We start from the raw sequence: 111677 nt of genomic DNA on the forward strand, positions 1-111677 counted from the left end.
CTGCGTCTTCGCCAACACGCGCGGCAGTGCCGCAACTAATACGACGTCCAGCGCGGAATCCATCGACCTGGCTTCGCGCATGGGCACCGGAAAGCGAAGCAGCGTCCAGCCCAGCATCACATGCACGATCAACACCACCGTCCATGCCGCGATGCGCTCGCCGCGGATCCTCCCTGTCTTCCGCATGCTTCACGACGTGTCGTATCCCGAGCAGTGGAAGACCGCTCGGGACGCCCATTGGTTCCCAGTGCCTTTGCTTCGCCCGGCGTCTAGGGAATCCAGAGGAGCATGCGCGGCGTCGCCACCCGCGAACGTCGCACATGCATTCCCGATCACGCCGGACTGGATGCGGCCGTCGGATCACCGACGCGGTGGTTGAGTTCGATCGCCGCCTGCACCAAAGCCTTCACCCGCGCCGGACTGATCTTGTCGCCCTCCGCCAGCACCATAGTGGCCAGTTCGTACTTGCCACCTGGCTTCAGGCGTTCCTCCAGCTCGCGCAGTCGCTTGCCGCGCCAGAATCCGAACAGCACGCGCCGCTCTTCTGCGCGGATCAGCAACACCGGACCGTTGGAGAAGTAGACCAGGTGGCCCCACTTGATCCGCTCCTCGAGCTTGCCGGCGGAAAGCGTGGCGCGGCGCAGACCTTCGACGAGCGCGCGATGCCAACCGGTGAGAGCGGCGACGTAGGCATCGGGCGATTCGGCGGGTGGCGATTTCTTCATGCTGCTCTCCCTGTCGGCGCCGCGTTGCGGCTTCAATCGCGAACAATGTCCGCAGCCAGATCGCCCGGTATCAGCGAGTAGACCACCGCGCTGGATGGCCGACTCTGGAACATCAGCCGATTGCGCGCCTCGGTCTCTCGTGTTGCGCCGAGCTTTTCGGCGACCCTCAGGCTCGACTGGTTGTGCGGCAGGACCACGATCTCGAGCCGGACCAGCTCCAGCTCCTCGAACGCGATGGCCGCGGTCAGCGCAACCGCGCGCGTGGCGAGGCCGCGACCGCGATGCGTCTCGCCGATCCAGTAACCCAGATTGGCCGAACGGTTTAGACCGTTGACCTGGCTCAGTCCGGTGCAGCCGATGAGTTCGCCGCTGACTTCATCGAACACGCCGAATGGAAATTCGCTCTGCCGCGCCCACGCCGCTTCCGCGTAAGTGACCCACGCCTCCGCATCGGCCAGCGAATAGTCGGGGTGACACCACGGCAACCAGTAGCTGAGCGAATCGACCGAGGTACGCACCGCGGCGTGCAAGGCCGACGCGTCGGCCGCTACGAGCGGCCGGACCCGGAATCCCTGAGCGCGTCGCTGGAAATCCACGGCGGCGTCCGCGGCTAGCGCACGTACGGCAGGTCGGCGTTGCGGTTGCGCTCGCGTTCGCGTTGTTCAAACAGGCGGTTCGCCTTCTCCTCAGTCATCTCGTACTTGGGCGCCACATGCGGCAGCAGCAGGCGCAACCAGGCCTTGTTGACCCGGCGGGCTTCGGCGGGGCAGTTCTTGGCGCGCGCCGCGGGCAGGTCGCCGTCGGTGACGATGCCGACGTAGCGCGCCGGGTTGCTGCCGTAGATCAGGCACTGCAGGTTGAAATAACGCTGCTCGCCCAGCGCGTGCTCGTCGGCGTAGGCATCGAGGTTGTACTGGCCGGTGCTGCGGATCAGGAACCAGTTCGAGGCCATGCGCAGATTGTCGGCGGTCTGGCGCGAGGATTCGTTGAGCCCAGCGAAGCGCTGCATCAGCGTGGTCGCGAGCTGGTCGACCGCGTCTTCCTCGCGTCCGGTGATCGGGATGTCGAGCATGTCGATCAGGGCATGGCCGGTTTCGTGCAGCAGGATGAAACGCAGGTTGGCCGCAAGGTACTTCTGCGCGTAGTCGTCGCCGAGGTTCTGCTCTTTGGCGAGTTCCTGGCCACGATCGCGCAGCACCTGCATGGTCTCGTAGCACATCACCACTTCGCCGCGTTCGGGCGAATAGAACGCGTTGGGTTCGCGGCACTCGGCCATTACGAACTTGATTGGGCGCGGCAGCAGCAGCAGGCCGTCGATCGCCTGGATTTCGGGCAGGTGATGCAGCAGGTCGCCGTCGTGGGCGAGCTGATAGAACGGCAGCAGCGCCTCGTTCTTCGGCTTCACGTATTCGTAGCCGAAGTGCGCGCCGTCGGGCTTACTCTCAGCGTTGGCGACCTTCTTCAACACCACCGGCTTGAGCGCGGCCAAGTCGTCGGCCATCGCCTTTTCGGCTTCGACGCGGCCTTCGGCGCGGGCCGCGGCCAGCTCCTTGGCGTGGCGCTTGGTCGTCAGCAGCGAATTCAGGAAGGCGCCGCTTACGAGACCCAATGCCACCGACAACAGGACGATCAATCTGAGCTTCATCGCGTTCCCCACAACGCCGGCGCGCCTTGTGCGCGCCATGCCTGATCGTAACGAGTCGCCTGTCGGCGCGGAATATGCGGTTCAGGCGCCGCGGCGCAGGCGGCGGCGCCCGATCCAGATATGCAGCGGCAGCCACAGCACCGCGAACAGGCCCAGCGCCCAGTGCCCGACGCTGACCCAGCCGCGCCAGGTCTCATCGCCGAGGTAGTACAGGGCGGCGGCGCTCAGCGCGAGCCACAGCATCAGCGCGGCCATGCTGCCGCCGACCCAACGGTGCTCGCGCCGGCTCCAGCCGCGGCGGATGTGCGGGAACCAGAGCAGGCCCAGCAGCCAGATCATGCCCAGGCCCAGCACGCCGTGCGCGACCAGGCTGGGATGTTCGAGGACGGACGGCTCCGGGCCGAATTCGCCTTCGGTGCGCACGAAGTGATGCAGCAGCAGCCAGGCGCCGCCGCTCAGCGCACACAGCGCGCCGCCGGCGTAGGTGTACAAGCGCACCCAGCGCGGCAGGCGCAGGCGTTCGTGGCCGTGATGGCGGGTCATGGCAGGCTCCGGCAGGTGCCGTAGTGATCGAGCAACGCGGCCTGTGCATGCAGACGCCGTAGCAAGGGAGCCGCGGCAACCGGTTCGGCGAGCACGACCTTGGTCAGCGCATCGGCCCAGAGTGCGCGTGGCGCGCATACGCTGACCGAGACATCGCTGCCCAGTCGGGCCTTCGTGTGCGGATCGACGAGCGCACTGCCGCCGGCATTCGCGCTGAAATAGCCGGCGCTGGTGGCCACCGCGCCTTCGCGCAGTTGTAGCAGTGGTCGCGACCGGCGCGGATCGGCGGGCTCGCGCACCAGCACGGTCTCCTCGCTATCGCCGAACACGCGCAGATCGCCACCGGCATTCACCACGCCCACCTGTGCGCCATGTGCGCGCAGGACCGCGACGGCGCGATCCACTGCGTAGCCCTTGGCGATACCGCCCAGATCCAGCCACAGCGCGCGCCGGAAGCGCACCTGGCGCTGCGGCAGCAATTCGATGTCGTGCCACGTCGCATGCGGGTCGGGCGTCGGCGCGTGCAGGGGCTCGGGCAGGTGCCCGGAACGCACCAGGTGCGCCGCGATGCTCGGGTCGAAGCGTCCGTTGCTGGCCCGTGCCAGGGCGAGCGCGGCGCGCAGCACGCGCCACAACCGCGTACCGACCGGTTGCGCCGTGTGCATGGCTTTGCGATTGAGCCGCGACAGTTCCGAATCCGCCTCGTGGAAGCTCATCGCGCGATGCACGGCCTCGATCTCGGCAAAGGCGGCGTCGATGGCCGCATCGGCGTCGTGCGCGCAGGCATCGAGGCGGATCGCCACGACGGTGCCGAGCAGCGGGCGCGCGCGTTGCACCGGCACGGCAGGCGCCGGCCGCGTGACCTCCGCGCGCGCGACGGCGTTCACTTCGCCGCGACCACCAGTTGATGCGTGGCCAACAAGCGGCGCACGCCTTCGGTCACGTGCGCGCTCGACAACGTCGCACCAGAGAGATTGACGATGTCGACGTCGAGCTTGAGCGGTGCGCCGTACTTCTTGCCGGTGAACTGCGCACGCCACTTCGGATTGCGCACCTCGCCGCCGTAGGTCTCGCGGTAATCGAGGATTTCCAGCCCGGTCACCGCGCCGCTCGCGTCGAGCGCCAGCGCGTAGGTGATCATCTCGTGCTTGCCGAGTACCTGATCGAGATAGAACCAGCCACCGTTGGCGGCGCGCCACACTTTCAGCGCCGGCTCGCGCACGCGCAGGCCGCTGGCCTTCTGTACGGCCTTGGCCTGCTCCGGCGTCAGCTTGATCGCGACCGGCGTCATCGCCTGTCCGGCGAACAGCTTCTGCTGCGCCTGTTCGACGCTGAAGTATGTCGTCGCGCTTGCCGGTGCCGCCGCGACCAGCATGGTGGTGGCGGGTAACAGCCATTGCACGTGGAAGTCGCGGCGCATTGTTGGGTTCTCGGCAGCAGGGATCGCGGGATGCGGATTTTAGAAGTTGAAGCCGACCTTCAGGCGCGCTTCCTGCTTGGTCTTCTCGATCAGGTGCAGATCGAAGTCGTCCTGCTCGGCGAAGGCCTCCTTGCCGCCGCGCAACTGCTTGAAATAGGTGAGCGTCGCCCACCACTTCTGGCTACCGTAGTGCAGCGTAGGGCCGGCGAACACGGTCCAGCGCTCCTGGCCGACTTCGGTTTCGAACTCGGTGACGTACTGGGTTTCCGCGCCAGCGTACCAATTGGGCGCGAAGCGGTAAGTCAGGCCGGTGCCGACGTTGAGTTCGATCTCCATCTCCGGCTCAGTCGGCCATTCGAAGTTCGCGGGCAGGTTCTTGATCGGCTTGCGCTTGGCGTAGGTCGCCTCCAGGCCGAGGTTGCCGACCCACACCAGCTGCGCGTCGAGGAAGTACTTCTGCGCCAGCAGATCGAAGTCGGCGTCGAGCTTGTCCTTGGGGAAGCCCGAGTGCTTGTCGATGCGCGAATACTCCAGCGCCGCGCGGCCGGACAGACCGATGCCGTCCGCGGCCGGACGCAGCCAGTTGTACTTGGTGGCGATTTCCACGCCCGACACCTTGAAGCCGAATTCGCGGTCGCCGGGGATGTAGCCATCGACCTGGATACCATGGGTATCGAGCGACATGCCGCGGACCGCACCACTGACATTGAACTTGTCGCTGACGCCGTATTCGATTTCGGCCTCGTAGTCGAACGCGCGGTAGTGGCCCGCGCCCTTGTCGGTGCGCAGGGTGCCGATCTGGTACAGCTCCCAGCCGCCTTGCGGAATGGTCTCGGCGCCGCGCACGTAGCCGAACAGGTTTTCGTCGGCGTGCGCGGGCTGGGCGATGACGGCGGTGCCGCACAGGGCGGCGGCGAGAACAAGGGTGCGAAGAGACATGAATTGTGGTTTTTGAAGTTGAATGAGGGCACCGTCATCCGGGCGCAGCGAGAGCTGCGCTACCGCCGCACGCAGGTGCAGCCGCGCGGCGCTCGGGATGACGCGAAAACTTAGAAATTGACGCCGAGCTTCAGTCGCACTTCAGTGCGCTCGCGCTCTTCCAGATGCAGGCGCTCGGAACGCGCGGCATCGTTCGGGCCGCCCTTGAGCTGCGGCATCCAGGTCAGCGTGCTCCAGTACTTCTGGCCGCCGTAATGCAACGTCGGGCCGGCATACCAGGCCCAGAATTCGCGCGAACCGTATTCGGGATAGGCCATGTCCACGCGCGTTTCGACGCCGGCGAACCAGTTCGAGGCAAAACGGTAGGAGACACCCGCGCTGTTCTCGACGTACAGCTCCGGCTCCCACTCGCCGTCCTCGCGTTCCCATTCCGGTTCGAGGGTGAGGTTGTAGACACTGACGATCTGACCGTCGAGGAAGTTCTTCTGCAGCAGCAGCTTGGTCTCGACGCCGACTTCCTTGAAGCGTTCGCCGTCGGGGCGGTGCTGGGTCTGGTATTCGGGCTCGACGTACAGCGCGAGGCCGTAGCCGTTGCGCTCGGGGCTGCGCAGGCTCCACTTCATCGACGCCTTGACGCCGTCGAAGTCGAGGTTGCGATCCAGGGTTTCGGCTTCGCCGGTCTCTTCGTCGACGATCGAGCCGCCGGAATAGTCGTAGGCGCGGCCGGTCAGATAGAACGAGGTCTGGAAGGTGTCGGTCCAGCCGTGTTCGTACTCGAACTGCACGTCGGTGGCGCGGTAGTCGCCGGCGCCCTTGCCGGTGCGCTGGGTCAGCCAGAGGTAGGCCTCGTTGCCGCCGGCGGGCAGGGTCTCCGAGCCGTAGGAATAGCCGAAGTAGTTTTCATCGGCGTGGGCGAGCAGGGGCGACAGCGACAGGCCGAGCAGCACGGCTGCGGCAACAGGGCGCAGAGACATGGAAGATCCGGAGTAAGGCAATAAAGATGCGAATGATTCGCATTGACAGCCAAACTGTCAACTAAAACGTGCGCTTGGCGCGGCAGCGCGTACCTGCCCCCACGCAACAAGGCCCGCAGTGTCGCGGGCCTCGGGGTTTCAAATGGATGCTCTGTCCGCGATCGGGACGATGCGGCGCGTGATCGCGCTTATGCCGCCAGGTCGTAATCGAGCAACACGCGTTCGTCGCCGGGGGCTTCGAGCACCCGCGGGGTCAGGCGCACCAACGGGGCCGTGTGGACGGCCGCTGCGCCAGCGCGGCCATAGCGACGTCCGAATGCGGGCGCGCGATAACTGCGCGGTGCCGGGGTGGTGAGACCGGCCAGCATTGCCGGGGTAAACAGATCGCTCGTGAACAGATTCATGGCCGTGCTCCTTGGGGGGCTGCTTCCCGCCAGGGCCGTCCTGGCCCGGCAGGGGAAGCGCGTGCAGTTTCCGCAGCGTTGATGACGTCCACGCGCAAGCGCTCTTGCAGTTGCGTGAAACCGCGGCGCTCAGCGGCAATCGGCCGTGGCGTCGAGGTCGATGCGCTCGCGGGGGGCAGCGACACCGAAGCGGCGTTCGGAGGCGGCGCGGTTGCCGAGCGAGGCACCGAATTCGTCGGCCGCAGTGGCCGCGCCATAACGGCGGTTTTCAATCAGGACGGGGGATGCGGGCTGATCGGCGTCGAGCAGATACAGCAGGCCTTTGAACACGTTCATGGTCTTCTCCTGGTCATTGCGGACCCGGCGGCGGGTGCGGCGCGCGGGCGCGACAGCGGTGGTTTCGGTGTCGGCGAGTTCACGTGCCAGACCCGTGTCGGCGATCGCTCCCTCGAGGAACAACAATCCGGTCCAGATGCTCATCTCCTGCTCCCGGCCAATATGGCCATGTCTTGAAGTTGGATTAAATCTAGGCTCTAGTTACCCCTTGAAAAAGCGACGATTCTGCAAGACAGGGTTGAATGTAATTCAAGATGAGCCGTCCTCCATTACACGCCCTGCAGGGCTTCGTGAGCGCCGCGCGCGCCGGCAACCTGTCGCGCGCGGCAGAGTCGTTGCACCTCACCGTGAGTGCGCTCAGCCACCAGATCCGCGGCCTGGAAGAGCGCCTGGGCCAGCGCCTGTTCGTGCGCGGCGCGCGCGGGGTCGAACTCACCGCCGACGGGCAATCCCTGTTCGATCGCGTGTCGCCGCATTTCGATGCAATCGAACAAGCGCTGCAGCCGTATCGCGCGCGCCGCGATGACGTGCTCACGATCACCCTGATGCCCTCGTTCGCGTCGAGCTGGCTGGTACCGCGCCTGCCGCGCTTCCTCGCCGCGCATCCGCAGATCGAGATCAACCTGCAGTCGACCGTGAACCGGGTCGATTTCGAACGCCAAACCGACATCGACGCAGGCCTGCGCTACGGGCCGGGCGAATGGCCGGGCCTACGCACGGTGCATCTGTTCGACGACTGGGTCGGGCCGACGGCGAGTCCCGAGCTGGTCGCGCGGCTGGGTCGGCCGACCCTGGAGACACTCGGTGAGTTTCCGCTATTGGGCGCGCCCGGCGGACGCTGGAGCGACTGGTTCGCGCAATTCGGCGGCACCGCGCCGAAGCGCTTCGTCGCCAACTTCGATGATTCGGAAACCCTGCACCGCGCCGCCGTGGAAGGGCTGGGCATCGCCCTGGGCCGGCTGACGCTGACGCGGCCGATGGTGGAAGCCGGACGTCTGGTGACGTTGTTCGACGAACGCCTGAAGGCGGAGTACGCACACTACCTGGTCTATCCCGAACGCTCCGAACCGCACCGCGGCCTGCAGGCCTTCCGCACCTGGCTGCTGGAGGAGGCCCAGGCCTATATCTCTTCGGCCGAATGCGTGCAGGCGCGGATGGCGGGCGCGAATCGGCGCACCACAGCGACCAAGCCGACGCGTCCGCGGCGTTGACGCTGGGCGGAACACTGCGGACAAACAATGCGTGGCCGTCCGCAACGCGATGGCGCTAGGCTGCGCACTCTTTCCGCATGGAGCTCCGCATGAAACGCCTGTTGCTCGCTGCCCTGATTCCGGCCGCCCTGGTGGCCTGCGCCACCACGACTTCCCCTGAAGCGCCTTCGACTGCGAGCGCCGCGGCGACGGATGCGACGGCGCTGCGCACGGTGCTGGCCGGCGACTGGCGCGATCCGAAGAACAGCGCGCGCGACGGCTACCGGCATCCGTACGAGACCCTGTCGTTCTTCAACGTGGCCCCGCGCGACACCGTCATCGAAATCACTCCCGGCGGCGGCTGGTACGCCGAGGTGCTGGCGCCGTACCTGCGCGAGCACGGCCGCTATGTCGCCGCGGTATGGGACGACGCGATTCCCGGCCAACCCGGTTATCGCTATCGCCTCAACCAGGAGCTGCGCACCAAGCTCGCCGGCAACGTCGCGGTGTATGGCTCGCCGGATGTGCGCGTGTTCGATCCGAAGGCGCCGGTGTTCGGCCCCGCCGGTTCCGCCAATGTGGTGCTGACCTTCCGCAATGCGCACAACTGGGTCAGCGATGGCAACGCGGATGCCTACTTCAAGGCGTTCTTCGACGTGTTGAAGCCGGGCGGCACCCTGGGCGTGGTCGATCATCGCGCCAAGCCCGGCACCAGCCTGGAAACGATGAAGCAGTCCGGCTACCTGACCGAAGCACTGGTCATCGACTATGCGACCAAGGCCGGCTTCGTACTCGAGTCCAAGAGCGAGATCAATGCGAACCCGAAGGACACCACCGATCATCCCAACGGTGTTTGGACGCTGCCGCCCACCAACAACCACGACGCTGCGGACGATGCCAAGTACAAGGCGATCGGCGAGAGCGACCGGATGACCCTGCGATTCAAAAAGCCCGCCCGCGGATAACGGGGAGCCGCGGCTCCAACAGGGCCGCGCGGGCGGGTGAGAACGGAAAACCACGGCGCTTCTAAGGCGGGGGCACACTCACACGCCCCCGCTCCGCTCGTGACCAACTGCGAGCCGCGACTTCAACATGCCGCGCGCGCGGCTGGTAACGAAAAACCACGACGCTTCCAATGCGTCCTCCAAAAGCAACGCTGGCCGCCGGCTCGATGTAGCGCGAAAATCCGCCCGCGCAATCACCGCGCGCCCCACGCTTCCGCATGCTCATCGCCTTCAACAAGCCGTACGGCGTGCTCTGCCAGTTCACCGATCGCAGCACGCCGCCGCGACGCACGCTGGCCGAATTCGGATTGCCGCCGGATGTGTATGCCGCCGGACGACTCGACTTCGACAGCGAGGGCCTGCTGCTGCTGACCGACGACGGTGGACTCGCGCACCGGCTCACCGATCCGAAACACAAGCAGCCCAAGACCTACTGGGTGCAGGTCGAAGGCGACCCCACGCACGAGCAACTGGACGCGTTACGGCGCGGGGTCGAACTCAACGATGGCCTCACAAGGCCCGCGCAGGCGCAGCGCATCGATGCCCCCGTGTTATGGCCGCGCGACCCGCCGGTGCGTTACCGCAAGACCGTCCCCGATGCCTGGCTCGAACTCACCATCGGCGAGGGTCGCAATCGTCAGGTGCGGCGCATGACCGCGGCAGTCGGCCTGCCCACGCTGCGTCTGGTGCGCGTAGCGGTCGGCGGACAGCGAGTGGATGGGCTGGCGTCGGGCGAATGGCGGCGCGTGTAATCGCGATGGCTATCGCACGCAAGGGGGTAATGACACGTCGCCTGATCCGTTCAGGTAGTGCTGCCGAGCCCCGCCGCGGTCCGTGCACTTTCTGCTAATTTGCAGGACCCGACAGCTTCCGGCGCAGGAGCCCAGGCAGTCCCACTGCCGTTCCGATGAGCCACGTCGCGCAAAACGGACGCATCCTGGTCGTTGACGACCAACCGGTGAATTTGCGGGTGGTGAGCACCCTGCTCAGCCGCCAGGGTTACGAAGTGGTCGGCGCCGCCAAGGGCGATGAGGCCGTGGCCCATTACCTTGAAGCGCCCCCGGACCTGGTCCTGCTCGACATGATCATGCCGGGCATGGATGGGTTCGAAGTGCTGAAGGCACTGCAGAACCTGCCCCCGCCGGTGGCGCCGGTGATCTTCGTCACTGCCGCGCAGGATCGCGACATGCTGCTGCGCGCCTTCGAGGCCGGCGTGGTCGATTACGTCACCAAACCCTTCCTGCCCGAAGAACTGCTGGCGCGCGTCAATGCGCACATCGGCCTCAAGCTCACCCGCGACCGCCTTGCCCGCGTGGCACGCGAACGCGAGGAGCTGGTCACCCTGGTGGCGCACGACCTCAAGAACCCGTTGTCCAGCGTGGTGTTCGCCAGCGACCTGCTGCGCAGCGAGGGCTGCAAGCCCGAGCGCGTTCCGCACTACCTCACCGTCATTAATGAAAGCGCGCAGGATGCGCTCGGTTACATCAGTGCCTATCTGGAATCCCGCACCCACGCGCCGACCGCGACCAGTGCACAGGTCAATCTCGCAGCCACACTGGACTGGTTGCTGCGCCGCTATGGCATGCAACTGGAGGCGCGCGGCATCCGCGTGCTCGCGGTGCCGCCGCCGGCGGAGGCACGCGTGGCGATGGACGAACGCGTGCTGCGTCAGGTGGCGGAAAACCTGGTGACGAATGCCCTCAAGTACGCACCCGACTGCGAACTCACGCTGGCGGTCCGCAGCGGTGCGCCGGGCTACTGGCAGCTGGTCGTCGCCGATCGCGGCCCGGGCATTCCGCCCGAGCAGCAGCGCCTGCTGTTCCGGCCCTTCACCCGTCTGCATGACAGCCACGATGGCGTGTCCAGCGGACTCGGACTGTCGCTGGCCAAGCAGATCGTGGAGAAGGCCGGCGGCCAGCTCTGGTACGAGGCGCGCGAAGGCGGCGGCGCGCAGTTCGTGGTCGAACTGCCCGAGGCGGCGGGTGCCATCGCGGCGCGGCCGGTGCCGTCGCCGCCGTAATTCCGCGCGCGCGGACGCTAGGTCCGCGCCGACGGTTGTGTACGCGTGCGCGCGCCTGTTCGCGTGTTGCGCGTGCGCCGGGCGCTGGTGTCGCGCCGGGCCTCCACACGTCGCGCGCTGCCTTCGATCGTCGCGTCGTCGTAGCTGTCGCGTTCGGCCCGCTTCGCACGCCGATGCATCGCGTACCAGAGCAGTCCGGCGCCCGCGACCGCAGCGGCGATGACCACCGGATTGCGGCGCACGAATTTGCCGGCCACGCGCGCCCCGCTCTTCAGTACGGCCAGCTTCGCGCCCGCGTCGAGCAGATCTCCCGCCCTGGGCAGTGCATGCCGGACGTTGCTGCCTACGGTACTGGCCAGTTCCAGCGCACGTTCGGAAACCGCTTCGATCCTGTTCATGAACGACCTCGGGTTTTGCCCTCGAAAACGGGCCCCAGTGTCCCCTGTAGTTCGTTGACTTGGCGTGTAGGGGCGCCGCCACAGCACGTGAACATGATGATGTCCCACCGCCGCCGCGGGTAACGAACGTTACGTGCCGCGGGGCTTCGCCCGATGCGTCGCCGTGGCACTCCACGGATCCTCGGGCCGCGCCGCCACGGCGCGTGACTATGACGATGTCCCACCGCCGCCGCGGGTAATGAACGTTACGTGCCGCGGGGCTTCGCCCGATGCGTCGCCGTGGCACTCCACGGATCCTCGGGCCGCGCCGCCACGGCGCGTGACTATGACGATGTCCCACCGCCGCCGCGGGTAATGAACGTTACGTGCCGCGGGGTTTGGCCCGATGCGTCGCCGTGGCACTCCACGGATCCTCGGGCCGCGCCGCCACGGCGCGTGACTATGACGATGTCCCACCGCCGCCGCGGGTAACGAACGTTACGTGCCGCGGGGCTTCGCCCGATGCGTCGCCGTGGCACTCCACGGATCCTCGGGCCACGGATGCTTCGGATACCGCCCCTTCATCTCCTTCTTCACTTCCGGATAGGTGCGATCCCAGAAGCTGCGCAGATCACGAGTGATCTGCAGCGGCTTGCCGCCCGGCGACAACAGATGCAGCGTCAACGGCACGCGTCCGTCGGCAATACGCGGCGTATCGGCGAGACCGAACAGCTCCTGCAATTTCACCGCCAGTACCGGCGCGTCCGGCGCACCGGCACCCTCATTCGCAGTCGCATCGAAGCCGTATTCGATCCGCCGCTCCATCCCGGACGGCACCACGATTCGCGTCGGCGCCAGCGCGTCGATCTTCTGCCGCAGCGACCAGTCGACCTGCGACTTCAATGCTTCGCCCAGGGCCTGTTCATCGAGCGCATCCAGCCGGGTCTTGCCGGATAGCGCCGGCTTGAGCCAGTCATCGAGTGTCGACAGCAACGCGGCGTCGGAAAGATCAGGCAATGCGTCCAGCTCGGGCATCCAGCTGCGCAGGCAGCGCACGCGCGTACGCCATTGGGTGAGGCCCTCGGTCCACGGCAATGCGTCGAGACCCAGTTGGCGTACTGCATCGACCAGCGCATCGGCATAGCGCGACGAATCCGGTTTCGCCAGGGGCTTGCTCTCCAGCACGATGCGGTCGTAGCGGCGTTCGCGTACCGCGGCGATTCCGCGCGTGTTCGCGTCCCAGACCACGCGGTCCTCGCTGACGAAGCGCTGCGGGAATTCGCGCTGCAAACGCGCCTCGTCCAACGGCACGGCGCGCATGATCCGCGCATCGCGGGCTTCGTCGCGCAGTTCGCTGATCACCAGCCACGGCTCGCCATACAGCGCACTATCATCGAACAGCTTCGCGCTGCGACCGTTGGCAAGCTGATAGCGATAGGGATCGGATGGATGTTGGCGCGCGATGCGATCCGGGTACGCATGCAGCAGTACATCGCCGAGCACGTGCGAGGGCAGGTGCGACCGCGGCGGCGGATCGACGCGCACGCGGCGGCGCCATTGCTTCGCCGCCTGATCCAGCGCGGCGAGCGCCGAACGCGAGGCATCGGCAGGCACGCGTCCGCTGCGGAATGCGGCGAGGGCCTGCCAGCGTTCGGCAAGCGCATCCGAACGCGAGCGCAGCGGATCGCGCGCCTCGATCAGTGCGGCCAGATCGCAGGCCAAAGCACGCTCGTCGGTATCGGTCGGCGCCAGCAGCATCGCGGCCAGTCGCGGATGCGTGCCCAGCGCGAGCATGCGCTTGCCGAGTGGCGTGATGGCCGCGCCATCGAGCGCACCCAGTCGTTGTAGCAATTCACGCGCTGCGGCGAGCGCGCCCGGAGGCGGTGCATCGACGAAGCGCAGATTCGCGTCGCCCCACGCAGCCAGTTCCAATGCGAGGCCGGCGAGTTCGACCTGGGCGATTTCGGCGCGGCGTTGCGGTTCCAGCCGCTGCGATTCCGGCCACAGGCGATACGCCCAACCTTCGGCGACGCGGCCGGCGCGGCCGGCACGCTGGTCGGCCGACGCCTGCGCGATATTGACCACGTCCAGACGCGCGAAGCCGCTGTTGGGGTCGTAACGCGGCTCGCGCGCGAGGCCGCTGTCGATCACCACGCGCACGCCGGGCAGGGTCACGCTGGATTCGGCCACATTGGTGGCGAGCACGATGCGGCGATGTCCGTCGGGATCGGGCTGCAGCACGCGCGATTGCTGCTCGACCGGCAGTTCGCCGTGCAGCTGCAATACGTCGACCTGGCGACTCGCCTCGCTGCTCGCCAGCGCCGCGTCGGTGCGAGCGATTTCGCGTTGCCCCGGCAGGAACACCAGTACGTCGCCAGGATGCTGAGTCAACGCGTGTTCGATGGCGCGTCGGGTCTGATGTTCGAGCGCTTCCTCGCGCTTGCCGGGAAAGTGCGTGATCGTCACCGGATAGCTGCGGCCGGCGCTGCTCAGGCGCGGCGCGTCGAGGAAGTTCGCAAGGCGTTCGCCATCGAGTGTGGCCGACATCACCACGAGACGCAGGTCATCGCGCAGCGAGGCCTGCACGTCGAGCGCGAGCGCCAGGCCGAGGTCGGCTGACAAATGGCGTTCGTGGAATTCGTCGAACAACAGCGCGCCGACCGCGTCCAAGGTCGGATCGTCCTGGATCATGCGGGTGAGGATGCCTTCGGTGACGACCTCGATCCGGGTCGCGGCCGAGACCTTGTTCTCGAAGCGGATGCGGTAGCCGACGGTGCCGCCGACGTCCTCGCCACGTTGTTTCGCCATGAAGTTCGCGGCAGCTCGTGCGGCGACGCGGCGCGGTTCCAGCATCACGATCTTCTTGCCGGCCAGCCAGGGCGCGTCGAGCAACGCCGGCGGGACCTGGGTGGTCTTGCCGGCGCCGGGTGGCGCTTCCAGCACCAGGCGTGTGTGAGTTGCCAGCGATTCGCGGATGCGCGGCAGGAGGTTGTCGATGGGGAAGGTGGGGCGGTTCACTGCGAAAGGATAATTGGGATCTGTGCTTTCGCCGCGGTTGCTTGTCCTTCTCCCCGCGCGCGGGGAGAAGGTGGCGCGAAGCGCCGGATGAGGGGCGCGCTGGCGAAGCCGGCACAGATCGCGCACACCCCTCACCCTGCTTCGCTGCGCGAAGCGGTCCCTCGCTGCGCCCCCGGCCCTTACGCACAGCGCAAGGGCGTTCAGTTGGACGTGCGCCAGTGGCGCACAAGCGCCCGCCTTCACCCCGCAAGCGGGGCGAGGGAGCTCCAGGCATCGCTACAATTGTCGGATGCAACTGATCGACATCGGCGCCGCGCCGCGATGGCCGTCACGCGTCAGTACACTCCAACGCGCCGCAGCGCGCCGGGCACTTTACCAGCGTGGCGAAATAACTCTATGACTTATGCAACTGATTGATATCGGCGCCAATTTGACCCACGACTCCTTCGACCACGACCGCAACGCGGTACTGCAGCGCGCACGCGATGCCGGCGTGGTCCAGATGGTGATTACCGGAGCCAGTCGCGAACATTCGCCGCTCGCGCTGAAGCTGGCCAAACAGCATCCGGGCGAACTGTTCGCCACCGCCGGTGTGCATCCGCACCACGCCAGCGAATACACCACCGAGTGCGACGCCGAGATGCGCGAGCTGCACACCCACGCCGAAGTCGTCGCGGTGGGCGAATGCGGGCTCGACTACTTCCGCGACTTCTCACCGCGTCCGTCGCAGCGGCGCGCGTTCGAACTGCAGTTGCAGATCGCCGCGGAGACGAAGAAGCCACTGTTCCTGCACCAGCGCGACGCCCACGCCGACTTCATGGCGATGATGAAGAACTTCGACGGCCGGCTCGGCCCGGCGGTGGTGCATTGCTTCACCGGCACGCGCCAGGAGCTGTTCGATTACCTCGACCAGGACTGGCACATCGGCATCACCGGCTGGCTGTGCGACGAACGCCGCGGCCAGCACCTGCGCGAACTGGTTCCGCATATTCCCGCCAACCGGCTGATGATCGAAACCGACGCGCCGTATCTGTTGCCGCGCACAGTGAAGCCGGCACCCTCACATCGCCGCAACGAGCCCTTCTACCTCGCGCACATCGTCGAGGAACTGGCGCGCGACCGCGGCGAGGCGGTGGACGTCGCCGCCGCGCATACGACCGCGACGGCGCGCGAGTTCTTCCGGCTGCCGGTGCCCACGGTCGCGCTGCCGTAGCGCTGGCGCAGAAACGACGACGGCCCGCAGCAAGCGGGCCGTTGCACACATCACACGCTCTGCGGCGTCAGCTCACTACGCCGGTGTTGTCCTTCTTGCGGCTGAAGAAGCCGAAGATCTTCTTGAAGAACGCGCCCACCAGCATCACCAGCGGAATCAGCGCCTTCTTCAGGCCCAGCAGCAGTACGCCGAGCTTGGCGAACAGACCCGCCTTCGCCGCGATGCCACCGGCGATCAGCGCGGCGATGCCGTAGGCCGCGACCTTGTCGGAGCTCTTGTCGTAATCGGCGTAGCGCGAACCGGCATCGAACTCGACCATTGGCAGCAGCTGCTGCATGCCCGTCTTCACTTCCGCCAGCTCGTTCATGCGTGCCACGGCGTTGAGGCTGACAAAGCCGCGACGACCGAGCACGCGGATGTCGTAATTGACGGTGCGATGTTCGGCACCTTCGCTCTGCAGCTCCTTGGCCCAGTACAGCTTCTTGCTGACGGCGTCGTAATGCGGCGGTTCGGCCCAGCCGACCAGCTGAATGGCGCTATAGCCGGCTTCCTTGCGCGCGGCGTTGCTTTCCTTGTCGGCTTCCTGCAGCTCCTTGAGCATTTCGGCGTAATCGATCTTGGCCGCGTCCTCGTCGGAAACGTAGCCTTCGTCGGAATACGTCACCACCACCGCCCAGCCGCTGTCGTCAAGCACGCCGCGGCCCTTGGGCACGATCATGCCGAGCACGCTGTCGTCGGGCGGATTGCCCCACAGCTGTTCCAGCACCTTGCGCGCGTCGGCGGCGCCGAGGTAACGGAAGTTGTCATTGAGCTTGAACCGCGCCTTGGCTTCGTCGACGGCGACCTCGCCATCACGCCATTGGAAGCCGGCGACGATCGCGCGTGCGGCGTCTTCCGGCGACTGGCTTTCCTGCGCGTGCGCGCCCATTGCAACGGCCAGCAGGCCGAGCAGCATCCATTTCAGTTTCATCGTGTTTCCTGCAGTTGGGCGTCCCCACGCCCGAGGCGTCAGTCTCGCAAGCCGGCGGCAGCGCCTGCAAGCGCAGACTGCTCGCGTATCAGCTGCGCAGGCCGACGCGATCGCAGCGAAGCGGTGGACCTCACCGCCACGCAGCAGATTGCACATGTAACCGCGTGCGCCTCCGCAAAAGAAACAGGCCGGCTTAAGCCGGCCTGTTCTGCTGTTGCTCTGAGTAGCTGCGATTACTTGAAACGCCAGGTGTAGCTCAGTACATAGCGGCGACCGAGGATGTCGTAGGTGCCGATACCCAGCTCGCCCGGGGTGCTGCCCAGTGGCGGCGCCTTGTCGGTGAGGTTGGTGACGTTGAAGCGGACGATGCCGTTGTCCTCCGGACCGAACGTGTAGCTCGCGCCGGCATTGACCAGGTAGTAGCTTGGCAGACGCAGAATGTCCTGCGTGTCGGCATTGTTGTCCAGGTCGAACTCGGCGCTGCTCAGATAGCGTGTACCTGCGTTCACGCCCCAGTGACCCTTGTTCCAGCCCGCGGTGAGCGCGTACTGGCGCTTGGACGTGCCGACCTCGCCCACCGAGCGATCGACCGTCACGCCGGTCGTCGAGCTCTCGAAGTGCTTGAGCACCTGTCCATTGAGGTCGAAGGTGAAGTCGCCGACGGCACCGGCGTTGAGGCGGTAGCTGACTTCACCGGTCCATGCACCGAACTTGATGAAGTCGCCATTGCGATAGCGCACCTGGACGATGTCGAACTGGCCGGCCTGCGGATTGCTGCCCAGCGGACCCGGCTGACGACGGATGACCGAGCAGAAGGCATTGGCGTTGTTGACGTCGGCGGCGTTGAAGTCCGGGTTGTCATAGCACGCCGACAGCACGTCGTTCACGCTCTGCGCGAAGATCTGGTCGGTGAGCTTGATCTTGTTGTAGTCCACCGCCACGCGCAGGCCATGCACGAATTCCGGCTGCCACACCACGCCCGCGGTCCACGAGTCGGCGGATTCGTTGCGCAGCTCCGGTTCGCCTTGACGCGCGCCACGCACGGTGCCGCTACCCTGCTGGAAGCTGGCCGGGTTCAGGCCATACGCGGCATAGAACGCGTTGCAGTTGCGCTGCCGCACGGTCGGGTTTGGACCGCTGCTGACGTTGGCCGTGGCGCACGGATCCGAGGCGGTCTGGAACAGCTCCACCGGCGGCAGGAACAGTTCGGTGATGACCGGCGCGCGCAGCGAACGGGTCTTGTTGCCGCGGAACAGCAAGCCTTCGATCGGTTCCCATTGCAGGCCGTAGGTGTAGGCGTTGAAGCCACCGTTGACGCTGTTGTTCACGTGACGGAACTTGCCAGTCACGTTGAGGCTGTGCAGGCCGGGGATGTCGTTGTCGGGCGAGGCCAGCGGCAACAGCACTTCACCGTAGTACTCGTTGGTGTGGAACTTGCCGTGCAGGCCGGGGATGGCGACGGAGCGACCCAGGCCGCGACGGGTGAAGTCGTTGGGCGAGAAACCGCCTTCTTCCTGGCGGTATTCGTAACCGGCGGCCACCGCGAGCGGGCCCGCCCACAGGTCGGCGACATCGCCGTGGATGAAGGCGCTGTAGACCTGCTGTTCCTGCAGGAAATCGGTGGCCTGGTAGTCGGTGATGTAATCCTTAGCCGCCTGCGAGATCTCGCCCTCACCGAACGGTCTCACTGCCACGCACGCCGGATCCGCGGTACGGCCGGAGCCGGCCGGGAAGCCTGCGAGCGTCACGTAGGGAACGGCGGTCTGGCAGTTGTTGATCGCGTTGATGAAGTTCTGGTGGTTCAGCGCGGTCTGCGAATTGACCGCGTGCATGCGGCCGTAATTGGCGGAGACTTCCCAACCGAACGTTCGGCTGCCCAGGTCGAAGTCACCCTTGGCGCCCACGACCCAGCGATTGATCTCGCCCTCGGTCTGCTCCGGCGTCAGGCCCATGTTCTTGAACGTGCGGTTCATGCGGAACGTATTCGTTCCACTGATACCCGCAGCCGCGAGCGCGGCGCGCGCCTGCGCGTTCAGCAGCGGGTGATCCGCGCGCACCAGCAAAGCGCTGTTCAGGCGCGTACCGGTGGTGGCGTTGCTGAAGGTGGCCGTGGCCGGCGAGGTGTTCTCGGAATGGTAGTTGGTGCCTTCCCAGAACAGGCGCACGCGATCGGTCAGGTCGTACTGGCCGGTAAGGTTGACCGAGTAGCGCTCCTGGTTCTGCAGCAGCGCCACGTACGGCGCGGTGAACAGGCCATCACCACCCACAGCGGTGTTGGTGCCGAAGTTCACGCCCGGGTTGTACGACACGAGGTTGCCGTTGGGATCGAACTGGAGATAGGTGTTCCGGCTCGGGCCCAGGCCGACTAGCGCACCGCCCTGCGAGTTGTTGATCGAACCCGACGTCGGCAACACAAGACCGCCATAGGTCGTGGTGAAAGTATGCGCGTCCTGGATCAGCACCAGCCCGGGGATGCCGTCGGTGGGGCTGGTGTTGAACGGCACGTTGGTGTTGATGCGGCCGTCGGTGGTCGGATTGCGCGTCGACTGGCCACTGGCGGGATTGGCGATCTGCGCCGCGTTGGGGTTGGTCGCAAATGCGTACGCGTTGGCGAAGTCCTCGCGGTCCGAGCGCAACAGGCCGTCGACCTGGCCGAAGTTGCCGCTCAGCACGAGGTTGCCGCGCTGCTCCGGACCGAAATTCGAGCCGGCGATGAAGCTGTAACCCAGCGTCTCGTTGTCGCCGCGGTCGCTGATGCCGTAGTTGACGTTGACTTCAGCGCCTTCGTAGTGGTCCTTGAGGACGATGTTGACCACGCCGGCAATCGCGTCGGAGCCGTAGGTCGGCGCACCGCCGATGGTCACGTTCTCGACGCGGTCGACCAGCTGGGTAGGGATCGCATTGAGGTCCACCTGCAGACCGGCCGAAGCGCCGAAGTTGGTCAGGGCGCGCGAGGTGACCACGCGACGGCCGTTGACCAGGGTCAGGGTGCGGTTGCTGTCCAGACCGAAGCGGTTGACGAAGTTCACGCCGGTGGCGAAGTTCGCCTGGCCGCCCTCGGGGGTTTGCGCCGGGCCGAAGCCGACGGTCTCGTTGAGCGCATCGGCGACGTTGGTCAGGCCGCGCGCGCGGATCTGCTCGCCGCTGAGGACGGTGGCCGGTTCAAGCGTGTCGAAGCCCGCGCGCGGAATGCGCGACGCGGTCACCATGACCGTATCAAGGGTGGTGGCGTCCTTGTCGGTCGCGGTGGCTGCTTGTTCCTTCTTGGCTGCAGGCTGCGTCGGCGTGGTGGTTGCGTCTTGCGCCCACGCAGGTGCTGACAAGGCGACGAAGATGCTCAGCATCAGCCGGCTGCGGCGCAGCGGCTTGTAATGGTTGGCCATCGGGGAAAAGTCCTTGTTGAGAGAGTGAAGCGGCCCGGTCGGGAAAAGCCGACGAGAGAATGCGTGCTCCGGAGCGGCGCATTTGATACGGGACTACTTTTTCTTCACAAGTGCACGAATTGGCTTTTCAACACCGGTTCGCGAATTGACTTTTCCTGGCGCGAGAAATCGCATGGAGGAATGGCGAAGGAGCCTTCAGCCATTCCGTCTTGTCACGAGCGCAGGCCCACGCCGCGCTTGAGCAGCCACAGCGCCAACGCGCTCAAGCCGACGATGAAGGCGAGCATCAGCGCGAACGCGGTCCACATCGACACGTCGGTGATGCCGAGCAGGCCATAGCGAAACGCATTGACCATGTAGAACACCGGATTGAGATGCGTCGCCGCCTCAGCCCAGGTCGGCAGCAGCTTCACCGAATAGAAGACGCCGCCCAGATAGGTCAGCGGAGTGAGGATGAAGGTCGGGACGATCGCGATGTCGTCGAACTTCTTCGCGTACACCGCGTTGACGAAGCCGGCCAGCGAGAAGATGGTCGCACCGAGCAGCACGGTAGCGAGGGTGATGAACGGGTGCGGCATGCTTACACGGGTGAACAGCATCGAGATCGCCAGCACGATCGCGCCAACCAGCAGGCCGCGCAGCACCGCGCCGGTGACGTAGCCGCCGAGGATCACCCAGTTCGGCATCGGGCTGACCAACAATTCCTCGACGTGGCGCCCGAACTTGGCGCCGAAGAACGACGAAGAAATGTTGCCGTAGCTGTTCTGGATCACGCTCATCATCACCAGGCCGGGGACGATGAAGTCCATGTAGCGGATCCCGTCCATGGCCTGGACCTGGCGTCCGATAAGACCGCCGAAGATCAGGAAGTACAGGGTCATCGTGATCGCCGGCGGCACCAGGGTCTGGCCCCAGATGCGCAGGATGCGGGTGACCTCGCGGCGCACGATGGTGCCGTAGGCGGTGAGGTTGCGCTGGGTGGCGGTGGTTTCGCTCATCGCATTCTTGTCCGTGCCTTTGCCGACTTCGCTTTCGATCGCGGTGCTCATGCCGACTGCTCCGGCTGCACCTGCACGCCGTTGACGGGCGGGGCCTTGTCCAGGTTCTCGCTGGTCAGGCGCACGAACAGTTCTTCCAGGCGGTTGCTCTTGGTACGCATCGACCGCACACGGATGCCGGATTCGTTCAATGCATCGAACACGCGGTTGAGATCCATCGCGCGCGGCATCTCGACGTCGAGGGTGTGGTCATCGGCGGCAACCATGGTGGTGCCGGCGATCGCCGGCAGCGTCGGTGGCAGCGTGCCATCGATGTCGAACAGGAAGCCTTCCACGTCGAGCTTGGCCAGCAGCGCCTTCATCGGTCCCTGTTCGACGATCCGCCCCTTGTCGATGATCGCGAGGTTGCGGCACAGACTCTCGGCTTCCTCAAGATAGTGCGTGGTGAGGATGATGGTGGTGCCCGCCGCGTTGATTTCCTTCAACGTTTTCCACATGCCGCGGCGGATCTCGATGTCGACACCGGCGGTAGGTTCGTCGAGGATCAGCAGCTTGGGCCGCGTCATCATCGCGCGGGCGATCATCAACCGGCGCTTCATGCCGCCCGACAGCGTGCGGCTCATCATCTGCGCCTTCTCCCACAACTGCGCGCGGCGCAGTTCTTCTTCGGCACGCTTGAGCGCTTCCTCGCGCGGCACGCCGAAGAAGCCGGCGTAGTTGCACAGGATGTCGAGCGGCTTCTCGAACATGTTGAAGTTGAGTTCCTGCGGCACCAGGCCGATCAGGCGCATCGCTTCGTCGCGGTGCTTGAGCAGGTCGGTACCGAAGATCGATACGGAACCGGATGTCAGATTCACCAGCGAGCTGACGATGCCGATCAGGGTCGACTTGCCCGCGCCGTTGGGACCCAGTAGGGCGAAGAAGTCGCCTTCGCGCACTTCCAGCGAGACGCCCTTGAGCGCTTCCACCTTGTTGTCGTAGGTCTTGCGCAGGTCGCGGACGGAGAGCGCGGAAGCGACCGGAGCCGCTGGGTTTGCAGTCATGGGAAAAGGCCTGTTTTCTGCCTTGCGCGCGAGCCGCGCGGCGATCCCGGTAGTATAGGCGGCCCGGTGGCGAGGCCTTCGCCACGCTGTGTTCCATTCAAGGCAGATCCCCAGACCGTGGCCATCCAGCATTTCCCGCTCAAGCTCGTCTCGCGCCGCATGCTGGCGCCCACCGTCGGCCACTACACCTTCGTGCGCAGCGACGATCAGCCGCTGGATTACATCCCCGGCCAGTTCATCCAGGTGCACTTCAACTACGCCGACGGCACGGCGACCAAGCGTTCGTATTCGCTGGCGACGATCCACGATCACGCGCTGGGCGCGGGTGAAGCCGTGGAGATTGCGGTGAGCTACGTCACCGGCGGCGCGGCGACTGCGCTGTTTGAGGGCCTGAACGAAGGCGACGCGATCGATGCCAGCGGTCCGTTCGGGCGCTTCTGCCTGATGCCGGCCGATTCCAACCGCCGCTACCTGCTGATCGCGACCGGCACCGGCGTGACCCCGTACCGCGCGATGCTGCCGCAGCTGGAGACGCTGATCCGCCAGCGCGGCGTACAGGTGGTGCTGCTGTTTGGCGCGCGCACGCCGGTGGAGCTGCTGTACGGCGACGAATTCCGCGCCTTCGCCGACAAGCATCCGGACAACTTCCGCTTCATCCCCTGCCTGTCGCGCGAACTGCCCGCCGCCGATTCGCCGCAGGCGCACGCTGACGTGCGTCACGGCTACGTGCAGCAGTTCCTGGCCGAATTCGCGCCGGATGCGGCGCACGACATCGCTTACCTGTGTGGCAACCCGAACATGGTCGATGCCTGCTTCGAGACGCTGAAGGGCTATGGCCTGCCGGTGCCGCAGATCCGGCGCGAGAAGTACGTCAGCAGCAAGTAGGCACTGCTGCGGCCGGTCGATAGGACCTGCGCGCCTTGGGCGCGCGCCCTGTAAAGCACGCTTGACACGCCACGAGCGCGGACCTATGGTGCCTGTCAAGCTACCTTGACAGGCCTTCCATGCCGCACGCCACGCTCCTTCGCCGTCTGCCGATATTGCGCACCGCGGGCAGCTGCAAACTCGCCGCTATTGCCCTGTTTTGTGTCTGCCTGCTGCTGTGGGGCCTGGCCGCCGGCACTACCTGGCTGGGCTGGCCCATCCACCCGCGAGTAATTCGTACGGGACTTGGGGTTACGGCCGGCGTGCTGTTGGCCTCGGCCATGCTCTGGTTTTCCCCAGGCAATATTCGCGACATGGCGACGCCCGCGTTGACGCGGCGCTACTACCGCGAGTTCGGCCCGCCAATGCTCGCCTACGTCGTGGTGATGCTGGGTTGGAAGCGCGTGCTTGCCGCTGTCGATGCGTCCTGGCTGCGCGCACTGGTCGCGTTGCTGCCGGTGCTGCTCATGGCGCTCGTGATCCGCGCACTCGCGCGCTACGTGCGCGACTCCGACGAGATGCAGCGCCGCATCGAGCTGGAATCGGTCAGCCTCGCCGCGGGCCTGGTTGGCATCGGCTACATGGCCGCGGGCTCCCTGCAAGGCGCAAAACTCATCACGACGGACGCGGCGGCGGCGATGCTCGGGGTCTTCCCGGCATTGTGCGTCTGCTACGGCTTCATTCGGATCGTCATCGCGCGGCGCTACACATGAACAATCGCCTGCGCGAAATGCGCGAAGGCGAAGGTTGGTCGCAGGGCGAACTCGCCCAGCGGCTCGACGTCTCGCGTCAGACCATCAACGCACTGGAGACCGGCAAGTACGACCCGAGTCTGCCGCTCGCTTTCAAGATCGCGCGCCTGTTCGGGCAATCGATCGAATCCATCTTCCTGCCGGAAGAATCCTAGTTCCGTTGTTTCCAGCCACATCGCACTGAGAGGGAACCCGCACGATGTCCCGCACCAAGTTTCGAATTGCCCTGGCCGTCACGGCGTTGGCCGTGCTCGGCTACCGCCAGTTGCATGCGTCGCACGACGATGCGGCGCCGGCCAAGCCGTCTGCCGGCAAGGCCAGCGCAAGTACGGCTGCGCGCCAGTTCGGCCGCATTACGTTCAAGCCCTGTGTGCTCACCAGCGAGCAGGGCTTCGCCCCGCTGGAAGCGCAATGCGCCACGTTCCCCGTGCCGGAGGATCGCGCACATCCCGAGGGCCGCAAGATCGCGCTCAACATCGCGTGGCTGCCGGCCGACAACAAGAATGGCGGCACACCGGATCCGATCTTCTTCCTCGCCGGCGGTCCCGGCCAGGCCGCGACGCAGGTCGCCGCCGCGGTCGATCAGGGCCTCGACCAGGCGCGCAAGCAGCGCGACATCGTGCTGATCGACCAGCGCGGCACCGGCCACTCCAATCCGCTGGATTGCCGCGACCCACAGGGCCAGCCGCTCAAGTTCGACGAAACCGCAGAGCTCGATGAGGCCAAGCTCGACGCTTACGTCGCGCAGTGCCTGAAGTCGCTACAGGGTCGCGCGGATCCGCGCTTCTACACCACCGGCGATGCCATCGCCGATTTCGACGCGGTGCGCGCCGCGCTCGGTGCCGACAAGATCAATCTGATCGGCGGTTCCTACGGCACCCGCAGCGCACAGCAGTATGCGATGCATTACCCGCAGCATGTGCGCAGCATCGTGCTCGACGGTGTCGCGCCGAACCGGCTGGTGGTCGGTGGCGAATTCGCCAAGCAGCTGGAAGAAGCGCTGCGCAAGCAGGATGCGCAGTGTGCAAAGGTTCCGGCCTGCAAGGCGCGCTTCGACGGCGGTGGGCACGATCTGACCGCGCGGTTGAAAACGTTGAAAGCGCGCCTGGCCGTCGCACCGGTCGCAGTGAGTTATCGCGATCCGGACACCCACGAGCTCAAGCAGGACACGCTGAACGCCGACACGCTGGTCGGACTCGCCCACGGCGTGTCTTACGTGCCGCTATTGTCCTCGCTGCTGCCGCTGGTGGTGAGTGAAGCCGAACAGGGACGCTACGAATCGCTGATGGCGATCGCGAAGTTCTGGAGTAACCAGGTCAGCGACCAGCTCAACCGCGGCATGCAGTGGTCGGTGATCTGCGCCGAAGACGCGCCGCGCTACCAGCCCGATCCGGCCGATGCAGGTACCGTGCTCGGTCCGGACATGGCGCGCATGTTCTTCGCGGCCTGCAAGCAGTGGCCGCGCGGCCAGGTCGCGGCCGACTTCATCCAGCCACTGAAGACCGACCTGCCGGTACTGGTGATCTCCGGCGAACTCGATCCGGTAACGCCACCGGTGTACGGCGATGAAGTGGTGAAGACGCTGTCGCACGGACGCCACATGGTGCTGCGCGGCCAGGGCCACGGCGGCATGGCCGTGGGCTGCATGCCCAAGCTGCTCGGCCGCTTCTTCGAGACCGCGGACGCCAAGGCGCTCGATGCCAAATGTCTCGACAGCCTCAACTACGTGCCGCCGTTCACTTCGTTCAACGGTTGGGAACCGTGAGCCGCGCGCTCGCCAGGAAATCGCACATATGATCAATGCAAACGACTTGCACAAGAGTTTCAAGACCCGCTCGGGCGTGGTGAAGGCCGTCGACGGCGTCAGCTTCACCGCGCGCGACGGCGAGATCACCGGCCTGCTCGGCCCCAACGGCGCCGGCAAGACCACCACGCTGCGCATGCTTTACACCCTGATGCAGCCGGAGAAGGGGCATATCGACGTCGACGGCGTTGACGCCGCACGCGACCCGGAAGCGGTGCGTCGCGCCTTGGGCGTGTTGCCCGATGCACGCGGCGTGTACAAGCGCCTGACCGCGCGTGAGAACATCAGTTACTTCGGCGAACTGCACGGCATGAGCGCCGCGGAGATCGCGCGGCGCACCGACGTGCTGGCCAAGGCGCTCGACATGGGGGACATCCTCGATCGGCAGACCGAGGGGTTCTCGCAAGGCCAGCGCACCAAGACCGCGATCGCGCGCGCACTCGTGCACGATCCGAAGAACGTGATCCTCGACGAGCCCACCAACGGTCTCGACGTGATGACCACGCGCGCGATGCGTGGCTTCCTGCAGCAACTGAAAGCCGAAGGCCGCTGCGTGATCTTCTCCAGCCACATCATGCAGGAGGTCGCGGCGCTGTGTGACCGCATCGTGATCATCGCCAAAGGCCAGGTCGTGGCCTCCGGCACCGCCGACGAGCTGCGCGCGAAGTTTGGCGAGCCGAATCTTGAAGACGCCTTCGTCAAAGCCATCGGCTCGGAGGAGGGCCTGCACGCATGACCACGTCCGCTACGAAGACCGGCTTCCTGTCCACGTTGTTCGCGGTGATGCGCAAGGAGTTGCGCGACATTTCCCGCGACCGTCGCACGATGGCGCTGGCACTGCTGCTGGGTCCGCTGCTGTATCCGGTGTTGATGCTCGGCGTCGGCAAGCTGGGCGAGAACCGTCAGAAGACCGAACTGGAAAAGGTGCTTGAGGTGCCGGTGATCGGCGCCGAACGCGCACCGAATCTGGTCGCGTTCCTGGCCACGCGAGGGATCAAAGCGGTCGCGCCGCCGCAGGATCTCGATGCGGCGATCGCGCGGCAGGATGTCGATGTCGCGCTGAGCATCGACACGAACTTCGGCACGCACTGGCGCGAAGGCAACGCCGCCAAGCTCGAGATCGTCGCCGACAGTACGCGCAAGGCCGCGGATATTCCGGTCGCCCGACTGCGCTCCGCCCTCGAGGCGTATCGCGATCAGGTCGGCACGTTGCGCCTGCTCGCACGCGGCATCGATCCCGGTATCACCAAGCCGCTCAGCATCGGCAACCGCGATCTCGCTTCGGCCGAAGCCAAGCGCGGCGCGTTCGCCGCGGCACTCTTGCCGTATCTGCTGATCCTGACGTCGTTCCTCGGCGGCGCGTACCTGATCATGGATGCGACCGCCGGCGAGCGCGAACGCCAGTCACTGGAGCCATTGCTGGCCACGCCGTCGGCGCGTAGTTCGATCGTGAGTGGCAAGATTGCGGCGGCCTGCAGCATGGGCGTGGCGTCGCTGCTGCTGACCCTGCTCGCGTTCAAGCTGACCGCGCAGTTCGCGGGCAGTGCAGGCGTAGCCGTCGACGTGAGCTTCCTCGCGATGGGCAAGATGCTGCTGGTGCTGCTGCCGATGCTGTTCATCGGTACTTCGCTGCTCACCTATCTGTCCGCGACGGCGAAGAGCATGAAGGAAGCGCAGAGCCACATGATGTGGCTGATGCTGCTGCCGATGGTGCCCTCGATCATGCTGATGGTGAATCCGCTCAAGGAGCAGCCGTGGCAGTACGCGGTGCCGTTCCTCGCGCAGAACCAGCTGCTGCTCAAGGTGATCCGCGCCGAGTTCATCCCGATGTCGGTGTGGGGGATCTATCTCGCCGCGGGCTTCGGCCTTGCTGCAATGTTATGGTTTGCCGCGGTGCGGCGCTATCACCAGGAGCAGCTGGCGATTTCGGGATAGCGGCAGGAATTGGCGGCGGAATTTGCCGCGCCGCTGTGACTGCGTTACCTACTGAGTGGTTGGGCCGAGGCAACCGGAACGCGAAGCCGCTTCGGCCTGAGCGAATTGGTGGAGTACTCCACCAGAGGGAATTCGTTGTCCCCGCCGCGAAGCGGCGGGGGCTTCGAACTTGCTGGCATCGACGCGACTAACTTCACGCCAGTCGCGTCGCGGGATTCATGGGATCGCTTGATTGCCGAGGCCGGCCATGCAATTGCCTGGCGCCAGATTGCTGGCTGCGCCGATGGTGATGTTGTTGTCGCAGCGCTCGGCCTGCCCGTATTGCAGGTACGCGTCCATGAGATTCGCGTGGCGCGACACGATCTGGTTTCCGGTGATTCGTGCGGCCGTTGTATTCGCGCCTTGCACCCAGTTGCCCAACCACAGGCCGATCGAGTATCCGTCGGTGGCGGGGCGCAGCTCGAGGATGCTGTTGCCGCTGATGACTGGAGCGGTCGATCCCGAAACATAGATGCCGGCGACTACCGCGCCGCCGTAGGTGTTGACGACCAGGTTGTTCGAAACAACCTGGCCACGCGCTGCGACCTGCGGCGAAGCGGGTAGCAGACTGATTCCCTGCGCATACTGGCTGGGGTCTTCAGGATGCGTGTTGCTGACGCGGTTGCCGGTGATCTGCGCGTAGTCGCCCCATGCGCCGATACCATCCGAGATCGATGAGTCGACGTGGTTGTTGAGGATCCGTGCGTAGGTCGAGCCCCCGAACGCGGTGATGCCGCGATCGAAACCGATGACCTTGCAGTTGCGAATCGTCGCGTAGCGCGCTCCATTGATCACAGAAATGCCGTCGGTGCCTCCGGTTCGGCCCAGGCTCGTCGTGGTGGAAAAGCCACGGCAGTCGAGCTCGACATAATTTGCCTCGATGCGCACCCCGTAGAAGATCGGGCTCACCAGATTCGCGGCGTAGCAATAGCGCCCGGACGTCGTAATCGTGAACGGCAGGCTAGAAATGACGGTACAGGCGGCGGTGCGTGTCGCTGGCGTCGTTGCGCTGATTTGCGGCTGCGAGACCGGTGTGGTCTGCGTACGTGCAGTCGAGGTCTTCGCGGGGTTTGCCGCTGTGAGCTGCGTCCTCGTGGTGCTTCGGGTACTGACGGCCGTGTTCGTAATCGCGACCGCTCCGTAGGCCAACCCGGCCACGCAAACAAGCACCGCGCCCACTTTGAAATGATTCCGTTTCAACCTCAGTCCCCTATGTTTATGAAAAGTCACGCCTGTCGCCCAACAGCTGCTCGAGTCGCCTGCGTGGAGCGGCACGAGGGCGGCAATTCTGCATGCGGCGTCGCCCTAGACGCCATGCTGTAGTCACCACTGCAACTTGAGTGACTTGCACGAGGTGCGCGCGACGAGCCGCAACAAAAAGAAAAGGCCCGGCTGTGCCGGGCCCCTTCATCGTCGAGTTTTCGCCGGCGCAGCGCGTCAGGCGTTCGCACTGACGCGCGGCATGCCGCGCAAGCAGTCGATGCTTACCCCTGCGGGTTGAAGCTGATCTCGCGACGCGTGGTCACTGGTGCTGCGACCGGCTGGAAACGCCACTTGCGCACGGCTTCGACTGCTTCGCGATCGAAGATGCGGGCCGGCTTGGAGCGGACTACGCGGGCGGCGGTGACGGTGCCGTCGGTACCGACCGTGTATTCGACCAGGACCGAGCCGGACGTACCGGCGCGCAATGCTTCGGCCGGGAACTTCGGTGCCGGCATCGAGATCGGACGCAGGTCGGACGCGCTCGGCGCCGCGGCAGCAGCAGTGCGCTGTTCGGCGGCGCGACGGTCAGCGGCGGCCTTTTCGGCGGCGACGCGGTCCGCCGCGGCCTTGTCGGCGGCGGCCTTGTCCGAGGCAGCCTTGTCGGAAGAAGCCTTGTCGGCGGCTTCCTTGGCAGCCAGCTTCTTCGCGGCTTCTTCCTGCTGCTTCTTCTGGTCGGCCAGACGCTGTTCTTCCAGCGCCTTCTGGCGCTTGGCTTCTTCCTCGGCGGTCAGGGCCTGGGCACGCTGCGCGGCCGTGGCCTCCTGGGCGGCGATGCTCGCCTTGAGGCGCGCGAGCGCCGGGTGCTGGGCATCGGCCTTCTCGAGCAAGGCCGACAGGCGCTTGGCTTCGACGAAATCGTCGCGGTTAACGCTCTGCTCGACGGCGATGACGGTCATCGGCAGCAGGTCGGTGAGGGCGCTGGCCACGGCGGCATCGGCCGGACTCTTGTCGCGCAGGGCCAGGTAGTACTCGACGGCGTTGTCGCCGGCCGGTGCGTACAGGCGGTTTTCCGAATAGGCCTTGCTGGCGGCATCGCGCAGCTGGTCGGCGGTCATCGCGGTGACCTTGGAAGACACCGCGGTTTCCGGCGTCGGCGCCGGCGCGGTGGCTGCGGTGGTGGCCGCCTGGTCGACGGGCTTTTCCCCGCCGCCGCACGCGGCTAGCACAAGGCTCACCGCCAGGACGGCGATGAGCGGAAGCGTGGCGGGCCGGCGCACGGACCGGGCCTCGGAGTGGTTCGACATCATGATTTTAGGGTCCCCTGAAGTGCGGCGATCGAGTGCGCGCAGCGCAAGTGACACCTGCTGCGCGTCCTTTGTCAAGCGTGCGCTGGATTCAGCTTTGCGACGGTCGCGGCCCTGAGGGAGAACTGCGACGTGGTGTCACTTTCCTATGCAAAAGCTGGAAAAAATGTGACCTAAAAGGTCATCTGCACGGACCTGTCCGGTGATCTCACCGAGAGCATCGTGCGCATGGCGCAGCGATTCTGCGGCGAGGTCCAGCGCCTCGGCATCGAGCTGGGCCCGGGCCAGCACGAGTTCGTCCTGGGCCTCACGCAAGGCATCGACGTGGCGGGCGCGCGCCGTGAACGTGCCTTCGCCGGCGACGCCTTCGCGCTGTGCAAGCGCACGCAGGCGCGCGTGCAGCACGTCCAGTCCGCGTCCGGTACGGGCGGACACATGCAGGTGTTCGGCATCGTCGGCCGGATTGGCTCCCGGCAGCAGATCGGCCTTGTTGTGCAGCCACAACCGCTGCGGCACGCCGGCGATAGCATCGGCCACGGCCGCGCGGCCGGCGTCGACGTCGCGCGCATCGAGCACGATGATCGCGAGGTCGGCTCGATCGAGCTCGCTACGTGCGCGCCGCATGCCTTCGCGTTCGATCGCATCGCCGCCTTCGCGCAGTCCCGCGGTGTCGACCAAGGTGAGTTCGACACCGTCGATGCGGACGACTTCGTGCAACAGGTCGCGGGTGGTGCCGGCGATGTCGGTGACGATCGCGCGGTCGCTGCCGGCGAGCGCGTTGAGCAGCGAGCTCTTTCCGGCGTTGGGCGGACCGACGATCACCGCGTGCAGGCCATCGCGCAGGCGGCGCCCGCGTTCAGCCGCACGCAACAATTCATCCAGGGCGTGTGCAGCGTCGGCAAACCGGGCGAGCAGTTGCGCGCCGCCGAGCGTGTCGATGGGTTCGTCGGCGAAGTCGATAGCCGCTTCGACATGCACGCGGATTGCGAGCACATCGGCGGACAAGGCTTCCACGCGACGCGAAAACTCGCCATCCAGTGCGCGCCGCGCGGCACGTGCGGCGTTGGCGTCGGCGGCGGCGATCAGGTCGGCGACCGCTTCGGCCTGGGCAAGGTCCAGCTTGCCGCTGAGGAAGGCGCGCTCGCTGAATTCGCCCGGGCGCGCACGGCGCGCGCCGAGTTCAACGCAGCGCTGCACCAGCTGCTCAAGCACGACCGGACTGCCATGCGCCTGCAACTCCACCACGTCTTCACCGGTATAGCTCGCCGGCGCCTGGAAGTAGAGCGCGATGCCGTCGTCGATGATGTCGCCGGCGCCATCCGCGAAGCGGGCGTAATGGGCATGGCGCGGGCGCAGTCGCAGACCGCTCGTGGCTTCCGCGATCGCGCGCGCGCGCGCGCCGGACAGGCGCACGATGCCGACGCCACCGGCACCTGGTGCGGTAGCAATCGCGGCGATGGTGTCGCGTTGGTTCATCCGTCTATCGTCGCAGAAGGCGGCGCGCTTGGCGCACGCGCAGGGGTCGTACAAATGCGAAGCCCGCCTTGCGGCGGGCTTCGGTGTGTGAGCGTCAGCTCGGTGCTGCTCAGGCCGTGGCTTTCGCCGGCTCTTCGGCGTAACGCTTGGTGTTCCACCACTGCTGCAGCAGGCCCAGGCCACCGTTGGTGATCCAGTAGAGCACCAGGCCGGCCGGCATGAAGGCGAACAGCACGCCGAAGACCAGCGGCATGAACTGCATCATCTTCTGCTGCATCGGGTCCATGCCGGGCGCCGGCGGCGTGAGCTTCTGCGTCATGAACATCACGACCAGGTTGATCGCCGGCAGGATGAAGTAGGGATCGCGCGCGGTCAGGTCGGTGATCCAGCCGATCCACGGCGCATGGCGCAGCTCGACCGACTCGGACAGCATCCAGTACAGGCACAGGAACACCGGCATCTGCAGCAGGATCGGCAGGCAGCCGCCGACCGGATTGATCTTTTCCTTCTTGTACAACTCCATCATCGCCATCTGCAGCTTCTGCTTGTCGTCGCCGTAGCGTTCCTGCAGTTGCTTCATGCGCGGCTGGAACTTGCGCATCTTGGCCGCGGAGCGGTACTGCGCTGCCGACAGCGGATACATCAGGGTCTTGAGCAGCACCACCAGGCCGACGATCGACCAGCCCCAGTTGCCGAGCAAGCCGTGCAGCTTGTCGAGCACCCAGAACAACCAGCCGGCGAGCGTGGCGGCCCAACCATAGGAGGAGAAGTCGACCGCGCGGTCGAGACCCTTCACCTGCTGTGCTTCGATCTGCTTGACCAGCTTCGGGCCGATCCACAGGCGTGCGCTGGTTTCGGCCTGCGCGCCGGGAGCAAGGGTGAACGATGGGCCCTTGGCATCGATGGCGTAGCGACCGTTGTCCTGCGCCAAGCCGAACAGCGCGCCCTGATCCTTCTGCGGAATCCATGCGGCGAAGAAATGATGCTGCAGCATGCCGACCCAGCCGCCGGTAACCTCCTTGTTAAGCGCACCGTCGCCGAACTTGTCGAACTTGCGCTTCTCGTAGCCGTCGTCACCGAACCAGGCGGCGCCCTGGAAGCTGTACTTCTCGGCGCTCATCGGTCCCTTGCTGGCGATGACGCGCGGCACGCGGCGCAGTTCGCGATACACGTAGCCGGTCCACGGCGCCGCACCGGCGTTGCTGACCTGATCGCGCACCTGCACGACATAGCTGCCGCGCTGGAACACGAAGCTGCGGCGGATGGTCACGCCATTGGCGCCAGTCCACACGAAGGGGACGACGAGCTCGCGATCGCCCGCGGCGAGGTTGTATTCGTGCGTCGCGGCCTCCGGACGGAAGCCGCCGTGATCCGGCGCACCGGTGGCGCTGTTCCAGCCGCTCTGCGCGACGAAGTAGTTGGCGCTGTCAGTGGTGAGCAGGCGAACCGGTGCGCTGTTGGCCGCGGCCAGGCTCGGATACTTCAGCAGGTCGACCTGGCGCAGTTCGCCGCCATCGAGCACCACATCCAGAACGTCGGTCGTGACGGTCACGGTCTGCGCGGCCGGCGCGCTGACGGTGGCGCCGTTGGCCGGAACGCCCGCCGCGTTCGGCACTGCTGCGCCGGCGGCCGAAGGAATCGCGGCCGACGGCACCGGGGTGCTGCTGGCAACGGTTTCGGTGGCCGGGACCGTGGTGGCTGCCGGCGCCGCCTTCTCCTTGCCCCACTCCATCCACAGCAGGGTCGCCAGCATCAGCCAGGCGAAGATCAGGAAAAGACGGGTCTGATTCATGGGGCAGGCACGCTCGGCCGACGCAAAGGGGTCGGCGCAGTCAGAGGGAGGTGGGGTCGGGCTCGGTCGAGGCAAGACCATCGCCGGAAGCAAGCGCGCCCGGCGCGGGCGGCATTGTGCCGGGCACTGCCGTCATGGGCAACGAAGCCACGGGCAACGCGCCGAGACGACGCAGCAGATCGAGGAAATGGCGTTCGAGCTGTTCGCGCGTGGCCTCGCGCGCGGTCGGACGCGCGACCACGACGTAATCGCCGCTGGCGAGCTGCGATCGGTAATGGCGGAAGATGTCACGCAGCGCACGCTTGATGCGATTGCGACCGACCGCGTTCGGGTCGACCTTGCGCGAAACCGCGAGGCCAAGCCGAGCCGGGATGTCGGTGCGATGCCAATGCACGGCGAGTCGCGGCGTGGCTTGGCGCCGGCCGTGTTCGAAGATGCGATCGAAATCCGCACGCGCGCGTACCCGCGCCTGGCGCGGGAAGCGGTAGGTCAGAGTGCTCATACGGCCGCCGGTGCGGCGAGGGCGGCCGTGGGCTAGCTGGCGTTGGTCAAGCCGACGCCAGCCGGGCGCAGCCCGTCTTCACCGTTGAAGAACGGTGCTTAGGCGCAGAGACGCTTGCGGCCCTTGGCGCGACGACGGGCAAGAATCTTGCGGCCATCGGCGGTCGCCATGCGGGCACGGAAACCGTGATCGCGCTTGCGCTTGAGGTTGCTGGGCTGGTAAGTGCGCTTGGTGGCCATGGTCGGCTCGGCGTAAACGACGGAAAAGACCGCGGATTCTACGAGGCAACCCGAGTCAGGTCAACCTCGATTCCCGGCGCGCCCGGAATGAATCCGTTTCCGGGCGCTCCTGGCGGCGGCTCGATCAAACAAGCGCCGGCGCTTACCGCGTCGAAATTTTATCCACAAGCCGGTGCGGGCGAGGTCGGCCGGTGATAGGCTGACCCACCCCCGCCCTGTCTGCGTCGCGATGTTTTGCTCATCGCGTGCGGCGGCGCTTTCCCCGCCTTCCGGCGGTTATCAACAGCTTTATTCATACGCATCCGCGTGGTCACCCCCGATCTCAAGATGGAAGCCTGGCCCCGCTGCCTCGAACGTCTGGAAGCCGAATACCCGGTAGAAGACGTCCATACCTGGCTCAAGCCGCTGCAGGCGACTCGCCGCGACGACGTCACGGTGCTCTATGCGCCCAATGCCTTCGTGGTCGAGCACGTGCGCGAGCGCTACCTCGGTCGTATCCGCGAGCTGCTGAGCTACTTCGCCGGCAGCGATGAGGTCCAGCTGGAAATCGGCGCGCTGCCGCGTGCCCCCACCCCTGCCGCAACGACGGCCGGATCGATCCCCGTGCGCGGTGGCGCCGAACCGGCGCGCACCGAACCGTTCGAAGGCAACCTCGACGCGCACTACACCTTCGACAACTTCGTTGAGGGCCGTAGCAACCAGCTCGGCCGCGCCGCCGCGTTGCAGGCCGCCGCGCGCCCAGGCGACCGTGCACACAATCCGCTGCTGCTGTACGGGGGCACCGGCCTGGGCAAGACCCATCTAATGTTCGCCGCCGGCAACGCCATGCGCGCAGCCAATCCGAACATCAAGGTGCTGTACCTGCGCAGCGAACAGTTCCTCGCTTCGCTGATGAAGGCGCTCCAGGACAAGACCAATGGCATGGCCGCGTTCAAGCGTCAGTTCCAGCAGGTCGACGCGCTGTTGATCGACGACATCCAGTTCTTCGCCGGCAAGGACCGTACCCAGGAAGAGTTCTTCCACACCTTCAACGCGCTGATCGACGGCAAGCAGCAGATCATCCTGACCTGCGACCGTTTCCCACGCGAAGTCGATGGCCTCGAGCCGCGGCTGAAGTCGCGTCTTGGCTGGGGCCTGTCGGTGGCGATCGATCCCCCCGATTTCGAGACGCGCGCGCAGATCGTGCTGAGCAAGGCGCGCGAGCGCGGCGCGCACATTCCCGAAGACGTCGCGTTCCTGCTCGCCAAGAAGATGCGCAGCAACGTTCGCGATCTGGAAGGCGCGCTCAACACGCTTGCCGCACGCGCCAACTTCACTGGTCGCACGATCACCACCGAATTCGCCCAGGAAACATTGCGCGATCTGTTGCGTGCGCAGCAGCAGGCGATCGGCATTCCCAACATCCAGAAGGTCGTGGCCGATTACTACGGCCTGCAGATCAAGGATCTGCTCAGCAAGCGCCGCACGCGCTCGCTGGCGCGTCCGCGCCAGGTCGCGATGGCCCTGGCCAAGGAACTGACCGAACACTCGCTGCCGGAAATCGGCGACGCCTTCGCCGGCCGCGACCACACCACCGTGCTGCATGCCTGTCGGCAGATCCGCACGCTGATGGACACCGACGGCAAGCTGCGCGAAGACTGGGACAAGCTGATCCGCAAGCTCAGCGAGTAACGGAGCGGCGCGAAGACCTTCGCGCCGTATCGCATGCGATATCCCACCACCTGCCCGGGCACGTGAGAGCGTGCCTGCTGGATCGGCGCGGCCTTCGGGCGCGTTTTCGACATTGCTCGATCGTCGTAGGCCATCTGCGCTGTCCACGAGCGTGTCCGGACACATTCGCGCTTAATTGGCCTGTCGCTTCCGCGATCAGGCGCCAGCGGGGATTGCCGGCGGTCAGTCGACGCATGTGTGGCGCTTCAACTCGCGGCAGCAAGGCCACGGTCGTCGACCTGCCTCCATCCCCCACATCGCCAACAAGGCGGCCCTACGAATCGAGCGGCAGCGACAGGCATTCCTGCGAGGTAGTCGCGGCCCACATGCGCACCGCCCGCTGCGGCGACATCCTTCAGCCAAGATGAGCGTCCTGGTCTGACAGCGTCGCGAGCCCGCCTCTCCGCGCCGGCGTAACCGAAGGACTACGCCTCGTCGCGGCGACCAAATACCGCCAGCCCTAGTGGCCCGAGCGTCCCTTCTCCGCAATATTTTCGATTCCCCGCTGCGCGGCATGGCCATGGCGCGGTATCGTTCACATCTGCGTGTTCGTTCGATGTGGGTAAGCGGCGTTCGCGCCGAGCCAGTGTGGTTTCCAGCGCCGCGAAAGCCGGTGGATAAGCAGTGGATAGCAAGGCTTGTTCACAGGCGACTGAGGACGAGCTGCGCGCAAACTGTGGACAACTCGCAATCGGCCGCCGCGCCGTAAAGTTGTCCACAGCTTGTGCCCTGGTTCGCCGGGACTTTTCACAAGAGTTTCAGTTTGTTTTTTTCTTTTATATTCAAGTAGTTATGATGGTTTTCCGCAGTTTTTTGCGACTCCATCATCACTATGCTTTTGATTTATTCACTACTTTTGTTTTGGTACTGGGGAGCGTCCTCGAATGCGTTTCAGCCTGCAACGCGAAGTGTTCCTGAAGCCATTGGCGCAAGTCGTCAATGTCGTTGAGCGTCGGCAGACCCTGCCGGTCCTCGCCAACCTGCTGGTCCAGGTGAAGGGCGGTCAGCTCTCGCTGACTGGCACAGACCTGGAAGTCGAAATGGTTTCGCGTATCGGCGTCGACGACGCGCAGGACGGCGAGACCACGATTCCGGCACGCAAGCTGTTCGAGATCGTTCGCGCCCTGCCCGATGGCAGCAAGGTGATCGTTTCGCAGTCGGCCGAGAAGATCACGGTGCAGGCGGGTCGCTCCCGCTTCACCCTGTCCTCGCTGCCAGCCAATGACTTCCCCTCGATCGATGAAGTCGAAGCGACCGAACGCGTGCGCGTGCCCGAGGCCAGCCTGAAGGAGCTGATCGAACGCACCGCGTTCGCCATGGCCCAGCAGGACGTGCGCTACTACCTCAACGGTCTGCTTTTCGACCTGCGCGAAACCTCGCTGCGCTGCGTGGCCACCGACGGCCACCGCCTCGCCTTGTGCGAAGCCAGCCTGGATGCTGGCGCCAGCACCAAGCGCCAGATCATCGTGCCGCGCAAAGGCGTGACCGAGCTGCAACGCCTGCTCGAGGGTGGCGAACGCGAGCTGGAGCTGGAGATGGGCCGCAGCCATCTGCGGGTGAAGCGCGACGACGTCACCTTCACCAGCAAGCTGATCGATGGCCGGTTCCCGGACTATGAGGCCGTGATCCCGATCGGCGCCGACAAGGAAGTGCGGATCGACCGCGAGGTCCTGCGCGCCTCCCTGCAACGCGCCGCGATCCTGTCCAACGAGAAGTACCGCGGCGTCCGCATCGAGGTCTCGCCCGGTCAGCTCAAGATCAGCGCCCATAACCCGGAGCAGGAGGAAGCCCAGGAAGAGGTCGAGGCCGATACCCGGGTTGGCGATCTGGCGGTGGGCTTCAACGTTAACTACCTCCTGGACGCGCTGACTTCGCTCAAGGAAGAGAACGTGGTTATCGCCCTGCGCGATGCAAACTCTTCGGCGCTGGTTCGCGAGGCCTCGAACGAGCGTTGCCGTCACGTGGTGATGCCGCTGCGCCTCTGACGCTCACTGTTTCACGTGGAACAAAAACGCCCGGCTAGTCCGGGCGTTTTGTTTTGTGGCGGAAAAGATGCCCCTGAAAGCCGAACCACGTGTGCCTGGCTTCCCGAACCGCCAATGGCATGGGGCTTATCTCGGCCACTCGTACAATGGGCGCCATGCACGTCACCCGCCTCGACCTCCGCCACCTCCGCCGCTTTCACGAGGCAAGCCTGGCGCCGGGTCCGGGTTTGAACCTCATTACCGGCGATAACGGCGCCGGCAAGACCAGTGTGCTCGAGGCCCTGCACCTGATGGCCTACGGACGCAGCTTCCGCGGACGAGTGCGCGATGGGTTAGTCCAGGCCGGCGCGTCCGCGCTGGAGGTATTCGTCGAATGGGTGGAAGCCGGACGCCGCCATCTCCGCACCGGCACCGGTGGCGTGGCCGATGCCACTTCCACCTATGCCCGGCCCCGGAAGGCCGGCTTGCGCCATAACGGCCAGGAATGGACCGGCCGCCTCGATGGGGCCGCGGTGGGCCATCTGGGAGAGCTCTGCGCCGCCCTGGCCGTCGTGAGCTTCGATCCAGGCAGCCACGCGCTGGTAAGTGGCGGCGGGGAACCGCGGCGACGCTACCTGGATTGGGGTTTGTTCCACGTGGAACAGGAATTCCTTCCGCTCTGGCGCCGATATAGCCGGGCACTCAAGCAGCGCAATGCTCTGCTGAAGCAGCGCGGCCGCGATGCCCAGCTGGATGCCTGGGACGCTGAACTGGCTGAGGCGGGCGAGGCGATCACACGGCAGCGCCAGCGTTACCTGGAGGCCCTGCAGCCCTACTACGCCCGCCTGATCACGGACCTGGCGCCGGCACTGGGTGGCGGTGAACTCAACTATCACCCGGGATGGCGCCGCGATGACCTCTCGCTCGCCGATGCCCTGCTGGTGGCGCGGGAGCGGGACCTGCAGGCCGGGCACACATCGGTCGGTCCGCATCGCGCCGACTGGACGCTGGGTTTTTCCGGGGTGCCTGGTCGCGAGGCGTTGTCGCGCGGTCAGGCCAAGCTAGTCGCCCTGGCGGCCCTCCTCGCCCAGGCCGAGCACCACGCCGAGGCGCAAGGGGAATGGCCGGTAGTGGCCCTCGATGATTTGGCCTCGGAGCTCGACCGCCATCACCAGCGCCGGGTGCTGCGCCACCTAGTGGAGTGCGGAGCGCAGGTTTTCGTGACCGGCACCGAGTCTCCGCCCGGGCTCGTCGGGCTCGATGCCCCGCTCATGTTGTTCCACGTGGAACAGGGTGAGCTTCGCGCGCTCCCGTAACCGTCCTAATCAGGTCGCTGAATCCCTATTCCGGCCGCCAGCCGCGGCCGCCCGTTGCCGACCCCGCCCGGCTATACTCCACGCACGATATCTAAAGAGTTTTCGGCGCTCTTTCCGTCCCGATTCCGGGGCGGCCAGACCGCGCCGCAGGAGCCTGCTGCACTCATGAATTCGATCCACGAGCACGTCGACCACGATCCCTCGACCGATCCGGCTTCCGTCGAACCCTCCCAGACCTACGACTCCAGCAAGATCACGGTGCTCCGTGGTCTGGAAGCCGTGCGCAAGCGTCCTGGCATGTACATCGGCGACGTGCATGACGGCACCGGCCTGCATCACATGGTCTTCGAAGTCGTCGACAACTCCATCGACGAAGCGCTGGCCGGCCACGCCAACGAGGTCGTGGTGACCCTGCACCAGGACGGCTCCTGCTCGGTCTCGGACAACGGCCGCGGCATCCCGGTCGACATCCACAAGGAAGAGGGCGTCTCCGCGGCCGAGGTGATCCTCACCGTGCTGCACGCCGGCGGCAAGTTCGACGACAACAGCTACAAGGTCTCCGGTGGCCTGCACGGCGTCGGCGTCTCGGTGGTCAATGCGCTGTCCTCGCACCTGTGGCTGGAGATCTGGCGCGACGGCGGCCACTACAAGCAGGAATACACGCTGGGCGAACCGATCTATCCGCTCAAGCGCCTGGAGGACTCGAGTAAGCGTGGCACCCTGCTCCGCTTCAAGCCGGCGGTGGAGATCTTCACCGACGTCGAATTCCACTACGACATCCTGGCCAAGCGCCTGCGCGAGCTGTCGTTCCTGAATTCGGGTGTGAAGATCACCCTGATCGACGAGCGCGGCGACGGCAAGAAGGACGTCTTCCAGTACGAAGGCGGCATTCGCTCCTTCGTCGAGCACCTGGCCCAGCTCAAGAACCCGCTGCACCCGAATGTGATCTCGGTTTCCGGAGAGATGAACGGCATCACCGTGGACGTCGCCCTGCAATGGACCGACGCCTACCAGGAAACGATGTTCTGCTTCACTAACAACATCCCGCAGAAGGACGGTGGCACCCACCTGATCGGCTTCCGCGCTGCGCTCACGCGCACGCTGTCGAACTACATCGAACAGAACGGCATCGCCAAGCAGGCCAAGATCACCCTGTCGGGCGACGACATGCGTGAAGGCATGATCGCGGTGCTGTCGGTGAAGGTGCCGGACCCGAGTTTTTCCTCGCAAACCAAAGAGAAATTGGTCAGTTCCGAGGTTAGGCCGGTAGTTGAGACCACGTTCGGTGCACGTTTGGAGGAGTTCCTGCAGGAACACCCGAACGAGGCCCGCGCCATCGCCGGCAAGATCGTCGATGCGGCTCGTGCGCGCGAGGCTGCGCGCAAGGCTCGCGACCTGACCCGCCGCAAGGGCGCCCTGGATATCGCTGGCCTGCCCGGCAAGCTGGCCGACTGCCAGGAAAAGGATCCGGCGCTATCCGAACTGTTCATCGTCGAGGGTGACTCGGCGGGTGGCTCGGCCAAGCAGGGCCGCAACCGCAAGACCCAGGCGATCCTCCCGCTCAAGGGCAAGATCCTCAACGTCGAGCGTGCCCGCTTCGACCGCATGCTCTCGTCGGCGGAAGTCGGCACCCTGATCACCGCGCTCGGTACCGGCATTGGCAAGGACGAGTACAACCCGGACAAGCTGCGTTACCACCGCATCATCCTGATGACCGACGCGGACGTGGACGGCTCGCACATCCGCACGTTGCTGCTGACGTTCTTCTACCGGCAGATGCCGGAGCTGATTGAACGCGGCCACATCTACATCGGCCTGCCGCCGCTGTACAAGATCAAGCAAGGCAAGACCGAGCTGTACCTCAAGGACGATGCCGCACTCGATGCGTACCTCGCCGGCAATGCCGTGGAAGGCGCCTCGCTGCTGCCCGCCGACGATGAACCGCCGATCAGTGGCGAAGGGCTTGAGAAGTTGCTGCTCGCCTATGCCGGCGCGCGCGAAGCGATCGCACGTAACGCGCACCGCTACGACCCGAGCGTGCTCGAAGCCCTGATCGATTTCACTCCGCTCGATGCGGCCGCGCTGGCGAGCAATACCGATAGCCGCGCCGAACTCGAAGCGCTGCAGTCGCGCCTCAACCGCACCGGTCTCGGTAAGCCGCGCTATCGCCTCGAAGTGCACCCGGCCAGCGAATCGCGTCAGGCCGCCTTGCTGGTGCATCGCACCCACATGGGTGTCGAGCACACCCAGGTGTTGCCGATGGCCGCGTTCGAAGGCGGCGAACTGCGCGCCGTGCGCGAAGCCGCTGCATTGCTGCATGGGTTGATTCGCCCGGGCGCGAAGATCCTGCGCGGCAGCCGCGAACAATTGGTCCTCAGCTTCGCCGAAGCGCAGGCCTGGTTGATGGAAGAAGCGAAGAAGGGGCGCCAGATCCAGCGCTTCAAGGGCCTGGGCGAAATGAATCCCGAACAGTTGTGGGACACCACGGTCAATCCGGAAACGCGCCGTCTGTTGCAAGTCCGTATCGAGGATGCAGTCGCCGCCGATCAGATCTTCTCCACGCTGATGGGCGACGTAGTCGAACCACGCCGCGAATTCATCGAAGAGAACGCCTTGAAGGTCGCGAACCTCGACGTGTAACGCGGCGCATTCCGGCGTAACTGGCCGCGCTGACATCAGCGAGGCCTCATTTGGCGAAGCACTAACAGCGCCGGTTCAACCTCGCGCTGCAGTCATTGACGACGCGTTAATCCGTTCGGGACTACAACGCGATTGACCCATTCAGGAATATTCCTATGAAGCGCTTGCTGCTTGCCGCGGTGGTTGCCGTGCTCGTGACCTCTTGTGCGACGACCACTTCGCCGACCGGTCGACGCCAGGTGGTCGGTGGCGTATCCGAAGAACAGCTCGCGCAGCTGGGGGCGCAGGCCTTCGCCGAAGCCAAGACCAAGACGCCGCAGAGCACCGACAGCCGCCAGAACGCCTACGTTCGCTGCGTAGTGCAGCGCGTGGTCGAACAATTGCCGCCGGACTGGCAGAACATGGGGTGGGAAACGGCGTTGTTCGTCGACAGTTCGCCTAACGCCTTCGCCCTGCCTGGCGGCAAGGTTGGCGTAAACACCGGCATCTTCACCGTCGCCAAGAATCAGGATCAGCTCGCCGCCGTGGTGGCGCATGAAGTCGGCCACGTCTATTCGCATCACCACAACGAACGCATCACCCAGCAGATGGGTGCACAGGGCGTGCTGCAGATCCTGGGCACGCTGGCGGGCTCGCGTTACGGCCAGGGCGTAGGCAATGCGGTCGTCCAGGGCGGTGGCATTGCCGCACAGGCCGGCTTCCTGCTGCCCAATTCGCGCAAACAGGAAAGCGAAGCCGATGTCGTTGGCCAACAGCTGATGGCCCGGGCCGGCTTTGACCCGCGCCAGGCGGTAAACCTGTGGGAAAACATGATCGCCGCCAGCCGCAGCCGACCGCCGGAATGGCTGTCGACCCACCCGAATCCGGAATCGCGCATCCAGGAACTCGATCGCCGCGCCGCAGGTCTAGTGCCGACTTACGAGCAAGCTCGCGCCAGCGGCCATACGCCCAGGTGTGGTTAACCCGCTGCTTCATGTCACAAAAACCCCATATCGCCGCCCCGCCCGTTTCTGTTAGCGTGGCGGCCCCCTCGCCCGCCGCTGAACACGGGCAGCTACAAAGGTGACAGCAATGAACCGTTCCGCTACTTCCCGTCGCACTGTCCTGGTATCCGCCGTTGCTGCGGTGCTCGCGCTCGGTGCGATCGCGCAGGCCAATGCCCAGAACGCCGCCGGTCACGCCGCCGAACGCCGCGCAGAGCGTGATGCCAAGTCGCAGCAGAAGACCCAGAAGGTCGAGGAAAAGTACCCGCAGGCGACGCGCAAGGTCGAAGCCAAGGCGTCGGCCAAGGGTGCGGTCAAGCTGCAGAAGCTGCAGAAGGCCTATAACGACGACAACGCTGCCGAAGCGCGTGCGCTGGCGGACGAAATCATCGCCAACACCGCCTTCAACGATTACGACCGTTCCTTCGCCGCGCAGGTTGGGGGCTTCGTCGCCAACGACTCCGGCGACGCCGCTGCCGCGCTCGATTACTGGAACAAGGCGCTCCAGTTCAACGGTCTCGACAACAACTCGCATTACCAGCTGATGCTCAATGTCGCGCAGCTGCAGATCCAGGACGAGAAGTACGCCGAAGCGCTGGCGACCCTCGATCGGCTGACCAAGGAAACCAATAGCCAGGCGCCTGCGGTGCTCGTGCAGCGCGGCAACGTGCTCTACCGGCTCGAACGCTATCCCGAAGCGATCGCCGCGCTGAAGCAGGTCCTGGCCAGCAATCCAGAAGGCGCCACGCTCACCAACGCCCAGCAGCTGCTGATGGCGAGCTATTCCGATTCGAACCAGCCGGCCGAAGCCGCCAAGCTCGCCGAGGAAATCGCGGCGCGCACGCCGAACGACCGGACCGCGCAGCTCAATCTGGCCAACACCTTCTACAACATCGAGCAGTACGCCAAGGCTGCTGCGGTGATGGAGAAGCTGCGTGCCGCCGGCCAGTTGACCGGGGAACGCGATTACAAGCTTCTGTACAACAGCTACAACCAGCTGGATGGCAAGGAGAAGCAGGTTATCGAAGTCATCAACGACGGTCTGCAGAAGGGCATTCTCAAGCCCGATTACAACAGCTACATCTCGCTTGCCCAGGCCTACTACTACTCCGAGCAGATCAATCCGGCCATCGAGACGTACAAGAAGGCCGCGCCGCTGGATGACGACGGCGAGACCTATCTAAATCTGGCGCGCCTGTTCTGGCAGGAAAACCGGATTCCCGAAGCCAAGGAAGCCGCCAAGCAAGCCCTCGCCAAGGGCATCAAGAAGCCGGAAGACGCCAAGAAGATCCTGGCGTTGCCGGCAAAATAAAGCGGGTTAAACCGCACAAAATGCCTGTTTGTGCTTGGAAGCCCGGGCATTAATTGGTATATGCTAGGAGGTTCCTGCGATCCCGCTCGCGCGCTTGCAGGAATCGAACACCGCCCGAGGCGCCCCGGCGTCCGGAACACTTCCCGAGCTACGGCGCATGACGCAGCAAGTCCTCGAAATCCATACCCACGACGACGAGCCGGAAGGCCTTAATTGGGCCCGTATTACCGGTATCAGCATGGCGCTCGCCGTCCACGTCGGCGCCCTGCTGCTGCTGCTGGCTCCGTTGGCCGCGCCGCCCGCCGAAAAGGCGAAGGAAGAGACCACGATTGTGAACATCGTGCGTCCGCCGCCGCCCCCGCCGCCGCCGCCGCCGCCGCCGCCGGAAGAGCCCAAGCCGCAGGTGGTCCGCCAGCTGTCGCCGCCTCAGCCGACCGTGCTGCCGCCGCCGCCGGAACAGCCGCCGATCGAGGTGGAAGAGCCGAGCCCGGTCGACACCTACGTGCCGCCCTCGCCGCCTTCGCCGCCGCGTCCGTCGGAGACCATCGCCGGTTCGATCGACCCGTCGTCCATGCGCATGAACCCGCCGGACTACCCGCCGGCCGCGGCTCGCGCCGGCGCCACCGGTACGGTCATCCTGCTGATCGACATCGACGCCCAGGGCAACGTGCTGAACGTCCGCGTCGAGAAGTCCAGCCGTAACCGCGACCTCGACCGCGCCGCCCAGGAAGCGCCGAAGAAGAAGAAGTGGAAGTTCAATCCGGCCAAGGACAATGGCAACCCGGTCGCCAGCACCGTACGTGTCCCGGTTGTCTTCAACTTCTAAGTTTTAAGCCCCGGCCCATGGCCGGGGAACCCTGTAGTACTTAGTAATTCCACCTTCCACGACTAAAAGGTAAGCGTCATGTTGCAGGAAACCACCGCCGCCGCTGCGGCACAAACCGGCGGTTCCAACGCCGCCGCTCTGTCGCAGATGGGCTTCGGCAATCTGCTGCAGGAAATGATCAGCAACCCGGGCCACTACGCCGTCTCGTGGGCCGTGCTGACCACCCTCACCCTGATGTCGGTGCTGTCGATCTACTGGATCGTCACCAACTTCATCAAGAACATGCGCCTCAAGGGCACCTCGGACCGCGTCATCAGCACGTTCTGGGAAACCCCGAACGCGCAGGACGCCATCCGCTTCATGGAAGAGCAGCCGCGCTTCGAGCCGTTCTCGAAGATCGCCCTCGACGCCGCCCAGGCCGCCGCCCACCACCAGCGCCACGAAGGTTCGCGCCTGGTCGAGTCGCTGAACCGCTCCGAGTTCGTTGACCGCGCCCTGCGCCAGGGCGTGACCCGCGAATCCTCGCGTCTGGAAAACGGCCTGACCGTGCTCGCCACCGTCGGTTCGACCGCGCCGTTCGTCGGCCTGCTCGGTACCGTGTGGGGCATCTATGGCGCCCTGATCCGCATCGGTGCCTCGGGCAACGCCTCGATCGACGCCGTCGCCGGCCCGGTGGGTGAAGCGCTGATCATGACCGCGCTCGGCCTGTTCGTCGCGATCCCGGCCGTGCTCTCGTACAACTTCTTCACTCGTCTGAACCGCGTGACGAACAACAAGTTCGACACCTTTGCCCACGACCTGCACGACTTCTTCGCCACCGGCTCGCGCGTCGGCGAAGTCGTCAAGCGCTGATCCCGGCACCCCAGGTCTGTCAGTAGTCGCTCCGGAGTTCGAACATGGCTTTCAGTTCAGATAGTGGTGGTGGCAAGCCGATGGCGGAAATCAACGTCACGCCGCTCGTCGACGTGATGCTGGTGCTGCTCATCATCTTCATGATCACCGCCCCGCTGATGACGCATAAGGTCAAGGTCGATCTGCCGGAAGCGAACCTGGACCATCGCGTGGATGACCCTATCAAGGTCACCCCGATCACGATCGCGGTCGAGGACACCGGCGCGCTGTACTGGAACGATGAGCCGGTGACCAAGGGCGTGCTCGAAAGCCGCTTCTCGGTCGAGGCACAGAAGCTTCCGCAGCCCCAGGTCAACGTGCGTGGCGACAAGACCGCCAAGTACAAGCTGGTGCAGGCAGTGGTGCAGATCGCCCAGCAGCAGGGCATGCGCAAGGTCGGTTTCGTGGCGATCAAGGATCGCTCGGGCCAGTAACCGCTAAACCGGAGAAACAAGTCATGGCATTTGCAAGTGGTTCCGGCGGCGGTCCGATGGCCGATATCAACGTCACGCCGCTCGTCGACGTGATGCTGGTGTTGCTGATCATCTTCATGGTCACCGCGCCGATCCTGTCCTACCCGATCGACGTCAACCTGCCGCAGCGCACGTTGAATCCGCCGCCGAATCCGAAGACCCCGCCGCCGCCGATCGCTCTGCGCATCGACGCTGGTGGCACGATCTACTGGAACGATTCGCCGATCGACATCCGCGTGCTCGAGCAGCAGATGAAGAACGAAGTGGCCAAGGATCCGACGAACCAGCCGTTGCTCGAAATCGATGTAAACCCGGATGCCGATTACGGCATCCTCGCCAAGGTGCTGGCACGGGCGAAGAACGCCGACATGCAGAAGATCGGCTTCGTCCAGCCGCAGTAAACCTGGCACAGCTTTACCGCTTACCGTTACAAGTCGTGAAACGCCGCCTTCGGGCGGCGTTTTTTTTTGCTCGTCGCAAACAGCGCGAAGCAGTCGCGCTGCTATCGCGCGCTTGTTTAACCCCTCCTCGTCCTTGCCAACGTTGTGAATCCGGGCGTAGCGTGGATTCCGGGCCTTCGGTATCCGCGGCGTACCCGCCACCGGATCCGATCCGGCTCGCGGGGCACATCCAAGCGACCACAGGAGGGGGACCCATGGCGACTTCCATGTTTGCAGGCGACACCGGCCGCGGCACGGCCGGCCGGGCGATGGCCGAAATGAACATCACGCCGCTGGTCGACGTGATGCTGGTGCTGCTGATCATCTTCATGGTCGCCGCGCCGCTCGCGACCCGTCAGCTGGATCTGCGGCTTCCGCAGAACACGCCGCCGCAACCGAATGCGATCAAGCCGCCGCACCTGAGCCTGAGTGTTCTTGGTGACGGTCAGTTCGCGCTGGATGGCGCCGTGTTGAGCGAACAGGCTCTCGGCGCCGCGTTGAGCACCGCGGCCCGGCGCGAGCCCAACAGCATCGTCGATGTCACAGTCAGCGAAGCCGCGGACTACCAGGCGTTCACCACAGCTTTGGCGACGACCCGGCACAGCGGGCTAAGCAACATCGCCCTGCAATAGCACCACGGCATCGGGGCCGCCCAGTCGCGCAGGCGGCGGGGCGGTCATGGCCCGGCAACACGTGGAACACCACCGCCAGTGCACGCGTGCCGGTGGGAGTTACACCGCGGCCAGGATCGCCAGGTAGCGTTTCACCGTTGATTCGAGGCCCGCGTATAGCGCCTCGCCGATCAGTGCATGGCCGATCGACACCTCGAGCACATTGGGCACGGCGCGCAGGAACTCGCCGAGGTTGTCCTGGCTCAGGTCATGGCCGGCGTTCACTGCCAGTCCGGCGGCCTTCGCTCGCAGAGCGGTGGCCGCGTAGCGCGGCAGCATCGATTCCGTCGCCCCGGTCGCATGCGCCTCGGCGTAGGGTCCGGTGTACAGCTCGACGCGGTCGGCGCCGATCGCCGCGGCTTCGCGCATGTCGTCCACGGCTGCGCCGTGCGCATCGGCGAACAGGCTGACGCGGCAGTGCAATGCCTTCAGTTGCGCGACCAGCGGCTGCAACGCCCGTGCATCGCGGGCGAAATCGAAGCCATGATCGGAGGTCAGCTGCGCATCGCCGTCAGGCACCAGCGTTGCCTGCGCCGGCCGGACCTGTTCGCACAGGGCGAGAAACCCGGGATAGCCGGCACGCGGCGGGGCGAACGGATTGCCTTCGAGATTGAACTCGACGCCGTATTCGCGCGTGAGTTCGGCCAGCGCGTACACATCGTCAGCGCGGATGTGGCGGGCGTCTGGACGCGGGTGCACGGTGATGCCGTGCGCACCGGCGTCGAGGCAGGCGCGGGCGGCGCGGACTACATCGGGTTCAGCGCCGCCGCGCGAGTTGCGCAGCACCGCAATTTTATTGACGTTGACGCTGAGTACGGTCATGGCCCGCAGTTTACGCGAGCCCGGCGGATTGCTTTGCGGAGCGGGAGCGCTCAGCGATTGGCGTCGTTCTGTGTCGAGGCGGCGAGCTTGCGGGCCTCGGCCTGCTCGCGCATGCGGCGCAACTCGTCCGGATCCAGCATCAGGTGCTCGTCGCGGGAGCGACTGCCGATCCGGTCCGAGGCCAGCTTCAGCACGAACGCGATAATCAGGACCAGGGCTGCTAACAGGGCCAGGATGAGCAGGCCGGTCGATGAAGTGGTGAACGCCAGCCAGAGGGCGCCGAGGGCGAGCAGCAGGAACAACCAGGCCATGGAACCACTCCGTAATACGCTGGCTGAAGTGTAGCGCGCCAGATTGCCGTGGTCTGTGCGGCAGGCCCGCCAACCCGCCGCTGGTCGCGACCGCGCGGCCTTGCGTCGCCGCCTCGCGGCAAGCTACAGCAGGGGTGACACCAGTCGCGCCAGCGCCTCCGGCAGGCGCGCGCGGAACAAGGGCCGGGCGCGGTCGGTCTGCGCGCGCACCGACGCGGCGCACTCGTGCTCGAACAGGGTGGCGAGTTCCGCGCACAGGCCGGCATCGCCGAACATCACCGAGACCTCGAAGTTGAGGCGGAAGCTGCGGTGGTCGAAATTAGCGCTGCCGACGATCGCCAGATCGCCATCGCACAACAGCGCCTTGGTATGCAGCATGCGCGGCCCGTACTCGAACACCTTCACTCCGGCCGCGAGCAGCTCGTCGAAATACGAGCGCGCCGCCAGCGTGACCAGCCTGCTGTCACTGTGCCGCGGAACCAGCAGGCGCACGTCCAGTCCCCCCAGCGCGGCCGAGGTCAGCGCCATGCGCGCAGCTTCGCCGGGAACGAAGTAGGGCGTGGCGAGCCAGACGCGCTGCCGCGCCGAATGGATCGCGGCGACATGGGTGCGATGGATGGCTTCCCACGACGAATCCGGCCCGGACACCAGCACCTGCACCGGCACATGACCAGAGTGAGGCGCTGGGGCAGGCAGAGAGAGCGGCGGCTGCCCGGTGGCATAGGCCCAGTCCTCGACGAAGACCAGCTGCAGCGAACTGACCACATTGCCTTCCATGCGCAGGTGCAGATCGCGATAGGCGTCCGGGCGCCGGCGCTCGTCTTCCTCGTCGGTGATGTTGATGCCGCCGGTGTAACCGATACGCCCATCGATGACGACGATCTTGCGATGGCTGCGCAGGTTGAGCCACGGCCGCTTCCACACCTGCAGGATCCGCGAGGGATGGAACCAAGCCAGTTCGCCGCCGGCGGCTAGCAGTTCCTGGAAGAAGTGCCGCGGGGTCTTGCTCGAGCCCACGGCATCCAGCAGCAGGCGCACCCTCACCCCGGCGCGCGCGCGTTCGACCAGGGCATCGCGCAGGGCGGCGCCGATGTGGTCGGGATAGAAGATGTAGTACTCCAGATGCACGTGGTCCTGCGCGGCTGCGACGTCGCGCAGCAGCGCGTCGTACTTGGCGCCGCCATCGATCAGCAGGTCGGCGCGCGTGGCGCTGGTCGGCGGTAGCCCCGTGGTCGCCTGGGCCATGCGCGCCAATTCGATTGCTTCGGGACTGGGCCGGAAGCCCTCGGGCTGCGGCGGCAACTTGGCGCGGACGCGCACCCGGCGCAGCCGCTGGCGATGGATGCGCTGGGGGCCGAGCAGGTAGTAGATGACGAAGCCGATGTACGGCAGCGCCGCCAGGCTGACCAGCCAGCTCAGGGTCGCGACCGGTTCGCGCTTCTGCAGCACGATCCAGCTGCCCAGCCACAGCAGGTACACCAACCAGGCGAGGTACAGGTACAGCTTGAGGTGGGGAACCGCGAGCAGGGTGGTCCAGAGATCGCGCAGGGCTTCGAGCATGCGGGTCCGGGAAACGATTCAGGCGGCATCGCGCGGCCGCAACCCGGCGAGCGTATCGCAAGCGACGTGTTCCCCCGCACAGCTGCCCCCACCCCCGGACACCGAGTTCGGTTGTTCATTAGTAATATTACTAATACACTGGAAGCCGAGCCCTTGCCGTGAACCCAGTGGCGCGATCGCCCATGGAAGACGCCAACAAACCCAGAGCCCCCATCAAAGGCCGCGGCGCCGCCTCGTACGTGCACGGCCGCTACGCCGTCACCACCACCCAGGGTGCGGACGACGGATGGGGCTCGGTGTACGCGGACATGGATGAGGCATCGCGGCCGCAGACGACGGTGACCGAGGAACACGCGCGCACCGTCGTCAGTCGCAACGACTCGCCCGATATCGGCTTCGCCGCGTCGGTCAATCCCTATCGCGGCTGCGAACACGGCTGCGTGTACTGCTTCGCCCGGCCTTCGCACGCCTATCTGGATCTGTCGCCGGGCCTCGACTTCGAAACCAAGCTGTTCGCCAAGACCAATGCGGCGGAGCGCCTGCGTGCCGAACTATCGCGGCCGTCCTATCGCTGCACGCCGATCGCGCTGGGGATCAATACCGACGCGTACCAACCGATCGAGCGTCGTTACCGCATCACCCGGCAGTGCCTGGAAGTGCTGGCAGAGACCAAACATCCGCTCAGCTTCATCACCAAGAGCGCGTTGATCGAACGCGACATCGACCTGCTTGCGGCGATGGCTCGCGAGCGCCTGGTCAACGTCTATTTCTCGATCACCACGTTGGACAACAAACTCGCGGCGAAAATGGAACCGCGCGCCTCGGCGCCGCACGCCAAGTTGCGCGCGATGAAGGCGCTGCACGAGGCCGGCGTGCCGGTCGGCGTGATGGCCGCGCCGATGATTCCGATGATCAATGACCGCGAACTCGAACACATCCTCGAAGCCGCGCACGAACACGGCGCGCGCGCGGCCGGCTATGTGCTGTTGCGGCTGCCGCACGAACTCAAGCAGATCTGGCGCGAATGGCTGGAACTGCACTATCCGGACCGCGCCGCGCACGTAATGAGCCTGGTCCAGCAGATGCGTGGCGGCAAGGATTACGACAGCGCATTCGGCCAGCGCATGCGTGGGGAAGGGCCGTTCGCGCAGCTGTTGCAGCAGCGCTTCGCCAAGGCGCATGCGCGGCTTGACTTCGGTCGCCTGCCGCCGCTCGACCCCAGCCGCTTCACGCCGCCGCGGCTTGCTTCACCGCAAGGTGAATTGTTCTAGCACTCGCGTGCCCGCACAGCTCCCGACTCGCTGATAATCGGGTGCGAACCGGTGCGGATCGGCGTGACCGGAACGGGGCTTATCCGCGACATGAGCGAAAGCGATCCCCTGGTGCAGGCACAGGCTCAGCTGGAAGCCGCGCGTCGGCAGCTGCAACTCCTGACCGACACCATCAGCCACGACCTACGCGCACCGCTGCGCGCGATCGAAGGCTTCGCCACCCACATCGCGGACAGCGCGCACGACCGCCTCGAGTCGCGCGAACGCGAGCAGCTGCAACGCATCCGCGCCGCTGCCTTGCGTATGAACGCGCTGCTGGAAGGTCTGGGCGAACTCTCTCGCGCAACGCATGCCGAACTGGAATACGAGAACGTCGATCTCACGCACCTTGCCGAGTGGGTCCTGTCCGACCTGCAGGCGTCCGAGCCGAGTCGTCATGCCGAGCTGGTGGTCCAATCGGGGCTGTCCGTGCGCGGCGACGAGCCCCTGCTGCGTCAGCTGATGACCCGGCTGCTGGATAACGCCTGGAAATTCTCAGCCTCCCGGCCGACCACCCGTATCGAAGTCAGTGGCCGCAACGAATCCGGCCGGAGCGTGCTGGTGATCCGTGACAACGGCACCGGTTTCGACCCGCGCTATGCCGACAAGCTGTTCCAGCCGTTGCAGCGCCTGCATAGCGCGGAGGAGGGCGCCGGCCACGGCCTGGGGCTGGCCATCGCGCATTGCATCGCGACACGGCACAGCGGACGCATCACCGCGACTTCACGACCCGGTGACGGCGCCACCTTCATTGTTGATCTGCCGGGCGTGTGAGGGTGCCGCATGGCCCATAAAGAAATTCTGCTGGTCGAAGACAATCCTGACGACGTTGAGCTGACGCGGTTGGCGTTCGAAGAAGCTCAGGTTGCCAACCGCATGATCGTGGCCAAGGACGGTGCCGAGGCCCTCGATTACCTGTTTGCGCGAGGTGCGCACGCGGACCGCAATCCGGCCGAATTGCCGTCGATCGTGTTGCTCGACCTGAACCTGCCCAAGCTCGATGGGCGCGAGGTGCTGCAGGCGATCCGTGCCGAACCGGCGACCCGCGACCTGCCGGTGGTCGTGCTGACCACCAGTGCCGAGCCCTTCGATGTCGAAGCCAGCTACGCGTTGGGTGTGAACAGCTACATCCAGAAGCCCGTCGATTTCGAGCAGTTCGTGGCGGCGGTGCGCCAGGTCGGGCTGTACTGGCTGGTGCTCAACCATCCGCGCGTGGCGTGACTGCTGGTCGCGTTCGGTGGGCTCCTTGCTCTTGTTCGTCATCCCGGCGCAAGCCGGGATCCAGCCGTTGCGGTTGCTTCAGTGAATGACGGAGGCAAGCTCAAAAGCCGGATCCCGGCTTGCGCCGGGATGACGAGCTAAAGAGCCGGATGACGAACGAAACGAGCTAACGCGCGGTGACAACCGATCTACCGCGCAACTGACCTGCGCGGGGGCGACCGACGCGCACCTCACCCCTTACCGAACAGCGCTTCCGCGCGCTGGAACAGGATCCAGCTCGTCGCGATGAACTTGTCGCCGCCCAGTGGCCGATTGCCACGATGGGTGTGCGTGAACGCGGCCGGCGCGATCAGCAGCGAACCGGCGCGCGGCGCGATCTTGCGCTGCTGGTAGAGGAATTCGGTCTCGCCTTCGGCGAAGCCGTCATTGAGGTAGATCGTCCACAGCAGGTGGCGATGCAGGGTTTCGCCGTGCGGATCGCGCGGGTACAGCTCGCAATGCCAATACGGATACCCGCCGCGGCCGCCGGTGTAGCGCTGCAGATTGATCGCGCCCGGGCGCAGCACGGTCTGCACGATCGGAGTCAGCGCGGCATCGTCCATCGCTTGCACGCGTTCGGCGGTGAGACGATGGCGCTTGCCATCCTCGTCTGGCACTTCCAGCATCAGCGGCGCGATCAGCGTGTGCGGATAACGCCGCAGATAGTGCAGCAGGCCGCGGAACACGGCCTGGTTGAGCTTCGCCTCGGCATCGCGCCATTCCGGCTTGCCGCTGATCGAGATATCGAGGCTGTCCTTCAGCTCCGGCAGCACGCCACCGCCGACGCGACCGGGCTGTGCCGCATTGCTCGCGGCGAAGTGTTCCATCAGCGCGACGCAGGCTTCGCGCGACAGGGCATCGTCGAATACTTCGATGAAGTCGGCCTGGCTCATGCGGATGTGGTGCAGGTTCGCGGCGGGAAACCGCAGTAAAGCAGAAGATTCCCGCCGCGGTCAGCCTCAGGCCAGCGCCGTAGCGCCGCCCTGGGCGGCATCGTGCTCGCGGTGGTAGCGCGTGGCAACTTCGACTTCCTGCTTCGAACCGAGGAACACCGGCACGCGCATGTGCAGGCCGGTCGGCTGCACCTCGAGCATGCGCACGCGACCGGTGGTCGCCGCACCGCCGGCCTGTTCGACCAGGAACGCCATCGGGTTGGCTTCGTACATCAGGCGCAGCTTGCCGCCCTTGGGCGCGCACTTGCTGTCGAGCGGATAGCTGAAGAAGCCGCCGCGGGTGAGGATGCGGTGCACGTCGGCCACCATCGAGGCGACCCAGCGCATGTTGAAGTCCTTGCCGCGCGGGCCTTCCTTGCCGGTCAGCAGATCGCCGACGTACTGCTGCATCGGCGCTTCCCAGAAACGCTGGTTGGACATGTTGACCGCGAATTCCTTGGTTTCTTCCGGAATCATCATGCCGCGCGTGGTCAGCACGAACGAACCGACTTCGCGGTCCAGGGTGAACGCATGCGTGCCATGGCCGACGGTGAGCACCAGCATCGTGCTCGGCCCGTAGGTGCAGTAACCGGCGGCGACTTGGGCGGTGCCCGGCTGCAGGTAGTGCTCGTCGCTGGGCGTGGTCACGCCATCGGGGCAATGCAGCACCGAGAAGATCGTGCCGACCGAGATGTTGACGTCGATGTTCGACGAGCCATCGAGTGGATCGAACATCAGCAGGTAGTTGCCGCGCGGATACACGTCCGGAATCGGGTGCGAGTTGTCCATCTCCTCCGACGCGAGGCCGGCGAGATGACCGCCCCAGGCGTTAGCTTCGAGCAGGATCTCGTTGCTGAGTACGTCGAGCTTCTTCTGCGCTTCACCCTGGATGTTGCCCGTGCCGGCATCGCCGAGCACGCCGCCCAGTGCACCCTTGCCGACCGCGATCGAGATCGTCTTGCAGGCACGGGCCACCACTTCGATCAGCAGGCGCAGGTCGGCGTTGATGCGGCCGGCGCGCTGTTCCTCGATCAGGAAGCGGGTAAGGGAAATCTGGGCGGAGCTGGACATGACGGGCAGGGCGGGCGGCGGCGAAAAGGGCCGCTATTGTCGCCGATGCGCCGCGCAGGTAGGGCGGGCCTTGGCGCGCCGATGGCGGTTCGGTTCGGAGGGCTGACGCAGGGCGGGTCTTGACCCGCCGGGGGCACGGCGAAGGACCAGTGCCGTTTTTCGGGGGCGGGTTAAAACCCGCGCTACGCAACCCGACGGGTCGCACGGGCCGCGTGGCGATGGACCAACGAGGCCAGCGTCTGTCGCGCCATCGTCAGCATCAGCAGTGGCGCGGACGGGTCGGCCGAGGTCAGCACGCGGCGTGCCGCGTCGAGCACGTCGCTCACGACCTGGCCCGCATCCGTGCCGAGCAGGGCGCGCAGCGCACGCGAGGATTGGTCCAGGCGCCGCTCGCACTCCGGTCCGCAACCTTGGCCCGCGCGCCGCACCACGATGGCCATGGCGGCGTCGAGACGGGCGAGGGCGTGCAGGAGTTCGTCGGAAGAAGCAGGTGCGTACGGTGCGTTCATACAGTCAGTGTCGGCAGGGTCTGTCGCAGGAGGTGAGATGCCTGCCACTCCGGATTACGGATTTACCGGCGGCTGGCGGTCACGAGTGACATGCGCAGCATGCGGTGGCAGCCGGTGAAGGGCTCGCGAATCCGCCCGGTGACGTTCAGATTGTCGACAGCGCACTACTGACAGCAGGCTGGCAGCAGGCCCCACCCAAGCTGAGTGCTCCCAAACAAGGAGCGCCATCATGCTGCAGCCCAGTGTCCCCGCTTGGTTCGAAATTCCCGTCGTCGACATCGACCGTGCGCAACGCTTCTATGAAGCCCTGCTCGGCATGCGCATGACCCGCCAGCGCTACATGGGCGAGACCGACCAGGCGGTATTCCCCAACGGCGGTCCCGACCTCGCCAGCGGCGCGCTGGTACAGGCGAATGCGCAACGCGCCCCTTCGCAGAGCGTCGGTTCGCTGGTGTATCTGAGCGTGCACGACATTCGTCCGCTGCTGGCGCGTGTGAGCGAACTGGGCGGCGAAGTGCTGCTGCCGCTCACGCCCATCAGCGACACCCCGGTGGTCATCGGCCACATCCGCGACAGCGAAGGCAACCGCGTTGGCGTGGCGTCGGTGGAAGCTGCGTGATGGCCTCGCGTCGCGACTTCCTCGCCGCCAGCGCTTCGCTCGCGCTGGCCTGGCCGCTGCCCCCGGCATTTCCTTACACCCCGGAATCCACACCCATGCACGAAAACGACGGCCGCCACGACTTCGACTTCTTTCACGGCCGCTGGCAGGTGCACAACCGGCGGTTGCAGCAGCGTCACGTCGGATCCGCGCAGTGGGTGGAATTCCCCGCAACGCTCGATTGCCGCCCGCTGCTCGGCGGTCTGGGCAACATCGACGAATACCGCAGCGCCGATGTGCACGGTCTCACCCTGCGTCTGTTCGATCCCGTGCAGCGGCAATGGAGCGACCGCTGGGCCAGCGCCCGCGATGGCCAGCTTGGTCTGCCCGCTTACGGTCGCTTCGTCGATGGCATCGGCCGGTTCGTGGGCGAGGACAGCGATGGCGGACGCCGCATCCTGTCGCGCGCGTTGTGGTCGGACATCGGCAGCGACCGCTTCGCCTGGGAGCAGGCCGCCTCGCTCGACGACGGCGTGACCTGGGAGACCAACTGGGTCATGCATATCACCCGGACGGAGTGAGCCATGAACCACGACAACCGGCACGACTTCGACTTCATCCACGGCCGCTGGCAGGTGCAGAACGAGCGTCTGCGCGAGCGGTTGGCCGGCAGCGACGAGTGGGAAGTCTTCAGCGCACTCGACGAGTGCCGCCCACTGCTCGACGGCATCGGCAACCTTGAGCAGTTCCACACCACCTGGAACAACGGTTTCGAGGGCCTGGCGCTGCGCCTGTATGACCGTGATGCGCAGGAATGGCGCATCCATTGGGCCAGCAATCGCAGCGGAGTGCTCGATCCGCCGGTTAGCGGGCGCTTCGAACAGGGCGTCGGCACGTTCTACGGCGACGACACGCTCCAAGGACGCGCGGTGAAGGTCCGCTTCCAATGGAGCCACAGCAGCGCAAACAGCGCGCATTGGCAGCAGGCATTCTCGGTCGACGACGGCGCCAGCTGGGAAACCAACTGGCATATGTGGTTCCGCCGGACCGACGAGGCGGGCCGTCTGATCCACGACGACGCGGTGCTCGAACTCCGCCAGTACACGCTGCAACCGAACCAGCGCGACACATTGATCGAGCTGTTCGAACGCGAGTTCATCGAGCCGCAGGAAGCGGTCGGCATGCACGTCATTGGTCACTTCCGCGATCTCGATGCGCCGGATCGCTTCGTATGGCTGCGCGGCTTTCCGTCGATGGAGGCGCGGCGCGAGGCACTGCAGGCCTTCTATTTCGGGCCGGTGTGGCAACGTCATCGCGAGGCCGCCAACGCGACCATGATCGACAGCGACAACGTGTTGCTGCTGAAGCCGGAAGCGGCGCATGCGGGCTTACCCGCGCCACCACAGCAGCGTCCGGCATGGGGGGCGCGCGCGCCGGCGAGTGCGCTGTGCATCGGTACCTGTGCCTTGCGGGCACCGGCGGAGCAGGGCTTCGCTGGGTGCTTCGATCGCGAACTGGCGCCGTTGCTGCAGCGGGAGGGAGCGACGCTGCTGGCGCGTTACGTCACCGATGCGAGCGCCAACACGTTCCCGCGGTTGCCGGTACGCGAAGGCGAGCGTGTGCTGGTGTGGCTGGCCCACTTCGACGACGTGCCCGCGCTAGATCGGCATCTGTCCCGGCTGAGCGACAGCACCGAGTGGCGCGAAGCCATTGCGAAAGCGATGCACGACGAACTCAAGCAGCCGCCGGAGCTGCTGCGCCTGGTGCCGACACAGCGATCCGAACTGCGTTGAACCCCACAGCGTGCAGTGAACCCAACACGCGTGGGGCCGTCTTGTAGAGCGGAGCTTGCTCCGCTGCTTTTCGCGGTGGACCTGAATTGGAAGCAGCGGAGCAAGCTCCGCTCTACAAATAAATCGGCCGGATTGAATCGAGCCCAGTAGCCCCCCCATCATGTTGCATGCGCCGCGCCGACCGATTGTTCCTGCTCATCCACGCCCTGCGCGGGCGTCGTTCCGCGATCACCGCGCAGCAGCTCGCGCAGACGCTGCAGGTCTCGCTGCGCACGGTCTATCGTGATGTCGCCGACCTGCAGCTGTCGGGTGTGCCGATCGAAGGCGAAGCCGGTGTCGGCTACGTGCTGCGCAAGGGCGCGGACATCCCGCCACTGATGTTCAGCGCGGAGGAACTCGAGGCACTGGTCGTGGGCACGCGTTTCGTCCGCGCTTTCGGCGGCGAGCGCCTCGGCCGCGGCGCGACCGCCGCGCTGCTGAAGATCGAAGCGGTGCTGCCGCCGGAACTGCGCGAGCGCAGCCAACGCACCCGCATCTTCGCGCCCCAGTTGGAGAACCGCATCGAGAGCAGCGGCCTGATCGATGCCTTGCACGCGGCCATCGAACACGCCCACGTCCTGCGCTTGGACTACCGCGATGGCAACGGCGAAGTCACTACGCGCGAAGTCGAGCCGTTGGCACTGGCATTCTGGGGTGGCGCCTGGACACTCGGTGCGTGGTGTCGCCTGCGTGCCGACTTCCGCAGCTTCCGCCCCGACCGCATCGTCGCGCACTCGCCGACCGGGGAAGCGTTCGTCGAGGATGCGCAGCGCAACCTCAATGCCTACCTGCGTTCGGTCGGCGGCAGTTGATCCGCGGGTGAGAGGCCGCATCTCTGCGCGGCGAACAAGCCGCAAAAGCGCGCCCCTCATCCAGCGCTGCGCGCGACTTTCTCATCGATACCGCAACTCATCCCCCCCCGCGTGCGGGGAAAGGGACCGCGTTTGCGCAGCAAACGCAGGGTGAGGGGATGTGGCGGGGTCACGAAAAAGCGTCCCTCATCCGCCCTTCGGGCACCTTCTCCCCGCAATGTGGGGAGAAGGGCGGGAGCTCAAACGCCTGGGACAGCGTCGCGGATGCGACGCAGGGTGAGGGGATGTGCGTGCGACCCTAGAGCTCCTTCACCAGCCGCCGGTACTGCGACATATGCCGCAACGCCGCGCGCGGCTCGCCGCGCTCCTCGTGCAACAGCGCCAGGTTGTAATGCGCATCGGCGAGGCTGGCATCGGCGCGCAACGCGGCCTCGTATTCGCTCATCGCTTCGTCCGGGCGTTCGAGTTCGTCAAGCAGGACGCCGAGGTTGAAGTGCAATAGCGAGAGATCCGTGCGACTGGACAGATTGCGTTCGGAACGCGCGATCGAAAGCGCGTCGCGATACGCCTGCTCGGCATCGTCGTAGCGCTCCAGTTCGTGCAGCAGGCGGCCGAAGTTGATCCGCGCATCCAATCGCGACGCGTCCGTAGCGATGGCCCGCTCGTAGGCGAGCAACGCGTGCTCGGCGTTGCTGCGATCGAGCGCAGCGCCCTGCGCACTCAATCGGCTGGCCTCGCCTTCACCGACGGTTGGCGGCGACGGCGGTTCGATCACGCGCAGCGTGCCTTGTTCCGGGTCGCCCTCGAACGACAACAGGTACTGCCCGGATTCGGCCAGCCAGCGGTTCGCGCCCTCGCGCACCACCACGTGGTCCGCGAACGCGCCGATGCTGAGCCCCGACAACGGCATTTCCTCCGGCAGCCGCGCGCGCAGTTCGCGCAACGCGCGCAGGATCCGTCGATGCGGAATCTTCGACAGCGAAAGCGCCTGCGCGGTGCGCAGCACGATCAGGTCGCGGAACGAGAAACGCAGCGCATTGCGCGGCCCGCGTTCGGGGGTGACGAAACCGGCGGCAACGAGGGAGCGGATGGCGCCGCGCGACAGGCGCAGCAGCTTTTCGACGTCGCTTACGCCGTAGGAATGCATGCGTCGCTACTTGGCTCGCTTGCTGGTTTTGCGCTTGGGAGCAGGCGTGTCGGCCTCGACATCGAGCGCTGCGACGCGCTTGGCCGGCTTGCGCGCGCTCTTCGCCGCGCTCTTGCGCGCCGCGCCGCCGCCCTTCTTCTCCAGGCTGGCCCGCAGCGCCTCCATCAGGTCGATGATCTGCGCGCCGCCCTCGGGTTCTTCGGCGAGGGTGATCTGCTCGCCTTCGACCTTCTGCTGCACTGCCGCCTCGATACGTTCGGCGACCTCGTCCTTGTATTGCGACGGATCGAAAGTCTCGGCGCTCTGCGAATCGATCAGCTGCTGCGCCAGTTTGAGTTCGGCCGGTTTCACGTCGGTGCGCGGGATGTCGAGATCGCCGATCGAGCGCACCTCGTTCCCGTACAGCAGCTGCTGCATCACCAGCCCGTCCTCGACCGGACGGATCATCACGATGTAACTCTTGCCGCGCGCCGCCCAGTGCCCGATCGCGCAGCGCTCGGATTCGCGCAGCGCCTTGGCCAGCAGCGCGTACGGCTTGGCGCCGCCTTTATCCGGCGCGAGGTAATAGGCCTTGTCGAAGTACACCGGATCGATCGCGGAGATCGGTAGGAACTCGACGATGTCCGCGCTGTGCGTGCCCGCTTCCTCCAGCGCCTTGAGCTCGTCCGGCGCGAACATCACGTACTGATCCTTGGCGAATTCGTAACCCTTCACGATTTCGTCGCGGTCGATCGGGATGTTCTCGCGCGCACACATGGTCTGGTAGCGCACGCGCGAACCGCACTTCTTGTGCAGCAGGTTGAAGGAAATGCCGCCCTTGGATTCGGTCGCGGTGTACAGCTTCACCGGAATGGCGACCAGGCCGAAGGAAACGGTGAGTGACGCAATCGAACGTGCAGCCATGACTGCTTCTCCGATGGATCAGGCCTTGCCGCCTTTTAAGGCTCGCTCCAGGTCCTGCTTGCGTTTGAGGACGTCGCTCCAGCGATCGCCCGTACGGTTGAGGCGCTTTATAACACCGTCCATGCGGAAGTCGAGCGGATGCGCGGAGGCCAGCTCGTCCCAGCTCAAGGGCATCGAGACCGGCGCCCCCGGGGCGCCGCGCGGCGAGTAGGCCACGTTCAAGGTCTTGCCGCGCACGTTCATGTTGTGGTCCATGAAAATCTTTCCACTACGTTTAGTGACGCTCCATTCCATGGTGACGTCCTTGGGGTGCTGCCGTAGCAGGTGGCGGCTGACCAGTTCGCACACGTGGCGGACCGCGTCGAAGTCCAAAGTCCGCTTGATCGGGACAAAAACATGCAAGCCGGTCTTGCCCGAGGTCTTCACGATCGGCGCCAGGCCCATGCCCTGCAGCAGCTCGCGTAGGGCGAAGGCGATCTCCTTGCCCTTCTCGAAGGCAACGGTATTGAGTTCCGGCTCCGCGCCCTTGGCCTCCTTGCCCGAGTAGATGTACGGGTCGATATCGAAGACCACGTAGTCGGGATAGTTGAGCACCGAGGCTTCGAGCGACTCGAGCGAGGACGCGTAGTCGGTCGACTTCGACTTCGCATCCGCACCGAGCTTGGCGCGCGAATGCCAGACATGGAATTCCAGCGTGCCCGATTGCGCCAGCCATAACAGCGTGGGTAGGTTGTTGCACAGCAGGTACTCGTGCTCCTCGTCCTTGCTGCCGGAGAACACGGTGACGGTTTCGACGAAGTCCGGGCGCGCCTGCTCCCAATGCTTCTGGAAGAAGCGCTGGCCTTCGATGCCATCGGGCATACGGATCATGGTCAGCGGGCGATCGGCCAGGTGCGGCAGCATCAGCGGCGACACTTGGGCGAGATACACCAGCAGGTCGCGCTTGGTCAGCGCCGCCTGTTCGACTTCGGCATGGGCCGGCCAGTACACGCGGTCGAGATTGCTAAGACGGATGCGATGCGGACCGACGCTGAGCTCGATGGCCTTGCGCGTGTTGTCCAGTTGCGCGAGTACGTCGGCGATCTCCTTCGGTTGCTTCAATGCCGTGTCGCGCGTGGGCGTCTTCGTCGCCGCACTCGTGCCGCGCGCTTTGGCCGGTGCGCGCGAGCGCGAAGCGTCAGCGGTGGTAGGAGTGTCGGTGCGATGCACGGTCTGTGGGTCGACGTCGTCGCGAAGCCGGATGAATACCGGCGCGCGCAGGTGGTCATCGGGGGTCCATTCGTGAAAGCTCACTTCCGCGACCAAGTCTGGGTGAACCCAAGTGATGGCCCCGGCAATGTCGGGCTTTTCGCTGAACGGGTTGGTGGCGATGCGCAGCGGCTGCAGGCGCTCCAGCACCTGCGCCAGCGTGCGCGTATCGAAGCCAGAGCCCACGCCCGAAGCGAAGCGCAGCTGTTTGCCGTCGCGATAGCCAACGAGCAATGCGCCCAGCGCCTCGCGCGAACCCTTGCCGCGCGTGTATCCGCCGATCACGAACTCGGAGGTCTGGGTCGGCTTCACCTTCAACCAGGCAGCGGAGCGCTTGCCGGCGTCGTAGTAGCTGTCGATGCGTTTGCCGATCACGCCCTCGAAGCCGCTGGCCAGTGCGGCTTCGAACATGGTTTCGCCATCGTCGGATGCGTGTACCAACTGCACCTGCGGCGAGGGCAGCAGGCATTGCGCGAGATAGCGATGCCGATCGCGATACGGGCGTGCACGCAGATCGATGCCGGCGAAGTAGAGCAGATCGAATGCAAAGAAGGCCGTGGGTACGTTGCGGTCGGCGTTGGCGATGTCGACCGCCGACTTCAGTTGCACCCGGTTCTGCAGCGCATTGAACGAAGGCCGGCCCTGCGCGTCGAAGGCGACGATCTCGCCGTCCAGGATCATGCGCGCGTCGCCGGCCTGTTCGCGCAATGCGGCGACGAGCTTGGGAAACGACGGCGCCAGCTCCAGCCCACGTCGTGACTTCAACTCCACACGGTCGCCCTCGATGAAGGCGAGCACCCGATAGCCATCGAGTTTGGGTTCCCACAACCAGCGCTCGTCGATGAACGGTGCATCGCCGCTCTCGGCGAGCATCGGCGCGAGCTTCGCCGGCATCGCGCTGCTCGCGCCGGTCGGCACCAGTTGCGCGGCGGGCGTGCGCGGCGCCGCTACGACGAACTTGAGTTCGCGCACGCTGCGCCCGGACAGCACGGACCGCTCCTGGGTCGCGATGTCGACGCTGGAGACGAAGCGGTCCTTGTGCTTGATCAGCAGCCAGCTCTTGGCTTCCTTGGTGCGCACCAGGGCCCACGAACCTTTCAGCTTCTCACCGCGCAGTTGCAGGCTGAGCTTGCCGGCCTTCAGGGCCTCGCGTACGCGGCGCTGCGCCTCCTCGCGATCATCGAAGCAGGTGCCGCCTTCGTCCGGGCTGTACACGCCACAGTCCCACACGATCACTTCGCCCGCGCCGTACTGCTTGGGCGGAATCACGCCTTCGAACGAGGCGTAGTCGTAGGGGTGGTTCTCGACGAACACCGCCATTCGCTTCTCGGCGGGATCGCGCGATGGCCCCTTGGGCACTGCCCACGAATACAGCACGCCATCGCACTCGATGCGGAAGTCGTAGTGCAGGCGTGTGGCCGCGTGCTGCTGGACCACGAACAGCAGCGGGCCGGCGCCGTGCACCGGTTCGACCGCCGCCGGCTCGGGGGTGGTCTCGAAACGACGCTTGGCGGAATATTCGCTGAGCTTCGCCATCTCGATGGTATGCGCCTGAGGGGCCGGACCATGACAGGACAACGGTTGTGGGCAGGAGCGAGCGGCTATTCCTTCAAGGAATGGAAGGGCAGCTTCTATCCCGAAAAGATCAAGCCCGAGGACATGCTCGCCTGGTACGCGCAGCGCCTGCCCACGGTCGAGATCAACAATACCTTCTACCAGATGCCCAAGGTGTCGACGCTGGAGCACTGGGCCGCGGTGGTGCCCGGGGACTTCCGCTTTGCGATCAAGGCTTCGCGCCGGATCACCCACGATGCGCGGTTGAAGGCGGACGCGGCGGCCGATTCGGTGGCCTATCTGTATCGCGCGCTGGAAACGCTGGGCGAGCGGCGCGGGCCGGTGCTGTTCCAGCTGCCACCGTTCCTGAAACAGGACCTGCCGCGGCTGCGGGACTTCCTGGCGCTGCTGCCGGCCGGGCACCGCGCCGCGTTCGAGTTCCGCCACGACAGCTGGTACGACGACGCGGTCTACGCCGCCCTGCTGGACGCCGGCGCGGCGTTATGCCTGAGCGAGCGTGAGGACGACCGGCCACCGCCGCTGGTCGAAACCGCAAGCTGGGGCTATCTGCGGTTGCGCCTGGAAAACTACGACGATGCGGCCTTCGCGCACTGGATCGAACAGGTCCGCGCGACGCGGTGGAATGATGTGTACGCCTATTTCATGCATGAGCCGACCGCACCGGCCTATGCAACATCGCTGCAGGCCGCCTCCGCTGCTTTGTAGAGCCGAGCTTGCTCGGCTGCTCTTCGCGAAGTCGCATGACAGCAACAGCAGCGGAGCAAGCTCCGCTCTACAAGGAACACGAGTCATGACGCCGGAATCCCTGCTCATTCCGCTCGACGATACAGGGCATGTATCCGGCTTGCTGCTGGCGCCGCCCGATGCGCGTGCGGCCTACGTCTTCGCTCATGGCGCCGGCGCGGGCATGACCCATGGCTTCATGACCGCCGTGGCGGAGGGCCTGGCGGCGCGCGGCATCGCTACGCTGCGCTACCAGTTCCCGTACATGCAACGCGGTTCGCGTCGCCCGGACCCGCCGCGGGTCGCGCACGCCGCGGTGCGGGCCGCGGTGGCGGAAGCAACGGCGCGATTGCCTGGCACATCGCTGTTTGCCGGCGGCAAATCGTTCGGCGGCCGTATGACCTCACAGGCCCAGGCAGCGGCGCCGCTGCCAGGCGTGAAGGGATTGGTGTTCCTCGGTTTCCCGCTGCATCCGGCCGGCAAGCCGGCGGACGAGCGTGCCGCGCACCTGGCCGAGGTCACCGTGCCGATGCTGTTCCTGCAGGGCACGCGCGATGAGCTGGCCGACTTGGACCTGCTTCGGCCGCTGGTTGACCGGCTCGGTGCGCGCGCCACGTTGGCCACTTTCGCGGATGCCGATCATTCCTTCCACGTGCCAGCGCGCACCGGTCGCAAGGACGTGCAGGTGCTGGCGGACGTGCTCGATCGCGCGTCCGGCTGGATGCTCGGCCTGGCCTGAACCATTGGACTAAGCTCGTCATACCTCCGACAGGAAGGCGGGAATGGATACCCTGGGGATCGCAATCGTCCTGCTTTTTGCCATAGCGATCCTCGCGTTCGCGCGGTGGTGGCGACAGCGCACGCGGCGCCATCAGGCGCAGCAGCTGGTCGCCGCTTTGGCGGCTTTGGTCCCGCAGGTCTCGACGGCGTTCGTGGCCTGGCACGCCCGCGATGGCGTCGCGCTGTGGAACGCAGCTGCGCACCAGCTGTTCGGAGCGACGGCCGACGAAGTCATGGGCAAGCCGGTGCCGGCGGGGTTGGCTTCGCTGCAACAGGCAGCCGTTGGGACAGAGGTGAAAGGCCGACGGCTGGTGCTGCGCCATGCCGATGGCAACGTAGTGCAAGCGATGGTGTCGCTGTGGTCATCGTCGGGACGCGATGCGTTGTTCGTCGCTACGATCGACGCCGTGACTCCGATGGCTGCGCCGGGGCCGGACGTTGCGCGCGCACAACGCGATGCCCTGGTGCGCGAGGTCCACCATCGGATCAAGAACAGCCTGCAGGGCGTGGCCGGATTGCTGCGCCAACACCTGTCCGACAAGCCCGCGTTGAAGCCATTGCTGGAAGCCGCATCGTCGCAGGTGGCGACGATCGCCGCGGTACACGGCCTGCACGGCGAAACCCACGGCACCCAGATCAACCTGCGCATGCTGGTGGCACGGGTGGCCGCTTCGGTGTCAGGGATCATGCACGTGCCCATCGTGTTGTCGGAGCGCTGTGTGCTGCTGGAAGCATTCACCGTCAACGAGGAAGAATCCGTGCCCGTAGCGATGGTGTTGAACGAACTCATCATGAATGCGGTCAAGCACCGCCGCGATGGGACGGGAACGGTGATCCTCGATGCGCGGGAGCGACCGCGCGAAGCGCAGATCCGGATCAGCAATCCCGGCGCACTACCGCTGGAGTTCGATTTCGCGAATGGAGTCCGATTGGGCAACGGCCTGGGCCTGATCCGCTCGCTGTTGCCGCGCCGCGGCGCCGGAATCGAGCTGCGGCAACAGGACGATTGCGTGATCGCGGCATTGACCTTGCGCGCGCCCGACGTGCTCGGCACCCGGTCCACGGGCATGGAGGCGGTGGCATGAATCGTTCGCGGCTGTTGATGGTGGATGACGATCGGCTGGTTTTGGCCACGCTGAGCCGCGGACTGCAGGGCGCCGGCTACGAGGTCGAAGTCGCGGAATCGGTCGAGGAAGCGCTGGCCGTGCTGGAGCAGTTCCGCCCCGACCTCGCCCTGCTCGACATCCGCATGGGCGAAACCGGGGGATTCGCCCTGGCGCGCGAGCTGCAGGCGCGCGCGGCGATTCCGTTCCTGTTCCTGTCGGCCTACAGCGATGCGGCCACGGTGGAGGAAGCCACCGAGCTGGGCGCGGCGGGCTTCCTGGTCAAGCCCGTCGACATCCCACAGCTGACCCCAGCCGTGGAAGCGGCGCTGAAGCGCGCGGCCGACCTGGCGCGCCTGCGCACAACGGGGCGCCAGCTGGAGCAGGCACTCGACCAGCAGCGTGGCGTGAACGTCGCGATCGGCATCCTGATGGAACGGCACCGGCTGTCGCGCAGCGAGGCCGAGACGCGCCTGCGCGAAACCGCGCGTGCGCAGCGCCGCAAGATGGCCGAGCTCGCCGAAGGCATCGTCCTCGCCGGCGACGCGCTGGCGCTCTCGGCGCTGGACGTGGAGCGGCGCGGAGCGTGACCGGGTCGGTTGACAGCCCGGGCCGGCTTCCCTAGCGTCAACCCGACCGTGGCGCCACGCCTTGCGCCCGGCCGGTCCGCTGCCTCGAACCGGCAGCACGCCCTTCCTGTTCGGCCCCGCACCCGCCGATCGCCCTGCGATGCGAGAGGTTGTGCGCCGATGGCTACCGACACCGTTTCCGATCCGCCGGGCTCACGGCCCGCCACCCCTTCCGCACCGGACGCCGCCGCCGACCAGCCCGGCAGCGACAAGTCCGTGGCATCGACGCTGGCGCGGCTGCTGCTGCGCCCGGTCGAGCACACGCTGCGCGTACGCGCGCTCGACCACGGCACGCTGTACCTGTGCTCGCGCACCCGGGTGCACTGCCTGGACTTTCCGCCGGCCCAGTTGAGCGAAGCGCTGGAAGCTACGCGCTTCGTGCTCACCGCCATTCCACCGGATGCGCCGGAGCTGGTGCTGCGTAGGCCCCAGGGCCTGCCGCTGGACGAATTGCTGTGGGCGATCGGCATGCACGCCGTGCGCGAACATCCGGGCGGCGCGAAAGAACGCCGCCGCCTGCGCCAATGGCCCGACTTCTCGCGGCTGCCGCATACCTCGACGCATCTGAAGGCGTGCACCGCGCTGACCGCGGGGGCGTTGAACGTGCGTGAACTGGCCGCGGCGTCCGGGATGAGCGAGCGCGAAGCCGACCACTTCCTGCAGGCCTGCCAGTTGTGCGGCCTGCTGGAGGAGCGCAGCGACGTGCTGGCGGAAGTAAAGCCAGGCCTGTTCGACCAACTCTGGCAGCGCTGGCTGAAGTAATCGCCATCACCCTGTGGTGACGCCGGAATGCGGGGCTGCCCTGGCCGCGCATCGGGACTTGGTGTCTGCGAATTTGCGTGTAAATTCGCAGACAGGTGGGCCAGCTCCTGGGGCGGGAACCATGCACACGGAAGTGGCGGCAGCACGCGAGGCGTCCTGGCAGCTATCCGGCGCGAAGGGGCCGCGTTGGCGCATGTGGCTGGGCTGCGCCGCCCTGGTCATCGCCGCGGCCGTGGCCACCGCCGTGTCCGCTGCGGTCATCGAGATCCAGGCCGGTGCGACCGCCTATCTGGTCGGCGAAGGGCACTGGTCACGCGCGCGACTGGAGACGGTGTACCACCTGCATCGCTATTCGCTGCAGGGCGATCCGCGTGAGTTGCAACTGGCCCGTAAGGCGCTGGAAGTACCGCTGGGCGATCGCGCCGGACGCCTGGCGCTGGAACGCAGCCCCGTCGATCTCATCGCCGCGCATGACGGCTTCAAGGCCGGGCGCAATGCCGAAGCGGATATTCCGCGTCTGATCTGGGTGTACCGCTATCTGCACGGCGCGCCTTACATCACCGATGCGGTGAAGATCTGGCGCGAGGCCGAACCGCACATCTTTCGCCTGCAGTCGATCGCCGACGCGCTGGAAGCGCACTGGCGCCAACCGGGTGCGACCGCGGCGGGCCCCGAAGTCCGCGCGGAACTCGACCGCATCAGCAACACGCTGCAGCCGATGGAGCGCCAGTTCGCCAACACCCTGCTCGACGGCGTGGCGAAGATGCGGCTGCTGCTGCTGGTCGTCAGCAGCATCCTGTTCCTGGTGATCGCCGGATTGGCGGTACTGGCGTACTGGACGTCGATCCGGCGCGTGCGCGCGACCGAGAGCCGCTTCCACGCCGCGTTCCAGCAGGCCAGCGTGGGCATGGCCAAGCTGTGCCAGCGCGGCGTGATCGTCGCGGCCAATGAAGAACTCGCGGCCATGCTGCATTACCCGGTCGATACGCTGGTGGGCACGCAGTTCCGCGACTACCTGGTGGGCGGTGCGGCCGTGGGCGAAGCGTGGATGGACGGCTCCACGCCGGTGGAGCGCAAGGTGCGGCGTTCGGACGGGACCGAATTCTGGGGTCGGGTGACGCCGTCGACGGTGCAGATCGAAGAAGGCGAGGGGCGCGTGTTCCTGATCGTTGAAGACGTTTCCGAAGCGCGCCAGCTCGCGCAGACCCTGGCCTACCAGGCCAACCACGACGCGCTCACCGGGCTGATCAATCGACGCGAGATCGAACAACGACTCGAAGCGCTGCTCCTGCAGGCGCACGAGGAAGATCGCCAGCACACGCTGTGCTTCCTCGATCTCGACCAGTTCAAGCTGGTCAACGATACCTGCAGCCATGCCGCCGGCGACGAAGTCCTGCGCCTGATCGCCTCGACCCTACCCGCGCATCTGCGCGCCGACGACTGGATGGGGCGATTGGGCGGCGACGAATTCGCGGTGTTGTTGCGCAACACGCCGATCGATCTCGCCACCGCACTGGCCACACGCTTCAACCAGGTACTCGCCGATACCTACTTGCTGTGGGAGGGCCGGCATTTCGCTTTGACTGCGAGCATCGGCTTGGTCGAGATCAATGCCGACAGTCCCAGCGTGGGCTGGCTGCTGCGCGCGGCCGACACCGCGTGCTATCTGGCCAAGGATGCGGGCCGCAACCGCATCCAGGTGTATGTCGAGGGCGACAGCGAAGTCGCGCAGCGCCATCGCGAGATGTTCTGGGTCAACCAGACGCGCGCGGCAATCGCCGAGGATCGCCTGCAACTGTTCGCGCAGCGCATCGCGCCGCTGGACCCGCGCGAAGGCGGCCTATGTTACGAGGTGTTGGTCCGGCTGCTCGATGCCGGCGGCAACTTGTGCAGTCCCAACTCGTTCCTGCCTGCGGCGGAACGCTACGGCCAGGCCACTGCGATCGACCTGCACGTGCTGACCATGACCCTGCACACCCTGTCGGATCATCCGGTCCATCTCGCACAGCTGGAGCTGTGCCACATCAACGTGTCCTGCCTGTCGGTGGTCTCGTCGGACTTCTGCGATCGCGTGCTGGCGCTGCTCGACGACCATCCGGAGATCGCGCCCAAGCTGTGCTTCGAGCTGACCGAGACCGCGTCGATCGACCGGCTGTCGCGCGCGCACGCCTTCATCGATGCGGTGCACAGCCGCGGCTGCCAGGTAGCGCTGGACGACTTCGGCAGCGGCCTGGCGTCGTTCGCCTATCTCAAGAGCCTGCCGATCGACATCCTCAAGATCGACGGCCTGTTCGTGCACGACATCGATACCAACGACCTCGATTACGCCGTAGTCCGCGCGGTGACCGAGGTGGCGCGCTCGCAGGGCAAGCGCACCGTGGCGGAATGGGCGGAAACCGAGGCGGTGCTGCAGCGGTTGCGTGAAATCGGCGTGGATGCGGTGCAGGGCTACGCGATCCACAAGCCGTGTCCGTTGCACGAATTGATCCGGCAGGTCAGCCCGGTCGCCGCCGAGGCGAGCCTGGTGTGACGCGAAGTGAACCTCAGATCACCCGCAGCGTGACGAGCTTCAGATCACGCGCAGCGTGATCGCCTTGAGCACCGCGCGGGTGCGATCGCGGGTGTCGAGTTTTTCCAGGATCACCGACACGTAATTCTTCACCGTGCCTTCGGCCAGGAACAGCGTGCGCGCGATTTCCTTGTTCGAATAACCGCCGGCAAGCAGGCGCAGGATCGCCACTTCGCGTTCGCTGAAGCGCTCCTTGGGCGCGTCCTGGGCATGGAACTGGTAGCGCGCGCGCACCGCATCGGTGCTCACCGGCTGCAGCAGTGTTTCGCCGCGGGCGACGCGCGCGATGGCGTCGTGCAGGTCCTCGGGCGCGGCGTCCTTGAGCAGGAAGCCCTGCGCACCGGCTTCGGTGGCGCGCAACAGCAGCTCACTTTCGTCGAAGGTGGTGAGCAGTAGCACCGGGGTGAGGTCGCCGCGTGCGCGCAGGCGCTGCAGCGCTTCGATGCCGTCGACGCCGGGCATGCGGATGTCGCTCAGCACCACGTCCACCGGTTGCGCGGCGAGCTGTTCCAGCAGTGTCTCGCCGCTGTCGGCCTCGAAGGCGATGACGATGCCCTGGCGCTCGAGCAAGGCACGCAGGCCGGCGCGCACCAGGGCCTGGTCGTCGGCGAGGGCGATGCGAATGGGGGATGACGTCATAACGGCAGGCTCGCCTCGATGCGCAGCGCACCGCGCGCGTTGGTCGACAGGGCCAGCGTGCCACCGGCGGCGTTAAGGCGTTCGCGCATGCCGGACAGGCCGTTGCCTTCGCGGATCGCGCCGCGCACGTGACCGTCGTCCTCCACGTTCACGGCCAGACGGTTGCCATCGCGCTGCAGGCGCACGCGTACCGTTTCGGCTTCGGCATGACGCGCGCTGTTGGTCAGCGCTTCCTGGACCAGACGCAGCACCGCTTCGGCGACCGCGGGATCGGTCACCTGCACATCGCTGGCGATCGACAGCTGCAGCATCGGCTTGGGCATCGGCGCGGCCAGGGCGCGCAGCGCGGTGCCCAGATCGAGTCCGCGCGAATCGCGCATCGCCTGCACGACATTGCGGATGTCGCCTAGCAGTTCCGCCGACATCTGCTGTGCCACCGCGAGCTCGTGGCGACCGGCATACGCGGGATCCGCGGCCAGTGCGCGCAAGTTGAGGGTGAGTGCGGTGAGCTTGTGCCCGGCCACGTCGTGCAGTTCGCGCGCGACGCGCAGGCGCTCGGCGTCGCGCGCGGAGTCGGCGAGCAGGGCGCGCGTGGCGAGCAGATCGGCATTGACCAGGGCGAGGCGATCGCGCGCCTGTTCGGCGCTGCTGGCGTAGTACGCGCACAGCGCGGCGAACATCTGGAAGCCGAAGTTGATCACGGTGATGGTCAGCGGCGAGCGGAAGCCGGAGTCGCGCACCAGCAGGTAGTAGACGATGTCGACCAGCACCACGGTCACCACCGCCCGCCGCAACGACGCGTACGACGCCAGTTGCGCGGTCCAGATCACCAGCAGCACCTGCGCGGTACCGGGGCGTGGATCGAGCCACACCAACACCAGCGCGACCAATGCTTCGAACACCAGCAGGGCCACCGACCACGCGCGCTGGCGCTGGCCGAAGCCGACATGCAGGCCCTGCAGCAGGAAGGCCAGCAGCCAGGCGACCAGCAGGATCCAGCCCAGGGCGAGCCGATCGGGCGACATGAAACGCATCGACAGCGCCACCGCCAGCCAGGTGAGCAGGGCGGCGGCGTGCAGAGGCGTGAACAGAGGGCGTAGACGTTGCAGCATGGCCGTCATGCTGCGGTCGCGGTCCGGGCGAGGCAATGCCTTGCGTGCAGAAAGTGACTTCCGGCACCTCGTGGCGATGACTGCGGGCACTGCGGTCGCGTGGAACCGGCGGCAATCCTGTGGCCACCTGTCTTCCGGAGCCGCCGCATGACTTCCTATCAATTGCTCGTCGCCGCGCACGGTGGAATCGGCGTGGCCGCATTGGCGTCGTTCTGGAGCGCCGCGTTCCTGCGCAAGGGCAGCCCGCTGCACCGTCGTGCCGGGCAGGTCTTCCTGCTAGCGATGACCGCGATCATCGTGACCGGACTGCCGCTGGCCCTGTACCGCTTCGTGCAGGGCCAGACCGTGACCGGCGCGTTCCTCGCTTATCTGCTGGTGATCACCGCGACCGGCACCTGGAGTTCGTGGCGCGCGATCCGCGACAAGCACGACGTCGTGCGTTACACGGGCGCGATCTATCGTGCATTGGCATGGGTCAGCCTCGCCGCCGGCGTTGCCGTGCTGGCATTGGGCTGGAAGGTCGGATCGCCGTTGCTGATGGGCTTCTCGGTGGTCGGTCTGTTCACCGGCCAGGACATGCTGCGCAAGCGTCGCCATCGCGCCCGCCTTGCGGCCCAACCGCGCTGGTGGCTGATCGAGCACTACAGCGCGATGCTCGGCAATGGCGTCGCCACCCACATCGCGTTCCTTGGGATCGGCCTGCCGCGCCTGTTGCCTTCGGTGAACGGCGTCGCCTTGCACTACGCGGCCTGGTTCGCACCGCTGGTGATCGCGGTGATCGCGAAGATCGTGCTGGATCGGCGCTGGAAGCCGAAGCCGAAGGCGAAGGCATCGGCCCCCAATCTCATCGGCACGGCGCGCTCGGCATGAAGGGCATGACTGATGGCAGGGTGTTAAACCGCCACGCGCGATTCGACATCCATGCACAAACTGACCGCAACAAAGGATCGTTGAAATGAAGTCGAAGTACGCCGCTCCCGCTTTGCTGCTGACGCTGGCTTTCAGCGCCCATGCTTTCGCCGCCGAAACCGGCGCGCGCTGCCATACCGGCGCCTATCGCCTCGACGATGGCCGCTTCATCGACGTCACCGCGCTCAACGATCCGGAACAACTGCGCTGGCGCATGCTCGACGGCCGCAGTGGCCGGCTCACCCACAACGCGGAGGGGCAGTGGAGCAGCACGCTGGGCTGGACCGAGCGACCCGACGGCATGCGTTTCGCTTTCGGCAGTTGCGAGCAGGCAAGCATCCGCGTGGATGGCCACGCCGGGCGCAAGCAGGAGTTCGTGATCACCGAGACGAGTTTCGCCGGCAACGGCGTGACCCTGCACGGTCGCCTGGTATTGCCCAAGGGCCACCAGCGCGTGCCGATCGTGGTGGAAGTGCACGGCTCGGAGGACTACTCCGCGGTGCAGAACTACCACACGCAGTACCTGTATCCGGCGCACGGCATCGGTGTGTTCGTCTACGACAAGCGCGGCACCGGTGGCTCGACCGGGCAATACACGCAGGACTTCCATCTGCTGTCCGACGATGCCAAGGCCGCACTGGCCGAAGCGCGTCGTCTTGCCGGCAAGCGCGTGGCACGAATCGGCTTCGACGGCGGTAGCCAGGGTGGCTGGGTCGCACCGCTCGCCGCAAGCAAGAGCGATGCGGACTTCGTCGTGGTCAGCTTCGGCATGGCCGACAGCCCGTTGTCCGAGGATCGCGACCAGGTGCTGACCGATCTGCGCGCCGCCGGCTTCACCGATGCCACGACCTTGGCGCAGGCGAGCGAGGTGAGCGACGCGACCGGACAGATCGTCGCCTCGCACGGGGCGCGCGGTTGGGAACAGCTCGAGGCGGTGCGCGCGAAGTACGCAAAGCAGCCGTGGTGGAGCGCGATGAAGGGCGAGTACACCGGCCTGGTGGTGAGCCATACCCGCGAGGAGTTGCTGGCGCTGGCGCCGACGATGGACAAGGGCACTACCTGGGACTACGACCCGATGCCGGTCCTGCGTGGCCTGCAAGTGCCGGAACTGTGGGTGCTCGGCGGATCCGACATCGAAGCGCCGCCCGAAGAGACGCGCCGTCGCCTGCTGTCGCTGCAACGCGAAGGCCGACCGATCAGCACGGTGGTGTTCCCCGACACCGACCACGGCATCCTTGAATTCGAGACCGCCGCCGACGGCGAGCGCAAACACACGCGTCATGCGGATGGCTACTACCGCTTGCTGATCGACTGGATCAAGAGCGGCAAGCTGGGCGCCGGGCCATACGGGCGTGCCGAGATTGCGCTGTCGGCGAGAGTCGCCGCAGGGCGTTGAGCAGGTGTTCAACGCCGGGTCGCCCCAAGGCCTTCGCTTCAAGTAATGCTGGCGATGCGCATCCACATCGCATCGCCAGCAGGTGCCCCAGATTGATGGAGAACGGCGGCGCTGGTTCGCGCCACTTCGAATCGCAGGTCTCGCCGCCGTTCCCGCGCCGCCGAGAGAACGCAATAGCATTCCGGCCATCGCGGTTGTCCGGCCATCGGCCGCGCCTTACCATTTACGCGGGGAATTTCAGTAAGCCAGGGCGCGATCCCTCAACGGCGGTAACGCGTGGGAACCTGCGTCCGATCCGCACTCCTGGTGTCAACATCGCGGCATGGCGACCGTCGGCAATGGGAGAACTGGATGCGCAAGATCGCGGTTGGAGTTGTTGCAGGATTGACGTTCGCTTCGGGCGCGGCGCAGGCGGCCTACAGCGTCGGCAACCAGCAGAAAATCACCATGCCGGGCCCGGTCTGGCAGGTGAAGATCGGCGACGTCACCGGCGATGGTCGCAATGACGTGATCGCGCTGACCAACAACGAAGGGACGAGCAAACTGCATGTGTTCGCCCAGAAGGCCGATGGCACGCTGACCAATCCGCCACGGATCTATTCGCTGCCCTACGGGTCCCGTAGCCTTGCATTGGGCGATCTGAACCGCGATGGCATCCAGGACGTGGTCGTGGGCAGCGTGGGCAGCGAAGGCGCGATTACGGTACTCAGTAGCGACGTCACCGCGCCGATACCGCTCAAGGTGCGCACGTGGAACACCGGCGCACCCATGACGCACATTGCGCTGGGGAAGATCGACCGCGACGATTTCCTCGATGTGGTGGTCATCGGCTTTTCCGCGCCCATCCAATATTTTCGCGGCGATGGCGCCGGTGCCTTGCAGCCGGCGCCAATCAAGTTGTTGCGCACCAATGCGTTCATTGCGTCGCCGTCGCTGGAAGCCGTGGATGTCGATGGCAATGGCGCCGCCGACGTGATCGCCACCGATTTCTCCACTGGCGCCGTCCATATCCTCTACAACAATCAGGGCGGCTTCTTCCGCTCCGAGATCATCGATCCGGGCTTCCCGGTCTCGAAGGCAACGGCGCGCGACGTGAACGGCGATGGTCGGGCGGACCTGATCGTCACCAACGCTTCCCTGCTGTACATCTACTACCAGCAACCGACTGGCGAACGGTTTCCGCAAGCCGATGTCGCCATCAAGGTTGCCTACATCCTGGCCGCCGACCCTGTCCTGGCCCAAGACCTGGACAACGATGGCGATACGGATCTGTTGACGTCGCCTTCGCCCAAGTTCGGGCTGGTCACCAATAACGGCCAGGCGCTCGGCACCGAGGTCCTGCAGGACGCCTCTTTGAGTGAAGTCACGAACATAGCGGCGGGCGACATCAATAGCGATGGTTGTCCCGATGTCGTCGCTGGCAGTTTCTACGCCGTGCTCGGAGTGATTTACGGCAGCGGCTGCACCGGCAGCGCACCGGCGCCCAAGCCCGACCTTGCGCTGGATCTGACCGCCAGCGCCACCGCCGCGAAGATCAAGCTCTCGACCATCTATTCGGCGATGCCGATCAACCAGCCACTGGTGGAGATCGCCTTCTCGCTCACCGCAGGCAGCATTCAGGTCGGCACGCTGCCGGCCAACTGCGAACTGCGCTCGCAGAGCGTCAACAAGGCGCGCGTCGATTGCCTGGTGGCATCGATGGGCTCGGCCACCAGCAAGCAATTGAGCATTCCGGTGCAGATCACCACGCCGCCGGGCGTGCGTGCGCGCCTGGGCGTCGCGGCCCGCGCGCTCACCGATACGCGGGAGTTGTCGAAGACCAACAACGCGGCCAGCGTGACCGTGGGCATCGTGCCGGTCGCGACCATCGTTCCGACCCGAATGCAGAAGGTCCAGATCCGGAGCGATCGCAACCGGTAGTCGGCAGGAGCTCGCGGCGATTGCCGATCCAACCACCGACCCTTACGATTCACGCGGGGAATTCCAAAGAAGCCCGGGTGTGAATCCGTATCGTCGGCGGCGCGCTGCGTTCTGCGCCCGATTCGTGGGCTAAAGAAGTCCTGGAAACGGCCTGGCACCCGCCATGCCGACCGTCGGCACTGGAGAAACTGGATGCGGAAGATCGCGTGTGGCGTTGTTGCGGGCTTGGCGCTCGTTTCGGGGGTGGCACAGGCTGCTTACAGCCTCGGCAACCAGGTGAGTATCACCTTGGCGGGAGCGGTGTGGCAGGTCCGGATCGGCGATGTCACCGGCGACGGTCGCAATGACGTGGTTGCGCTCACCAACAATAACGGCACCAGTAAGTTGCATGTATTCGCCCAGAAGACCGATGGCACGCTGACCAATCCGCCGCGGGTCTACGCATTGCCGGAAAGTGCGATGGCGATGGAAATGGCCGACCTGAACCGCGATGGCATCCAGGACGTGGTGGTCGGTGGCTATTCCACGCTCACCGTCCTGCGCAGTGATACGGTCACGCCGGTTCCATTGAAAGTCACCACCTGGACCACGGGTACGAATTCGACCCGCATCGGGTTGGCCAAGATCGATCGCGACGATTTTCTGGATATCGTGAGCACCAGCAGCTCCCGGGCGGCCCTGTATTTCCGAGGCGACGGTAAGGGTGGCTTGTCGCCGACGCCGCTGGCGCTGTCGCGCAGCAACACGCTTGTTACATCGTCGTGGCCACTCGAGTTGGCTGACGTCGATGGCAATGGCGCCGCGGACATCCTCTCCACCGACTTCCACGGCATCGTGCACATCACGTACAACAACCACGGTCACGACTTCCTCCGTTCCGAAACCATCGATCCGGGCTTTCCGGTTTCGAAGGTAGTGGCGCGCGACATCAACGGCGATGGCCTGACGGACCTGATCGTAAGTGGCTGGTCCGGTGGCGAGGTTTCGCGCGTGATGATGTATGTCTATTACCAGCAGCCCAGGGGGGAACGTTTTCCCCAGGGCGATGTTTCCTTGAACCTCATCAACGCGCAGTGGGGGCTTTCGTTCGATCCTTTCCTGGCCCAGGACCTGGATAACGATGGCGATGTGGACCTGCTGACAGCGCATCCGAGCGGGTCCTCCCAGTTCGGCCTGCTGGCCAACAATGGCGATAGCCTGGGCGCGGAAGTGCTGCAGAACGCCTCGTGGGGCGACGCCACGAACCTGGCGGCGGGCGACATCAACGGCGACGGCTGCGCGGATGTGGTGGTCGCAAGCAGCTACGGCTTTGTAGGCTTGATCTACGGCAGCGGCTGTACTGCCAGCGCAGCGGCAAACAAGCCAGACTTGAGATTGGGCCTTAGCGCGACGGCCACGGCCGCCACCATCAAGCTCTCCACCATCTATTCGACGCTGTCGATCAATCAGCCGCTGGTGGAGGTCGCCTTCTCGCTTACCGCGGGCAGCCTGGAAGTCGGCACGCTGCCGGCCAACTGCCAATTGCGCTCGCAGAGCGTCAGCAAGGCACAGGTCGACTGCCTGGTCGCGACGATGGGCGCTGCCGCCAGCAAGCAACTAAGCATCCCCGTACAGGTCACCACGCCACCGGGCGTACGAGCACGGCTAGGCGTTGCGGCGCGCGCGCTCACCGATAGCGCCGAAACATCCAAGGCTAACAATGCCGCCACCGCAACCGTTGGCATCGTGCCTGTCCCGGTCATCGTCCCTACCCGAACCGGGAATCTCCAGACCCGAACCGAAGCCGTCCGGTAATCGGGAAAGCACGGATCGGCCGCGTTGCCGCCAAGGTGTAAAGACATGCAAATGAAAGCGTTGAAGATGGCGGCACTGATCGCGGCCGGCCTTTGCTGCGGCACTGCGCAGGCGGCGTACAGCTGGGCCAACCCGGTGTCGTTCAAGGTGGACGACTCGACGTTCGGCTCAGCCATTGGCGACGTTACCGGTGATGGCCGCAATGACCTTGTCATCACCGGCGCCAGCGGTACCGGCAGCAAGGTGTACGTCTATGCGCAGAAGGGGGATGGAACCCTGAACACTTCGCCGCAGGTCTATTCGCTGGATGTCGGCACGAGCGCCTTGGCAATGGGCGACCTCAACCAGGATGGCATCCAGGACGTCGTTCTGGGCCAGAACGGATTCATCACCACACTAGTGAGCAATGCGGCCCATCCTGGATCGCTGACGAAACAAACCCTCACCACCGGCGTGACTTCGTTTCGCGTCGGATTGGCGCACATGGACCTGGACGGGACGCTGGACGTCGTCAGCACCAATGGCGCTGTGATGCCGCTCACGCGGCCCATGTACTTCCGTGGCAAAGGCGATGGCACGCTGGATCCGCGTCCGGTGATTCTGGGGCGTTCGTTCGAGTCGGGTTGGACGCTCAAAGCCAGCGACGGAGAAGGCCTGCGCGAGAACCTGCTGATGACCGATTCCAGCGGGCGTGCGCAGTTGATCAGGAAGGATCCTGGCCGCGCTCCGACGGCCCCGATCAAGATCGACCCCGGTTTCGTCGTGGAGGACGCGCTACTCGCGGACTACACCGGCGACGGCCATGACGATCTCGTCGTCGTCGGCACCGGCGGCTACTACGACACGTTGCTGTACGTGTACGACCCCAGGCAAAGTCCGGATTACGCGCAAGCCGCGGCGAGCCTGCAAAGCTGGAGATTCCTGTCGTTCAATCCCCTGCTGGGTGGGGACCTGAATGGAGACGGTCGTGCCGACCTGGTGGTCAATCACAACGGCAGAGTTGGCTTGTTCCTGCAGGGATCCAATGGGCTGGGCAGCGAGCAGGAGCTCCCCTGGACCCTGACCAACGCCACCTCGCTGAAAGCCGGCGATCTCAACAGCGATGGCTGCCCGGATATCGCCACCACGTCGTTGAGCGTCTGGGTCACGGTCTTCTATGGCAGCGGCTGTGTCGGCCCGGTGCCACCGAAGCGGCCCGACCTCCGGATGGCGGTGTCCACCACGCTGGACGCCGCCACGGTGACGTTGTCGACCACCTTCGCGCAGACTCCGATCAACGCCCCGCTGGTGGAAATAGCGCTTTCGGTTTCGACCGGCAGCCTTGAGCTCGGCGAGCTTCCGGCGAACTGCGTCGTGCGATCCCAGAGCCCCAGGACGCGCAAGGTCGACTGCCTGACCGCGAGCCTGGGTTCAAACCTCACGCGGACGATCAGCCTGCCAATCGTGGTGGCCGCCGATTCGACGCGGCGTTCCCAGCTCGTGGTGTCCGCGCGGGCGCTGACCGATACCCCGGAACTGTCGAAGAGCAACAATGCGGCTTCCGTGACGAAGGGCATCGCGCCTGCCGCCGGCGTCGGTCCGACTCGCGCTGGGGCGATCACGGCGAAGAAGCAAGCCCGCGCGCAAGTGCTCAAGTAGCGAAGGCGAGCAGGCTTCATAACCCGCTCGGCCACGTCTCCGGCGGTTCCTCGTGATGCCACCGCGATGGATCATTGAGATCGAGTTGGAAACGCGACATCCCGATCTCATGGAGCAACGCTTCGTAGCTGCCGGCCAAGCCGGGACGCACACGGCGACGTCGCGCAGGTTCATCCCAGTCGCCAGCGGCGGTGACGCTGCCGCGATAGGTACTGAGCCAACCAGCACGGCATCCTTGCGGTGGCGTTCCCCCAGCTGGCCGAGGTTTCGTTCGCCACGCGCGCCCATTTCGGTAGCGCGCGCATCGCCCAGATGCGAGTTGTGCGCCCAGATCTTTTCCTTACATCCGCGTCGCGCGCCGCGCTCGATCAGCGCCTGCAGCGTTTCCATGTGGGCGTCGCGAAGGTTCCATGAGCTGGACCCAGCCGCGGAACATACTGCGGTAGTAGGCCTAGGCGGTGAGGGCCAGGCGCGCGTTCTGTTCGGCGAAGAACCCGTCGTCGTCGCGATCGTCACTGTCGACCGCATGGGCATCGATGCGAGCGGCGCGATGGCGCAACTCCACGAGCTGCGCGACGACTTCGTTCTCACAACTGGGCGCAAGCTCGAAGCCAGTTGCATAGCCGTAGGCCTGTACGTCCTCGCCGAAATAGCCGAAGCATTCGCCCAACAACACCAGCGAAGCCGCGCCGATGCATTCAAGCAGCGCGTCGTAATCGCACGCGGGGGGACGCGCTCTGTATCGCAGCGGCCGACGGCAAAGTCATGGCCACCTGCTTGCTTTCAGTTGCGCGCGCACCTCTTCATCCGAGGTCTGGGTGAAGTCGTCGTACCACATGCCCACGCCACTGAAGGCCGCGGGAGTGCGCACGCACACCACTTCATCGGCTTCGCGGCGCAGCAGCGCGCAGGCTTCGCCGGCGCCGACCGGTACCGCCACCACCACCCGCGCCGGATGCCACGCTCGCAGGGCCTTCACCGCGGCACGCATGGTCGCGCCGGTGGCGAGGCCGTCGTCTATGACGATTGCGGTCCGGCCGTCGAGCTCGAGCGCGGGGCGATCGCCGCGATAGGCGTGTTCGCGCCGTTCCAGTTCCTGCTGCTCGCGCGCGGCCACGGCTTCGACGTGGGTCATGCCGTTGCGCAGGCTTTGCACGATGCTTTCGTTGAGTACGCGCACGCCGCCGCTGGCGATCGCGCCCATAGCGAGTTCTTCCTGGCCGGGCACGCCGAGCTTGCGCACCAGGAATACATCGAGCGGTGCGTGCAGCGCCTGCGCGACTTCGTAAGCCACCGGCACGCCGCCGCGCGGAAGTGCCAGCACGACCACGTCGTCGCGCCCGGCGTAGTGGCTCAGCACCTGCGCCAACAGCGTCCCGGCATGGCGGCGATCGCGGAAGTTCATGCCGCCGCTCCGGTGCGCGGCAACTGCAATCGCGTCGGCACGATTTCGACGCCGGTGCGGACGACGGTGGCGGCGTTGGCGTCCATGCGCGCAGCGTAGGCGGGCGGCGGTGAGTGATCCGCGAAGCGCAGCCCCGCTTGCGTAAGCACCTGAAAATGAAAAGGGGCGCGTTCGCGCCCCTTGGAAAACGTTGATTGCGAGGACCTTACACGTCGCCGTCCTGCAGCCAGCCCTCGCCGGTACCGCGGTTGAACACCGCATCGGTATCGAGAACATTGCCGGCCGGAATCGATTCCTGCTGCGCCAGCTTCGCGTAGATCGGAGTGAAGTCCGGCGTCGTCGCTTCCATCAGCTGTTCGTAGCTGTCGATGACGAAGTAGGTCTTCTGGTAGGTGTCGATGCGGTAGCGCGTGCGCATGATCCGCTCGAGATCGAAACCGATGCGGTTGGGCGCGGCGTTCTCCAGGCAGTAGATCGATTCGCCCTTGGACGAGACGATGCCGCTGCCATAGATGCGCAGGCCATCGGGTTGCCTGATCAGGCCGAACTCCACCGTGTACCAGTACAGGCGGGTCAGGTTGACCAGCGCTTCCGGGCCGATCGCGTGCGCCTTGACGCCGCCGCGGCCGTACGCGGCCATGTAGTCGGCGAACACCGGGTTCATCAGCAGCGGCACATGGCCGAACAGGTCGTGGAACAGGTCCGGCTCGCTTAGGTAATCGAGCTGCTCGGGCTTGCGGATCCACCAGGTCACCGGGAAGCGACGATTGGCCAGATGCTCGAAGAAGGTGAGTTCCGGCAGCAGGCCCTCGACGCCGATCAGCTCCCAGCCGGTCGCCTTGCGCAGCACCGCGTTGAGTTCGTCGAACTTCGGGATGCGGTCGGGCGCCATGCCCATCGCGCGCTGGTTGCGCAGGAACTCGTCCGAGGCGCGGCCGACCAGGATGTCCTGCTGGCGCGCGAACAGGGTCGCCCAGACCTCATGGTCGGTACTGGTGTAGCTGGACCAGGGCTGCTCGACCACGGCCGTGGTGTAGACCGGGACGTAGCCCTTGTCGGTGAGCTGGTGTTCGACGCGGCTGGGCGTGGTGTTCACGGCAAGTCCTGGGCGAGGGGGCTTTGTAGAGCGGAGCTTGCTCCGCTGCCTTTCGGTCGGAGCACGGGGCAGGCACAAGCAGCGGAGCGAGCTCCGCTCTACAACGCACTTTAGCGACGTACCCGCGCAACAGGCTTGCGTTGTTGCGCGCATTGGCAGCATTGGCGCATGATTCTTGCGTAAACGACGTTATTCGCGCATGAGCCTGCCATGACCGCCGTCAACCTCGATCGCACCGACCTGCAGCTGCTGGCCGAGCTGCAGCGCAACGGCCGCCAGACCAATGCCGAGCTGGCCGAACGCGTGCACCTGTCGGCCTCGGCCTGCCTGCGCCGGGTGCAGCGGCTAGAGCGTGAAGGGGTGATCCGTGGCTACCGCGCCGAGACCGATCCCGAACGCCTCGGCCTGGGCCTGCAAGCCTTCGTGCGCGTGCAGCTGCGTCATCACGATGCCGACTCGATCGCGGCGTTCGGCGCCTTCGTCAACCAGTGGGACGAGGTCGTCGCCTGCCATGCGCTGACTGGCGACATGGACTACCTGTTGCAGGTCGCGGTGCGCGACCTCGAACACTTCTCGCGCTTCCTGCTCGATCACCTGCTCAATCAGGCCGGCGTGGCCGACGTGAATTCGAGCTTCGTGCTGCGCACGGTGAAGGCATTCGGCGGCTTGCCGCTGCCACGCACTTAGTGCACCCGGCGCGTCGCAAAAGAAAACGGCCACTGACGTGGCCGCTTTCTTTACTGCAGACAGCGGGCGATCAGAAGCGCCATTCGCCGCTGACGGTGACCGTGTCGACGTCGACGTCGACGCCGGAGAAGTCGCCCTGGTAACGGTCGTAATTCACGCCCATGCCCCAGCGCTCGCTGAAGTCGTAACCGAGGCCGACGCCGTAGTACGGCTTGGTCGAACACTCGTGGTCGATGACATCGAAGTCGTTTTCGTCGCGCACCTGGGCGCTCATGCGAGCGATACCGGCACGGCCGGTGATGAAGAAGCCAGTGTTGTTCGCGCCGAAGTTCTTCTTGCCCACCGCGCCCACGCCCAGCACCACCAGGTCGAACTCCTCGTCGTTGCCCAGGTCGGCGTTGTACAGCGTGCCGACACGGCCTTCGACCGCGATGTTCGGGGTGAACCAGTAACCGCCGGAGAACAGCGCCGCGACGTCGTTGTCGCTGTCGTTGTCGCCCGGAAGCGATACATCGACGTTGCTGTCGCCGATTTCGCCGCGGATGAAGCCCTGGCCTTCAGCAGCCATGGCGGAGGTGGACAGGCCGGCGAGAGCCAGCGCGACGGACAGGATCAGGGTCTTCTTCATTGGGTGTCTTCCTTGAGGTGAGTGTTGTTCAGCACAAGGAAACGGCCGCTTGCGGCGGCCGTTCCCGGTACAGCAGGTGCAACGATTAGAAGCGGTATTCGCCGGCGACGCTGATGGTGTCGGCGTCGAGCGACAGACCTTCCAGGTCGGCCTTGTGGAACGTGTAGTTCAGGCTCAGGCCGAACGCCTCGCTGAAGTCGTAGCCGGCGCCAACGCCGTAGTAGGCCTTGGTCGAGGTGTCGTCGACGCTGGTGACGCCGTCGGAGGCTTCGCCCTTCACGCGCTCGACGCCAAGGCGGCCGTCGATGAAGAAGCCGCTGTTGTTGGCGCCGAAGTTCTTCTTGCCCACCACGCCTGCGCCGAAGCTCGACAGCTTGCCGCCGTCCTTGTTGTACAGGTCGCTGTAGGCGCCTTCAACGGCGAAGTTGGCGTTGAAGTAGTAGCCGCCGCCGACCGAGAACGAGGTGTCGTCGTCGCTGCCGCCGCCGTCGACGTCGACGTTGGTCTGGCCGATGGTGCCGCGGACGAAGCCCTGGCCTTCAGCGGCCAGGGCGGAGGTGGACAGGCCGGCCAGAGCCAGCGCGACGGAGAGGATCAGGGTCTTCTTCATTTGCTTTATATCCGTAGGAGTTTTGCCCGATTCGGCGGGAGCGAGGTTGCGGGCCACCGTTACGTTTGTCAATTTCTCGTTAGTTCTCCGTTAATAACGCCTTCACGCTTCGGTACGGAGCCGTTCAGGGCCGCGCGCAGCAGCAGCGTGGCGGCATAGAGCACGACCACGACCACACCCCAACGCAGTGTCGCCAGCGGCAGCGACTTCACCACGTACGCGGCGAGCAGCACCGCCGGAATGCCACCGAGCGCCAAGCCCAGCACCACGCGCAGATCGATGCGTTCGGAACGGACGAAGCGCAGACCGCTGACCGGCATCAGGAACGCGCACGCCCCCATCATCACCGGGAACGCCGCGGTGGGATTGAGCCCGAGCAGGCTCAACAGGATCAGCGACGGCGCATACAGGCCGATGCCGAAGCTCATCAACGCGCCCAGCAGCAAGTGCACCAGCACCGCGATCACCAGCAACGAGCGCGGCAGCGCCAGGGCTTCGCCGCCGGCGGGCAACAGGTCGAGATTCGATAGCGCGTACAGCGCGGCCGCGATCAGCATCGCGATACCGACGACACCTTGCACGACGCGGACCGGCACGCGCACCACCAACGGTGCGCCGAGCGTGGCACCGATCACGGCTGCGCCGATGCAGCCGCCGAGCAGCACGGGATCGACCCGCACCAGGTGGATGAAGATCAGGGCCTGCGCCACCGTGGGCAGCGCGTGCCCGGTATTGAGGGTCGCTGGCAGGAAGCTGTCGGGGACCAGGCGCCGCAGCTTCAGGTAGGCCGTGGTCGGCGCAAACGAACCGATGCCAAGCGTGTCGAAGAAATTGGTGATCGCGCCCAGCGCCACGGCCTCGGCGTGCGGACGTAGTTGGCCGCGTCGCCGGGCGGTGCGCAGCAGCACGATCAGAAACAGCAGCGCCAGACCGCACAGCAACGTCAACAGGATCAGCACCATGGGACCGGACTCCGCAAGCCTGCTCCTCGCGAGGAGCGGCGGGTGAAAAAGCGGGGCGGACGCAGACCGCAGTCCGCCCCGAGCGAGGAAACATCAGGCGTTGGAGACGCGGAATGCGCCGCCTCCAACGCCATCGTTGTCGTCAGTACTGCGTGGACACGCGCACGCCGCTGAAGCCGCTGGCGCCATACAGGCTGATGTAGACGTAGCCGGCCGGCGGATTGCTCACGGTGATCGACTCGCCGTTGCCAGCATTGGTCGAGCGGTAGTTGTGGTAGCTCGTCGTCGCCCAGCTGCCCAACGTGTTCACGTACAGATCGGCATTGCCGCTGCCGCCAGCACTAGTGATCGTCAGCGTGCTGGTGCCGGCGGGCACGTACAGATACATGTAGACGTAATTGCCCTGCGTCGCGGCCAGGTTGCTGCGGCTGCAGTTCTTGCCGAGTGTCCGCACGTCCGCGCCCGTGCATTCGGGCAGGGCGACGGTGACCGACTGGGTGACGCTATGCCGCGCTCCCTTGTCGTCGGTGACGGTCAGCTGCACCGAATAGGTGCCGGGGCTGGCGTAGCTCTTGCTGGGATTGGTCGCCGTCGAGCTGGTGCCGTCGCCGAAATTCCATGCGCGCGAAACGATGCTCCCGTCCGGATCGCTGGAGCTATCGGTGAACGTCGCGGTCAGACCGTTGGTGGCGATACTGAAGCGCGCCGTCGGCGGTTGGTTGGCGGCTCCGCACGAAGCCGGATTGGCGACGCAGGGCAGCCAGGCGCGGAACGCGGCATCGTCACGCCCGGCGATCGAGTTCATGAAGCCCGCATAGCCGGTGTAGTTGCCCGGACGGAAGTAGCCGAGGATCGTGCTGACGTCACTGCGGCGGTTCTCGAACATGTAGCGCACCGCCAGATAGCCCCAGCGATACACCCGGGTGGTGCCGCTGTTGTAGTCGTTCTGGAATACCGTGCTGAGCGCATACGTACCGAGTGCCGCTTCGTTCTGTGCCGCGGTATAGGCGAGGTTGCGGTACGAATACGACATGTACTCGGCGAAGCCTTCCACCCACCACACCGTCTTCTGGGTCATCGCGGCGTTGAAATCGCCGTACATGTCGAAGCGGCCATCCAGGTAATGGATGTACTCGTGGGTCAGGTTCCAGATCTCGAACGTTGGTCGCAGCCACTCGGCCTCGTACGCGATGAACCGGGCCTGGTTGTTGCTGTCGGCCGGGTTGCCTTCGAGGTACATGCCGCCGTTGTTGGTGTCGATCCCGTACAACGCGCCGGCGTACCTGCCGTAGTCGTCGCTGCTGTTGAACACCACCATCTCCAGCGCGGCGTTGGAGTCGTTGGCGACCGGCGTGCGGTTCGAATTGACCTGCTGGTGGAAGTAGGTTTCCTCGCCGGCCACGATCGAACAGGTGTTGGCGAGTTCGGCCGTGGTCATCGACTGCGCGCGAATGCGCAGCGTCGGGCTGCAGGTGTAACTGATCGGCAGAACGCTCGAGTCGACGCGGCCCTTAAAGTCGCACAGGTTGTAGTAGCCGCAGTTCGGCTTGTCGTGGTAGTCGATCATTTCGCCGACGCCCATCCACATCCGCGCGGTCGGACCGGTCACGGCCGAGCGATCCAGCAGCGACTTCGCCCGCACCTGGGTCACGCTCTTCAGCGTGCCGGTGTATTGCAGGAAGCGACTCATCTCGCGTCCCGCATTCGCGACTAGGTAGTCGTCGCTGCCGCCGAGCATGCCGAAATTGTTGTTGGCGAACGCGTACAGCGTTTCGACGATCGAGGTGTCGGACTGGACCAAAGTGCGGAAGTCGGCCTGGTCGTGGCCACGGAACAGCAGCGTGTAGCCGTTGTTCAACGCCGTCTTCATCCAGTAGTAGGCGTTGTGCGCGCTGCTGTAGTTGTTGAGCAGGCGCTTGACCACGTACAGGTAACGCGCGTTCTCGCCGGAGCTGTCGAGCAGGGTCACGTACTCGGCCAGGATCTCGCCATGCACGTCGTTGACCAGGCCGAAGTTCGCATTCGCGGCGAATGCATCGAGCGCGCCGCGGATGGCAGTCTTCAGCGCGGTGCCGTAGGCGCCGACGCTGCTGTCGTAGAACTGCACGTAGTAGCCGGCGCGCAGGAACAGGACCAGCTGCAGGGTACTGTCGGCGTTGGTGCCGCTGTAGGACGTGGCCGAGGTCGTGAGCGCATTCGCGATCGTGACCATCTGCGCTTCACGGAACGTGCCGTAGGCGGTCGAGCCTTTGATGCCGAACAGCGCGTTGATGCACGCGGTATCGGCCGCCTTGACCGCCGAGACCAGCGCGCTGCCGCTAAGGCCGGCGAACTGGCTGGTGTTGCAGGATGCGAACGCCGCCATCGTCTTGGTGCGCTGGGTCAGCGAAGGCCGCTTGAGCGCATTGCCGCGCACATCGGAATGATCGAAGCCACTCTCGACCCTACGGCTCAGCGGCGCCTGCTGCGGCATGCGCTGGCTGGGATCCAACGCGCGCTGCTGCACGTGCGCGCCGAACACCTGCTTCTCGCTGGAGGGCATCTTCGGCGACTGGTCGGTATGCGCCGTTACCGACGCCGAGGTGACGAGCGCCTGCGCGTTCGCTTCCCACACCGAGGATGCACCGGCCAGCATCGGCGCGGGCATTGCGTTGGCCGGCGTAACCGGCGCGGCGGGCACCATCAGCTGGCTGCCTGCGTAAGCAACCAACGCAACCAACAGGCCGCTGGCCCCAAGCACGACCCGCGGGGTCCATTTTCTACAGCTCACTCTGGACGACATCGCACAAACTCCTTATGGCGGTGGGCAGCGATTCTTCGCTGCCGTCTAGAGGCGAATTTCACGCGGCGATGTCGCCAGAAAATGCATCGCTGCCCACGGAAGCGCGGCCCGGCGCTCCCGATGCGTTGACTTGTGATCGAAACGCGGATCAGCCGAATGGCGCGGCGATCGAATGCGCCGGCGCGGTGAACCACTGCGCGCCGCGTTCGGTAACGTGGAAGTGGTCTTCCAGGCGAATGCCGAATTGCCCGGGCACTACCAGCATCGGTTCGTTGCTGAAGCACATGCCCGGTGCGAGCGGCGTGGTGTCGCCGCGCACCAGGTACGCGGGTTCATGGATCGACAGGCCCAGACCATGACCGGTGCGATGCGGCAGACCGGGCAGGTTGTAGTCGGGACCGTAGCCGGCACGCTCGAGCAGACCGCGCGCGGTGGCGTCGATCGCTTCGCAGGCGACGCCAGGACGCACCGCTTCGAACGCCGCCTGCTGTGCATCGCGCTCGAGCTGCCACACGGCCGTCTGCGCCGCGCTCGGCTTGCCGAACACGTAGGTGCGGGTGATGTCGGAGTTGTAGCCGTCGACCTGGCAGCCGGTGTCGATCAACACCACGTCGCCGTCCTGCAGTTGTTGCTCGCCGGGCACGCCGTGCGGATAGCAGGTGGCTTCGCCGAACTGCACCGCGCAGAACGTGCTGCCGCCGTCCGCGCCGAGCGCGCGGTGCGCGGCGTCGATGAAGCGACGCACCTCGCCGGTGGTGATGCCGGGCGCGAGGATCGTGGCGGCGCGGCGCTGCACCTCCAGCGTCATCGCCATCGCCTGGCGGATCAGCGCGAGCTCGCCTTGCGACTTGTACATGCGGCAACCGTCGATCACCGGCGCGGCTTCGCGCAGGACGATCGGCCACAGGGCGCGACGCAGGCCTTCGGCGACGAAGAACGGCGCCTCCGAATCCAGAGCGAGCACGGTCGCGCCTTGCTCGCGCAGCGCATCGGCGACCAGTGCATACGGGTTCTCGTGCTCTTCCCAGGTGCGGATCTCGGCGTCGATACCGAGCCCGGCCTGGACCGTGCCGAGTTCGAAGCGCGGGCACACCATCACCGGCGTGCCGTGCGCACGTAACACCAGCGCGACCAGGCGTTCGCTCGGCGACCACGACAGACCGCTGAAGTAACGCAGGCTGGCGCGACCGGATACCACCAATGCATCGGCGCCGTTGTTGGCTAGCAGATGGCGTGCACGGGCGAGACGCTGTGCACGTTCCTCCATGCCGATCCGCAATGCCGGTTGCGACCAGCGCGTCAGTGCCGCGAGTTCGCTTGCCGCGTTGGAACCGCCGATGCCGTGACTCATGACTGCACTCCGTGGGACTGGGGGTAACCCGGGGTTCTTTCGGTTCGTGGAAATCGCAGCGCGCTGCGGCGCGTTCATCGCTATCGCTACTGAACTCGCTCGCGGCGCCCTACTGGAAACGTTTGAGATCGAACGCCGCGATCGACAGCGGCGGCTCCGCATGCACTGCCAACGCGGCGACGAGCCGCGCGGTGATCGGCGCGAGCGTCAGCCCGAGGTGCTGATGACCGAATGCGTAGCAGAGGTTGGGAATCGCATGACTGCGGCCGATCGCCGGCAGGTAATCGGGTAGGGTCGGGCGCGCGCCCATCCATGCCTGCGGGGCCTCGTGCACGGGCAGGCGTAGCGCGGTCGCGTGCGCCATCAGCGCGTCCCACTTGCGCGGATCCGGCGGCGTCTGCGGACGCGCGAATTCGACGAAGCTGGCCGCACGCAGACCGCTGCGGAAGCGGGTGACGATCAGCGAGCGGTCCTCGAACACCACCGGCGCGAACCGCGCCGGCCAGCCGTGTTGCGCCCATTGCAGGTGATAGCCACGTTCGGCCACCACCGGCGCATTGATACCGAGCGAGGCCATCAGCGGCTTCGCGCCGATGCCGGCGGTGACCAGGACCAGATCGGCGCGAATAGGTTCGCTGCCGTCGTCGCGCACTGCGACGGCGCGGCCGGCTTCGACCGCGAGTGCACGCACATGGCCATGCACGTACTCGCCGCCAGCAGCGCTGAACGCCTCGCGCAACGCCTGCAGCACCAAGGCCGGATCGGCGACCTGGCCGGTACCGTCGAAGCGAATGCCGCCGACCGGACGAGCGCGCAGCAAGGTCGCGAATTCGTCGAGTTCCGCGGCCTCGAGATCGCGCACCCGCGCGCTGCCGATGTCCGCGCGCATCCAGGCATCGCGCTTGTGTTGCGCGCTCTGCGCCGATTCCCACAACACGGTGTGGCCATCGACCTGGAGCAGATCGCGGCGGCCGAGCACGTCGACCAGTTCACGCCAGGCCGGAAGGGCCGCCTGCAGCAGTCCGCTCAGCGCGATGCGGCCGGCATCGAAGCGCGCCGGGGTCGAGGCACGGGCGAAACGCAGCAACCACGGCGTCAGTGCGACCGGATTGCGCACATCGAGCGCACCGCCGCGCGCGAACAGCCGCCTCGGCGCGGAGCGGATCGTCGCCCACGAGGCCAGCGGTTCGACCTGTTCCACCGCGATATGCCCGGCATTGCCGTACGAGGCCGCAGCCGGCTGGGCCTGCGCCTCCACCAGGACGGTGCGCAGACCCAGCCGCTGCAGTTGCAGTGCGCAGGCGAGACCGACGATCCCGCCGCCGATCACCAAGGCCGTTTCGTTCTGCCCGACGCCCACTCCGGTCCCTCCGCGGCCGACCGCCGCTTGTCGCAGATGATGGTATATCGTATACCATATTCGAAACAGTCAACCCCGGAGCAACCCGCATGGCCCCCACCTGCACCTGGCAGGGCGTGATCCCCGCCGCCACCACGCAGTTCACCGCCGACCTCTCGGTCGACCTCGACGCCACCCAGCAGGTACACCGCGCCCTGATCCGCGACGGCGTGCATGCGCTGATCGTTTGCGGGACCTGCGGCGAGAACAATTCGCTGGAAGCCGACGAGAAGCTGGCGGTGGTGATGGCCGCGGTCGAAGCCGCCGAAGGCAAGGTGCCGGTGATCGCCGGCTGCTCCGAACTCACCACCGAGCGCGCGATCCGCTTCGCCCGCGAGGCCGAACAGGCCGGCGTGACCGGGCTGATGCTGCTGCCGGCGATGGTGTACGTACCGGCCGAGGCCGAACTGCAGGCGCATTTCCGCGCGGTCGCGCAGGCCACGGCGCTGCCGATCATGCTCTACAACAATCCGCCGGCTTATCGCGTCAGCGTCAGCGTCAACACGCTCAAGGCGCTGAGCGATGTGCCGAACATCGTCGCGGTCAAGGAAAGCGCGCCCGATCCGCGCCGCTTCACCGATCTCTACAACGCGCTGGGCGAACGCTACGCGCTGTTCGCCGGCCTCGACGACGTCGCGCTGGAAGGCCTGATGCTGGGCGCGCAGGGTTGGGTCTCGGGACTGACTTCGGCGTTCCCGCAGGAATCGTTGGCGCTGTGGAATGCGTTCCAGGACGGCGACCTCGAAACCGCGCGCGCGATCTACCGCTGGTTTATGCCGCTGTTGCACCTGGACGCCGAACACGACCTGGTCCAGTCGATCAAGCTCGCCGAGCAGATCATGGGCCGCGGCAGCGAACGCGTGCGCATGCCGCGCATGCCGCTGACCGGCGCGCGCCGAGAGGAAGTGATCAGAATGGTGGAAAAGGCCGCAGCCACGCGCCCGACGCTCACCGCGCGCGCCGCCTGAGCCGGTCGACAGCACGGAGCATGCGCATGCGCCACACCTTCTTCTGCATCGACGGCCACACCGCGGGCAATCCGGTTCGGCTGGTGAGCGGCGGCGCGCCGCTGCTGCAGGGCGCGTCGATGAGCGAGCGTCGCCAGGATTTCCTGGCGCGCTACGACTGGATCCGCACCGGCTTGATGTTCGAGCCGCGCGGCCACGACATGATGTCGGGCGGTTTCCTGTATCCGCCGACGCGTGAGGACACCGACATCGGCGTGCTCTTCATCGAGACCAGCGGCTGCCTGCCGATGTGCGGGCACGGCACGATCGGGATCATGACCTTCGGTCTGGAAAACAGCCTGATCAAGCCGCGTACGCCGGGACGGTTGAAAGTCGAAGTGCCGGCCGGGGTGATCGAGGTCGAATACGCGCAGGAAGGCAACCGGGTCACCGCGGTGAAGCTACGCAACGTGCCGAGCTACCTCGCCGCGGAAGGCATCCGCATCGAGGTGCCCGGCTTCGGTCCGCTCAATGTGGATGTTGCCTATGGCGGCAACTACTACGCGATCGTCGAACCGCAGGGCGCGTACACCGCGCTCGACGACCTCGGTGCGGCACGCATCATCGAATTGAGCCAACAGGTGCGTCGCCTGGTGCGCGAACAGTTTGAACCAGTGCATCCGCTCGACCCGACCATCCGCGGGGTCAGCCATGTGTTGTGGGCGGATAAGCCGAGGGGCGACGGCGCCGATGGCCGCAACGCGGTCTTCTACGGCGAGCGCGCGATCGATCGCAGTCCGTGCGGCACCGGTACCTCCGCGCGCATGGCGCACTTGGCCGCGAAGGGCCGCCTGAAAGTCGGCGACCGCTTCGTGCACGAGAGCTACATCGGCAGCCGCTTCATCGGTCGGGTCGAAGCCGCAACCACGTTGGGCGACTTCAACGCGATCGTGCCGTCGATCGAGGGCAGTGCGATTGCCACCGGTTTCAACCAGATCTGGATCGATGAAGCCGATGTGTTCCATCGCGGCTTCGTGGTGACGTGAGACGAAGAAGCCAGGCAGCGATCCATCGCTGCTGATTTGCTCCTCCCCTTTGCGCGCAGCGCAAGGGGGAGGCCGGGAGGGGGTGCTTTTGTTGTTGCTGTTGCTATGGATCAAAAGCAAGAGCAACTCGCGCTACGCGCTCGACCCCTCCCCAACCCTCCCCTTCGCCTACGGCGAAAGGGAGGGGGCAGTGCTCCTCCCCTTTGCGCATAGCGCAAGGGGGAGGTTGGGAGGGGGGCTTTTGATGTTGCTGTTGTTCTTGTCGGTGAAATGCAAAGCCAAAAACAAACTCGCACTACGCGCTTGACCCTCCCCAACCCGCCCCTTCGCTGCGCGAAAAGGGAGGGAGAAATTCGCTGACTCTCAAGGTGCCGTAATGACCGAACTCCTAACTCTCTCCCACCACATCGCTGGCCAGCTCGTCGCCGGCCCCGCCGCACTCGAACAACGCAACCCGCACGCCCCCGACGATCTGGTGGTGCAATTGCCCGAAGCCGGCGCCGTGCTGGTCGCGCAGGCCACCCAAGCCGCGCGCGATGCATTGGCACCCTTCGACGCGGCTGGCATCGAAGCGCGTTCCGACGCGCTGGCGCGGATCGGCCGCGCGATCGTCGCCGCAGTCGACGACTTCGCCCTGCTGATCGCACGCGAAACCGGCAAGACCCTGCGCGATGCGCGCGGCGAGACCATGCGCGCGGCGCGGATCTTCGACTTCTTTGCCGGCGAGGCGCTGCGCAATGCCGGCGAACGCTTCGATTCCACCCGCGTCGGCGCGATGGTCGAAGTCATGCACGCGCCGGTTGGCGTGGTCGGATTGATCACGCCGTGGAACTTCCCGATCGCGATCCCGGCCTGGAAGATCGCGCCCGCGCTCGCGTTCGGCAACACCGTGGTGTGGAAACCGTCGGAAGTGTCGTCCGCGATCGCGGCCAAACTGATGGGCATCATCGCCGACGCCGGCTTGCCGGCCGGCGCGGTCAACATGGTGCTCGGCGCCGGAGTCACCGGCGCGGCGCTAGCTGCGCAGCCGGGCATCGACGCAGTTTCATTCACCGGTTCGGAAGGCACCGGCGCGCGCGTGCGCGAAGCCGTCACCGCGCGCGGCGCGCGGTTGCAGCTGGAAATGGGTGGCGTGAACGGCCTGATCGTGCTCGCCGACGCCGATCTCGACATCGCGGTGGAATGCACCGCCAACGGCGCGTTCTTCGCCGCCGGCCAGCGCTGCACCGCGACCTCGCGGATCATCGTCGAGCACGCGATCGCCGACCGCTTCGTCGAAGCGCTGCAGGCGCGCGTGGGCCGGCTCGCGATCGGCGATCCGCGCAGCGCGAGCACCGACATCGGTCCGCTCGCCTCGCCGCGACAAAAACAACGCGTCGCGCAGCAGGTTGCCGCAGTGCGCGCCAGCGGGCTAAACAGCAGCTTCGGCGCCGAGCCGGCGCTGGATGACTGCTACTTCGCACCGACCCTGTTCGATCACGCCGGCCGCGACAGCGTGCTGGCGCAGGAAGAAATCTTCGGTCCGGTCGCGGGCTTGTTCCGTGTCGACGGCTTCGACGCCGCGCTCGCGCTGCTCAACGATTCGCGCTATGGCCTGTCCGCGGGGCTGTGCACGCGCTCGCTAAAGTACGCCGAAGCGTTCAAGCGCCACGCCCGTGCCGGCATGCTGATGGTCAACCTGCCCACCGCGGGCGTCGATCACCATGCGCCGTTCGGTGGTGTCGGCGCATCGAGCTACGGACCGCGTGAACAGGGCCGCGCCGCGCGCGCGTTTTACACCACGCTGCGCACGACTTATCAGCTGGCGTAGGGCGGGTCTCGACCCGCCTTCGCTTCGTCGTGGCTGATGTCGCCGTAGGCCGACTTTTCGAACCGCATCTGAGTCAAAGTGAGTGGTTTCGTCGCATGGCGGGTCAAGACCCGCCCTACACTAGCGCCATGAGCATCGTTACCCGGACCCTCGCCGACCAGGCCTTCGAAGTGATCCGCGAACGGATCCTGTCCGCGCGGATTCCGCCGCTGGCGCCGATCCGCCAGGACGCGCTCGCCGAGGAGCTGGGGATCAGCAAGATCCCGCTGCGCGAGGCGCTGGCGCGGCTGGAACAGCACGGGCTGCTGCGTTCGTACGCCAACCGCGGCTTCTTCGTGCCGGCGCTGACCACGACCGAAGCCGAGGAAGTGTTCGCGCTGCGTCTGAAGATCGAGCCCGAAGCCGCCGGGCGCGCCAGCCTCGATGCCGACGAGGCCGAGCGCGATGCCGCCAAGGCCGCGCTGGATGCACTCGACGCGATGCTCGCAACCGATCCGCGCGGCGCGGTGCTGCTCAATCGTGCGTTCCATCTGGCGCTGGTCCGTCCGGGTGGCCGCGAAGTCACCACCCAGCTGGTCGAGCGCCTGCACGTGCTCGCCGAACGCTATGTGCACAAGCACCTGGAACCGGCCGGTCGCAACACCCGCGCCCAGCACGAACACCGCGAGTTGCTGGAGGCCTGGCTGGCGCGCGATGTCGAGCGTGTCACCACGTTGCTGGAGCAACACATCGCCACCACGCTCGACGACCTGCGCGCGCAGTTGCGCGATGCGCCGTCGGCGGAACCGGCGATCGTCCGGCGTCCGCGCCAGTCCATGCGTGGCTGAGCGCAAGCGCGCGACGTCACCGCGAAACCATCGAGCCTTGTAGAGCGGAGCTTGCTCCGCTGCCTTGCCGCTATTCGCGCCGCGGCGGAAACCGCAACACCACGCCACGCGTCTCCTCGTGCTCCGGCCGGTGCCACAGCACCGGCACATCGTGGGCCGCGGCGCGTTCGAGCTCGTCGCGCTCGCGCTGCGCGGCTTCGGCTTCGAGTTCTTCCTCGATTTCCCAGCTGTACTTGCGGCGTGGCGGCAGCGGATCGCTGCGCCGGAACAACCAGGCCGCGACCAGGCCCGCGACCGCGCCACCCAGATGCGCTTGCCAGGACACGCCCGCTTCATGCGGCAGTACGGTCAGCAGCATCCCGCCGTACAGGAAGAACGCGATCATCGCCGCCGCCACCGACGGCCGGTCGCGGCGCAGCAGGCCGAGGGCGAAGACCAGGAACATCAGCCCGTGGGTCAGTCCGCTCGCACCGAGGTGGTAGGAGCCGGCGTCGCCCAGTAGCCACGCGCCCAGCCCGGATCCGAGCCAGAGCAGCGGCAGCGCCCGCAGCGTGGCGCGCGGATAGACCGTGCCGGCCAGCGACCCCAGGAGCAATAGCGAGATGGCGTTGGCCGCGAAGTGCTCGATCGAGCCGTGCAGCAGCGGCGCGGTCAGCACCCCGAGCAGGCCGGTCCAGGCGTGCGGCTGCACGGTCCAGGGCGCGAGATCGAACGCAGGCTGGGCGAGGAAGACCACGCCCAGCAGCAGCACGAAGGCGAAGCTCAGGTTGAAGGCGCGCAACAGCCGGCGCCGGTCGTGCGCGCGCTGGGCTGGGGTATCGGCGGGGAGTTCGGGGCTGGGCAGGTGCATGCGAATGCAGTGGCGGCGGGCGGGGGGCGATGCAAGGGCGGCGGGGCGGGACATTGAATCCCGGGGCCCGGAGCCCACCGATTGCGCTCTTACCCTAGCCCCGCCTGCGGGGAGAGGGACCGCGTTTGCGCAGCAAACGCAGGGTGAGGGGTCGTGGGGCCGCCGCGAAAAGCGCCCCTCATCCGCCCTCCGGGCACCTTCTCCCCGCAAAGCGGGGAGAAGGGGGACATCAGCCGCGTAAAATGCCGCAATGAATACCGATACATACCCGATCGTCCGCCTAAAGAACGCCTGGAACTCCACCCACCCCTGGATCTTCCAGCGCCTCGTCGAAAAGCCCGCCACCCGCCCCAAATCCGGCCAGATCGTCGATGTGGTCGGCGTCGACGGGGTCTGGATCGGCCGCGGCTTCTACAACGGCCATTCGCGCATCGCCCTGCGCGTCCTCGAACGCGACCCCGACGTCGATGTCGACGCCGCCTGGTTCGCCCGCAAGATCGCCGAAGCCGTCTCGCTGCGCCGCGACATCCTCAAGCTCGATGCGATCAGCAATGCCTGGCGCGTCGTGCACAGCGAAGGCGACGGCATCAGCGGCCTGGTCGTCGATCGTTACGACGATCTACTGGTAGTCGAGTTCTTCAGCGCCGGCGCGTTCCGCTACCGCGAGTGGATCTACGACGCGCTCAGGCAGCAATTCCCGGGCTGTCGCTTCCACGCTTCCGCCGACGAGCACGTGCAGAAGCAGGAGTCGTTCGACTTCCGCGGCTCCGAACCGGCGCAGCCGGCGGTGATCACCGAATACGGCGTGAAATTCCGCGCCGACCCTGCGGGTGCGCACAAGACCGGCTTCTTCGCCGACCAGCGCGAGAACCGCGAATGGCTGAGCCAGCAGGTCGAAGGCAAGCGCGTGCTCGACCTGTGCTGCAACACCGGCGGCTTCGCCGTGTATTCGGCGGTGCGTGGCGCCAGCGAGGTGACCGGCGTCGACATCGATGAGGCGGTGATCGAGATCGCCAAGGGCAACGCGAAGTTGAACAACGTGCGCCCGCGTTTCATCCAGGCCGACATCTTCCCGTGGCTGCGCGATGCCGGCCAGCGCGGCGACCTGTACGACGTGGTGATCCTCGATCCGGCCAAGATGACCCGCGACCGCGAGCAGGTGATCGCCGCGCTGAAGAAGTACCTCGACATGAACAAGCTCGCGCTGAGCGTGGTCAAGCCGGGTGGTTTGTTCGCGACGTTCTCGTGCACCGGCCTGGTCAGCGAGGACCAGTTCCTCGACATGCTGCGCCGTGCCGCGTTCTACGCCGGTCGCACCGTGCAGGTGCTGAAGGTCTCCGGCGCCGGCGCCGACCATCCCTTCCTCGCGCAGGTGCAGGAATCGCGTTACCTCAAGGCGGTGTTCTGCCGCGTGCTCGACTGATGCGCTGATCGCATGCGACCGGCGCGTTCCGGTCGCATGCTGTTACTGCCCAGGGCGACGTGTCACGTCAACAACCGCGCCTCGTACTTCTCGCGCACGTAGCGCTGGATATAAGCCGCCAACCCGCGCCCGCCCATCGCCAACGACTTCATCCGGCCGACATGGTGGCGGCCTGGTCGCTGCGGCCCGTAGCGATAGGTGCGGCCATCGGCAAAGCGCACCAGCAGGCCGTCGTCGAGCAGGGCATATGCCGCGATGCCGGACGTGCCGCTGCGATTGCGATACGGCGTCAGCGCCGGCACTTTCTTGGTCGTGGGCATCGCACAAGCATTGCCCAAACGATGTGCGCGGTGAATGAACATACGCACGGCCTGAACGGCTGAAGCCGCTACGCAGCGTCGATTCGGGTGAATCTGAATCGCTCGTGTGTGGAACCGATGAAGATCCGATTTCGTGGACCGATCGGTGAACACGACAACGGCCGGCGTGATGCCGGCCGATGCGCGTCGAGTGCGGCGATCAGCGCTTCGGCGCCACCATCGTCTGGAAGTAGTCGATGCCCTGGCCCCAGGCGCCGCCGTGCTGCTGCGCCAGTTGTTGTACCTGCGCGCCGGTCTCGCTGCGCTTCCAGTCGCCCTGCCATTCCAGCATCACTGCGAGCCAGGTCACCGGCACCGCACCGGCCTGCACCATGCGCTGCACCGCCATGTCGTGCGATTCCTTCGAGACATCGCCGCTGGCGTCGACGACCACATAGACCTCGTAGCCTTCCTTCAGCGCCGACAGGACCGGCAAGGTCACGCAACTGTCGGTCCACAAGCCGCTGACCAGCAGCTTCTTGCGCCCGCTCTTGCGAATCGCCTGACCGAGCACGGTGTCTTCCATCGGGTTGATCACGGTGCGGTCGAACGGCTTCACGTCGGGCCGCGCGCTGGTGAGCTGGCGGAAGAACGGGCCGCCGAACTTGTCCGCGCTGATCGTGGCGTAGAAGGTCGGCACCTCGAACACCTTCGCCGCCTTGGCCAGGCCCTCGGCGTTGTTGATCAGCTTGGACACATCGATCGACTGCACCGAGAACACGAACTGCGGTTGGTAATCGACCATCAGCACCACGCTGTTCTCAGGCGTGAGCGGATCGCGGCGATCGGCCCAGGCGGGATTGATGGCGGCGAAGGCGAGCGCGGTGGCAGCGATGGCGCGGAGGAGGAAGGTCTTCATGACAATGGTTCCTTGGGTAGAAAGCGAGTGGGATCAGCGGATCGGCAACGCCTGCGGCGCGGCCGGAGATGCAGAAGTGGGGGAAGGCACGGCGCGGTTGGTCAGCACGATTCCGCCGAACACCAGCGCCACCGCGGGCCAGAAGCCGGCGCCGAGCGCTTCGCCGAACAGCAGCGCGCTGGCGGCGATACCGGTGAGCGCGATCACGTAGCCGATCTGGCTGTAGGCGGCCGCACCGGCGATGCGCTGCAGGAACGAACCGGACAGCTGCGAGGCGATCGTCACGCCGAACAGCAGCACCAGCAGCGGCCACAGCGGCAGCAACGCCGAGACTTCACCCTGCGGACGGGACAGGAACACCGGCATCAGCAGCGCGGCCTGCGTGACCAGCGTGCCGGCGGAAGCGGCCGGCGCGGCCAGACCCTGCGGCCAACGCCGCGAGCGATACACATTGCCGGCGGCGAGCAGCATCGGCACGCCCAGCGCGACCAGCAGGGCGAGTGCCTGTTCGGCATGCGCGCCGTCGGCCGAGACCGCCGCCTGCGCCCGCGGCACCAGCACCAGCAGCACGCCGAGCAGGCCCAGGCCAATGCCGAGCAGCGTCTGCGCCGCCGGCCGGCGACGGTCGAGTGCGGCATTGATCAACGCGGTGAACATCGGCGACAGCGTCACCACCACGGTGAACACGCCGGCCGGAATGCGTGCCAGCACCCAGTTGCCGAGCAGCGGTCCCGCCGCGATCGCGATCAACGCCGCGCCGAGGAAGTACGCGACGGTGCGGCGGTCGTGCGGGATCGCGTTGCCGCGCAGCTTCAGCGCGCTGGCGAGGATCAGCGCGGCGCCGGCGACCTGCACGAACGACACGGCCGCCTGGCTGGCGCCGGCATTGAGCAGCAGTTTGGCCACGACGAAGCTGGTGCCGACCAGTGCACCGGTGCTGAGCGTGAGCAGAAAGCGTGAAGCAACGGGGGAGAAGTTCATGGCGACGTTCCGGGTGGCGACGCCGTGCAAGTTACGGATTGAAGCCGCGCCGATAATCGGCCTCGCGGTGGTTAGACTGTTTCCTTATGTCAACAATCCCAGCCGCGAAGAACGCCCGCCCCGCCCTCGACCTCGCCGGTCTGCTCGCCTTCGTGCGGGTGGCCGAACTGGGCAGCTTCGTACGCGCGGCCGAAAGCCTGGAGCTGTCGAAGGCTGCGGTGAGCAAGCAGGTCTCCGCACTCGAACGCCGCCTAGGCGCACGCCTGCTGCACCGGACCACGCGCCGCCTGAGCCTCACCGAAGCCGGTCAGGCCTATCTGCGACACGCGCAGGCCGCACTGACCGAGGCGCGCGCCGCCGAAGGTGCCGTCGCCGACACGCAGACCGTGGCGCAGGGGCGTTTGCGCGTGACCGTACCGATGACCTTCGGTCTGATGCACGTCGCGCCCTGGGTCGGCGCGTTCCTGCGCGAATACCCGCAGATCGACCTCGATCTGCAATTCGACGACCGCTCCCGCGACCTGGTGCAGGAGGGCCTCGATCTGGCGATTCGTTTCGGCAGCGAGCTGAGCGCGTCGAGTCTGGTGGCCCGCCGCCTGGGCACCGTGCGCGTGCTGTTGTGTGCGGCGCCGTCGTACCTGGACACGCATGGGCGGCCTACGCATCCGGACCAGCTCAACACCTACGACTGCCTGCACTATTCGCTGCATCCGGCCGGACGCATCTGGCAGCTCAGTCGCGACGACGAGACTGTGCGCGTCGCGCTGAACACGCGCCTGGAAGCCAATTCCAGTCTGGCGTTGCATACGGTGATGCTGGCCGGTGGCGGGATTGCGCGCGTGCCGGAATTCGTGGTCGCCGACGACATCGCCGCCGGCCGCCTGGAAGTGTTGTTGCCGGACTGGAAATTCCCCGACCTCGGCATGCACGTGGTAATGGCCGAACGTCGTTACGTGCCGGCCAAGGTGCGTGCCTTCACCGACTTCCTCGTCGCGCGCTGGGGCCACAAGCCGACGTGGCGACGCCCCGCCGTTGTCTTGTAGAGCGGAGCTTGCTCCGCTGCTTCTGGCAGGAACGGTTGAAGAGCAACAGCAGCGGAGCAAGCTCCGCTCTACAAAGCGTCGCGCCGTAACAGGCATGCTCGACCCGCAGCGCTAGAATCCGCCCATGTCCACGCGCAAACCCATCGACGTCTATCTCAAACCCGCCGGCGGCTGGGATGCGCTGAAGAGTTCCTGGCATGCGTTGCGCGAACAGCAGGTGGTGATGAAGGGTGCGAGCACGCTGCTGCGCACCAACCAGCCCACCGGCTTCGATTGCCCCGGCTGTGCCTGGCCCGATCGCAACGCGCACTCGACCTTCGAGTTCTGCGAGAACGGAGTGAAGGCGGTCGCCAACGAAGCGACCAGTAAGCGCGTGACCCGCGAGTTCTTCGCCGCGCACACGGTGACCGAGCTGGCCGCGCACGACGACCACTTCCTCGAGGCGCAGGGCCGGCTCACCGAGCCGATGCTCTACGACGTCGGCAGCGACCGTTACCTGCCGATCGGCTGGGACGCCGCGTTCGCCCGTATCGCCGCGACACTCAATGCGCTGGCAACGCCTGACGAAGCGATCTTCTACACCTCCGGGCGCGCCTCGAACGAAGCGGCGTTCCTGTACCAGTTGTTCGTACGCGAGTTCGGCACCAACAACCTGCCCGACTGTTCGAACATGTGCCACGAGCCCTCGGGCGTCGCGCTGACCGAGCAGTTCGGTAGCGGCAAGGGCTCGGTGCTGCTCGACGACTTCGAGCTGGCGCAAGCGATCTTTATTTTCGGCCAGAACCCCGGCACCAACCATCCGCGCATGCTCGGCGAGCTGCGCGAAGCGGCCAAACGCGGGTGCCGCATTGTCGCCTTCAATCCGCTGCGCGAACGCGGGCTGGAGCGTTTCGCCGATCCGAAGTCGCCGATCGACATGCGTCCGGGCGGCCCCGGTGTCCGCATCGCCTCGGATTACTACCAGCCACGTATCGGCGGCGATCTCGCGGTGGCGATGGCGATGGCGAAGGTGGTGGTCGAACGCGACGCCGTCGACCTCGACTTCGTCGCGAACCACACCCGCGGCTACGAGCTGTTCGCCGCGAGCCTGCGCGCGCTGGAATGGTCGGAGCTGGAGCGCGAATCCGGCCTCACCCGCGCCCAGCTCGAACAGGCCGCGCAGATCTACATCGACAGCGACGCGACGATCCTGTGCTGGGGCATGGGCATCACCCAGCACCATCGCAGCGTCGCCACCATCCAGATGCTCGGCAACCTGCTGCTGTTGCGCGGCAACGTCGGCAAGCCCGGTGCGGGACCGTGCCCGGTGCGTGGGCATTCCAACGTGCAGGGTGACCGCACGATGGGCATCTACGAGAAGCCGTCGGAACACTTCCTCAACCGGCTCGGCGCGGAGTTCGACTTCGCGCCGCCGCGCGAACACGGCTTCGACACACTCGATGCGATCACCGCGATGCACGAGGGGCGCGGCAAGGTGTTCTTCGCACTCGGCGGCAACTTCGCCGCGGCCACGCCCGATACCACGCTGACTCAGGCCGCGCTGCGCAATTGCGAACTAACGGTGCACGTCAGTACCAAGCTCAACCGTTCGCACCTGGTGCACGGTCGCGACGCGCTGATCCTGCCGTGCCTGGGCCGCACCGAAATCGACCTGCAGGTCGCCGGGCCGCAGGCGGTGACGGTCGAGGATTCGATGAGCATGGTGCACCTGTCGGCGGGCATGAATCCGCCGGCCTCGGAGCTGCTGCTGTCGGAACCGGCGATCATCGCGCGCCTGGCCGCGGCGACGCTGCCGCGCAGCATCACGCCCTGGTTGGCGTTGGTCGAGGACTACGACCGCATCCGCGAACGCATCGCCCGCGTGATCGACGGCTTCGAGGACTTCAACGCGCGCGTGCGGACCGCGGGCGGCTTCCATCTGCATCATCCGAATCGCGAACGCGCGTTCCCGACCGCGGATGGCAAGGCCTGGCTGGTGACGCATCCGCTCAAGCCCTTCTCCCCCCGGGAGAAGGATTGGGATGAGGGTGCGGCGGAGTGGGGGAGTTCAAATCACGGACAAGTCCCAACAGTCGATACCTTGGCTTGCGGCTCGGAGGCGGCGACCGACGAACAGCTTCGTTCTCCGCACCCTCATCCGGCCGTTGGCCACCTTCTCCCGGAGGGAGAAGGGAAAGTGCAAGAACTACTGACGCTCATGACCGTGCGTTCGCACGACCAGTACAACACCACCATCTATGGCCTCGACGACCGCTACCGCGGCGTGCACGGCCTGCGTCGGGTGTGCTTCATCTCCGCGCGGGACCTGCAACGTCACGGCTTCCGCGACGGCGATGAAGTCGATATCACCTCGGTCTGGCGCGAGCCCGACGGCACGTTCACCGAGCGCAGCGTGCTCGGCTTCCGCCTGGTTGAATACGACATTCCCGCGGGTTGTCTCGCCGCGTACTTTCCGGAAACCAATCCGCTGGTGCCGCTGGCCAGCCACGCCGAACGCGCACGCACGCCTGCGTCGAAGGCGATCCCGGTAAAGCTGCGCCGCGCGGCGGCGCAGGCAGGATTGTGAGCGAAGACATGGCGCTCGCGTTGCTGCGCTTGCTGGCGGAGGAAGATGGCCAGTCACTGCATCGTGTCGCCAAGCGGCTCGGCCTGGGCCTGAGCGAGTTGCAGCGCCTGCTCACCGCGCTCGGCCCCGATCCGCGTTACGACGGCCTGGATCTGGTCGAACCGCGCGCGGAGGGCGAGCGCACTCGGCTGTGGCTCACCGCCAAGGGCAGGCAGTTGTGCGCGAACCCATGAGCGCGATGTCCCTCAACGCGCTCGCGCAGGTGCGCGCGCTGCGCGTGCAGGCCGACGCACATGCGGAGCGCGACGAGACCGTCGTGGTCGAAGCCCCGATCGCGCTGCTCTATAACGGCGAGCCGTTCACGGTGATGATGGCGACACCCGGGGATCTCGAAGACTTCGCGCTGGGTTTCGCGCTGAGCGAAGGCATTGTCGCCGCGCCGTCGGAATTCCGTCTGGTCGACGTCGTGCGCAGCGACGTCGGCATCGCGCTGCACGCCGCGATTCCGCAGGCGCGCCACGATGCACTCGCGCAGCGCCGACGCAGCCTGGAAGGCCGTAGCGGCTGTGGTCTGTGCGGCGTGGAAGCCCTGCAGGACGCGCTGCGTCCGGTGCCATCAGTCCAGTGCGCGGCCACCGTCTCGCACGCGCGCATCGCGGCGACGCTGGCAATGCTGGCCGAACACCAGCCGCTCAACGCGCGCAGCGGCGGTGTGCATGCGGCCGCGTTCGCGCATTCCGCCGGCCTGCTGGTGCGAGAAGACGTCGGCCGCCACAACGCGCTCGACAAGCTGATCGGCGCGATGGTGCATGCGGACATCGCAGTAGACGACGGCTTCCTCGTGGTTACGTCTCGCGCCTCCTACGAAATCGTGCACAAGGCCGCGACCGCGGGCATCGGCATCGTGATCGCGATCTCGGCGCCGACTGATCTGGCGATCCGAACCGCCGAAGCCGCCGGACTCACCCTGGCGGCGTTCGCGCGCGGCGATACGCTCAATCTCTACACGCAGCCGCAGCGGATTGCATTGTTCGAACGATAACAACGCGAACTGACTTCAAGTGCTAGGGACCGATCTCGATTGGCGTTGGTATGCGCACCAGATTCCAGACCTCGGTCATGTCGGCGTTGGATAGCGCAATGCAGCCGTCGGTCCAGTCGTACTGCAAGGTATCGCCGTTCCAGCCACGCCCGTTCGGCTGGCCGTGAATCATGATCGCGCTTCCCGGATTGACGCCAAGTCTGCGCGCGCGCTCCAGATCCTGTGCATTTGGATAGGACACATGAATCGAACGGTAGTAGCTGCTGTTGGCGTTCCTGAGGTTGAGAACGTATCGCCCCTCAGGAGTGCGCTTGTCGCCCTCGCGCGTCTTTGCACCGACAGGGGCGCGACCCAGGACGACCTTGTAAAGACGAATGACCTTGCCAGCGGACACGAGCGCAAGCGTGCGGTCCGACTTGTCGACACGCACAAGATCCACGCGAGGCGCCTTAGTGGCGGCGCTGGTTCCTGTGATCAGCAGCGCGAGCACCAAGAAGAACAGCCTGAACATTCCTTTGCTCCGAGTATGCATTGGTCAATGCAGCTGGGGTTCGAATGAGTGCTCAGGCCTCGCCGGCTGGCCGGGCCGCGGTCTTGGCCGCGCCCCAGCGCTGCAACGATTTCGCCGGCCATTCCACCCGCGGGTCGTAGAACTCGGCGAAGGCGCGCGCACCGGCAGGCAGCGTGAGCCAGGACTGTTTCGATGCGGTGTAGATGTGCACATCGGGCGGCGCGAGCTCGGGATGATCGAGCGTGCCGACGCGCACGAACGCAATCTCCTCGCCGCCGCCGGGGTAGTGGCTCCACAGCGCGACGCGGCATTGCGGGCAGCGGACGATGCGCTGGCCCTTGCCGCTTTCCGATGGCACCGGCACGACTTCGACCTCGCCCAGCAGCAGCGTCACCTGCGCGCGCTCGACCACCGCGTTCAGCGCGAACGCGGTGCCGCTCTCGCGCTGGCACCAGCGGCAGTGGCAGGCATGCACGACCATCGGTGCGACTTCCATGCGGTAGCGCACCGCGCGGCAGGTGCAGCCGCCTTCGCAGGGAAATCCGGCGCTGCTCATTTGGAGCGGCCGTCGTAGTGATGCACCGGCACCGCATCGAGATCGATGTCAGTCAGGCAGCGGATATTGATCGCGGCGATCGCATTGCCCTTGGGGTCGGTGCCCTCGCCGAAGGGATGGATGCCGCAGGTCGGACAGAAGCGGTGACGGATCACGTGGCGGTTGAAGGTGTAGGTCGCCAGCGCGTCCTCGCCAGCGGTCACCCGCAGTTGCGCGCGTGGTACGAACCACAACAGCGAACCCTTGCGCTGGCACATGGAGCAGTTACAGGCCAGGCCGCTGTCGACCTCACCCTCGACCTCGAACGTCACCTTGCCGCAATGGCAGCTGCCCTGGTGGGTCGGCATTCCTTTTCTCCGCGGGTTTTGAGGGGCCGAGCATACGCTTCGCATGCGGCGATCTCATGTGCTGCGACGCGGCCCGCTACACTGGCGGCATGTCCGAATCCCTGCTTCTCGTCCTGCTTCTGACGGCCGTGCTGGTCGCCATCGTCCTGCTCGTACTGCTGTTGCTGCGGCGCCCCGACTCATCCCTGCAACAGGCCCTGCGCGAGGAGCAGCGCGACGGCCGCGGCGAGCTGCGCGAGCAACTCGATAGCTTCGCCACGCAGCAGGAGCTGCGTATCAACGGCTTCGCCAATCGCCTGAACGAGGCCGCGAGCCGCACCGACCAGCACCTCGAAGACCTGCGCGAGGCGCTAACCGAAGACGCGCGCAAGGCGCGCCAGGAAACCGCGCTGGCGCTGAAGGATTTCGCCGCCGCGCTGGACAACCGCGTGGCCGAGCTCACCCGCAACAACGAGCAGCGCATCGGCGAGATGCGCACCACGCTGGAACAGAAGCTGCGCGAGCTGCAGACCGACAACGCGAGCAAGCTGGAACAGATGCGCGCCACCGTCGACGAGAAGCTGCACGCGACCCTGGAGACGCGCCTGACCGAAAGCTTCGGCAACGTCGCGACGATGCTGGCCCAGGTGCACCAGGGTCTGGGCGACATGAACAAGCTTGCCGCCGACGTCGGTGGCCTGCAGCGTGTGCTCGGCAACGTGAAGTCGCGCGGCGTGTTCGGCGAAGTGCAGCTAGCGGGTTTGCTGGAACAGGTGTTCGCGCCGGACCAGTACGCCGCCAACGTCGCGACGATTCCGGGCAGCAACGAGCGCGTGGAGTTCGCGGTGCGTTTCCCCGGTTCCAGCGGCGAGGCGCCGGTGTGGCTGCCGATCGACGCCAAGTTCCCGCGCGAGGACTACGAGCGCCTGCTCGATGCGCAGGAGCGCGGCGATGTGCCCGCCGCGCACGCGGCGGGTGACGCGCTGGAACGTCGGGTGCGCTTGGAAGCCGCACGCATCCGCGACAAATACGTGGCCGCGCCGCACACCACCGAATTCGCGATCCTGTTCCTGCCCACCGAGGGCCTGTACGCCGAAGCGCTACGCCGCCCGGGTCTGGTCGAGGCACTGCAGCGCGACCAGCGCATCGCGGTGGCGGGGCCGACCACACTGCTTGCGCTGATGACCAGCTTCCAGATGGGCTTCCGCACGCTCGCGATCCAGGAGCGTTCCAGCGAGGTGTGGCGCACCCTGGGCGCGGTGAAAACCGAATTCGGCAAGTTCGGCGCCGTGCTCGACGGCGTGCAGAAGAAGCTGCAGGAAGCCAGCAACAAGATCGAGGAGACCGGCCGCCGTACCCGCGTACTCACGCGCAAGCTGCGTGAGGTCGAAGCGCTGCCGCTGGAAGACAGCCAGCGCCTGCTCGGCGCGGAGTCCGACGCCGCCGACGAGGAAATGTCGTAAACAAAAAAGCCCGGGTGCTGACCCGGGCTTTTTCGTAACGATCTGGTCGCGCTCAGGCGCTGCCGCCGCCGCCCGGCACCACCACCGGCATTGCGTCGACCGGTACGGTCGACTTGTCGTCTTCCTCGCGCAAGTAGTCGGGCAATTCGCGGCCATCCTCGTTGGGACGATCGCCGAAGATCTGGTAATCGCGGCGCTGCGACCAGGCGTCGCGCACCAGGGTGTAGTCGTCTTCGGCGCCTTCGCGCAGCGAGTCGGTGGACAGCAACTGAGAGCGCATGTCGACCAGCTGCAGGCCCTGCAGCGGGATGCGCACCTTGTCGGCTTCGACGCGACGCAGCGGACTCAGCGGCGCATCGCCGGCCATGCCGAACACGTCGCGCACGGTGCGCGGACCGAACAGCGGCAGCTCGAAATAACGCGAACGCTTCCAGCCCCACACGCCCAGGGTCTGGCCGAAGTCCTCGCTCTTCTTGGGCAGGTTGGCGCGCGAGGCCGGGTCGAAGATGCCGGCGATGCCGAAGGTGGAGTTGAGCAAGAAGCGGCCGAACGACTGCCCCGCCTGCTTCGGCTTGCCCTGCAGCAGGCTGTTGACCATGGTCAGCGGCTGGCTGAGGTTGTTGAAGAAGTTGCCCACGCCCAGGCGCACCGGGCGTGGCACCACTTTCACGTAGCCGCGGGCGAGCGGCTTGGCGATCCGGCGATCCACCGCATTGTTGAAGCGGTGCATCTTGCGGTTGTACTTCTCCCACGGATCGTAGGTGCCCGGCATCACCGCGGCGGCCGGCAGATTCGGATCGGCGTATTCCTGCGAGCCGTAGATGGCATTGAAGTCATCTTCGGCCGGGGTCGCACCGGCCGGTGCGGCTTGCGGCGACGGGGCACCTGCATCCGTCACCGGCGCGGCTTCGGGCGGGACCGGAGCCGGCGGAACATCGGGGATCGGGGCATGGCCTTGATCGCCGTAGACGTCGTTGGCGTCCTCCAGGTGCGGTTCGATCGCGTCAGCCGTGCTCGCCGGAACAACCGGCTCGCTGGCTGCGGACGTGCTCGCCTGGGCTTGCGCCGGCTCGCTCGTCGGCGTCGTCTGCGCAAACGCAGCGGCGGGGACCAGCAACGTGGCCAGGGCAAAGTGGAGTCCGTTCGAGCGCATCGGCAGTGCAGTCCAGGGGGGAGGGCGGCAACGGCCAACGCTACCGCAAACGGGGCGGCGCAGGCTCAGGCCGCGAAAGAAAGATTGTCCTGCAGACGATACGCGGTGCGCAGCTCGTCGAGGCCGACCGGCTGGCCGAGCACGCTCACGCCACCGGCCTGCGCGCCCAGCTCGGCGAGCAGGGCGAGTCCGGCACTGTCCACGCTGGAAACCGCAGTCAGGTCGAAGCGACGCACGCCAGCCACCGTCTTGGATGCCTGCGGCCACAACGCCACCACCGCGGCGCGGTCGAGCACGCCGGTGAAGGCGAGGGTGTCGTCGTTACGGGTGCAGGTCGCGGTCATTCGAAGTGGCCAGGTCTGGCGCTGCGGGCGGCTGTGGAGGAAGCCGCCCGCGCACGGGATCAGTTCTTGTTTGCGTCGGCCTGCAGCTTGCCGGCCTTGATGTCGGCGGCGACCTGCGGGATCGACTTGCGGCTCAGCGGACCGTCGAACTGGGTACGGAAGGTCTGCACGAAGCTCACGCCTTCCACCATCACGTCGAACACCTTCCAGCCGGTACCGGTGTTGCGCATCAGGTAGTCGACCGGCACCGGATCGCCGCCCTGGCGCAGGAACTCGCTGGCCACGCGCACGCCGCGGCCGTTGGGCAGGGCGGTTTCCGACTTCACGCGCACTTTGAGCTTGGTGTTGAAGTCGAGCAGCGAGGAGCCGTAGCGGGTCATCAGGCCATCGGCCAGCGCGTCGGCGAACAGCTTCACGTCGGCGTCGGAGGCGCCGCGGCCATGCGTACCCAGCACCAGGCGGGCGGCGTAGTCGCGGTCGAACATCGCGTCGAACTCGGTGGCGATGAACTGGCGGAGCGCGCCGCGGTTCTTGGTGAATTCGGCGCGGCGCGATTCCAGCGTCGTGAGGATGCGCGTGCTGTTGTCGAGCACCATCTTGCTCGGCGTGCCGGCCTTGGTCGCGACGGAGGCCTGGGCAGCGCCCTGGGCGAAGGCGGCCGGCGTCGCGGCGACGAACGCAGCGGCGAGGGCGAGGGAAAGCAGAGTCTTGTTATTCATCATTTGCTTGGCTCTTCCGTGGGGGCGGGAGATGGGGTGTCGCTGGCGGTATCGCCGGACGGCTTGCCGCCGCCGGAGAACATGTACTTGCCGACCAGCTGGATCAGGTCGACTGCAGGCTGCGTCATGAAGATCTCGTCGCCCGGTTTCAAGGGCTCGGGATCGCCGCCCGGCGTCAGGCCGATGTAGCTCTCGCCCAACAGGCCATTGGTGAAGATGCCCGCGGAGGTATCGCCGGGCAGGTCCTTGTACTTGCTGTTGATCGCCAGGGTCACGACGGAGTCGTATTTAACCGGGTCGACCTGAATATCGGCCACCTTGCCCACCGCGACACCAGCGATCTTCACTGGCGCATTCGGGCGCAGCGCGCCAATGGCGCTGAACCGCGCCTTCAGCGTGTAGCTGTCGTTGCCGAAGCCCCAGTTGCGGTTGGTCGAGGCCAGCGCCAGCACCAGCAGCGAGCCCAGGGCCAGCAGCAGGAAGGCTCCGACGGCGAATTCGATTCTTGGACCACGCATAAATCACCTATTCCGGCACGCGCCGGACCGAAATCATTGGAACAGCAGGGCGGACATCACGAAGTTGAACATCAGCACCAGCAGCGACGCATTCACCACTGCTTGAGTGGTCGCCACCGAGGTGCCCTCGATGGTCGGTTCGGCATGGAAGCCCACGTGCGCGGCGACCAGCGCAGCGACTGCGCCGAACACGCCCGACTTCACGAATGCCATCAGGAAGTCGTCGTGGAAGTCGACGCTGTCCTTGAGCACCTGCCAGAAGAAGCCCTGGTCGATGCCGATCACGTGCACCGCTTCGAAGTAGCCGGCGCTGATCGCCAGGCTGCAGAAGAACGCGGTCAGCAGCGGCATCGAAATGACGGCGGCCCAGAAGCGCGGCGCTACCGCCTTGCCGATCGGATCGATCGCCATCAGGCCGAGCGCTGTGATCTGGTCGGTCGCGCGCATCAGGCCGAGTTCGGCGGCGATCGAGGAACCCGCACGGCCGATGAACAACAGCGCGGTGAGCACCGGACCGAGTTCGCGGTACATGCCCAGGCCGAGCATGGCGCTGACCTGGTTGGCGGCGCCGTAGGTGTCCAGCGCGCGGTAGCCGAGCAGGGTCACCGACAGGCCGACGAAGGCGCCGCCGACCGTCACGATCGGCAGGGTGCGCGCGCCGATCTTGTAGATCTCGCGCACCAGTTCGCGGAAGAAGTCGGCAGTCGGCTTCGACGCGCGCAGCACTGACAGGGTGAACAGCCCGGCGCGGCCGATGGCGCGGGTAGCGGCAACGAACGGCATTACGCGGCCTCCGGGGTGGAGCTGTTGAAGGCGGCGCTTTCGAACGGAATCGGGCCGTCCGGCTCGCCATTGAGGAACTGGCGGATCAGCGGATCGCTGCTCGCTTCGAGTTCGGACGGCGTGCCCGAGAAGACGATGCCGCCGTTGGCGATCACCACCGCGTGGTCGGCGATCGGCAGGGTCTCGTGCACGTGGTGGGTGACGATGATGCTGGTCAGGCCGAGCGAATCGTTGAGGCGCTTGACCAGGTCCATCACCACGCCCGAGGCGATCGGATCCAGGCCGGTCAGCGGTTCGTCGTAGATCATCAGCGGCGGATCCAACGCCAGTGCGCGGGCCAGCGCGACGCGACGGGCCATGCCGCCGGACAACTCGCGCGGATATGCATCCGCCGCGGCCCGCAGGCCGACCGCGTGCAGCTTCATCAGCACCAGGCGGCGGATCACCGGCGCCGGCAGCTTGGTGTGCATGCGCAGCGGCAGCGCGACGTTCTCGGCGGCGGTCAGGTCGGTGAGCAGGCCGTTGCCCTGCAGCAGCACGCCGATGCCCTTGCGCAATTCCAGCAGCGCGCGCTGCGAACGCGGCACCGGCTGGCCCAGCACTTCGACCGTGCCGGAGGTGGGCGGCAGTTCGCCGGTCAGCGCCGAGAGCAGGGTCGACTTGCCGCTGCCCGAAGGGCCCAGCACCGCGACGATGCTGCCGCGCGGGACGCTGAGGTTGATGTCGCGCAGCACGGTGCGCCCGCCTCGGTCGAGACGGAGCTTGTCGATGCGGACGATGGGCGAGGTGTCGGTCATGCCAATTAAGTGTTTGCGCGCGCGAGCAAAACGCGCGCAAGGATGGGGGTGCGCGGCTGAACAGGAGATGGCAGGCGCGCATTGTCGCAGAGGTGGGTGCTGGGCTGCGCGTTGCGTTGTGCTGTCCCTCTCCCCGCACCAGAGCTTGTCCCTCTCCCCGCAAAGCGGGGAGAGGGTGCCCGAAGGGCGGGTGAGGGGCGGCGAGCACAGCGAGCTGCATTTGCTGTTGCTTGAAGAAGGCCAAGTCAAAAGATCAAGAGCAACTCGCTGCGCTCGCTCCCCCTCATCACCCCTTCGGGGAGCTTCTCCCCGCAGGCGGGGAGAAGCGGGCTTCCTGATGCGGAGAGAGACTCGCGTCCGTTGAGAGAGGTCGTGTGCGGGATGGTGTCGGGACAGGGCCAGGGCACACTTGTGTCTCGCCGCTTGCGACCCCTATCCGGCAAGATGCCCGGCAATGCCCGCCGTGCCCGACTTCCGCCTCTACCACTCCAATGCACTGGACGTGCTCGCGGAACTCCTGGCCAGGGAGCTGCGCGAACCCGTGCCCGGGCGCCCGCTGCTTACGCCGGACG

At 66.1% G+C, this 111677-nt stretch carries 109 protein-coding genes and 1 pseudogene (2 of these 110 running past the window's edge); 52 read left to right on the plus strand and 58 right to left on the minus strand.

The genetic code is table 11. The features are described from left to right. The 11 genes from ACYVGK_RS00730 to ACYVGK_RS00780 all read right to left on the minus strand — a co-directional run. Nucleotides 1-186: the 5' end (the start) of a hypothetical protein gene (locus ACYVGK_RS00730; RefSeq protein ID WP_460731310.1), read on the minus strand. The gene continues 423 nt to the left of window position 1, outside the view; 186 of the gene's 609 nt are visible here — the first part of the coding sequence; it begins with the start codon at nt 184-186; its stop codon lies off the left edge, out of view. A 146-nt stretch (nt 187-332) separates the two neighbouring features. Beyond that, on the minus strand, nt 333-725 hold the full coding sequence (locus ACYVGK_RS00735; protein ID WP_460731311.1) for a DUF1801 domain-containing protein: 393 nt from the start codon (nt 723-725) through the stop codon (nt 333-335). A gap of 32 nt (nt 726-757) precedes the next feature. Continuing rightward, a complete protein-coding gene (locus tag ACYVGK_RS00740) occupies nt 758-1321 on the minus strand; it encodes a GNAT family N-acetyltransferase (RefSeq protein ID WP_460731312.1) in 564 nt (187 codons plus the stop codon). A 14-nt stretch (nt 1322-1335) separates the two neighbouring features. Further along, the gene (locus ACYVGK_RS00745; protein WP_460731313.1) at nt 1336-2370 is read right to left on the minus strand and encodes a DUF4344 domain-containing metallopeptidase; all 1035 of its coding nucleotides are present in this window, start codon (nt 2368-2370) and stop codon (nt 1336-1338) included. An 81-nt stretch (nt 2371-2451) separates the two neighbouring features. Next, nucleotides 2452-2913 (minus strand): hypothetical protein, encoded by a 462-nt coding sequence (locus ACYVGK_RS00750; RefSeq protein ID WP_460731314.1) that lies wholly within the window; start codon nt 2911-2913, stop codon nt 2452-2454. After that, complete coding sequence (locus ACYVGK_RS00755) at nt 2910-3800, minus strand: FAD:protein FMN transferase (protein ID WP_460731315.1); 891 nt, start codon at nt 3798-3800, stop codon at nt 2910-2912. The genes ACYVGK_RS00750 and ACYVGK_RS00755 overlap by 4 nt, the downstream gene beginning before the upstream one ends. Next, nucleotides 3797-4333, minus strand: coding sequence for an FMN-binding protein (locus ACYVGK_RS00760; protein ID WP_460731316.1), 537 nt, complete (start codon nt 4331-4333; stop codon nt 3797-3799). The genes ACYVGK_RS00755 and ACYVGK_RS00760 overlap by 4 nt, the downstream gene beginning before the upstream one ends. 39 nt (nt 4334-4372) lie before the next feature. Beyond that, nucleotides 4373-5272, minus strand: coding sequence for a DUF6662 family protein (locus ACYVGK_RS00765; RefSeq protein ID WP_460731317.1), 900 nt, complete (start codon nt 5270-5272; stop codon nt 4373-4375). A gap of 110 nt (nt 5273-5382) precedes the next feature. Continuing rightward, nucleotides 5383-6246 (minus strand): DUF6662 family protein, encoded by an 864-nt coding sequence (locus ACYVGK_RS00770; protein WP_460731318.1) that lies wholly within the window; start codon nt 6244-6246, stop codon nt 5383-5385. 188 nt (nt 6247-6434) lie between these two features. After that, the gene (locus tag ACYVGK_RS00775; protein ID WP_460731319.1) at nt 6435-6650 is read right to left on the minus strand and encodes a hypothetical protein; all 216 of its coding nucleotides are present in this window, start codon (nt 6648-6650) and stop codon (nt 6435-6437) included. Between the two features lie 129 nt (nt 6651-6779). Beyond that, complete coding sequence (locus ACYVGK_RS00780) at nt 6780-7130, minus strand: hypothetical protein (RefSeq protein ID WP_460731320.1); 351 nt, start codon at nt 7128-7130, stop codon at nt 6780-6782. Nucleotides 7131-7240: 110 nt separating this feature from the next. On the opposite strand from ACYVGK_RS00780, the gene ACYVGK_RS00785 reads away from it, so the two are divergent. The 4 genes from ACYVGK_RS00785 to ACYVGK_RS00800 all read left to right on the plus strand — a co-directional run bounded on the left by ACYVGK_RS00785 (nt 7241) and on the right by ACYVGK_RS00800 (nt 11200). Next, complete coding sequence (locus ACYVGK_RS00785; RefSeq protein ID WP_460731321.1) at nt 7241-8197, plus strand: LysR substrate-binding domain-containing protein; 957 nt, start codon at nt 7241-7243, stop codon at nt 8195-8197. A gap of 89 nt (nt 8198-8286) precedes the next feature. After that, nucleotides 8287-9141 carry a class I SAM-dependent methyltransferase gene (locus ACYVGK_RS00790; protein WP_460731322.1) on the plus strand — a complete coding sequence of 285 codons (855 nt, stop codon included), beginning with the start codon at nt 8287-8289 and terminating at the stop codon, nt 9139-9141. Nucleotides 9142-9398: 257 nt separating this feature from the next. Beyond that, nucleotides 9399-9932: a pseudouridine synthase gene (locus ACYVGK_RS00795; protein ID WP_460731323.1), complete on the plus strand. Its 534-nt coding sequence runs from the start codon at nt 9399-9401 to the stop codon at nt 9930-9932. Nucleotides 9933-10087: 155 nt separating this feature from the next. Then, nucleotides 10088-11200, plus strand: a complete 1113-nt coding sequence (locus ACYVGK_RS00800) for a hybrid sensor histidine kinase/response regulator (RefSeq protein WP_460731324.1) — start codon at nt 10088-10090, stop codon at nt 11198-11200. 17 nt (nt 11201-11217) lie between these two features. Here the strand turns inward: ACYVGK_RS00800 and ACYVGK_RS00805 are convergent, their stop codons facing one another. Together ACYVGK_RS00805 and hrpB are read right to left on the minus strand one after the other, a co-directional pair. Beyond that, a complete protein-coding gene (locus ACYVGK_RS00805) occupies nt 11218-11598 on the minus strand; it encodes a hypothetical protein (protein ID WP_460731325.1) in 381 nt (126 codons plus the stop codon). A 477-nt stretch (nt 11599-12075) separates the two neighbouring features. After that, nucleotides 12076-14595: an ATP-dependent helicase HrpB gene (gene hrpB, locus ACYVGK_RS00810; RefSeq protein ID WP_460731326.1), complete on the minus strand. Its 2520-nt coding sequence runs from the start codon at nt 14593-14595 to the stop codon at nt 12076-12078. Between the two features lie 403 nt (nt 14596-14998). On the opposite strand from hrpB, the gene ACYVGK_RS00815 reads away from it, so the two are divergent. Then, nucleotides 14999-15808, plus strand: coding sequence for a TatD family hydrolase (locus ACYVGK_RS00815; protein ID WP_460731327.1), 810 nt, complete (start codon nt 14999-15001; stop codon nt 15806-15808). Nucleotides 15809-15875: 67 nt separating this feature from the next. Here ACYVGK_RS00815 and ACYVGK_RS00820 read toward each other — a convergent pair whose 3' ends face one another. The 4 genes from ACYVGK_RS00820 to ACYVGK_RS00835 all read right to left on the minus strand — a co-directional run bounded on the left by ACYVGK_RS00820 (nt 15876) and on the right by ACYVGK_RS00835 (nt 22202). Continuing rightward, on the minus strand, nt 15876-16778 hold the full coding sequence (locus ACYVGK_RS00820; protein WP_460731328.1) for a DUF2167 domain-containing protein: 903 nt from the start codon (nt 16776-16778) through the stop codon (nt 15876-15878). Nucleotides 16779-17011: 233 nt separating this feature from the next. Further along, nucleotides 17012-20161 carry a TonB-dependent receptor plug domain-containing protein gene (locus tag ACYVGK_RS00825; RefSeq protein ID WP_460731329.1) on the minus strand — a complete coding sequence of 1050 codons (3150 nt, stop codon included), beginning with the start codon at nt 20159-20161 and terminating at the stop codon, nt 17012-17014. A gap of 212 nt (nt 20162-20373) precedes the next feature. Further along, nucleotides 20374-21159 carry an ABC transporter permease gene (locus tag ACYVGK_RS00830; RefSeq protein ID WP_460732411.1) on the minus strand — a complete coding sequence of 262 codons (786 nt, stop codon included), beginning with the start codon at nt 21157-21159 and terminating at the stop codon, nt 20374-20376. 47 nt (nt 21160-21206) lie between these two features. Then, a complete protein-coding gene (locus tag ACYVGK_RS00835; RefSeq protein ID WP_460731330.1) occupies nt 21207-22202 on the minus strand; it encodes an ABC transporter ATP-binding protein in 996 nt (331 codons plus the stop codon). A 117-nt stretch (nt 22203-22319) separates the two neighbouring features. Here ACYVGK_RS00835 and ACYVGK_RS00840 point away from each other — a divergent pair, with 117 nt between their 5' ends. The 6 genes from ACYVGK_RS00840 to ACYVGK_RS00865 all read left to right on the plus strand — a co-directional run bounded on the left by ACYVGK_RS00840 (nt 22320) and on the right by ACYVGK_RS00865 (nt 27617). Beyond that, complete coding sequence (locus ACYVGK_RS00840; RefSeq protein ID WP_460731331.1) at nt 22320-23087, plus strand: ferredoxin--NADP reductase; 768 nt, start codon at nt 22320-22322, stop codon at nt 23085-23087. Nucleotides 23088-23206: 119 nt separating this feature from the next. Beyond that, nucleotides 23207-23839 carry a hypothetical protein gene (locus ACYVGK_RS00845; RefSeq protein WP_460731332.1) on the plus strand — a complete coding sequence of 211 codons (633 nt, stop codon included), beginning with the start codon at nt 23207-23209 and terminating at the stop codon, nt 23837-23839. Continuing rightward, nucleotides 23836-24033: a helix-turn-helix transcriptional regulator gene (locus tag ACYVGK_RS00850; RefSeq protein WP_460731333.1), complete on the plus strand. Its 198-nt coding sequence runs from the start codon at nt 23836-23838 to the stop codon at nt 24031-24033. Before ACYVGK_RS00845 ends, ACYVGK_RS00850 begins: the two co-directional genes overlap by 4 nt. A gap of 44 nt (nt 24034-24077) precedes the next feature. Then, nucleotides 24078-25643, plus strand: a complete 1566-nt coding sequence (locus ACYVGK_RS00855) for an alpha/beta hydrolase (RefSeq protein ID WP_460731334.1) — start codon at nt 24078-24080, stop codon at nt 25641-25643. A gap of 28 nt (nt 25644-25671) precedes the next feature. Continuing rightward, nucleotides 25672-26418 carry an ABC transporter ATP-binding protein gene (locus tag ACYVGK_RS00860; RefSeq protein ID WP_460731335.1) on the plus strand — a complete coding sequence of 249 codons (747 nt, stop codon included), beginning with the start codon at nt 25672-25674 and terminating at the stop codon, nt 26416-26418. Continuing rightward, a complete protein-coding gene (locus ACYVGK_RS00865; RefSeq protein WP_460731336.1) occupies nt 26415-27617 on the plus strand; it encodes an ABC transporter permease in 1203 nt (400 codons plus the stop codon). The genes ACYVGK_RS00860 and ACYVGK_RS00865 overlap by 4 nt, the downstream gene beginning before the upstream one ends. A gap of 216 nt (nt 27618-27833) precedes the next feature. Here the strand turns inward: ACYVGK_RS00865 and ACYVGK_RS00870 are convergent, their stop codons facing one another. From ACYVGK_RS00870 to rpmH, 6 genes are all read right to left on the minus strand, one after another. Continuing rightward, nucleotides 27834-28931 carry a right-handed parallel beta-helix repeat-containing protein gene (locus ACYVGK_RS00870; protein WP_460731337.1) on the minus strand — a complete coding sequence of 366 codons (1098 nt, stop codon included), beginning with the start codon at nt 28929-28931 and terminating at the stop codon, nt 27834-27836. Nucleotides 28932-29140: 209 nt separating this feature from the next. After that, entirely contained in the window at nt 29141-30163 is a 1023-nt protein-coding gene (locus ACYVGK_RS00875) for an energy transducer TonB (protein ID WP_460731338.1), read from the minus strand. 138 nt (nt 30164-30301) lie between these two features. Next, complete coding sequence (gene mnmE, locus ACYVGK_RS00880) at nt 30302-31639, minus strand: tRNA uridine-5-carboxymethylaminomethyl(34) synthesis GTPase MnmE (protein ID WP_460731339.1); 1338 nt, start codon at nt 31637-31639, stop codon at nt 30302-30304. 109 nt (nt 31640-31748) lie between these two features. Next, complete coding sequence (gene yidC, locus ACYVGK_RS00885; protein ID WP_460731340.1) at nt 31749-33431, minus strand: membrane protein insertase YidC; 1683 nt, start codon at nt 33429-33431, stop codon at nt 31749-31751. Nucleotides 33432-33471: 40 nt separating this feature from the next. Beyond that, complete coding sequence (gene rnpA, locus ACYVGK_RS00890) at nt 33472-33933, minus strand: ribonuclease P protein component (RefSeq protein ID WP_460731341.1); 462 nt, start codon at nt 33931-33933, stop codon at nt 33472-33474. 98 nt (nt 33934-34031) lie between these two features. Further along, on the minus strand, nt 34032-34172 hold the full coding sequence (rpmH, locus tag ACYVGK_RS00895) for a 50S ribosomal protein L34 (protein ID WP_031374044.1): 141 nt from the start codon (nt 34170-34172) through the stop codon (nt 34032-34034). Between the two features lie 327 nt (nt 34173-34499). Here rpmH and dnaA point away from each other — a divergent pair, with 327 nt between their 5' ends. The 11 genes from dnaA to ACYVGK_RS00950 all read left to right on the plus strand — a co-directional run bounded on the left by dnaA (nt 34500) and on the right by ACYVGK_RS00950 (nt 47359). Beyond that, on the plus strand, nt 34500-35843 hold the full coding sequence (dnaA, locus tag ACYVGK_RS00900; RefSeq protein WP_460731342.1) for a chromosomal replication initiator protein DnaA: 1344 nt from the start codon (nt 34500-34502) through the stop codon (nt 35841-35843). A 923-nt stretch (nt 35844-36766) separates the two neighbouring features. Continuing rightward, the gene (dnaN, locus tag ACYVGK_RS00905) at nt 36767-37867 is read left to right on the plus strand and encodes a DNA polymerase III subunit beta (protein ID WP_460731343.1); all 1101 of its coding nucleotides are present in this window, start codon (nt 36767-36769) and stop codon (nt 37865-37867) included. 155 nt (nt 37868-38022) lie between these two features. Then, the gene (recF, locus tag ACYVGK_RS00910; RefSeq protein ID WP_460731344.1) at nt 38023-39162 is read left to right on the plus strand and encodes a DNA replication/repair protein RecF; all 1140 of its coding nucleotides are present in this window, start codon (nt 38023-38025) and stop codon (nt 39160-39162) included. Between the two features lie 165 nt (nt 39163-39327). Then, nucleotides 39328-41802 (plus strand): DNA topoisomerase (ATP-hydrolyzing) subunit B, encoded by a 2475-nt coding sequence (gene gyrB / locus ACYVGK_RS00915; RefSeq protein WP_460731345.1) that lies wholly within the window; start codon nt 39328-39330, stop codon nt 41800-41802. 155 nt (nt 41803-41957) lie between these two features. Continuing rightward, the gene (locus ACYVGK_RS00920; protein WP_460731346.1) at nt 41958-42764 is read left to right on the plus strand and encodes a M48 family metallopeptidase; all 807 of its coding nucleotides are present in this window, start codon (nt 41958-41960) and stop codon (nt 42762-42764) included. 109 nt (nt 42765-42873) lie between these two features. After that, nucleotides 42874-44097 (plus strand): tetratricopeptide repeat protein, encoded by a 1224-nt coding sequence (locus ACYVGK_RS00925; RefSeq protein WP_460731347.1) that lies wholly within the window; start codon nt 42874-42876, stop codon nt 44095-44097. A 157-nt stretch (nt 44098-44254) separates the two neighbouring features. Further along, entirely contained in the window at nt 44255-44923 is a 669-nt protein-coding gene (locus tag ACYVGK_RS00930) for an energy transducer TonB family protein (RefSeq protein ID WP_460731348.1), read from the plus strand. 78 nt (nt 44924-45001) lie between these two features. Continuing rightward, a complete protein-coding gene (locus ACYVGK_RS00935; protein ID WP_460731349.1) occupies nt 45002-45775 on the plus strand; it encodes a MotA/TolQ/ExbB proton channel family protein in 774 nt (257 codons plus the stop codon). Between the two features lie 44 nt (nt 45776-45819). Next, entirely contained in the window at nt 45820-46248 is a 429-nt protein-coding gene (locus ACYVGK_RS00940) for an ExbD/TolR family protein (protein WP_460731350.1), read from the plus strand. A 23-nt stretch (nt 46249-46271) separates the two neighbouring features. Then, nucleotides 46272-46688 (plus strand): ExbD/TolR family protein, encoded by a 417-nt coding sequence (locus tag ACYVGK_RS00945; protein ID WP_460731351.1) that lies wholly within the window; start codon nt 46272-46274, stop codon nt 46686-46688. 254 nt (nt 46689-46942) lie between these two features. Further along, nucleotides 46943-47359 carry an ExbD/TolR family protein gene (locus tag ACYVGK_RS00950; protein ID WP_460731352.1) on the plus strand — a complete coding sequence of 139 codons (417 nt, stop codon included), beginning with the start codon at nt 46943-46945 and terminating at the stop codon, nt 47357-47359. Between the two features lie 99 nt (nt 47360-47458). On the opposite strand, the gene ACYVGK_RS00955 is transcribed toward ACYVGK_RS00950, so the two are convergent. The 3 genes from ACYVGK_RS00955 to cls all read right to left on the minus strand — a co-directional run bounded on the left by ACYVGK_RS00955 (nt 47459) and on the right by cls (nt 50091). Beyond that, complete coding sequence (locus ACYVGK_RS00955; protein WP_460731353.1) at nt 47459-48220, minus strand: pyridoxine 5'-phosphate synthase; 762 nt, start codon at nt 48218-48220, stop codon at nt 47459-47461. Between the two features lie 50 nt (nt 48221-48270). Further along, nucleotides 48271-48531, minus strand: coding sequence for a hypothetical protein (locus tag ACYVGK_RS00960; RefSeq protein WP_460731354.1), 261 nt, complete (start codon nt 48529-48531; stop codon nt 48271-48273). A gap of 123 nt (nt 48532-48654) precedes the next feature. Continuing rightward, a complete protein-coding gene (gene cls, locus ACYVGK_RS00965; protein WP_460731355.1) occupies nt 48655-50091 on the minus strand; it encodes a cardiolipin synthase in 1437 nt (478 codons plus the stop codon). Nucleotides 50092-50273: 182 nt separating this feature from the next. On the opposite strand from cls, the gene ACYVGK_RS00970 reads away from it, so the two are divergent. The 3 genes from ACYVGK_RS00970 to ACYVGK_RS00980 all read left to right on the plus strand — a co-directional run bounded on the left by ACYVGK_RS00970 (nt 50274) and on the right by ACYVGK_RS00980 (nt 52622). Then, a complete protein-coding gene (locus ACYVGK_RS00970; protein WP_460731356.1) occupies nt 50274-51362 on the plus strand; it encodes a PA0069 family radical SAM protein in 1089 nt (362 codons plus the stop codon). Nucleotides 51363-51452: 90 nt separating this feature from the next. Beyond that, a complete protein-coding gene (locus ACYVGK_RS00975; RefSeq protein WP_460731357.1) occupies nt 51453-52175 on the plus strand; it encodes a sensor histidine kinase in 723 nt (240 codons plus the stop codon). A gap of 9 nt (nt 52176-52184) precedes the next feature. Next, on the plus strand, nt 52185-52622 hold the full coding sequence (locus tag ACYVGK_RS00980) for a response regulator (protein ID WP_460731358.1): 438 nt from the start codon (nt 52185-52187) through the stop codon (nt 52620-52622). Nucleotides 52623-52852: 230 nt separating this feature from the next. Here the strand turns inward: ACYVGK_RS00980 and ACYVGK_RS00985 are convergent, their stop codons facing one another. From ACYVGK_RS00985 to ACYVGK_RS00995, 3 genes are all read right to left on the minus strand, one after another. After that, on the minus strand, nt 52853-53554 hold the full coding sequence (locus tag ACYVGK_RS00985) for a 2OG-Fe(II) oxygenase (protein WP_460731359.1): 702 nt from the start codon (nt 53552-53554) through the stop codon (nt 52853-52855). 66 nt (nt 53555-53620) lie between these two features. Beyond that, nucleotides 53621-54664: a class 1 fructose-bisphosphatase gene (locus ACYVGK_RS00990; RefSeq protein ID WP_460731360.1), complete on the minus strand. Its 1044-nt coding sequence runs from the start codon at nt 54662-54664 to the stop codon at nt 53621-53623. A gap of 182 nt (nt 54665-54846) precedes the next feature. Beyond that, a complete protein-coding gene (locus ACYVGK_RS00995) occupies nt 54847-55173 on the minus strand; it encodes a hypothetical protein (protein WP_460731361.1) in 327 nt (108 codons plus the stop codon). Between the two features lie 229 nt (nt 55174-55402). On the opposite strand from ACYVGK_RS00995, the gene ACYVGK_RS01000 reads away from it, so the two are divergent. The 4 genes from ACYVGK_RS01000 (at nt 55403) to ACYVGK_RS01015 (ending at nt 58415) form a co-directional block, all read left to right on the plus strand. Beyond that, nucleotides 55403-55792, plus strand: coding sequence for a VOC family protein (locus ACYVGK_RS01000; RefSeq protein WP_460731362.1), 390 nt, complete (start codon nt 55403-55405; stop codon nt 55790-55792). Further along, nucleotides 55792-56352, plus strand: coding sequence for a hypothetical protein (locus tag ACYVGK_RS01005; protein WP_460731363.1), 561 nt, complete (start codon nt 55792-55794; stop codon nt 56350-56352). Before ACYVGK_RS01000 ends, ACYVGK_RS01005 begins: the two co-directional genes overlap by 1 nt. A 3-nt stretch (nt 56353-56355) precedes the next feature. Continuing rightward, the gene (locus tag ACYVGK_RS01010; RefSeq protein WP_460731364.1) at nt 56356-57564 is read left to right on the plus strand and encodes an NIPSNAP family protein; all 1209 of its coding nucleotides are present in this window, start codon (nt 56356-56358) and stop codon (nt 57562-57564) included. Between the two features lie 167 nt (nt 57565-57731). Further along, complete coding sequence (locus ACYVGK_RS01015) at nt 57732-58415, plus strand: helix-turn-helix transcriptional regulator (protein ID WP_460731365.1); 684 nt, start codon at nt 57732-57734, stop codon at nt 58413-58415. A 298-nt stretch (nt 58416-58713) separates the two neighbouring features. On the opposite strand, the gene ACYVGK_RS01020 is transcribed toward ACYVGK_RS01015, so the two are convergent. From ACYVGK_RS01020 to ligD, 3 genes are read right to left on the minus strand one after another with little or no spacing between them, the layout of a single operon-like run. After that, nucleotides 58714-59562, minus strand: coding sequence for a tetratricopeptide repeat protein (locus ACYVGK_RS01020; RefSeq protein WP_460731366.1), 849 nt, complete (start codon nt 59560-59562; stop codon nt 58714-58716). 6 nt (nt 59563-59568) lie between these two features. After that, nucleotides 59569-60465, minus strand: a complete 897-nt coding sequence (gene ku, locus ACYVGK_RS01025; RefSeq protein ID WP_460731367.1) for a non-homologous end joining protein Ku — start codon at nt 60463-60465, stop codon at nt 59569-59571. A gap of 18 nt (nt 60466-60483) precedes the next feature. Beyond that, the gene (gene ligD / locus ACYVGK_RS01030; RefSeq protein ID WP_460731368.1) at nt 60484-63249 is read right to left on the minus strand and encodes a DNA ligase D; all 2766 of its coding nucleotides are present in this window, start codon (nt 63247-63249) and stop codon (nt 60484-60486) included. Between the two features lie 30 nt (nt 63250-63279). Between ligD and ACYVGK_RS01035 the strand changes: the two genes are divergently transcribed. The 6 genes from ACYVGK_RS01035 (at nt 63280) to ACYVGK_RS01060 (ending at nt 69815) form a co-directional block, all read left to right on the plus strand. After that, a complete protein-coding gene (locus ACYVGK_RS01035; protein WP_460731369.1) occupies nt 63280-63993 on the plus strand; it encodes a DUF72 domain-containing protein in 714 nt (237 codons plus the stop codon). Nucleotides 63994-64078: 85 nt separating this feature from the next. Beyond that, nucleotides 64079-64750 (plus strand): alpha/beta hydrolase family protein, encoded by a 672-nt coding sequence (locus ACYVGK_RS01040; RefSeq protein WP_460731370.1) that lies wholly within the window; start codon nt 64079-64081, stop codon nt 64748-64750. Between the two features lie 43 nt (nt 64751-64793). After that, nucleotides 64794-65876 (plus strand): sensor histidine kinase, encoded by a 1083-nt coding sequence (locus ACYVGK_RS01045; RefSeq protein ID WP_460731371.1) that lies wholly within the window; start codon nt 64794-64796, stop codon nt 65874-65876. After that, nucleotides 65873-66484 carry an ANTAR domain-containing response regulator gene (locus ACYVGK_RS01050; protein ID WP_460731372.1) on the plus strand — a complete coding sequence of 204 codons (612 nt, stop codon included), beginning with the start codon at nt 65873-65875 and terminating at the stop codon, nt 66482-66484. Before ACYVGK_RS01045 ends, ACYVGK_RS01050 begins: the two co-directional genes overlap by 4 nt. Before the next feature lie 159 nt (nt 66485-66643). After that, nucleotides 66644-67285 (plus strand): hypothetical protein, encoded by a 642-nt coding sequence (locus tag ACYVGK_RS01055; protein ID WP_460731373.1) that lies wholly within the window; start codon nt 66644-66646, stop codon nt 67283-67285. Between the two features lie 121 nt (nt 67286-67406). Beyond that, nucleotides 67407-69815 (plus strand): putative bifunctional diguanylate cyclase/phosphodiesterase, encoded by a 2409-nt coding sequence (locus ACYVGK_RS01060; protein ID WP_460731374.1) that lies wholly within the window; start codon nt 67407-67409, stop codon nt 69813-69815. Between the two features lie 39 nt (nt 69816-69854). Here ACYVGK_RS01060 and ACYVGK_RS01065 read toward each other — a convergent pair whose 3' ends face one another. Continuing rightward, nucleotides 69855-70493 (minus strand): response regulator transcription factor, encoded by a 639-nt coding sequence (locus ACYVGK_RS01065; protein WP_460731375.1) that lies wholly within the window; start codon nt 70491-70493, stop codon nt 69855-69857. Then, a complete protein-coding gene (locus tag ACYVGK_RS01070; RefSeq protein WP_460731376.1) occupies nt 70490-71605 on the minus strand; it encodes a sensor histidine kinase in 1116 nt (371 codons plus the stop codon). The genes ACYVGK_RS01065 and ACYVGK_RS01070 overlap by 4 nt, the downstream gene beginning before the upstream one ends. 147 nt (nt 71606-71752) lie before the next feature. On the opposite strand from ACYVGK_RS01070, the gene ACYVGK_RS01075 reads away from it, so the two are divergent. The 5 genes from ACYVGK_RS01075 (at nt 71753) to ACYVGK_RS01095 (ending at nt 79262) form a co-directional block, all read left to right on the plus strand. After that, on the plus strand, nt 71753-72475 hold the full coding sequence (locus tag ACYVGK_RS01075) for a hypothetical protein (RefSeq protein WP_460731377.1): 723 nt from the start codon (nt 71753-71755) through the stop codon (nt 72473-72475). An 85-nt stretch (nt 72476-72560) separates the two neighbouring features. Further along, nucleotides 72561-73910, plus strand: a complete 1350-nt coding sequence (locus tag ACYVGK_RS01080) for an alpha/beta hydrolase family protein (protein WP_460731378.1) — start codon at nt 72561-72563, stop codon at nt 73908-73910. A 351-nt stretch (nt 73911-74261) separates the two neighbouring features. Then, on the plus strand, nt 74262-75830 hold the full coding sequence (locus ACYVGK_RS01085; RefSeq protein ID WP_460731379.1) for an FG-GAP repeat domain-containing protein: 1569 nt from the start codon (nt 74262-74264) through the stop codon (nt 75828-75830). Between the two features lie 192 nt (nt 75831-76022). Beyond that, complete coding sequence (locus tag ACYVGK_RS01090) at nt 76023-77624, plus strand: FG-GAP repeat domain-containing protein (protein ID WP_460731380.1); 1602 nt, start codon at nt 76023-76025, stop codon at nt 77622-77624. A 45-nt stretch (nt 77625-77669) separates the two neighbouring features. Continuing rightward, the gene (locus ACYVGK_RS01095; protein ID WP_460731381.1) at nt 77670-79262 is read left to right on the plus strand and encodes an FG-GAP repeat domain-containing protein; all 1593 of its coding nucleotides are present in this window, start codon (nt 77670-77672) and stop codon (nt 79260-79262) included. Between the two features lie 16 nt (nt 79263-79278). Here ACYVGK_RS01095 and ACYVGK_RS01100 read toward each other — a convergent pair whose 3' ends face one another. From ACYVGK_RS01100 to phhA, 5 genes and pseudogenes are all read right to left on the minus strand, one after another. Beyond that, nucleotides 79279-79593, minus strand: coding sequence for an erythromycin esterase family protein (locus ACYVGK_RS01100; RefSeq protein ID WP_460732412.1), 315 nt, complete (start codon nt 79591-79593; stop codon nt 79279-79281). After that, a pseudogene (locus ACYVGK_RS01105) lies at nt 79491-79796 on the minus strand (erythromycin esterase family protein); the annotation flags it as partial. The gene ACYVGK_RS01100 and the pseudogene ACYVGK_RS01105, both read right to left, overlap by 103 nt. Further along, nucleotides 79714-79938: an erythromycin esterase family protein gene (locus ACYVGK_RS01110; RefSeq protein ID WP_460731383.1), complete on the minus strand. Its 225-nt coding sequence runs from the start codon at nt 79936-79938 to the stop codon at nt 79714-79716. The gene ACYVGK_RS01110 and the pseudogene ACYVGK_RS01105, both read right to left, overlap by 83 nt. Before the next feature lie 87 nt (nt 79939-80025). After that, nucleotides 80026-80667, minus strand: a complete 642-nt coding sequence (locus ACYVGK_RS01115; protein WP_460731385.1) for a phosphoribosyltransferase — start codon at nt 80665-80667, stop codon at nt 80026-80028. Nucleotides 80668-80872: 205 nt separating this feature from the next. Next, nucleotides 80873-81763, minus strand: coding sequence for a phenylalanine 4-monooxygenase (gene phhA / locus ACYVGK_RS01120; protein WP_460731386.1), 891 nt, complete (start codon nt 81761-81763; stop codon nt 80873-80875). Nucleotides 81764-81973: 210 nt separating this feature from the next. Between phhA and ACYVGK_RS01125 the strand changes: the two genes are divergently transcribed. Next, complete coding sequence (locus ACYVGK_RS01125; protein WP_460731387.1) at nt 81974-82450, plus strand: Lrp/AsnC family transcriptional regulator; 477 nt, start codon at nt 81974-81976, stop codon at nt 82448-82450. Between the two features lie 70 nt (nt 82451-82520). Here the strand turns inward: ACYVGK_RS01125 and ACYVGK_RS01130 are convergent, their stop codons facing one another. The 6 genes from ACYVGK_RS01130 to ACYVGK_RS01155 all read right to left on the minus strand — a co-directional run bounded on the left by ACYVGK_RS01130 (nt 82521) and on the right by ACYVGK_RS01155 (nt 90143). Next, nucleotides 82521-83078, minus strand: coding sequence for an outer membrane beta-barrel protein (locus tag ACYVGK_RS01130; RefSeq protein ID WP_460731388.1), 558 nt, complete (start codon nt 83076-83078; stop codon nt 82521-82523). An 85-nt stretch (nt 83079-83163) separates the two neighbouring features. Continuing rightward, entirely contained in the window at nt 83164-83688 is a 525-nt protein-coding gene (locus ACYVGK_RS01135; RefSeq protein WP_460731389.1) for a porin family protein, read from the minus strand. 68 nt (nt 83689-83756) lie between these two features. After that, complete coding sequence (locus tag ACYVGK_RS01140) at nt 83757-84650, minus strand: TSUP family transporter (protein ID WP_460731390.1); 894 nt, start codon at nt 84648-84650, stop codon at nt 83757-83759. A gap of 142 nt (nt 84651-84792) precedes the next feature. Further along, the gene (locus tag ACYVGK_RS01145) at nt 84793-87432 is read right to left on the minus strand and encodes a collagenase (RefSeq protein ID WP_460731391.1); all 2640 of its coding nucleotides are present in this window, start codon (nt 87430-87432) and stop codon (nt 84793-84795) included. Nucleotides 87433-87580: 148 nt separating this feature from the next. Further along, nucleotides 87581-88783, minus strand: coding sequence for a M24 family metallopeptidase (locus ACYVGK_RS01150; RefSeq protein WP_460731392.1), 1203 nt, complete (start codon nt 88781-88783; stop codon nt 87581-87583). A gap of 109 nt (nt 88784-88892) precedes the next feature. Further along, a complete protein-coding gene (locus ACYVGK_RS01155; protein ID WP_460731394.1) occupies nt 88893-90143 on the minus strand; it encodes an NAD(P)/FAD-dependent oxidoreductase in 1251 nt (416 codons plus the stop codon). Between the two features lie 89 nt (nt 90144-90232). Between ACYVGK_RS01155 and ACYVGK_RS01160 the strand changes: the two genes are divergently transcribed. The 4 genes from ACYVGK_RS01160 to ACYVGK_RS01175 all read left to right on the plus strand — a co-directional run bounded on the left by ACYVGK_RS01160 (nt 90233) and on the right by ACYVGK_RS01175 (nt 94812). Continuing rightward, nucleotides 90233-91150 (plus strand): dihydrodipicolinate synthase family protein, encoded by a 918-nt coding sequence (locus ACYVGK_RS01160; RefSeq protein WP_460731395.1) that lies wholly within the window; start codon nt 90233-90235, stop codon nt 91148-91150. Between the two features lie 26 nt (nt 91151-91176). Beyond that, complete coding sequence (locus tag ACYVGK_RS01165) at nt 91177-92175, plus strand: 4-hydroxyproline epimerase (RefSeq protein ID WP_460731396.1); 999 nt, start codon at nt 91177-91179, stop codon at nt 92173-92175. Nucleotides 92176-92551: 376 nt separating this feature from the next. Further along, complete coding sequence (locus tag ACYVGK_RS01170) at nt 92552-93985, plus strand: aldehyde dehydrogenase family protein (RefSeq protein WP_460731397.1); 1434 nt, start codon at nt 92552-92554, stop codon at nt 93983-93985. A gap of 128 nt (nt 93986-94113) precedes the next feature. Further along, the gene (locus tag ACYVGK_RS01175) at nt 94114-94812 is read left to right on the plus strand and encodes a GntR family transcriptional regulator (RefSeq protein ID WP_460731398.1); all 699 of its coding nucleotides are present in this window, start codon (nt 94114-94116) and stop codon (nt 94810-94812) included. A 70-nt stretch (nt 94813-94882) separates the two neighbouring features. On the opposite strand, the gene ACYVGK_RS01180 is transcribed toward ACYVGK_RS01175, so the two are convergent. Beyond that, nucleotides 94883-95662: a rhomboid family intramembrane serine protease gene (locus ACYVGK_RS01180; protein ID WP_460731399.1), complete on the minus strand. Its 780-nt coding sequence runs from the start codon at nt 95660-95662 to the stop codon at nt 94883-94885. 250 nt (nt 95663-95912) lie between these two features. On the opposite strand from ACYVGK_RS01180, the gene ACYVGK_RS01185 reads away from it, so the two are divergent. Next, complete coding sequence (locus tag ACYVGK_RS01185; RefSeq protein WP_460731400.1) at nt 95913-97085, plus strand: class I SAM-dependent rRNA methyltransferase; 1173 nt, start codon at nt 95913-95915, stop codon at nt 97083-97085. A gap of 62 nt (nt 97086-97147) precedes the next feature. On the opposite strand, the gene ACYVGK_RS01190 is transcribed toward ACYVGK_RS01185, so the two are convergent. From ACYVGK_RS01190 to ACYVGK_RS01200, 3 genes are all read right to left on the minus strand, one after another. After that, complete coding sequence (locus ACYVGK_RS01190; protein WP_460731401.1) at nt 97148-97405, minus strand: hypothetical protein; 258 nt, start codon at nt 97403-97405, stop codon at nt 97148-97150. Nucleotides 97406-97604: 199 nt separating this feature from the next. Next, on the minus strand, nt 97605-98303 hold the full coding sequence (locus ACYVGK_RS01195) for a hydrolase (protein WP_460731402.1): 699 nt from the start codon (nt 98301-98303) through the stop codon (nt 97605-97607). Between the two features lie 33 nt (nt 98304-98336). After that, nucleotides 98337-99284, minus strand: a complete 948-nt coding sequence (locus ACYVGK_RS01200; protein WP_460731403.1) for a DMT family transporter — start codon at nt 99282-99284, stop codon at nt 98337-98339. An 86-nt stretch (nt 99285-99370) separates the two neighbouring features. Between ACYVGK_RS01200 and ACYVGK_RS01205 the strand changes: the two genes are divergently transcribed. From ACYVGK_RS01205 to fdhD, 4 genes are all read left to right on the plus strand, one after another. Continuing rightward, nucleotides 99371-100327: a LysR family transcriptional regulator gene (locus tag ACYVGK_RS01205; protein WP_460731404.1), complete on the plus strand. Its 957-nt coding sequence runs from the start codon at nt 99371-99373 to the stop codon at nt 100325-100327. Nucleotides 100328-100451: 124 nt separating this feature from the next. Next, the gene (locus ACYVGK_RS01210; protein WP_460731405.1) at nt 100452-102893 is read left to right on the plus strand and encodes an FdhF/YdeP family oxidoreductase; all 2442 of its coding nucleotides are present in this window, start codon (nt 100452-100454) and stop codon (nt 102891-102893) included. Further along, on the plus strand, nt 102890-103126 hold the full coding sequence (locus ACYVGK_RS01215) for a helix-turn-helix domain-containing protein (protein ID WP_460731406.1): 237 nt from the start codon (nt 102890-102892) through the stop codon (nt 103124-103126). Before ACYVGK_RS01210 ends, ACYVGK_RS01215 begins: the two co-directional genes overlap by 4 nt. Then, on the plus strand, nt 103123-103935 hold the full coding sequence (gene fdhD, locus ACYVGK_RS01220; protein ID WP_460731407.1) for a formate dehydrogenase accessory sulfurtransferase FdhD: 813 nt from the start codon (nt 103123-103125) through the stop codon (nt 103933-103935). Before ACYVGK_RS01215 ends, fdhD begins: the two co-directional genes overlap by 4 nt. Before the next feature lie 22 nt (nt 103936-103957). Here fdhD and ACYVGK_RS01225 read toward each other — a convergent pair whose 3' ends face one another. The 3 genes from ACYVGK_RS01225 to ACYVGK_RS01235 are packed head-to-tail and all read right to left on the minus strand — an operon-like array spanning nt 103958 to nt 105349. Further along, nucleotides 103958-104446 carry a L,D-transpeptidase family protein gene (locus ACYVGK_RS01225; protein ID WP_460731408.1) on the minus strand — a complete coding sequence of 163 codons (489 nt, stop codon included), beginning with the start codon at nt 104444-104446 and terminating at the stop codon, nt 103958-103960. A gap of 52 nt (nt 104447-104498) precedes the next feature. Beyond that, a complete protein-coding gene (locus ACYVGK_RS01230) occupies nt 104499-105002 on the minus strand; it encodes a GFA family protein (protein ID WP_460731409.1) in 504 nt (167 codons plus the stop codon). Further along, complete coding sequence (locus ACYVGK_RS01235) at nt 104999-105349, minus strand: GFA family protein (protein WP_460731410.1); 351 nt, start codon at nt 105347-105349, stop codon at nt 104999-105001. The genes ACYVGK_RS01230 and ACYVGK_RS01235 overlap by 4 nt, the downstream gene beginning before the upstream one ends. A gap of 89 nt (nt 105350-105438) precedes the next feature. Here ACYVGK_RS01235 and ACYVGK_RS01240 point away from each other — a divergent pair, with 89 nt between their 5' ends. Next, complete coding sequence (locus ACYVGK_RS01240; protein ID WP_460731411.1) at nt 105439-106791, plus strand: DNA recombination protein RmuC; 1353 nt, start codon at nt 105439-105441, stop codon at nt 106789-106791. A gap of 52 nt (nt 106792-106843) precedes the next feature. On the opposite strand, the gene ACYVGK_RS01245 is transcribed toward ACYVGK_RS01240, so the two are convergent. The 6 genes from ACYVGK_RS01245 to ACYVGK_RS01270 form a co-directional block, all read right to left on the minus strand. Continuing rightward, complete coding sequence (locus tag ACYVGK_RS01245; protein WP_460731412.1) at nt 106844-107944, minus strand: MlaA family lipoprotein; 1101 nt, start codon at nt 107942-107944, stop codon at nt 106844-106846. A gap of 65 nt (nt 107945-108009) precedes the next feature. Further along, nucleotides 108010-108288 (minus strand): STAS domain-containing protein, encoded by a 279-nt coding sequence (locus ACYVGK_RS01250; protein WP_460731413.1) that lies wholly within the window; start codon nt 108286-108288, stop codon nt 108010-108012. Nucleotides 108289-108347: 59 nt separating this feature from the next. Further along, complete coding sequence (locus tag ACYVGK_RS01255; RefSeq protein WP_460731414.1) at nt 108348-109007, minus strand: MlaC/ttg2D family ABC transporter substrate-binding protein; 660 nt, start codon at nt 109005-109007, stop codon at nt 108348-108350. After that, entirely contained in the window at nt 109007-109525 is a 519-nt protein-coding gene (gene mlaD / locus ACYVGK_RS01260; protein WP_460731415.1) for an outer membrane lipid asymmetry maintenance protein MlaD, read from the minus strand. The genes ACYVGK_RS01255 and mlaD overlap by 1 nt, the downstream gene beginning before the upstream one ends. A gap of 33 nt (nt 109526-109558) precedes the next feature. Further along, nucleotides 109559-110308, minus strand: a complete 750-nt coding sequence (locus ACYVGK_RS01265; RefSeq protein ID WP_460731416.1) for an MlaE family lipid ABC transporter permease subunit — start codon at nt 110306-110308, stop codon at nt 109559-109561. Continuing rightward, complete coding sequence (locus ACYVGK_RS01270) at nt 110308-111105, minus strand: ABC transporter ATP-binding protein (RefSeq protein WP_460731417.1); 798 nt, start codon at nt 111103-111105, stop codon at nt 110308-110310. The genes ACYVGK_RS01265 and ACYVGK_RS01270 overlap by 1 nt, the downstream gene beginning before the upstream one ends. 454 nt (nt 111106-111559) lie before the next feature. Between ACYVGK_RS01270 and recC the strand changes: the two genes are divergently transcribed. Continuing rightward, a protein-coding gene (gene recC / locus ACYVGK_RS01275; protein ID WP_460731418.1) for an exodeoxyribonuclease V subunit gamma crosses the window boundary here: on the plus strand, nt 111560-111677 show its start. It continues 3203 nt past the right edge of the window; only the first 118 of its 3321 coding nucleotides appear in the window; the start codon lies at nt 111560-111562; its stop codon lies beyond the right edge, outside the window.

The sequence above is a fragment of the Lysobacter tyrosinilyticus genome (assembly GCF_054779815.1).

What these genes read in the sequence shown, in the direction of transcription:
- ACYVGK_RS01210 (WP_460731405.1), top strand. Translation starts at nt 100,452, where the DNA reads ATGTCCACGCGCAAACCCATCGACGTCTATCTCAAACCCGCCGGCGGC.
- ACYVGK_RS01015 (WP_460731365.1), top strand. Translation starts at nt 57,732, where the DNA reads ATGCGCCGCGCCGACCGATTGTTCCTGCTCATCCACGCCCTGCGCGGG.
- ACYVGK_RS00945 (WP_460731351.1), top strand. Translation starts at nt 46,272, where the DNA reads ATGGCATTTGCAAGTGGTTCCGGCGGCGGTCCGATGGCCGATATCAAC.
- ACYVGK_RS01085 (WP_460731379.1), top strand. Translation starts at nt 74,262, where the DNA reads ATGCGCAAGATCGCGGTTGGAGTTGTTGCAGGATTGACGTTCGCTTCG.
- ACYVGK_RS01165 (WP_460731396.1), top strand. Translation starts at nt 91,177, where the DNA reads ATGCGCCACACCTTCTTCTGCATCGACGGCCACACCGCGGGCAATCCG.
- ACYVGK_RS01090 (WP_460731380.1), top strand. Translation starts at nt 76,023, where the DNA reads ATGCGGAAGATCGCGTGTGGCGTTGTTGCGGGCTTGGCGCTCGTTTCG.
- ACYVGK_RS00930 (WP_460731348.1), top strand. Translation starts at nt 44,255, where the DNA reads ATGACGCAGCAAGTCCTCGAAATCCATACCCACGACGACGAGCCGGAA.
- ACYVGK_RS01080 (WP_460731378.1), top strand. Translation starts at nt 72,561, where the DNA reads ATGAAGTCGAAGTACGCCGCTCCCGCTTTGCTGCTGACGCTGGCTTTC.
- ACYVGK_RS00920 (WP_460731346.1), top strand. Translation starts at nt 41,958, where the DNA reads ATGAAGCGCTTGCTGCTTGCCGCGGTGGTTGCCGTGCTCGTGACCTCT.
- ACYVGK_RS01050 (WP_460731372.1), top strand. Translation starts at nt 65,873, where the DNA reads ATGAATCGTTCGCGGCTGTTGATGGTGGATGACGATCGGCTGGTTTTG.
- ACYVGK_RS00750 (WP_460731314.1), bottom strand. Translation starts at nt 2,913, where the DNA reads ATGACCCGCCATCACGGCCACGAACGCCTGCGCCTGCCGCGCTGGGTG.
- ACYVGK_RS01240 (WP_460731411.1), top strand. Translation starts at nt 105,439, where the DNA reads ATGTCCGAATCCCTGCTTCTCGTCCTGCTTCTGACGGCCGTGCTGGTC.
- ACYVGK_RS01185 (WP_460731400.1), top strand. Translation starts at nt 95,913, where the DNA reads ATGAATACCGATACATACCCGATCGTCCGCCTAAAGAACGCCTGGAAC.
- ACYVGK_RS01065 (WP_460731375.1), bottom strand. Translation starts at nt 70,493, where the DNA reads ATGACGTCATCCCCCATTCGCATCGCCCTCGCCGACGACCAGGCCCTG.
- ACYVGK_RS00850 (WP_460731333.1), top strand. Translation starts at nt 23,836, where the DNA reads ATGAACAATCGCCTGCGCGAAATGCGCGAAGGCGAAGGTTGGTCGCAG.
- ACYVGK_RS01135 (WP_460731389.1), bottom strand. Translation starts at nt 83,688, where the DNA reads ATGAAGAAGACCCTGATCCTCTCCGTCGCGCTGGCTCTGGCCGGCCTG.
- ACYVGK_RS00735 (WP_460731311.1), bottom strand. Translation starts at nt 725, where the DNA reads ATGAAGAAATCGCCACCCGCCGAATCGCCCGATGCCTACGTCGCCGCT.
- ACYVGK_RS01040 (WP_460731370.1), top strand. Translation starts at nt 64,079, where the DNA reads ATGACGCCGGAATCCCTGCTCATTCCGCTCGACGATACAGGGCATGTA.
- ACYVGK_RS01170 (WP_460731397.1), top strand. Translation starts at nt 92,552, where the DNA reads ATGACCGAACTCCTAACTCTCTCCCACCACATCGCTGGCCAGCTCGTC.
- ACYVGK_RS00775 (WP_460731319.1), bottom strand. Translation starts at nt 6,650, where the DNA reads ATGAATCTGTTCACGAGCGATCTGTTTACCCCGGCAATGCTGGCCGGT.
- ACYVGK_RS01150 (WP_460731392.1), bottom strand. Translation starts at nt 88,783, where the DNA reads ATGAGTCACGGCATCGGCGGTTCCAACGCGGCAAGCGAACTCGCGGCA.
- ACYVGK_RS01045 (WP_460731371.1), top strand. Translation starts at nt 64,794, where the DNA reads ATGGATACCCTGGGGATCGCAATCGTCCTGCTTTTTGCCATAGCGATC.
- yidC (WP_460731340.1), bottom strand. Translation starts at nt 33,431, where the DNA reads ATGAATCAGACCCGTCTTTTCCTGATCTTCGCCTGGCTGATGCTGGCG.
- ACYVGK_RS01255 (WP_460731414.1), bottom strand. Translation starts at nt 109,007, where the DNA reads ATGAATAACAAGACTCTGCTTTCCCTCGCCCTCGCCGCTGCGTTCGTC.
- ACYVGK_RS00970 (WP_460731356.1), top strand. Translation starts at nt 50,274, where the DNA reads ATGGAAGACGCCAACAAACCCAGAGCCCCCATCAAAGGCCGCGGCGCC.
- ACYVGK_RS00845 (WP_460731332.1), top strand. Translation starts at nt 23,207, where the DNA reads ATGCCGCACGCCACGCTCCTTCGCCGTCTGCCGATATTGCGCACCGCG.
- recF (WP_460731344.1), top strand. Translation starts at nt 38,023, where the DNA reads ATGCACGTCACCCGCCTCGACCTCCGCCACCTCCGCCGCTTTCACGAG.
- ACYVGK_RS00795 (WP_460731323.1), top strand. Translation starts at nt 9,399, where the DNA reads ATGCTCATCGCCTTCAACAAGCCGTACGGCGTGCTCTGCCAGTTCACC.
- ACYVGK_RS01180 (WP_460731399.1), bottom strand. Translation starts at nt 95,662, where the DNA reads ATGCACCTGCCCAGCCCCGAACTCCCCGCCGATACCCCAGCCCAGCGC.
- ACYVGK_RS01005 (WP_460731363.1), top strand. Translation starts at nt 55,792, where the DNA reads ATGGCCTCGCGTCGCGACTTCCTCGCCGCCAGCGCTTCGCTCGCGCTG.
- ACYVGK_RS01130 (WP_460731388.1), bottom strand. Translation starts at nt 83,078, where the DNA reads ATGAAGAAGACCCTGATCCTGTCCGTCGCGCTGGCTCTCGCCGGCCTG.
- ACYVGK_RS01075 (WP_460731377.1), top strand. Translation starts at nt 71,753, where the DNA reads ATGACTTCCTATCAATTGCTCGTCGCCGCGCACGGTGGAATCGGCGTG.
- ACYVGK_RS01115 (WP_460731385.1), bottom strand. Translation starts at nt 80,667, where the DNA reads ATGAACTTCCGCGATCGCCGCCATGCCGGGACGCTGTTGGCGCAGGTG.
- ACYVGK_RS01235 (WP_460731410.1), bottom strand. Translation starts at nt 105,349, where the DNA reads ATGCCGACCCACCAGGGCAGCTGCCATTGCGGCAAGGTGACGTTCGAG.
- ACYVGK_RS01200 (WP_460731403.1), bottom strand. Translation starts at nt 99,284, where the DNA reads ATGAACTTCTCCCCCGTTGCTTCACGCTTTCTGCTCACGCTCAGCACC.
- dnaA (WP_460731342.1), top strand. Translation starts at nt 34,500, where the DNA reads ATGGAAGCCTGGCCCCGCTGCCTCGAACGTCTGGAAGCCGAATACCCG.
- cls (WP_460731355.1), bottom strand. Translation starts at nt 50,091, where the DNA reads ATGCTCGAAGCCCTGCGCGATCTCTGGACCACCCTGCTCGCGGTTCCC.
- ACYVGK_RS01060 (WP_460731374.1), top strand. Translation starts at nt 67,407, where the DNA reads ATGCACACGGAAGTGGCGGCAGCACGCGAGGCGTCCTGGCAGCTATCC.
- ACYVGK_RS00855 (WP_460731334.1), top strand. Translation starts at nt 24,078, where the DNA reads ATGTCCCGCACCAAGTTTCGAATTGCCCTGGCCGTCACGGCGTTGGCC.
- ACYVGK_RS01205 (WP_460731404.1), top strand. Translation starts at nt 99,371, where the DNA reads ATGTCAACAATCCCAGCCGCGAAGAACGCCCGCCCCGCCCTCGACCTC.
- ACYVGK_RS01265 (WP_460731416.1), bottom strand. Translation starts at nt 110,308, where the DNA reads ATGCCGTTCGTTGCCGCTACCCGCGCCATCGGCCGCGCCGGGCTGTTC.
- ACYVGK_RS01095 (WP_460731381.1), top strand. Translation starts at nt 77,670, where the DNA reads ATGCAAATGAAAGCGTTGAAGATGGCGGCACTGATCGCGGCCGGCCTT.
- ACYVGK_RS00995 (WP_460731361.1), bottom strand. Translation starts at nt 55,173, where the DNA reads ATGAACGCACCGTACGCACCTGCTTCTTCCGACGAACTCCTGCACGCC.
- ACYVGK_RS01000 (WP_460731362.1), top strand. Translation starts at nt 55,403, where the DNA reads ATGCTGCAGCCCAGTGTCCCCGCTTGGTTCGAAATTCCCGTCGTCGAC.
- ACYVGK_RS00760 (WP_460731316.1), bottom strand. Translation starts at nt 4,333, where the DNA reads ATGCGCCGCGACTTCCACGTGCAATGGCTGTTACCCGCCACCACCATG.
- ACYVGK_RS00990 (WP_460731360.1), bottom strand. Translation starts at nt 54,664, where the DNA reads ATGTCCAGCTCCGCCCAGATTTCCCTTACCCGCTTCCTGATCGAGGAA.
- ACYVGK_RS00875 (WP_460731338.1), bottom strand. Translation starts at nt 30,163, where the DNA reads ATGTCGAACCACTCCGAGGCCCGGTCCGTGCGCCGGCCCGCCACGCTT.
- ACYVGK_RS00825 (WP_460731329.1), bottom strand. Translation starts at nt 20,161, where the DNA reads ATGGCCAACCATTACAAGCCGCTGCGCCGCAGCCGGCTGATGCTGAGC.
- ligD (WP_460731368.1), bottom strand. Translation starts at nt 63,249, where the DNA reads ATGGCGAAGCTCAGCGAATATTCCGCCAAGCGTCGTTTCGAGACCACC.
- ACYVGK_RS01190 (WP_460731401.1), bottom strand. Translation starts at nt 97,405, where the DNA reads ATGCCCACGACCAAGAAAGTGCCGGCGCTGACGCCGTATCGCAATCGC.
- ACYVGK_RS00960 (WP_460731354.1), bottom strand. Translation starts at nt 48,531, where the DNA reads ATGGCCTGGTTGTTCCTGCTGCTCGCCCTCGGCGCCCTCTGGCTGGCG.
- ACYVGK_RS00830 (WP_460732411.1), bottom strand. Translation starts at nt 21,159, where the DNA reads ATGAGCGAAACCACCGCCACCCAGCGCAACCTCACCGCCTACGGCACC.
- dnaN (WP_460731343.1), top strand. Translation starts at nt 36,767, where the DNA reads ATGCGTTTCAGCCTGCAACGCGAAGTGTTCCTGAAGCCATTGGCGCAA.
- ACYVGK_RS00865 (WP_460731336.1), top strand. Translation starts at nt 26,415, where the DNA reads ATGACCACGTCCGCTACGAAGACCGGCTTCCTGTCCACGTTGTTCGCG.
- rnpA (WP_460731341.1), bottom strand. Translation starts at nt 33,933, where the DNA reads ATGAGCACTCTGACCTACCGCTTCCCGCGCCAGGCGCGGGTACGCGCG.
- ACYVGK_RS01250 (WP_460731413.1), bottom strand. Translation starts at nt 108,288, where the DNA reads ATGACCGCGACCTGCACCCGTAACGACGACACCCTCGCCTTCACCGGC.
- ACYVGK_RS01055 (WP_460731373.1), top strand. Translation starts at nt 66,644, where the DNA reads ATGGCTACCGACACCGTTTCCGATCCGCCGGGCTCACGGCCCGCCACC.
- ACYVGK_RS00860 (WP_460731335.1), top strand. Translation starts at nt 25,672, where the DNA reads ATGATCAATGCAAACGACTTGCACAAGAGTTTCAAGACCCGCTCGGGC.
- ACYVGK_RS00975 (WP_460731357.1), top strand. Translation starts at nt 51,453, where the DNA reads ATGAGCGAAAGCGATCCCCTGGTGCAGGCACAGGCTCAGCTGGAAGCC.
- ACYVGK_RS00765 (WP_460731317.1), bottom strand. Translation starts at nt 5,272, where the DNA reads ATGTCTCTTCGCACCCTTGTTCTCGCCGCCGCCCTGTGCGGCACCGCC.
- ACYVGK_RS00780 (WP_460731320.1), bottom strand. Translation starts at nt 7,130, where the DNA reads ATGAGCATCTGGACCGGATTGTTGTTCCTCGAGGGAGCGATCGCCGAC.
- rpmH (WP_031374044.1), bottom strand. Translation starts at nt 34,172, where the DNA reads ATGGCCACCAAGCGCACTTACCAGCCCAGCAACCTCAAGCGCAAGCGC.
- ACYVGK_RS01145 (WP_460731391.1), bottom strand. Translation starts at nt 87,432, where the DNA reads ATGTCGTCCAGAGTGAGCTGTAGAAAATGGACCCCGCGGGTCGTGCTT.
- ACYVGK_RS00955 (WP_460731353.1), bottom strand. Translation starts at nt 48,220, where the DNA reads ATGACCGTACTCAGCGTCAACGTCAATAAAATTGCGGTGCTGCGCAAC.
- ACYVGK_RS00925 (WP_460731347.1), top strand. Translation starts at nt 42,874, where the DNA reads ATGAACCGTTCCGCTACTTCCCGTCGCACTGTCCTGGTATCCGCCGTT.
- ACYVGK_RS01270 (WP_460731417.1), bottom strand. Translation starts at nt 111,105, where the DNA reads ATGACCGACACCTCGCCCATCGTCCGCATCGACAAGCTCCGTCTCGAC.
- ACYVGK_RS01230 (WP_460731409.1), bottom strand. Translation starts at nt 105,002, where the DNA reads ATGAGCAGCGCCGGATTTCCCTGCGAAGGCGGCTGCACCTGCCGCGCG.
- ACYVGK_RS00805 (WP_460731325.1), bottom strand. Translation starts at nt 11,598, where the DNA reads ATGAACAGGATCGAAGCGGTTTCCGAACGTGCGCTGGAACTGGCCAGT.
- ACYVGK_RS00815 (WP_460731327.1), top strand. Translation starts at nt 14,999, where the DNA reads ATGCAACTGATTGATATCGGCGCCAATTTGACCCACGACTCCTTCGAC.
- ACYVGK_RS00770 (WP_460731318.1), bottom strand. Translation starts at nt 6,246, where the DNA reads ATGTCTCTGCGCCCTGTTGCCGCAGCCGTGCTGCTCGGCCTGTCGCTG.
- gyrB (WP_460731345.1), top strand. Translation starts at nt 39,328, where the DNA reads ATGAATTCGATCCACGAGCACGTCGACCACGATCCCTCGACCGATCCG.
- ku (WP_460731367.1), bottom strand. Translation starts at nt 60,465, where the DNA reads ATGGCTGCACGTTCGATTGCGTCACTCACCGTTTCCTTCGGCCTGGTC.
- ACYVGK_RS00935 (WP_460731349.1), top strand. Translation starts at nt 45,002, where the DNA reads ATGTTGCAGGAAACCACCGCCGCCGCTGCGGCACAAACCGGCGGTTCC.
- ACYVGK_RS01020 (WP_460731366.1), bottom strand. Translation starts at nt 59,562, where the DNA reads ATGCATTCCTACGGCGTAAGCGACGTCGAAAAGCTGCTGCGCCTGTCG.
- mlaD (WP_460731415.1), bottom strand. Translation starts at nt 109,525, where the DNA reads ATGCGTGGTCCAAGAATCGAATTCGCCGTCGGAGCCTTCCTGCTGCTG.
- ACYVGK_RS00820 (WP_460731328.1), bottom strand. Translation starts at nt 16,778, where the DNA reads ATGAAACTGAAATGGATGCTGCTCGGCCTGCTGGCCGTTGCAATGGGC.
- ACYVGK_RS00800 (WP_460731324.1), top strand. Translation starts at nt 10,088, where the DNA reads ATGAGCCACGTCGCGCAAAACGGACGCATCCTGGTCGTTGACGACCAA.
- ACYVGK_RS00790 (WP_460731322.1), top strand. Translation starts at nt 8,287, where the DNA reads ATGAAACGCCTGTTGCTCGCTGCCCTGATTCCGGCCGCCCTGGTGGCC.
- ACYVGK_RS01175 (WP_460731398.1), top strand. Translation starts at nt 94,114, where the DNA reads ATGAGCATCGTTACCCGGACCCTCGCCGACCAGGCCTTCGAAGTGATC.
- ACYVGK_RS00950 (WP_460731352.1), top strand. Translation starts at nt 46,943, where the DNA reads ATGGCGACTTCCATGTTTGCAGGCGACACCGGCCGCGGCACGGCCGGC.
- fdhD (WP_460731407.1), top strand. Translation starts at nt 103,123, where the DNA reads ATGAGCGCGATGTCCCTCAACGCGCTCGCGCAGGTGCGCGCGCTGCGC.
- ACYVGK_RS00745 (WP_460731313.1), bottom strand. Translation starts at nt 2,370, where the DNA reads ATGAAGCTCAGATTGATCGTCCTGTTGTCGGTGGCATTGGGTCTCGTA.
- ACYVGK_RS01035 (WP_460731369.1), top strand. Translation starts at nt 63,280, where the DNA reads ATGACAGGACAACGGTTGTGGGCAGGAGCGAGCGGCTATTCCTTCAAG.
- mnmE (WP_460731339.1), bottom strand. Translation starts at nt 31,639, where the DNA reads ATGAACCAACGCGACACCATCGCCGCGATTGCTACCGCACCAGGTGCC.
- ACYVGK_RS01245 (WP_460731412.1), bottom strand. Translation starts at nt 107,944, where the DNA reads ATGCGCTCGAACGGACTCCACTTTGCCCTGGCCACGTTGCTGGTCCCC.
- ACYVGK_RS01010 (WP_460731364.1), top strand. Translation starts at nt 56,356, where the DNA reads ATGAACCACGACAACCGGCACGACTTCGACTTCATCCACGGCCGCTGG.
- ACYVGK_RS01160 (WP_460731395.1), top strand. Translation starts at nt 90,233, where the DNA reads ATGGCCCCCACCTGCACCTGGCAGGGCGTGATCCCCGCCGCCACCACG.
- ACYVGK_RS01225 (WP_460731408.1), bottom strand. Translation starts at nt 104,446, where the DNA reads ATGTTCAGGCTGTTCTTCTTGGTGCTCGCGCTGCTGATCACAGGAACC.
- ACYVGK_RS01070 (WP_460731376.1), bottom strand. Translation starts at nt 71,605, where the DNA reads ATGCTGCAACGTCTACGCCCTCTGTTCACGCCTCTGCACGCCGCCGCC.
- ACYVGK_RS00785 (WP_460731321.1), top strand. Translation starts at nt 7,241, where the DNA reads ATGAGCCGTCCTCCATTACACGCCCTGCAGGGCTTCGTGAGCGCCGCG.
- ACYVGK_RS01140 (WP_460731390.1), bottom strand. Translation starts at nt 84,650, where the DNA reads ATGGTGCTGATCCTGTTGACGTTGCTGTGCGGTCTGGCGCTGCTGTTT.
- ACYVGK_RS01125 (WP_460731387.1), top strand. Translation starts at nt 81,974, where the DNA reads ATGACCGCCGTCAACCTCGATCGCACCGACCTGCAGCTGCTGGCCGAG.
- ACYVGK_RS00985 (WP_460731359.1), bottom strand. Translation starts at nt 53,554, where the DNA reads ATGAGCCAGGCCGACTTCATCGAAGTATTCGACGATGCCCTGTCGCGC.
- ACYVGK_RS00940 (WP_460731350.1), top strand. Translation starts at nt 45,820, where the DNA reads ATGGCTTTCAGTTCAGATAGTGGTGGTGGCAAGCCGATGGCGGAAATC.
- ACYVGK_RS00835 (WP_460731330.1), bottom strand. Translation starts at nt 22,202, where the DNA reads ATGACTGCAAACCCAGCGGCTCCGGTCGCTTCCGCGCTCTCCGTCCGC.
- ACYVGK_RS01195 (WP_460731402.1), bottom strand. Translation starts at nt 98,303, where the DNA reads ATGAAGACCTTCCTCCTCCGCGCCATCGCTGCCACCGCGCTCGCCTTC.
- ACYVGK_RS00980 (WP_460731358.1), top strand. Translation starts at nt 52,185, where the DNA reads ATGGCCCATAAAGAAATTCTGCTGGTCGAAGACAATCCTGACGACGTT.